This is a genomic window from Pseudonocardia ailaonensis (assembly GCF_039531635.1).
GTDB classification, from domain to species: domain Bacteria; phylum Actinomycetota; class Actinomycetes; order Mycobacteriales; family Pseudonocardiaceae; genus Pseudonocardia; species Pseudonocardia ailaonensis.
The window spans coordinates 328469-441290 of record NZ_BAAAQK010000028.1 but is presented as its reverse complement, the minus strand read 5'-3'; the positions used below and the strand labels follow the sequence as shown (position 1 = coordinate 441290).

Genomic DNA, 112822 nt, shown 5'->3' with positions numbered 1-112822 from the left:
GGAGACACCGCGGAGGCCGGCGAGCAGCACCGACAGCGCGGTGACCGCCAGCGCGACCGCGACGGCGAGGGCGCCGTCGTCGGGGCGGCGGACCCGGCGGGCGACCTCGGCGGCCAGGGCGTCCGGCACGTCGGCGAACTGCGGCGGCGGCGGCGCGGGCGCGGCGCGGCCGAGGCGGAGCAGCTCGCCGTCGAGCACGCCGAGGTCGGCGAGCGTGCGGCCCGCTGGCAACGGTGCCCCGGCCGCGCCCGCCAGCCGCCAGGGCACGGGAACGGCGCGGGAGCCCGGTTCGCCCACCAGCTCCAGGACCAGCGGCGTGAGCTCGGCGACCGGCAGGTCGGCGGGCAGGGCCACGTCGACCCGCGAACGCGGCGCCAGCACCGTCACCCGCCGGAAGGCGTCCGGCCCGGCAGCACCGACCCCGTCACCACCGCTCACCCGGATCCTCCGTCCACGAGTTTCCCGAAACTGCCCCACGGCGGCCGGTCGTGTTGCGAGTATCGGTCGCGACCCCACCGCCGTGGGGCGGTTTCGGAGAAGTCGCGCGGAATCGGAGGTCCACTGTGGGCGGTGCGACGGTCGGGGTGCGCCGGCGCCGCCGCCGGGTGCCGGCGGTGCCCCACGGCGAGATCCACGTCGAGGCGCCGCCGGAGCCGGACCGGCCGGTGCCGGCGAACCTGCTCACCCGCGCGATGCCGGTCGCGATGCTCCTCGGCTCGCTCGGGATGATCGGCGTGATGGGCGTGCACCAGCCCGCGTCCTGGGTGTTCGGGGGGATGTTCGCGCTGTCGTCCGTCGGGATGCTGATGGGCGGTGGCTCCGGCCGCGGTGTCGAGCGGACCACGACCGTCGACGAGGACCGGCGGGACTACCTGCGCTACCTCGCCACCCTGCGCACGCGGGCCCGCCGCGTCGCCGCCGCCCAGCGCGAGGCGCTCGAGACGGTCCATCCGCCGCCGGACGCGTGGCCGGAGGTGCTCGCGGCAGGCCGGTTGTGGGAGCGTGACCCGGCCGACGAGGACTTCGCCTGCGTCCGGGTGGGGCTCGGCACGCACCGGCTGGCGGCGCGCCTCGTGCCGCCCCGCACCGGCCCGGCCGACGGCGTCGAACCCGTGACGGCGCAGGCGCTGCGCCGCTTCCTCGGCCGCCACTCCGTGGTGTCGGACCTGCCCGTGGCGGTCGACCTGCGGGCGTCCTCGGCCGTGTGGCTCGACGGTCCGGACGAGCGGGCGCGGGGCGTAGCCCGGGCGGTCGTCGCGAGCTTCGCCCTGTGGCACGGGCCGGGGGACGCGCGGATCGCGGTGCTCGGCGACGTCGCGCGCTGGGACTGGGTGAAGTGGTTGCCGCACAACGCCCACGCCGTCGAGCGCGACGCGCTCGGGCCGGTGCGGATGCTCACCACGGACCGGGACGACGTGCGCCGCTGGTGGAGTGCCGATCCCGGGCCGCGGCACCTGCTCGTCGTGGTCGACGGACCGGTCGACGGCCCCGGTGCGTGGGCGGCGGCGGAGGGGGTGACGGTGCTTCGCGTCGGTGCCCCGGCCGGGCGCCGGGAGACGCCGTCGGTGGTGCGGCTGCGGCTGCGGCTCGGCGAGCCCGGCCCGGTCGGCCGTCCGGACGTGCTCGCCGAGGCCGAGGCGCTCGCCCTGGCCCGCCGGCTCGCGCGCTACCGGCCCGCCGGTGGTGAGGCGGACCCGTCGGCGCGGGTCGTTGCGGCACAAAGACTTCCCGAGCTGCTCGGGCTGCGGGGGAGCGGGCCGGGGGACGTGGAGGCCCTGCGCCGGGGCCGTCGCTCGCCGGCCGAGCGGATGCGCGTCCCGCTCGGTGTCGACGGCGAGGGCCGGCCGATCCTGTTGGACCTCAAGGAGTCCGCGCGCGGCGGCAGCGGCCCGCATGGGCTGTGCGTCGGGGCGACGGGCTCCGGCAACCCGTAACCCACACTATGGCACACTTAGGGCCATGCCACGCAAGGCCATCGTTTACGCCCGCATCAGCCGCGACCGCACCGGCGGTGGCCTCGGCGTAGACCGTCAACTAGCGGACTGCCGCGAGCTGGCCGCACGACTCGACTGGCAAATTGCGGCCGAGCGCACCGACAATGATCTCTCCGCGTACTCCGGGAAGCCTCGACCCGGATACCGCCAGCTCCTCGCCGATCTTGAACGAGGCTTGGCCACCGGAGTACTTGTCTGGCATACGGATCGTCTACATAGAAGCCCGGCCGAGCTGGAGCAGTACATCGCCATCTGCGACCCGCTCGGCGTCGTCACCCACACCGTGCAGGCCGGCGTGCTCGACCTTGCCACCCCCAGCGGGCGCATGGTCGCCAGGCAGCTCGGCGCCGTCGCACGCTTCGAGTCCGAGCACAAGGCTGAGCGTGTACGCCGCGCTCGAATCCAGATGGCCGAGGAAGGCAAGTGGGGCGGAGGCACCCGTCCCTTCGGCTATCAGGCCGGAGGAGTTGAGCTCGTCCCCGATGAGGCCGCTGCGATCGTGCGCGCCACTGAGACGATCCTTTCGGGGGGAAGCCTCCGCAGCGTCGTCATTGCCCTCAATGAAGGTGGGTTCATCACGACCAAGGGCAAGCTGCCGTGGACGCCAGGTGCGGCCCGCGACATGCTGACGCGGCCGCGCAACGCGGGCTTGGTATCCCACCGCGGCAAGATCGTCGGCCCCGGACAGTGGCCGGCGTTAGTGCCGGAGGAGCAGTGGAGAACGGTGGTGCAGATCTTGAAGAACCCGGCTCGACGGACCTCACCCGGCAACTACGCCCGATGGCTCGGAAGTGGTCTTTACAGGTGCGGGATCGAGGGCTGCGGCGGACCGTTGACCGTTGGGACCTCCGGCCAGAAGCGTCACCCTTCGTACATGTGTCGAAAGCGGGAAGCGGGCGCCAGCCGTCACGTTTCCCGCGTGGCTACGACTCTCGACGCGTACGTCAGCGCCGTGATCGTCGAGCGGCTCAAGCAGGACGACGCTCGGGACCTGATCCGCAGTCTCGACGTTGAGGCCGATACCACCGAACTGCACGCGGAGGCGGACCGAATCCGCCGTCGCCTCGAACAGGTCGGACAGGAGTTTGCCGAGGACGACGAGATGGACGTGGTCTCGTTCCGCTCGGCAACTAAGCGCCTGCGTGAGCGGCTCACCGGGCTAGAGAACGAGCTCGCTGTCGCTGGTCACCGCAACCCGCTCGTCGGCGTCGCAGACGCAGTCGATGTGCAGTCCGCCTGGGATGAGCTGGACGACCTCGCACGGAAGCGAGCGATCCTCGACGCGCTCATGACGGTCACCGTGCAACCCGCGCCGCGCGGACGTCGCCCGGATGGCAGCTATTTTGATCCCAAGTACGTGCTGATCGACTGGAAGGTCGACTAGCCCGCTGCTTTGCCCGCGCCCTCGGAGGGGTTCAGGTAGCCCTTTTCTCGGCAGAGTGCGATCCAGCGCCCCGTCTTAGACCGGCTCAGCTTCATGGTCTGCTCTACGACCTTAACCGGCGGGTCCCCCACCGCCAGCGCGTAGCGGTAGAGGTACGCGACCGTCCGCAGCGTCTGGTCGGTCGGCCCCTGCGCGACCAGCTCCGCGACCTCGGCCTCCGAGAGATTGGGGCTCACGGTCTCATAACCACCTGCCCGGCCTTCGACCTCCTGCAGGTTGTTGGCGCCGACCGCACGTACCAGCGCTCCCACGGGTATGTGACGGATCCCGTCGAGAGTTACTGGCGGCCCGCCGGCCCGTTGGTCGACGACCAGTCTGGACGCGACTAGCCGGCCTTCCTGAGGCGCGACGTGCACCGTCACGTCGTATCCCGCCACGTCCTTGAACGCTTCTGCCAGAGGCTGGCCAATGACCAGCCCCGGACCAACGGGGACGACCTGGGAGCTGGTCCCCAGCTGTTGCTCTGCCACGCCGCCCATCATTGCATCCGTGGCATACCCACGTCATGGGCTACCCATTCCAACGCCATGCCGTGGTACGGTCACTCCGCGAGTTACCCATGAAGCTTGTAACTCAAGGAGGAAGGGTGATCGAGCGCCCATGGAACCGACGGGAAACTGCGGAGTTCCTCGGAGTCTCCGAGGCCGCCCTAGTCAAGTGGGCGGGCAAGGCGAACGGCCCGCCGTACCGGGTGATCGGCGTGCACGCCCGGTACCTACCCAGCGAGGTCCTCGAGTGGCTCCGCCGGCAGCCAACTCGGGGGAGCGCCCCAGCAGCGTGATCAGCCCGGACTGGTCCGCAGCCGTCAAGGCGGTGGTTGCCGGCGCTCCGCGCCTCACCGAAGCCCAAAGGAACCGGATCGCCGCGCTGCTGCGACCGGCTCCGTTGCCGAAGAGGAAGAAGCCAGCAGCATGATCCCCCGGAACGACAACGGGGCCAGCGCCGCCAGCGCCAGCCCCGTCCCCAACAGTCCCCACCCCACCAAGAAGCAGGTATGCCCGAAGGATACCGCGTCGAGCTTGATTCCGGTCGCAGTCGGCGAGTACTTCGGGCCCGCCGGCCGCCGTCGTCTTGGCGCGATTTTGGTCCGTCGTTGTCCCGGCTGCGGTCACGCTCACTTCCACCGCGGCATGCGGGTTGCCTCGGTGGACGGGGAGACCCGGACCGGTTCCTGCGGGACCGAGTACAAGGTTCGAGTCCTGCCCGCCCAGCGGATCGGTGGAGCAGCGTGAACCCGATCCCCGTGTTGATCGACCCCTCTGAGCGGATCGTGGTGGCCCACAAGGTGGCCACCCCGATCATCAACGCCACCCGGGACAAGTACGGCGAGCTCGTCCCGATGACCTTGGATGCCTGGTGCCGCGCCCCGGACGACGTCAAGATCGCGAGTCTGCTCACCCTGGCCCTGGCGTGGCTCGTCTCCGATCCGGTCGGCCGGCACCGCGCCACCATGTCGGAGATCTCCGACAGCGTGTCCGCCGCGCACAACTGGAGCTGGACTGCGACAGAGCCGTCCTATGCCGAGCTCAAGCGCAGGCGGGATTGGGGCCGTCAGGCTGCCGAGCGCGAAGCGGTGAGGGCGGCAGCGTCTTGATCGACTATGGCGCCCCAGAGGGCGACCCGGAGGCCTATGCGGACGAGGACGGGAATGTCCACTCCGACGCGGGCGGGGAGGAGACCGCGGACTCGGAGAAGACGGCCAAGAAGTCCGCGGCGACGAAGCTGGTGGAGCTGGCGAAGGAGGGCTACTCGTTCGGCGTGACCCCCGACGGTGAGCCGTTCGCGCTCCCGATCGAGGGGCCGAAGATCGTGCGCCTCCTGCGGGGCGGACGACAGTCACTGCGCGCAGAGCTCGCCGACCAGTACTTCGACGCCACCGGGTCCACCGCCTCCCAGGCCGCGCTGAGCGACGCGTGCATGGTCCTGGAAGGCAAGGCGCAGCGCCTCGACCCGACCGAGCTGTACCTGCGGGTCGCGCGCCGCCACGACGTCCTCGTCCTAGACCTGGGGGACGCGACCGGGGCCGCGGTGGTGGTGGACGCGGCCGGCTGGAAGGTCGTGGAGACCCCACCGGTTCTTTTCCGGCGGACCGCGTTGACCGGTGAGATCCCACGCCCGCAGCGTGGGGGAGACCTCGGCAAGCTGTGGGCCGGGATCAACGTGGCGGACAAGTACCGGCCGCTGCTTGCCGCGGTCCTGGTCGCTGCGCTGGAGCCGAATATCCCGCATCCGGCCACGCTGTTGACCGGGGAGCAGGGCACCGGGAAGAGCACCGCGACGCGGCGGCTGTCCGGGCTGATCGACCCGAGCCCGGCGCAGCTGCGCAAGGCCCCGAGGGACGCGGACACCGCGACGACCGCGGCGGCCGGCTCGTGGATGCCCGCCCTGGACAACCTCTCCACGATCCCGGACTGGCTCTCGGACGCGATCTGCAGGTGGTGCACCGGCGACGGTGACGTGCGGCGACGGCTCTACACCGACGGGGACCTGCACGTCATGTCGTTTAGGCGGGTGCCGATCATCAACGGCATCGACGTGGGCGCACTGCGTGGGGACCTTGCCGACCGCACCGTGCACCTGATGCTCGAGCGGATCCCCGACACCGCCCGCCGCGACGACGCGGAGATGGCCGCAGAGTGGGAGAAGTCCTGGCCGCTGATCCTCGGCGCGATCCTCGACCTCACCGTGGACGTGCTCGCTGCGCTGCCAGAGGTGAAGCTCGCCTCGAAACCACGGATGGCGGACTTCGCGAAGATCGTGGCGGCGGTGGATCAGGTACTCGGCACCAGCGGCCTGGACACCTACCTGAACCTGCGCACCGAGCTGGCCCAGGACGCGGCCGCCAGCGACCCCACGCTGGTGGCTCTGGTGGAGGCCATCAAGGAGCCGTTCACCGGTACCGCGGCCGAGCTGCTCGCCGCGATCCGCCCGGACGCAGAGAAGTGGAAGGCGCCGGAGGGCTGGCCGAAGTCGGCTCGCGGACTGAGCGGTCAGATGCGACGCAACGCCCCGACGCTGCGCAGCCTCGGCTGGGAGGTCACCGAGCTGGATCGGTCGTCGTCTCGGGCCAAGCAGCTGCGCTGGCAGATCGTCCCGCCGCCCGCTGAGAGTGAGGATGAGAGGAGAGGGGCAAACGGCGCCGCGTTTGCCGCAACGCCGCACTCGGACCTGTTTTCGCAGGTCAAACCCGATGTGCCGGGTGCGGCAAACGGTGCGGCAACGGTGCGGCAAACCGAACCCGTCGCCGCGGGTGCGGCAAACGAAGAGGACGCCCTCGACTTTGCCGCACACTTTGCCGCGCTCGACGAACCATCTCTGACCTGCGAAAACGAAGATCATGCGGCAAACGCGGCAACTGCGGCGCGTTCTGCACCCCTCCTCGCACCTGTCCAATCCAAGTGCTCGCTGTGCGGGCTACCCGGTCGGCTCGACAGCGCCGGCCGCTGCCCCCACTGTCGCTAGTGCTCCCGGCCGACGCTCCCCCCGCCGGGCCCACACGAAGCGGAGACACCATGCCCGACCGCAAGATCACCCCGGCCAATGTGCGCCTCGGAGTACGCGATGCCGTCGACTTCTGGCTCGAGCAGCATCCCGTCACCGTCGGGGACTGCATCGAGCTCGCAGTCGAGAACGCCGTCCGCCAGTGGCTCACCGAGCACGGCGACGCCCTGATCGCGAAGGCCATCGCCGATGTCATCGACCGCCACACCCCCTGACCTGCCCAATGGAGCCGACCATGACTAGCTCGCCCGGAACCGAATGGTTCACCGTGTCGGCCACGCCGATGCCCCACCTGGCCGCCTGGACCCTGACTACCGATGGCCGGCTGGACTGTGACCGCACCGTCCTGTTGGTGTCCCAGAGGCTCTACCGCACCCATCCCGTCCGGGATCAGCGCGACGAGGACTCCGCTTGGCTAGACAGCCAGGTTCAGCTCGCTGTGGTCGACCCCAGCGGCCTCATCTACGAGCAAGACATCCTCGGGGATCTTCTGGGCTTCTACCACGAGTCCGTCACCGAGGCCGATGTCCGGGCGGCGAACCAGGAGCTCATCGAGAAGCGCCTCACGGAGCACCGCGCCGTCTTCGCTACCGCCACCAAGGAGAACTGACCGTGCTGTTCGAGAACATCGCACCTGTCCGAGACGCCATCCGCCGGGCCCTCACCGAGCTCGACGAGCCGTGGCTGGCCGGCCACGTTTTCCAGCTGTCCCTGTGCGAGGGCGACATCGTCTTCGAGATCGTCGCCAACGCGCGCATCGACGCGGACGACGTGTTCGAGCGCAGGATCTCCACCGGCCCGCAGCCGGCTAACGTGCGCGCCCTCCGGCCGGGCGGAGCAGCGTGAAGACCCCACCGATCGTGCCGCTCAACGAGGCCCTGTCCGCGCTGCTCGCCGACCCTGATCTTCGGGGCGGTCTGTGCCGTGCGGAGCCCACCGACTACGACCCGGCGGAGGCCCGCGAGCCTGAGGCAGCAGTCCAGGTCCGTCACGCTCGCGCCGCCAACCGGTGCCGCCGCTGCCCAGTGCTGGCCCGCTGCCGGGCAGCGCTCGACCAAGACCTCGGCCGCAGCCTCACCGGATTCGTACTCGGCGGACGCCGAATCGTCACCACGAAAGGAACCCGATGACCGACCCCCGCGAGGCCGCCTTGGCCGCCATGCGCGCCGCCGAAGCTCTCGGCCTGGGCACCTGGCACATCTACCTCAGCCCGGCTCCCGGTCGAGGGTCCGCTGCTCGCGGGCACCTCATCGGAGCTCTCGGTCAGGATGTCGCCGAGCCGTGGCTGCCCGACCATTTCAGTCCGCGGCTTACGCCCCTCAACTGCAGCGATACAGAGGTCTCGGACGAGAGGCTTCGCATCGAAGACAACCTCCCCACCGATCATGAGCTGCGCAGCATCCAGAGTGCTCAGCGCCTCTTCGTCCCCGACGGGCCGATCCTGCTGTCCACCAGCGCCGGTGTGTACGCGATGGCCGGCGACAGGGTCGTCCAGCTCGTCCGGCTCGACTCCCCGCTCCACGAGCTCAACGACATCGCCGAGGGACTGGTCGGGCTCAAGGTCTGGCACAAGCGCGAGCTGGAGCTGAGCACCCGATACGCCGCGGACGAGGCGCGACAGTGGCTGCTCGACGAATCACAGCCCTGACCCTGACCACCGTCACCACCACCGAAGGAGAAGCCCTCATGCCCAAGACCACCGACCCCACCGACCCCAGGGCCCGCATCGTCGACCTCGAAGCCGAGCTCGCCGGCATCCCAGCCGAGATCGCCCGGGCTCGGGCAGACGCGGATCCGGCCGGCGTCATGCGAGCGGAGAACCGCGAGGACGCCATCCGATCCGAGCTCGCCGTGGTGCGCCACGCCGGACTGCTCGCCGACCTCGAGGACGCGTGGGTCACCGCGGAGACCGCCCTGGCCGCCGAGGCTGAGGCGCTCAAGGCACGCGACGAAACATGGGCTGCGTACCTGGATGCCCGCTCCGACGTCCGTCCCAACGTGGGCCCCGAAGCCTGGGCGCAAGCGCAGCTGAACTTCGCCAAGGCCGACGGCGCCCACAAGGTCGCCCAGCTGGCCTGGGAGAACAGCCGCGACACCGCCGGCCTCGCACTCGCGGCCATCGACGATCTCGAAGAGCAGATCCAGGGCATCACCGGCGAGCACCCCGGCGCCGACGATGGGCCCCGCGCCAGGCCGGCCCCGTTGACCGCGAACGTCGGTCTGAGCAGGTCCCAGTACGGCGCTCTCGCCGACCGCATCGGCGGCGTCGGCAACACCGGGCTGGCCCTCAGTTCTGAGCGGGACTGGCGATCGCTGCAAGGTCTGATGTTCGCCGGCACCCGACCGCCGCGGTGGGTGGCACACAGGATGGGACCGCACCTGTTCGAGGACCCCGAAGTCCGCGAGTCGGAGCAGCTCGCCCGGGTGGCCGCCGATGAGGCAAGGCAGCGCGACAGCCAGGCTGAAGTTCGGGAACGCCAGGGCGGCAACTCCACCATGAGGTCGGTCACTATCGGGGCGGACATCGAGCCGGGGACCTGGTCCAAGCGGGTCGACCAGTGAGCGGCGTCAACGACGGGCGGAAGGCCTACCGCCTCGCCCACCCCGACGGTGGCCGGGCCGACACGGGCGACCTCGAGACCAGCGGAACGGACCGAGGCCGGCTGATGAAGCGGGCCGCAGCAGGGGACCGGTCCGCGAAGGACGCCCTCGCCTCCAACCCACGACCCGACCCGACCCCGACTGCCGAGGACACCAGCACGCGACCCGCCCGCCGACCCACCATCACCGACGGTCGACGACTGTTCCGATCGACACGACAGCGACCGACCAGCACGAACAGCACCGAGTCCGCGGACCTGCCCGACGACGCTGCCTGACCTGCAGCTCGCACAGGTCACGACCCTCAACGATCAGGACAGATAGGTGAGTGGCGATGGTTGAGCGTTACCGCAACGCCATCGCCGCTCCCCCCGTCGTCGACCACCTGACCACCGCCGACCTGACACCAGGTCCGGCCGACACCCAACCCGGACGCCCGAGCTCGACAGTCACCGATGGACAACGACGTCGACAGCACAACTCAGACCTTGACCAACATCAACGTCGAACCCTCGGTGACATAGCTGATCGACGACACAACGAAGACGACGAACCTCACGATAGATTCGGAATCCGAAGTGAACACATCGACAGCTCACAACGTCTGAGTCTTCGACGAAGTCACAGGTCAAGACGATCGTCGACACATAGTCCTCGAACGAACAAGCAATACAGCGAAGACACAACAACGCAACAATGATCGAAACGAATCGAACAATGAAGATCGAAGTCGACTCGATTCGGACCTCGACGCCGACCAGCCCGGCTCCCCGGGGGGTGTGCCCTCCCCCCGGGTCGCGCTGCGTCGCCGTGAGCAAGGAACGCTCCCGGTCGAGCACTGCCCTGCGTTCAAATTTGGAGATCAACATGACTGAGTCGTATCCGGAGCCTGCTGGCCTGGGCCCGCGGGGTTCGAAGTTCTGGTCTCGGACGGCGTCGTCGTTCGAGGTGGGGGCTCACGAGCTGGAGTTGCTGGTGGAGATCGCCCGCCAGCTCGATCTGCTGGCGGCGCTCGAGGAGCAGCTGGCCAAAGACGGAGTGGTCTCGACGGGTAGCACTGGGCAGGTGGTGGCGCATCCGGCGGTGGCGGCGCTGCACACGGGTAGGCAGCTGCTGGGCCGGTTGATGTCGCAGTTGTCGTTCCCGGATGAGGACGGGCAGGCAGCGGTGGAAAGCCCGGCGACGGCCACGGCGCGGAAGGCGGCGAACACCCGGTGGGCGATGGAGCGGGAGAAGCACGACCGGCCGTCGGGTGGGCGGCGTCATGCGTAGACGTCCGCCGGTCCGCCTGGACGGGCCGGAAGTCCCGGTGGAGCTGCTGTGGCCGGGCTGTGGGCGGGGCCTGATCGAGGGGTGGTTGACGGCGGCCGAGCGGGACCAGGCGCGTCGTCTCGGGCGGGAGCGGTACGGGTCCAACCACACGCCGATGGGGGGCACGGTGGAGGAGGCGGAGGTGGTGGCGATGCAGGTCGCCGCCCGGCAGAACCTGCGTCGTGCTCGGGAGCGGTGGGCGGCCTCGCAGGGTTTGTCGTGGTGGGCAGCGTGCCGGCTGATCCGTGAGGCGGAGGGGGTGGCTTGTGATGCGGCGTCGTAGGCCTCCGGTCGTTGACGTGGACGAGGTCGGGGTGCCGGAGGAGCTGGCGGCTGGCCCGGTGGTGGAGCTGTGGCTACGCCCGGATGAGGTCCCCGATCTGCAGGCCGGGTTCGACTTGGCTGTCTACGAGAAGGTGCGCCGCCGGTACTGGGCCGCGGCCCGGGAGTGGGCTGATCGGGTGGGCGCCACGAGGCAACAGATGTTCGAGACGTTCCCGTCGCGGCGACCGTATTTCGCGGACCCGGCCCGGCAGCAGGCGGCGTTCGACCCGGACCCGGCATAACCGCAGGTGAAGATAGGTTCCGCGGTTGTTCTGTGGGACCATGATTGCAGTGAAGTCGGGAGCGATTCCCGGCTAGTTGGACTTCGGGGCGCGACGCCCTTTTACCCCCGCGCGATGCGGGTCGACATCCGAGAGTGAAGCCCTCCTCTCGCGACCCATTTCATGCGTGGAGGTGGTCCCCATCCCCGGGGGTAAAATTGAGATCCTGGTGGACCCGGATCTCCGGACGTTCCCTGCGAAGCTTGAGGGCGGACTGCGGTCCTCGGCCGGGATCGCCAGTTCGGCAGGCAAAGCGATCGCCGCGGCGCTCGGGGTCGGCCTGCTCGGTGCCGGTGCCGGGATCGCCGCGGTGGTCAAGGTCGGCAACGAGTTCGACTCGACCCTGTCGCGGATCCAGGCGACCAGCGGGGCGTCCGCGGCCGAGATGGCGAAGGTGTCCGCGCGGGCCCGGGAGCTGGGCACGGATGCGTCGCTGGCGGGCACGAGCTCGTCGCAGGCCGCGTCGGCGATCGAGGAGCTGGCGAAGGCCGGCCTGAGCGTCAATGACTCGATGCGGGTCGCGCGGGACGCGATCGTGCTGTCGCGGGCGGGGATGCTCGAGGGTGGCGAGGCCGCGTCACTGCTGGCGAACACGCTGTCCACCTACGGGCTGTCTGCGGCCGATGCGACCCGGGTCACCGACGTGTTCGCCGCTGCGGCGAACGCGAGCACCACGGATGTTCGTGATCTCGGGGAGTCCTTGAAGTACGTCGGCCCGGTCACGGCCGGTTTGAAGATCAGCCTGGAGGACACGACCACCGCCCTGGCGCTGCTGTCCACCGCGGGCATCAAAGGCTCGGAAGCCGGCACCGCGCTGCGAGGCGTGCTGGCGTCGATCGCGGCGCCGAGTGGGCCGGCGAAGAAGGCGCTCAACGAGCTGGGGATCTCGGCGTTCGACCAGACCGGGAAGTTCCGGGGCCTGGAGGCGATCACTTCGCAGCTGACCGCGGCCAAGGGTCGGATGACTGATCAGGAGTTCGCTACGGCGGCGGCGGTCGCGTTCGGCAACGAGGGCATGGCCGCGGCGAACGTGCTGGCCACCCAGGGGGTCGGGCAGTTCCGGGATCTCGGGGAGGCGGTGCGGCAGCAGGGTGCTGCGTCGAAGGCGGCTGCGGCGAACTCGCAGGGCCTGTCGGGGGCGATGGATGAGCTGCAGGGCTCCGCCGAGGACGTCGCCCTGTCCATCTACGACCTGATCAAGGGGCCGCTCGCGGACCTGGCGCGTGGTGGCGCGGACGGGCTGCAGAACGTGTCGGACCTGCTGGCCGGGAAGGGCATCGACGCGGGTGGCCTGGAGCGGGTCCTGGAGGCCGGGCGCAAGGTTCTGGTGAACTTGGGTGTTGCGGCCGAGCCGGTGCGCAAGGGCCTGTCGGATCTGTTCGCGAGCTTCGAGCGCGGCAACGGGGCGACGTCGATCTTCACCGGCACCGTGACCGTCCTGGCGAACGGGGTCGAGGTCCTGACCCGGGTCCTGGGCCCGATCGGGTCACTCGTCGGTGGGCTGTTGTCGCTGTTCGCGGGGCTCCCGACGCCGGTGCAGGCGGCTGCGGCGGCGTTCGCGGCGTTCAAGCTGGCCGGCTCGTACCTGGACAACCTGCGGGCGAAGACGACCGCGATCCCGACCGGGCTCGACGGGATGCGTGCCGCCGCGGTGGGCGCGGGGACGGGGCTGGAGGGTGCGGCCACGTCGAGCTCGAAGCTGGTCCGCGCCATCGACGCGCTCAAGCCGGACGGGCTGATCCGGTTCAACGAGCAAGCGAAGCTGCAGGCGCAGCTGGCGTCGGCGTCGGGTGAGTCGGTGTCGAAGCTGGGCTCCTACTACGCGGTCGCCCAGCAACGAGCCCAGGGCTTCACCGACGCCATGGCGCGGGTGAAGTCGGCGGCGGAGGGTTCGGGCACCTCGATCTCCACCGCGGGCGCGGCGGTGCAGGTGTTCTCGGAGAAGTCGGCGACGATCGCGAAGGCCGCGGACTCGTTCACCACGGTGCGGGACCGCATCCTGGCCTCCGGGCAGGCCGCGGACGGCTCCATCGGCGCGTTCACCCGCCTCACGGGCGGGATCGGTGGTGTGGCCGCCGCGTCCGGCAGCCTGGTGAAGACCGGCCTCGGCGGCCTGATCGGGGCCCTCGGCGGTCCCTGGGGCCTCGCGATCACTGCGGGTGTCACCGCCCTTGGCTTCCTCGCTGACGCGCACCGCCGGACCGAGGCCGACGCCGCGGCGCTGGTGGCCCGTCAGCAGGAGCTCAAGGGCACCCTGAACGAGACGACCGGGGCGATCACCGACAACACCCGGCAGAACATCGCCGCGAAGGAGGTCGAGTCCGGCCGAGCCAAGACGGTCAACGACCTCGGCGTGAGCACGAAGCTGTACGTGGACGCCCTCACTGGGCAGACCGAGTCGCAGCGGCTCGTCACGGACTCCGTGACTCGTGGGAACCGGTCGCTCGTGGAGCAGAACGACAACACGAAGATCCTTTTGGCGAACCTGAAGGACTACGGGATCACACTCGATGATCTCAACGGCTACAGCCTGGGCAACGCCGCATCGCAGGACAAGGTCAACGCGGCGATCGCGAAGTACGCCCGCGACGTCGGCCCCGAGGCGGCGGCGATGCTCGACATCTACGGCGGCAAGCTCAAGGACGCGGCGGCGGCGAACAAGGCCATCGTCGACCAGCTCGTCCAGACCAACGCGATGCTGACCAAGAGCAAGGAGGAGCTGCTCGCCACCCAGCAGGCCGCGGACATCTTCGCCGCGTCGATGAAGCTGATCACTGAGGGCGGCGTTTTCGAGGGCATCGCGAGGGGCGGTCCGCTGCTCGCCTCGGCCCGTGACCAGCTCGACAAGCTCGGCGCGTCCGCGCAGCGCTCTGCGCTCGACATCGGCAAGAACGCCTTGCAGATGGGCAGCATCGAGGGCGCGGTCGCCAAGGGCACCGCGGCCATGGAGCAAATGCGGGCCCAGTTCATCAAGGCGGCCACCGATGCCGGTCTGAGCGCAGCGAAGGCGAGGGAGCTCGCGGACGCCGCCGGCCTCATCCCGGCGGTCACCGAGTTCCAGATCAAGACCAACGCCGATGAGACCCTGACCGACCTGTTCCAGGTCAACACCATGGTGGCCAACCTGCCGCCGGGGAAGTCGGTGGTGGTCGACGCCCTGACCGACGAGGCCCGCTCGAAGCTGCAGTCGATGGGTTTCGAGATCAAGCAGCTTCCCAACGGGTCGTTCGAGATCGTCGCGCACGACCAGGCGGCGAGGGACGCGCTGAACTCCTTCATCCAGGTGGCGTCCACCTCGACGGCGACGGTGAAGGTCGACGCCGACCAGAAGCCGGCGAACGGGAAGATCCAGGGCACCCTGGACTACGGCAACGGCCAGGTCGCGAAGATCACCCTGGATGCGAAGCCCGACCCGGCACACGGCGCCATCGACGGCACCGTGACCTACGGAAACAAGCAGATCGCGACGATCACGCTCAACGGGAACAGGGTCAACGCCGACGGGACGATCAACGCCGTCGTGGACTACGGCAACGGCAGAACCGCGATCATCAAGGTGGACGCGGCCACGGCGGCCGCGGAAGCCGCCATCAACGAGGCCGCCCGCAGGCGCACCGCCTACATCGACGTTGTGACTCAGACCCACGCGGATGGCCGTGCTGGTGGCACCGGCCGGCCCAATACCCCGCAGGCCATGGGCGGGATCGTGTCCCCGATGGCCGCGGGCGGGATCGCCCAGTTCGCCGGGGGCGGCTACGCCTACGCCGGGCGCAAGCTCCGCTCCATGCAGGGCGGTCTGGCCAAGATCGTCCCGCCCAACACCTGGCGGGTCGTCGGGGATCGGCTGCGCGACGACGAGGCCTACATCCCGATCAACGCCTCGAGCAGGTCCCGGCAGATCTTTGAGGAGACCGCCCGGCGGATGGGCTACACGGTGGCGCGGGCGTACGCGGACGGAGGGTTCGCCGGCCGCGAGCTCGCCCGCGCCGTGACCCTGTCCGCAGTCCAGTCTTCGGGCGGGAACTTCGGCCCGCTGGTCGCCGAGGTCCGGGCACTGCGCAAGGACGTGACCGGACTGCAGCGGTCGGTGCAGGTCAACTTCGGCGACGTCATCGCACGCCCGGACGAGAACACCGCGGACGCGGTCGCCCGCCGGATGCGCACAGTCGCGGCGCTGGGAATCTTCCGGTAGCCGCCGTTTGGGGGTACGCAGCCCCGATCACGGGGGGCGGGATCGGGGCTGCGTCAGGGGACCGTGAGGCCGCACTGCTGGACCCTGGGGTCCCCACAGGCTGGCTGCCCAGCCCGAAGATTCCTACACCTGGCCGTCGTGTGGAAGCCGCCACTGGGCCGCGTCGACTTGGGTAGGGAACAGAGCAAGATAGGCGGCGAGCCCGGTGAGCTCGATCGGGCGGGACACCAGTCGGTTCTCCGGCGGGCACACGAACCGCACCGACGTGTCGACACGGCGGCCGATCTTGTCGGTCCACATCAGCGCAGCCAGGCCGGCAGAGCCGAGGAACGTGATCGGCCCGAGGTCAACCACGAGGATCCTGGTGCCACCGATCAGCGCTCGGCGGACCGCGTCCCGGAACTTTTCCACGCTGGAGCTGTCGAGTTCCCCGACGACGGTGATGACCGAGTGATCGGCGCCCATGTGCAGGTCCGCGCGGAGATGCCTGTCCGGGACGTGCATGCCGGTGGAGCTCACGCCGGGGACGGTAGGCCTGTCCGCAGCGGGTGGCGCGGTGAGAGGGTCTCCCGCAGGTGACACGTTCGGGTGGTATCCGTGTCCAGGGCGGCTGCGGCTCGTTGGGTCCGGTAGCGGGTGCCGCCGATCTCACGCCCCCGTTGGTCGACGGGTCTGCCCCTGCACAATGCGGGGGGAAGCAGGGGCAGACCCGGACCAGGCTCGTCGAGGCGGGGCGAGCTACTGCCGGGGCAGCGGGATGTAGCGCCCATCCGGTCCGCGCACGAACTCGTGCTCGCTGTCGTCGACGCACCTCCACCACGGGCCAGTGCTCTCGGTGGACAGCCGAGTTAGCTCAGCGCCACAGGTCGGACAGGATTCACCAGACATTCGAGGTCCTTCCGGGCTGCTCTGGCGGGCGCTTGCCGACGGGAAGCAGCTGGCCGACAGCCTCGTGCCAGCGGCGGTGCTTTCCGGTTTCCTGAACCAGCGACCCGCATACCGAGCACACACGCCAGTTGTCGACGTTGCTGTCCGGTTGAGAGAAACCCGGTGGACGGGCGAGCAACTCGTGGGCCTGGTTCGCTTCCATCTCGTTCTCGTCGCTTTGTGCGATCGAGCCGTTACCCGTTGCTCGTGTTGTGCATGTCGATGAGGGTCGGCGGGGTGTCGTCCGGGTTCGGATCGAGCTCGACGCACTCGGTGCGTCGGTGCCCGTCCACGAGGTAGGCCATCACGCCGGGCACCTTGCCACGGACCACCGACAGTTCCCGATCGTTGGATCCGGCATGACGTACGAAGAGGCCTGTGAGCTCCTCGGACCCGAGGCGGTGGCTCGTATCCAAGCCAGAGTCGACAACGCGCCGCCGCCGACCGAGGAGCAGCTGAAGATCCTGCTCCCGCTGTTCACGCCTCTGCCAAGATCGATCTTGGCCGTTGGAACGACCGAAACATGAGCATCTACGACGAGGCCGTCGCCCAGCTCGGTAAGGAAGCGGCCGACGCCATCCGCGCTTCCGCCCAGGCTGACCCGCTGATGACCGACGAGGAGATCGACCGGCTCATCCCGCTGTGGCTCATGTCCGAGCCCTACGTTCGAGTGAAGGGCGTGTCCGGGTCGAATGCGGCTCGTTGAGCGAGACAGCGGGGTGCCGCCGGATCTCACGGCCCCGTTGGTCGACGGGTCTGTCCCTGCACACTGCGGGGGAGCGGGGGCAGACCCGGACCTTTACAGACGGTGTCGTCGCTGTCACCCGCTAGTGTCCGCCGCCATGGCAAACGAGGACGAAGTCAAGGACGCTCTGCTGCTGGCGATCAAGGACGCCACTGCAGAGATCGATCGGCTGAACGTCGGAGGGATCCGGACGTTGGCGCAGGCGTACGCGCTCGTGACGGGCACCGTGACGACGGTCGAGCACGTCACGGAGAAATAGAGCCGGGCTGCAGAGCCGGCGACATTCGACTCGGTACCGCATCTTCTGGGAAGGCGGGCACGGGCCATCGGCCGGGCGTGGCAAGGAAACCAGCCTGCTCAGCCCTGGACTTCCGAGTGGGAAGTCCAGGGCTGAGCTGTATCAGACGAAAGTGTGCGCTCCAACCTCAGACGCGCTCGATCACGCCGTCCTCAGTAACTCTCCGGTCGAACGCGGGAACGGAGTCCACCCACTCCTGAACGGCCTGTTCGGCAGCGGTTTCCTCGCCTGCCAGGTCGTCGTAGTCATCAAGATCGAAGTCCTCGTCCGGTGTCGGCCTGACAAGGACCGACTCGAGGGTGAGGCCAACGAGCTTGGAGATGCCGTCGACGAACAACATCGCCTTGGTCGGGCTATCAGCCGTCACCGGGAAGATCAGAGTCGGTTCCTCCGCGTCCTGCAGGAGGAGAGTCCCCGGGACAAGGTCAAGGACACGAAGAAGGTCTGACCACTCATCATCCGCTACCGCCGGAACGGTCGCTTCGACAGTGAACTCGATCATCGGTTCTCCTTCCCCTGAGTGTGGCCCTTGTGCGGAATCTCGACTCCGAGGCGCCGTAGGTGCGAAGCGGCGTTCTTGTCGCCCCGACGGTCCGATGGCGTCTTCCCAAAGATCACGGGAGCTGCGGGCCGCCCGTCCTTGTAGGGATCAGCAAGTCCAGCGGGCGGGCTGAGACGAGGATGGCCGTCCGACGTCTCGTCATACGTCCAACCCTTCTCCTCAGCCAGCTCAACCATCCTGCGCAACCGCTTCGGCGGAGTCGGTCCCACAGGTCCCGGTCCAACCTTCCTGTCAGGCCCGCGGATCCTCGACGCTACTACCAAGTGTCGGGGCCAGCAGGTGAGTTCACTATGAGGTTCACCTCGGTGGGCTGACAAGGTCGCCTAGCTGGAAGGAGTAACGACTGTGGTCCGAGCAGGCCACGACCACAAGCACCTCGTTCACCCGAGTGGTTAGTCGGTTACTGGCCGTACTCCGTTACTCGTCGCGGGCCACGGACTGCTCCCCGCGCCACCAGCCGCGGCCCCAGTAGATGAGCCGGCGCCGGCCGTGCTTCCCGAAGGGGGAGATGGCGCAGCGGACCTGGTAGGCGAGCGCGGCGAGCAGGAGTAGGGCCAGGGCGGTGAGGATGAGCCAGATCATGGGGTTCTCCCGGGGTGGGTTGACGGGGCTGACGGTCGCGGATCTTCGCTGGTCAGCGTGTTGATGTTGGGTGACGGAGGCGGGTCGACGTGTCGACACCCTTGGGGTGACCCGTCGACCCGCCTGCGGCCCTCTCAGAGCGCCCGTAGTTCGCCTCTGTGGATGTTGCGGGCGGCGTGGACGTCGGCCAGTTCGAACCCGGTCAGGTGCCGTCGCGGCGATCCTGGCGGGTCGAGCGGGTCCTTCCGGTTCAGCGGTCGGGTGGTGACACCCCGCTTGGCGAGCAGCTGCCCGATGGAGGCCTCGTTGAGCCCCTCCCACACCTCCGGGCGCAGGGTCGCGAGTGCCCCGACCGCGGCCACGTTCCACATCCAGGTCAGGCCCTGGTCGGTCATGACCTGGATGAGGTCCTCGAGCAGGTCGAACCCGGCGGCCTTCTCCTCGGCCTCGTCGGCCTCCACCCCGAGGGCGTGCCCAGTGATGCGGTCCTCCTCGACACGGAGGGCGTGGGCGCGTTCGGCGATCCGGTCCGCGGCGATCGCGTCGATGTAGAACGAGCGGGCCACAATGTCCTCGTCGGTGGCGCCCAGAACGTAGCCGACGCCCTTCTCGGACTGCTTGAACAGCTCCGCCTTGAGCCCCCGGGAATGCGCCCCGGTCCCGAGGACCATGTCCACGGCCTGGTGGTCGGTCATCCGCAGGCAGATCTTCACCCCGGCGTTGGCCGAGACCCCCTTCGGCAGGCTGTTCGTGTCGGGGCGTTGCGTGCACAGGATCAGCACCACCCCGTAGGCGCGGCCCATCCTGATCACGTCCATCGCGAGCTTCCCGGCCGCACCCCCGTGTTCCTCGTGAGAAAACAGGTTTTGACACTCGTCGATCACCATGACGATGGGCTGTAGCCCCAGGTCCCGGCGGTTGGCCAGCTGGCGGGTGAGTTTCCCGTCCGGGCACAGCTCCTTGGGCTGCTTCGACAGGACCGTGGTGCGGCGGATGATCTCCTTCTTCAGCGCGGCGAGGTCGGCCAGGCAGGCCTCGAGGACATCGTCGGTGAGCCCGTAGCCGAAGGTGTGAGAGATCCGCTCGAGCGCGGCCAGGTCGTTCTGCTTGAGCGACCACAACCGCAGCTGCACCGTGGGGTCGAGCGCTGCGCCCAGGGCGATGGTGCGGATGGCCGCGGACTTGCCGGCACCCGGGATCGCCCCGCACACGATGTTGTTCTCGAACAGGGTGATCTTGACGGTGCGCAGCCGGTTGTCGGTGCCGTAGGGGATGGGCTGGAAGAAGTCGGCCTGCCCCTTCATCAGCGGCCACGCCGGCTGGCGCATCTTGCCCATGGACTGGAACCCCACCCACAACTTGAGGATCGAGGCGTCGTCGTCATCACCCTCGGGCCACACCGCCCCGGTGGGGCGGCGCAGACCGTTGGCGAGCTCCTCCTTGAGGCCGAGGACCTTCGAGACGGTGAACCCGTGCGGCAACCGGACATGGCACAGATAGCCGGGGCCGTCGCGGAAGATCTCGTGCGGGTACTCGATGACCGCGTCCCGCTTCATCCCGGGCAGCGCCCGCAACGCCGTGTCCACCGCATCGCGGCGCAGGACCGGGGCGAGGTAAGCGGGCGTGGTCGCCTTCGAGATCAACGGCTTCTCCCGGTCCCTCCCGGCCACACCCAGCCCGCCCACGACGACGACCAGCGCCGCCCAGAACGCCAACCCGGTCGCGGCGAACACGAGCCACAGCGCGAACCCCAGTAGCGGGACACCGAGCAGGACGGCGGCGAGCGCCCGGTGCCGCACCCGCGCGTTGCGTTCGCGGGCCAAGCGCAGGTACTCGGTGACGTCGTCGCGAGCCACTGCGGAACGGCGCAGCGGGCGGGCCTCGGCGTCGGTCATCCCGTCGACCACCCACCTCGACACCCGCCACGCCCCCACCGGGGAACGCCGGGCGACCCGCCACCCGTAGACCGGGAGACGAACCAGATGGAACAGGGCGACGTGGCCGCTGTAGCCGGCCGCCCATCGCAGGATCGCCGCCCGCTGCTCCCGCTCCCGCAGCCACGGCAACACGACGGGCCTCTTGGTGCCCTCCCGGTGGGCGGTGATCCTGTCGAACGCCGTCTTGCGCGGCTCCGGGATCCGGTCCACCGGCTCTGGCTCCACCTCGGCCGGCTGCTCAATTGGTTCGGCGCTCACGACGCCACCTCCCGGTGTCGCTCGAGCAGCTGCCGGGCCTCGTGCTCGGACACATTGAGCGTCTTGGCGAGCTTGCGCCGGCCCATCCCGGACCGGACCAGCTCGGCGGCGCGGGTCGTGTCGCCCACCAGCTCACCCGCAGCGGGTGCATCCACCCACCACTCACCCGGGTCGGGGTCGGCAAGGGCGTCAGCGTCGATCTCAGCGGGCTCTGATCCGGCCTCCACGACCGGGCCCGGTTCGCGGGTGACACGGATGAGGAGCTCGAACGAGACGGCCAGCGCGAGCGGTGGCCACCCGGACACCACCCACGACAGCACCGTGGGGTCGGCGGCGGCCACGTTCGCGGCGAGGGACGCGACGAGGCCAAGGATCAGCCCGATCCAGGGCAGCGCACCTGCCCGTTCCCCGGCCCGGCGGCGGACCAGCATGACCATCGAGGCCGCGACGAGCATCCCGTCGACCGACAGCGGGATCAGGATCGCCCGCCACTCCTCACCGGCCTCAACCGCGAGCGTGTGAATGTGAACGTAGGACGCGATGGCCGCGACCACGGCGACGATGGAGACCGCCGCCGTGGTCACAACCCGCACCCACCTCGGCGCGGGTCCGGTCATGCCGCTGCCTCGCCCTCGGGGCGCTCGACCTCACCGAGCGGGAGGTAGTCGGCCAGTCCGGCCTCGTACTCGTCCTCCGCCTCGAGAGCGGCGGCCAGCGCCGGATCCGTCACCTTCGCTACCGCGCGGCGGACTGGGCCAGCCGTGCGTGGCTCGCGGCGCTGGATGCGTGCCAGCTGGCGGCGGGCCCGCAGGATCGGCGGCACCCAGATCCACAGGATCGCCACCGGGATCAGCACGCCGAACACGACGAGCACGGGCCACCCGATCCACCACATCACCCACGGCGCAGCTGCGATGACGAGGGCGAGGACGGTCGGTTCCGCCCTGCGCGCCATCGACCTCTCAAGCGACTTCTGCCCGCTCACTGGCCCCACCGCCGGCGCATCGCGTCGGGGATAGCGACCAGCCAGCTACGGCACCCGTGGCACTGTTCGAGGCGCCCGTCGAGTGGGTGCGGCGTCGTCGTCTTGAAGCCGCACAGAGCCTCGTGCAGACCGTGCGCCATCAGCGGGCGTGGTACCTGACCGGGCGCAGCGACCATCTCCGGGCCGCGCCCGGGCTCCGGGTCGCGAGGCATCCGCTGCGGCATCTCCGGTCGCGCGGGCTCCTGCCACCACTTGGTGGCCGGCGCGCTCATCGCCCGGCCCCGATCTTCCGCAGCCGGTGCGCGTAGACCTTCTGCAGGATCTGCAGCTGCTCGTCGGTACCGGTCCAGCCGTGACGGGCCGGGCGGTCGACCCGCGACCACGCCCGGTTCGACGAGGCCCGCGTCCGCTCGGACACCACACCCAGGAACGTCGCCCACAGCCCGGTCATCGGACCGACTCCGCAACCAGAGTGATGACCTGAGCCAAGGCCTTGGCCTCGTCGAGGGTCAGCCCAGGGTCCGGCTCCCCGTACACGTGCAGGACAGTCGGATCGGCGTCAACCCCTTGGCCGTCATGGCTGACGCAGTAGTCGAGTTGGACGGTGACCGGGCGGCCGGAGTGGTGGGCTTTCTCGACCGCGACCACCTCACGGCTGAGGTGCACCCGGATGAGCTCACCGAAGCGGTCGATCTCGTCGTCGGTGATGCCATGCCCGGCGGGTTCGCCGCACCAGTACGGGCACGCGAGCGCAGCCTTGTCCTCGGCAGTCAGCCCGCCGTAGATCGTCATGGCGGGGGACAGGGTGGTCGTCATCGCGCGCACCGCCCGGTCTCCGTCTCGACGAGCTCGGCGAGGTTCAGCAGCTCCGCGGCGACCTTGCGGGCCTCGGCCGGGGTGAGGACCGCATAGGCGGCCTGACCGGGCTCGTCGGTGGGCAGGAACAGCTCGATCAGCGGGGCGTCGTGCTCCCACCGCTGCGTGTCCTCGCGCAGCAGCGAGTGCTGGAACGCGGACAGCACGACCCGGCTGGGGTCGGAGGGGAGGTCGTAGTCGGCGACGAGAAGCCACCGCTCGGTCGAGCACTGGCTGTCGAACAGGCTGACGTCGTGATTCCGGCACCAGGACACGTGATCGTGGGCCGGGACGGTCAGGGTGGTCGTGCGACGATCTGACATTGGGTCAGCTCCTGGGCTGATCAAGTCGTCCCCGAGTCGGTGTTGCTGCACCTCTCGGGGGCGCAATTTAGGTGTGCTTCCGGATTGGGTCCGGCAAGAGCGAGCTGTTGCGCACGCTGGTGCTCGGCCTGGCGCTGACCCACGGCTCGGACGAGCTGAACCTCGTCCTCGTGGACTTCAAGGGCGGCGCGACCTTCCTCGGGCTGGCCGGGCTGCCGCACGTCGCGGCGGTGATCACCAACCTGGCGGACGAGACGGCGCTGGTCGACCGGATGGCGGACGCGATCGGCGGCGAGATCACCCGCCGCCAGGAGCTGTTGCGCGCGGCCGGGAACCTGGCGAGCGTCGCGGACCTCGACGCCGCCCGGGCCGACGGGCGGGAGCTGCCGGCGCTGCCCGTGCTGATGATCGTCGTGGACGAGTTCTCCGAGCTGCTCGCCCGCCGGCCCGAGCTGGTGGACCTCTTCGTGACGGTCGGGCGGCTGGGGCGCTCGCTGGGGCTGCATCTGCTGCTGGCCTCGCAGCGCCTGGACGAGGGCCGGCTGCGCGGGCTGGAGTCGCACCTGTCGTACCGGATCGCGCTGCGCACCTTCTCCCCGGCGGAGTCGCGCGCCGTCCTCGGCGTGACCGACGCGCACTCGCTGCCGCCCACCCCGGGCTCGGCGATCCTCAGCGCCGGCACGGACCAGCTCGTCCGCTTCCGTTCCGCCTACGTGTCCGGCGCGGGACAACCCCTTCCGGTCGCCGGGGCGCGGCACGCGTACCGCTTCACCGCGGCGCCGGTGCGCGCGGTCGAGACGGCCGTCGCGGAGCCGGGCGGGCGTTCGCTGCTCGACACCGCCGTCGAGGCCCTCACCGCGGTGACCGGCCCTGCGGCACACCAGGTCTGGCTGCCGCCGCTCGACACCCCGCCCGCGCTCGCCGAGCTCGATCCGGGGCCGCCGGGTGGGCTCCGGGCCGTCGTCGGTGTGGTGGACCGCCCTGCGCTGCAACGGCGGGACCCGCTGCTGGTGGACCTGTCCGGCGCGGCGGGGCACGTCGCGGTCGCGGGCGGTCCGCGGGCGGGGAGGTCGACGGCCCTGCGCACGCTGGTCACCGCGCTCGCGCGCACCCACTCACCGGCCGAGCTCGGGATCCACGTGCTGGACCTCGGTGGCGGTGCGCTCGCCGGCCTGGACGCGCTGCCGCACGTCGGGACCGTCGCCGGCCGGGGTGAGCCGGACCTGGTGCGGCGCACGCTCGCCGAGGTGCTGGGGATCGTCACCCGCCGTGAGGCGCTGTTCCGTCGGGCGGGGATCGGCTCGGTGGAGGAGTTCCGGGCTCGGCGGGCCGCCGGGGAGCTCGGCGAGGAGCCCGCGACGGACGTCCTGCTCGTCGTCGACGGGTACGGGGCCCTGTGCGCGGACCCGCCGGGTGGGCCGACCGACGATCCCGCGGCCCGCCTTGCCTCACTGGCCTCGCGGGGCCTCGCCCTCGGTGTCCACCTCGCGCTGTCCGTGCATCGCTGGGCGGAGCTGCGGCCGGCGCTCAAGGACCAGCTGGGCACCCGGCTGGAGCTGCGGCTGGGGGAGCCGGGGGACTCGGAGGTGGACCGGCGTCGTGCCGCGGCCGTGCCTGCCCGCCCGGGGCACGGCCTGGCGCCGGACGGCGCGGCCATGGTCGTGGCGGAACCCGGTGTGCCACAGCCCCTTCCGGGACCGGGGTTCCCGCCGGTCCGGCTCCTCCCGGAGCTCGTGCCCGCCGGATCGCTGCGGGACGCCGGCGGCGGGGGGCTCCCGCTGGGCGTCGACGAGGAGCGGCTGGAGACCGTGCTGCTGGACCCGGCCGAGCCGCACCTGCTCTGCTTCGCCGACGGGCGCAGCGGCAAGACCGCGCTGCTGCGGCTCGTGGCCCACGCCGTCGCGCGGCGGTTCACCCCGGAACAGGCGCGGATCGTGGTGATCGACCCGCGCCGGTCGCTGCTGGGCTCGGTGCCGGAGAGTCACCTGATCGCACACGCGGGCACTCCCGCCGCGATCGCCGAGGCGGCGGCCGAGGTCGCCGCGAGCCTGCGCGGGCGGCTGCCGGGCCCGGAGGTCACCGCGGACCAGCTGCGCGCGCGGGACTGGTGGAGCGGCCCGGACGTCTACGTCCTGGTGGACGACTACGACCTGGTCGCCCCGGCCGGAGCCGCCGCGCCGAGCCCGCTCGCGCCGCTCGCGGACTTCCTGGCGCAGGCCGCGGACGTGGGGCTGCACCTCGTCCTCGCGCGGCGGACCGGTGGGGCCGGGCGGGCGCTGTTCGATCCGCTGGTGGGGCGGCTGCGCGAGCTCGGCGGGCCCGCGCTGGTGATGCACGGCAGCCCGGACGAGGGCGCGCTGGTCGGCGCGGTGCGGGCCGGGCCGCAGCCGCCCGGGCGCGGGGTCCTCGTCGACCGGCGGCACGGGGCGCGGCTCGTGCAGCTCGCCTGGGTCGATCCGTGACGCTGGTGGTCGACCCCGGCCGCACCGGCACCCGGGTGGCCGGACCCGGGCCCGCGTTGCTGGGGATCGTGGCGGCGGGGACCACGCCCGCCCGCGCGGCGGCGGTGTTCGGGCCGGGGGAGCCGTTCGTGCTGGCCCGCGCCGGTGCGGGCCTGGTCGTCGACGTCGGGCTGGTGGCCGCGCGGGTGACGCGGGACGGGCGGCTCGTGCGGGAGGTCCCGGTCGGCGGCCGGGACCTCGACGCCGCGGTCGGGGCGCTGCTGCCGGGGCCGCCGCGGCGGATCGCGGACGTCACGGTGCTGCGGGAGACGCTGTCCCTGCAGCCCGCCGCGACGATCGGCGTCGGGGAGGGGCGGGTGCGGGTCACGGCGGAGGCGGTGCGGGAGGCGGTCCGGCCGCTGTTGTCGCGGATCGTCGCCGAGGTGGCCGGGGTGGCGCGCGGGCCGGAGGACCTGCTGGTCGGGGTCCGACCATCGGAGGACCTGCTGGTCAGGGTCCGACCAGCAGAGGACCTGCTGGCCGGGGTTCGACCCTCAGCGGACCTGCTGGCCGGGGACCGGTCGTCCGAACCCGTGCTGCTGGTCGGCGGGGTGGCGCGGACACCGCTGCTCGCCGAGCTGATGGACGAGGCCGGGCTGCGGGTGGTCGTGGCGGAGCGGCCCGAGGTGGCGGTGCTGCTCGGGACGGCGGTGCTGCTCGGGACGGGGCGGCGGATCGGCGCGGTCCCACCGGCGGCCCGGTCGGTTCCGGGCGCGGGGTCGCCGGGCTCTGCGGCACCCCGGGGGCCTGCGCGTCGCCGAGGTGCGACCCGGGCTACCGGAACCGCCGACTCGCGGGGGGTGGGGCCGGCCGGGGCGCGGGCCCGGTGGATCACGCCTCCGGCGGCCGGGCGTCCCGTGCGGCGCCGCGCCGCACTCGTCGCCACCTGTCTGGTGGTGGTCGCCGCGCTGCTCGGGGCCGGGCGGCTGCTGCCCGTCCCGGGGCCCGTCCTCGCGCAGTACGGGTACGAGCTCGTGCTGCCCGACGGATGGGAGCACGCCGGGGGTGAGCCCACCCGTCGCCGGACCCTGCTCGTCCCTGCCTCCGCACCCGACGGGACCGGGCTGGTCGCGGTGGAGCGGACGCCGCTCGGCTACGACTCGCGGGAGGAACCGGCCCGTGCCGCGGCCGAGCTGCGCGACCGGCACGCCCGGGCCCGCGCCGCGGGGCAGCCCCTCGGCCCGCTGCGCGAGGAGGACGGTGAGCTGCGGTTCCGCGAGGAGCAGGGCGGCGCCGTCGTCGAGTGGCACGTGCGGATGGCGGGGACGGACCAGTTCAGCGTCGGCTGCCGGTACCCGCCCGGTGGATCGGCCGAGGTGGACCGGGCCTGCGCCGTGGTCCTCGGCTCGGTCCGGGCCGACTGATTCGCGCCGGTGAACGGAATCCCGCGTTCCGGCCCGCGCGGGGCGCCCGCTTGCGACGCTGCGCCCGACCACGAACCAGGGAGGACACATGACGAGTCCGACGGGTGGTGCCGGCTACGGCACGACGACCGAGGAGATGGCGCGCGCCGGGCAGCGGGTGCTCGACACGGACGAGCGCGTGCAGGGCGACCTCCGGGCGCTCGCCTCGCAGCTGACCCCGCTGGCGGGGGCGTGGCGGGGGGAGGCCGCGACGGCGTTCGGCGAGCTCATGGCCCGCTGGGAGACCGACGCGCGGCAGCTGTCGGCGGCACTGCGCGGGATCGGCGAGGCGATCGTCGGGTCCGGGCGGACCTACCAGCAGGCGGAGGCCGACGGGTCGGCCGCGCTGTCGTCCATCCGCGCGGCACTGGGCTGAGGGGGCCGGGATGGCGGAGATCAAGGTCACGTTCGCGGAGCTGGCGGCCGCGCAGTCGGCCGTCGCGGGGACCGCACAGCGCATCAACGCCCAGCTCGACGACCTCGAGCGCGAGCTGGCGCCGCTGGTCGCGACCTGGCAGGGGCAGGCGGCCACGGACTACGCGGCCCGGCAGCGGCAGTGGGACGCCGCCGCGGCGGACCTCACCGCGGTGCTCGCGCGGATCGGCGCGGCCCTCGGCCAGGCCGACCAGGGCTACCGCCAGGTCGAGGCGGCCAACGCCCGGCGCTGGACGTGAGGGGTGCCCCGTGCCGGAGCCGTCCGGCACGGGGCGTACCCTCATCCATCAGGGCGTTCGTGGTCCGGAGGGGGTCGTTGTGACCTCCCATCCGGGCGGCGGGTACCCTGACTGTTCGTTGTGCGGCGGGTTGGAGACCCGTGCCGCCACCTGACGGTGGTCGGTCGGCGTCCGCGTCACCGCACGAGACACAGAGACTGACTTCGAGGCAGCTCCCGAGCCCGAGAACGACGAGGTAGACCCGTGCCCACGTACAGCCCCAAGCCCGGTGACATCACCCATGCCTGGCATGTGATCGACGCCAGCGACGTGGTGCTCGGTCGCCTGGCCACCCACGCGGCGACGCTCCTGCGCGGCAAGCACAAGCCGACGTACGCGCCGCACATGGACACCGGTGACTTCGTCATCATCGTCAACGCGGAGAAGATCGCCGTCTCGGGCAAGAAGCGGGACGACAAGTTCGTCTACCGGCACTCGGGCTTCCCGGGTGGCCTCAAGCAGCGTTCGGTCGGCGAGATGATCGAGTCGCACCCGGACAAGCTGGTCGAGAAGGCCATCAAGGGCATGCTGCCGCACAACCGGCTCGGCCGGGCGATGGCGAAGAAGCTGAAGGTCTACGCCGGCCCGTCGCACCCGCACGAGGCGCAGAAGCCGCAGCCGTTCGAGATCATCCAGGTCGCGCAGTGACCACCCCCGAGAGCAACGAAGAGGGACAGAGCGTGAGCACCCCCGAGTCCGCCGACCAGGAGGTCTACGCCTCCGACGAGGCGACCGCCGGCGAGAGCCTGGACTACACCATCGGCGACGCCGCGGCGTTCGACGCGGCCGAGGGCGAGACCGAGGTCGCGGCCGACGAGTTCGCCGTCGAGGCCCCGATCCTCTCCGACCGGCCCGTGCAGACGGTCGGCCGCCGCAAGGAGGCCATCGTCCGCGTCCGGCTCGTGGCGGGCTCCGGCCAGTTCACGCTGAACGGGAAGTCGCTCGAGACCTACTTCCCGAACAAGCTCCACCAGCAGCTCGTCAAGGAGCCGCTGGTCACGGTCGAGAAGACCGAGCGTTTCGACATCTTCGCCAACCTCCGGGGCGGCGGCACGTCGGGCCAGGCGGGCGCGCTGCGCCTCGCGATCGCCCGTGCGCTGATCGAGGTCGACTCCGAGGACCGCCCGCCGCTCAAGAAGGCCGGCTTCCTCACCCGTGACTCCCGCGCCACCGAGCGCAAGAAGTACGGCCTCAAGAAGGCCCGCAAGGCGCCTCAGTACTCCAAGCGCTGATCAGGGGCCCACGGATGCGTCGACTCTTCGGAACCGACGGCGTCCGAGGCCTGGCCAACGGCGAGCTCCTCACCCCGGAGCTCGCCGTTGCCGTGTCCGCCTCGGCCGCCCGTGTGCTCGCCGCCCACCGTTCCGGGGACGGGCGACCGGTCGCCGTCGTCGGGCGGGACCCGCGGGCGAGCGGCGAGATGCTCGAGGCCGCCGTCCTCGCGGGCCTCACCTCCGCCGGGGCGGACGCGATCCGGCTCGGTGTCCTGCCGACACCGGCCGTCGCCCACCTCGTCGCGGCGCTGGGCGCCGATCTCGGCGTGATGATCTCGGCCTCGCACAACGCGATGCCGGACAACGGCATCAAGCTGTTCGCCGCGGGCGGGCACAAGCTGCCGGACGCGCTCGAGCTCGAGATCGAGCAGGGCATCGACGCCGCCCACGAGCGTCCGACGGGTGCGGCGATCGGCCGCATCCGGGACCTGCCGGATGCGCTGGCGCGCTATGTCGAGCACCTGCTCGCCGCGAGCCCGCGCCCGCTGACCGGGATCCGTGTGGTCGTCGACTGCGCCCACGGCGCCGCCTCCGAGGCCGCGCCCGAGGCGTACGCGAAGGCCGGCGCGGAGGTCGTGGCGCTGCACGCCGCGCCGGACGGCCTCAACATCAACGACGGCGTCGGCTCCACGCACATGGCGGCCCTGCAGGCTGCCGTGGTCGAGCAGCGGGCGCACCTGGGCATCGCCCACGACGGGGACGCGGACCGCTGCCTGGCGGTCGACGCCGACGGCCGGGTGGTCGACGGCGACCAGATCCTGGCCGTCCTCGCGCTCGGGATGAAGGAGAGCGGCCGGCTGGCCGGGGACACGCTGGTGGCCACGGTCATGAGCAACCTCGGTCTGCACCTCGCGATGCGCGAGGCGGGGATCGCGCTGCGGACCACCGCGGTGGGCGACCGGTACGTCCTCGAGGAGCTGCGCACCGGCGGTTTCTCCCTCGGCGGCGAGCAGTCCGGGCACGTCGTGCTCCCCGGCCACGCCACGACGGGCGACGGCCTGCTCACCGCGATGCTGCTGATGGCCCGGATGGCGGGCACGGGCAGGTCGCTTGCCGAGCTGGCCGCCGTCGTCACGCCGCTGCCGCAGGTCCTGCAGAACGTGCCGGTGGGGGACAAGGCCGCGGTCGCGGCGTCGCCCGCGGTTGCGGAGGCGGTCGCCGTCGCGGAGGCGGAGCTGGGCGAGACGGGCCGGGTGCTGCTGCGGCCCTCGGGTACGGAGCAGCTGGTGCGGGTGATGGTCGAGGCCGCCACCCAGGAGCTCGCCGAGGCCACCGCGAGCCGGATCTCCGCGGTCGTCGCCGCCGCGTCCTGAGCGGCGTCGTGAGCGTGTGTTTCGGGCTCCCGAAAGTGCCGACTCGCGGGTTCACGGGGGGCGCTCGTCGGGGGTGTCGGCGAGGAGGGGGAGGCGGACGCCTCTCGACTCCGAGGGTCTGCGGCCGGTCGTGCTCGGGACGAGCGGGCCGGTGGCCTCCTCCGTGACGGCCTGCGCGAGGGTGCGCGCGATCTCGGCCGCGCGGTCGGCCTGACGGTCCAGGGCACGTCCCACCATCGTGATCCGGTCCGCCAGGGCCTCGCCGGACGGACCCGCCCAGCTCTCCCGCACCGCCCTGGCCAGCCGCGCCGCGTCCGCCACCGCCAGGCGGAGGCGTTCGATCACGTCCTCGAGCCCGGTCACCACCGGAAGGCCCGCGCGGCGTCCGCGTCGGCCTCCCGGAGCCCGGTCGCCGTCGTCCGCAAGAGGTCGGTGGCCGCGTCGAGCTCGTCCGCCGCTCGGGAGACCGTCTCTGCGAGGTCGTCGGGGAACCCGAGGCGGCGGATCCGGGTGTGGAGGTCGCCGAGGTCCGCCGCGAGCCGGGCCGCCTGCGCGGCGGCCGCCCCGGCGCCGTCCGGATCGAGGCTCAGGTCGGGCTGCATCCCGACAGCCTGCGCCCCGCCGCCGAGCTCGGAGGGCGAACGGCCGGAACCGTTCGCCATCGCGAATCAGTCGAAGGTGTCGAGCGAGGTACCGGGCACCTTGCCGTCGACCAGGTCGTCGACCCGGTCCTCGCCGCACAGCTCCTTGAGCAGGAACGCCGTGACCAGCGCCCGGGTGATCCGCCGGACCTTGGCGTTCGGGCCGCCCGAGAGCACCAGGTCGGACCAGTGCACCCCGGCGAGGAAGTCCGTGTGCCCGGCCTTGGGGAGCGTCCGCACCCAGCGCCGGCCCGCGCCCGCCTCGGCGATCTGCAGCGCGTGCCCGGCGGGTGGCGCCACCGTGTCCTGACCGGCGACGATGTGCAGGGCGGGCACCGACACGGCCTTGGCCGCCTCGATCGCCGACGGCCGGGTCTGCGAGGCCGCGACCGTGACCACCGCGGCGACCTTCGGATGCCCGGCGGCGGCCAGCAACGCGGCCCCCGCCCCGACGCCGTGCCCCGCCAGCGCGGTGCGCCGGGAGTCGACGCTGATCCGGCCGTCGCCCAACCGCACGCCCGCGCAGACCTCCACGGTGGTCCGCAGGTCCGCGGAGAACCGCGCCGTGCTGGGCAGTGGGCCGCCCTGCGAGCCGGGCGCGGCCGCGACGATCCCCCAGGACGCGAGGTGGCGGAGCAGCTCGGCGTAGCGGGAGACCGGCTGCACCCAGTCGTGCCCGAACGCGACGGCCGGCAGGCCGAGGCCCTCGGCCGGCGCGAACACGACCCCGGGGATACCGACGAGCCCGAGATCGCCGCGCAGCACCTCGTTCGGCCCGGGCCGGGACAGCTGCTCGAGCGCGTCCTTCGCGTTCCGCAGGGCGGGAGGACGGGTGAACGTGCTGGTCCGGCTCACGGGGTGAACCTACCGCCGGGTCGGCCTGCGCGCTGCACCGCGTACCTCGGTCGTGCCACCCCACCACGCAGGTGTGGTGGCACCACCCATGATCGGGGCCCGCTCCACGAATAGCGTTCTGAGCAGCCCGAACACCAGCAGAGAGGGACGTCATGAACGCCAGGATCGCCCGCACCGTCGGCACACTGGTCGCGGCCGGGGGCCTGCTCCTGGGCCTCAGCGCCTGCAGCTACAGCGTCGCCGCCGACGACGTGAAGTCCCAGATCACCAGCGCCGTGCAGGACCAGCTGCAGGCCGCGCCGACGTCGGTCACCTGCCCGAGCGACCTCGACGCGAAGGTCGGCGCCACCCTGACCTGCACCGTCGTGATGCCGGACCAGAAGTTCGACGTGGTGGCGAAGGTCACCGCGGTGGAGGGCAAGGACGTCAAGTTCGACATCAACCAGGTCTGAGCGCCTACGGTCGGCACCCGTGTACGGGGTATGGACCGCTGACCGGATCCGGGCCGCGGAGCGACCGCTGCTCGATCGCCTCCCGCAGGACGCCCTGATGCGCCGGGCCGCCCACGGTCTCACCGTGGCGGTCCGGCGTTTCCTCGTGTCGACGACGGGGAGACGGGTGGTCCTGCTGGTCGGGGCCGGGGACAACGGGGGAGACGCCCTGTGGGCAGGCGCCGAGCTGCGCCGGTCCGGGGCCGCTGTCACCGCCGTGCTCCTGGCCCCCGAGCGGGCGCACGCCACCGGGCTGGCCGCGTTCCGCCGGGCGCGGGGCAGGGTCGTGGACGCCTCCGCCGCCCTCGAGATCGTGAGATCTGCCGACGTCGTGGTGGACGGGATCGTCGGGATCTCCGGCCGGGGCGGGCTCCGGCCCCCGGCGGACGCCCTGGTGGCGGCCGCGGCCGGCGTCCCGGTCGTCGCGGTGGACCTGCCGAGCGGCGTCGACGCGGACACGGGGCTCGTCGAGGGCACCGCGGTCGACGCCGCGCTCACCGTGACCTTCGGGGCCCGCAAGCCGGTGCACGTCCTCGCGGCGCCGCGCTGCGGTCCCGTCGAGCTCGTCGACATCGGGCTCGACCTGGGCGAACCCGACGCGTGGGTGCTCGAGGCGGCCGACGTCGGCGCCCGCTGGCCGATCCCCGGTCCGGCCGACGACAAGTACACCCAGGGCGTGGTCGGGATCGCCGCCGGCTCCGCGACCTACCCCGGTGCCGCCGTGCTCGCGGCGGGCGCCGCGACCCTCGCGACCAGCGGGATGGTCCGGTTCGCCGGTTCCGCGGCGGACGGGGTGCGGGCGCGGTGGCCGGAGATCGTCGCCACCGACACGATCGACGAGGCCGGCCGCACCCAGGCGTGGACGGTCGGGCCCGGCATCGGCACGGACGACGCCGGTCGCGCCCTGCTGGAGGCCGTGCTGGCAAGGGACGTCCCCGTCTGTGTCGACGCGGACGCGATCACGCTGCTCGCCGGGGACAAGGCTCTGCGGGACGCGGTCCGCGGGCGGCCGATCGTGCTGACCCCGCACGCCGGCGAGTTCGCCCGGATCGCCGGGGAGGTGGGTGCGGACCGGATCGGCGCGGCCCGCCGGGCGGCGGCCGAGCTGGGGGTGACGGTGCTGCTCAAGGGCAACGCCACGGTCGTCGCCGATCCGTCCGGGCGAACCCTCGTGCACCCGTCGACGGACGCGTGGGCGGCCACCGCCGGGTCCGGGGACGTGCTCAGCGGGATCCTCGGCGCGCTGCTCGCCGCCGGGCTGGAGCCCTGGTGGGCGGCCGGGTGCGCGGCCCACGTGCACGCCCTCGCCGCCTCCCTGGCGGCCCACGGGTTGCCCGGGCCCGCCGGCTCCGCGCTCGGCCGGCCGGGGGTGCCGGCCTCGGCGTCGGCGCTGCAGGCGGCGGTTCCCGAGGCGATCCGGCGGGTGCGCGAGGCGGGTTGTCCACAGGCTCGCTGACACATCGGCGCAGGTCACGAGGCTGCGGAAGATTCACGGGGTGAGGTCGGCCGTCGAGGCCCGGCCGGGGGTGTCACCGGATGCCAGAATCGTCACGTGCCCGAGCTCCCCCGCCACCCGCCGCCCCGCGCCGAGGCGCACGTCGACCTGGAGGCGATCCGCCACAACGTCCGGTACCTCTCGGGGGCCGCGTCCGGTGCGGCGACGATGGCCGTCGTCAAGGCGGACGGGTACGGCCACGGCGCCGTACAGGTCGCCCGCGCCGCCCTCGGGTCCGGCGCGAGCTGGCTGGGGGTGTGCACGCTCGAGGAGGCGCTCGAGCTGCGCGCCGCCGGGATCGAGGCCCCGGTCCTGTCCTGGCTGCACCTGCCGGCGGAGGACTTCGCCCCCGCGGTCACCGCCGGCGTCGACCTGTCGGTGGCCTCCGTGCGGCACCTCGCCGCGGTGCTCGACGGGGCGCGGCGGGCGGGCCGGCACGCCCGGCTGCATCTCAAGATCGACACCGGGCTGTCCCGCAACGGCTGCCCGCCCGCGGACTGGCCCGAGCTGCTCGACGCGGTGGAGAAGGCGGGCGAGGCCGTCGAGGTCGTCGCCGTCTGGTCGCACCTCGCCTACGCGGACCAGCCGCACCATCCGACGATCGACCTGCAGAAGGGGCGGCTGGAGGAGGCCTGGGAGCTGGCCCGGGCGCGCGGCTTCGCCCCGATCCGGCACCTCGCGAACTCGGCGGCCACCATGACCCGGCCGGACCTGCACTACGACCTGGTCCGGCCCGGGATCGCCGTCTACGGGCTGGACCCGCTGGACCGGCCGGTGCCGGAGTCCCCGCTGCGGCCGGCGATGGAGCTCCGCGCCCGGGTCGCGCTGGTCAAGCGGGTCGCCGCGGGCGAGGGCGTGTCCTACGGGCACGAGTGGACCACCCCCCGCGAGACCACCCTGGCGCTCGTCCCCGTCGGCTATGCGGACGGCGTGCCGCGGCGGCTGAACACCGGTGGCCGGATGCAGGTGCACCTGGCGGGGGCCGTGCGGCCGGTCGTGGGCCGGGTCTGCATGGACCAGGTCGTCGTCGACTGCGGGGACGACCGGGTGGCCGAGGGCGAGGTCGCGGTCCTGTTCGGCGCGGGGGCCGGCGGTGGCCCCACCGCGCAGGACTGGGCCACCGAGCTCGGCACGATCCACTACGAGATCGCGACCGGGGTGCACGGCGCGCGGGTCCGGCGCACGTACTCCGGGTCCGGCGCAGGTCTCGACGGGGCGGGGGAGTGAGCGTGGTCAGCCGCAGAGCCTGGCAGGCGCTCGGGGTCGCGGGCGGGGTCGCGGGTGCGGCCGGGGCCGCCGTCGGCGTCGGGGTGGCCACGCACCGGCGCCGCGAGCTCGCACGGGACCGCCGGCGCCTGGCCGGCGAGCTGGACTCCCGCGGGGAGCAGCCGGGCGCGCAGCCGGCGCCGACCTCGTCGTCCGTCATGGCGGACGACGGCATCCGGCTGGCCTGCGAGGAGATCCCGCCGCAGCAGGGCCCGCCGCGGCTCACCGTCGTGCTCGTGCACGGCTTCGCGCTGGACCGGCGGACGTGGTTCTTCCAACGGCAGTCGCTGCCCGCGCTCGTCGATCCCGCGGTCCGCACCGTGCTGTACGACCAGCGCAGCCACGGCCGTTCCGAGCGCGCCCCGCGGGACACCTGCACGCTCGAGCAGCTCGGCCGCGATCTCGAGGCCGTGCTGCGGGCGCTGGCGCCGGAGGGTCCGCTCGTGCTCGTCGGGCACTCCATGGGCGGGATGACGCTGATGGCGCTCGCCGAGCAGCATCCGGAGCTGTTCGACTCGCGGGTCCTCGGCGTCGCCCTGATCTCGACGTCGGCGGGGGAGATGGGCAGCGCCGGGCTGCCGGGCTCGCTGCTCTCCCGCTACAACCCGCTGACCAGGGGGATCGGTGGGCTGGCCCGGTTGCAGCCGAAGCTGGTGCAGCAGGGCCGCCGGATGCTGTCGGACGTCATCTGGGGGATCACCCGCCGCTTCGCCTTCGGCGACCGGAAGGTGGACCCGGCCCTGGTCGACCTGGTGGACACCATGATCAGCGCCAACGCCGTCGACGCGCTCACGGACTTCGTCGACACCCTGGGCACGCACAACCGGATCGCGGCGCTGCCCGCGCTGGCCGGCTGCGAGGTCCTCGTGATGGCCGGGACGAAGGACGAGGTCATCCCGTACACGCACGGCGAGCGGATCGCGGCGGAGCTGCCGTCGGCGCAGATGATCTCCTTCGAGGGCGTCGGGCACCTGCCGATGCTGGAGCGCCGCGCCGAGGTGGAGGATGCGCTCGAGGGGCTGATCCGCCGCTCGGCCGCCCGGATCCCGGCACCGGCCCGGCGGGCCCCGGGCCGGAAGAGGAGAGCCTGATGCGCTGGGACACCGTGGTCGAGCTGCCGGAGCCGGCGGACACCGAGGCCTACGGGGAGGAGCTCGGCCGTGAGCTCGCCGCGGGGGACCTCGTGGTCCTGTCCGGGCCGCTCGGCGCGGGCAAGACGGCGCTGGTCCGGGGGCTGGCGCGGGGACTGAAGGTGGCCGGGCCGATCACCTCGCCGACCTTCGTCATCGCCCGCGAGCACCGGCCGCTGCCGGAGGGGCCGGGCGTCCCGCTGGTGCACGTCGACGCCTACCGGCTCGGGATGGTCGGCTCCGTGGCCGACGAGCTGGACGACCTGGACCTGGACACCGACCTCACCGAGGCGGTCGTGGCCGTCGAGTGGGGCGAGGGCGTGGCGGAGCGGCTGGCGGAGTCGCACGTGCTGGTGCACCTCGAGCGCCGGGCGGACGACGTCCGGGAGGCGCGGGCCGAGCGGGTGGGGGTACGGGCGTGATCGACGCCGTGATCTTCGACTGGGGCGGCACCCTCACGCCCTGGCTCACCATGGACTTCCACGCGGGCTGGCAGGCCTACGCCGCGATCCGGCACGCGGACGATCCCTCCCTCGCCCGTGAGGTGGCCACGGCCCTGGCGGCGGCCGACCTGGCCCGCTGGGCCTCGGTCAAGGAGGGCGCGGCGGCCTTCCACCTCGACCACGTCTTCGCCGACGCGGCGGTCGACCCGCACGAGCGACACCCGGAGGCCCTGGACGCCTACCGCGAGTTCTGGGTGCAGGCCACGCACACCGATCCCGAGGCCGCGCCGATGCTGCGCGCGCTCAAGGAGCGGGGCATCAGGCTCGGCGTGCTGTCGTCCACGATGTGGCCGGGGGAGTGGCACGAGGAGTGGCTGCGCCGCGACGGCGTCCTGGAGCTGTTCGACGGCGTGACCTGGAGCAGCGACCTCGAGTACACGAAGCCGCATCCCGAGGCCTTCCACGCCGCGCTCGCCGCGGTGGGCGGGGCGGACCCCGCGCGGAGCGTCTACGTCGGGGACCGCCCGTACGACGACATCAGCGGCGCGAAGGGCGTCGGCATGCGCGCGGTCCTGGTGCCGCACAGCGACATCCCGGTCGCGCAGCAGGTCCCGGTGGACGTCGAACCGGACGGGATCATCCAGCGCCTGGCCGAGCTCCCCGACCTCCTCCGGGACTGGTGAGCGCCCGGTCGTAGGCTCGGCGTCGTGCTCGTGCTGGCCCTGGACACCTCCACCCCCGCCGTCACCGCCGGAGTGGTGCGGGACGGCCGGGAGCTCGCCGTCTACACCGACACGGACGGGCGCAAGCACGGCGAGCTGCTGATGCCGGGCGTGCAGGCCGCGTGCCGGGAGGCCGGGGTGACCCTGAAGGACCTCGACGCGGTCGTCGTCGGGGCCGGGCCGGGTCCGTTCACCGGGCTGCGGGTCGGGATGGTCACCGCGGCCGCGCTCGGGGACGCGCTGGGGATCCCCGTGCACGGTGTCTGCTCGCTGGACGCGATCGCCGCGACCGTCGTCGCGGCCGGGACGCTGACCGGGAACCTGCTGGTCGCCACGGATGCGCGGCGCCGCGAGGTCTACTGGGCGGCGTACGAGGCCGAGGGGCTGCGGCTGACCGGTCCGTCCGTCGAGAGCCCGGCGGCGCTCGCGGAGCGGCTGCCCGGGCTCGGGCTGGTCGCGGCCGCCGGCACCATGGTCGAGCAGTTCGGGCTGCCCGTCCGCGGGCCGGCCACCCCGACGCCCGCCGGCCTGGTCGCGACGGCCGACCTCGCCGCCGATCGCACGGCCGTCCCCGGCCCGCTGGAGCCGCTCTACCTGCGCCGGCCCGACGCCGTCCCGCCGGGGGAGCGGAAGGCCGTCTCGTGATCGGCCCGCTCTACCGGGCGGACGCCGAACGCTGCGCCGCGCTGGAGAAGGTGCTCTTCCCCGGCGACGATCCCTGGTCGGCGCAGGCCTTCCGGGACGAGGTGTCGCGCGGGCTGCCGTACTTCGGCGCCCGGATCGAGGGCGAGCTCGTCGGGTACGCGGGGCTCGGCTTCACCGCCGGGCCGCCGCAGGCCGAGGCCGAGGTGCACACGATCGGCGTCGACCCCGCCCACCAGGGCAAGGGCATCGGCCGGGCGCTGCTCGACGCGCTGCTCGGCGTCGCGGACGAGGTGCACGCCACCGTGTTCCTGGAGGTCCGCACGGACAACGCGGCCGCGATCGGGCTCTACGAGAAGACGGGGTTCGAGACCGTCGGGCTGCGCAAGCGCTACTACCGGCCGAGCATGGCCGACGCCTACACGATGAAGAGGGACCCGCGGTGACGATCGTCCTCGGTATCGAGACCTCCTGCGACGAGACCGGGGTCGGGATCGTCCGGATGTCGGACGCCGGCGTGCCGGAGCTGCTGGCGAACGAGATCGCGTCCAGTGTGGAGGAACACGCCCGGTTCGGCGGCGTGGTCCCGGAGGTCGCCTCGCGGGCGCACCTGCAGGCGATGGTCCCGGCCGTGCACCGGGCCCTGTCGGTCGCCGGCCTCAAAGGGGCCGATGTGGACGCCGTTGCCGTCACGGCCGGCCCGGGGCTCGCGGGGGCGCTGCTCGTGGGGGTCGCGGCGGCGAAGGCCTACGCCGCGGCGTGGGAGGTGCCGCTGTTCGGCGTGAACCACCTGGCCGCGCACGTCGCCGTCGACACGGTGCAGCACGGGCCGCTGCCGCCCGCGCTCGCGCTGCTCGTCTCCGGCGGGCACTCCAGCCTGCTCGCGGTGCCGGACCTCGCCGGGCCCGTCACCCCGCTCGGTGCCACGATCGACGACGCCGCCGGCGAGGCCTTCGACAAGGTCGCGCGCCTGCTCGGCCTGCCCTTCCCCGGCGGGCCGTGGATCGACAAGGCCGCCCGCGAGGGCGACCGCACCGCGATCCGCTTCCCGCGCGGGCTCACCGGCCCCCGCGACGCCAAGTACGACTTCTCCTTCTCCGGGCTGAAGACGGCGGTGGCCCGGCACGTCGAGGCGCTGCAGCGATCCGGTGCGGAGGTGCCGGTCGCCGACGTCGCCGCCTCGTTCCAGGAGGCCGTCACGGACGTGCTGACCATGAAGACGGTCCGGGCGGCGAAGGAGTTCGGCATGGACACCGTGCTGCTCGGCGGCGGGGTCGCGGCCAACTCGCGGCTGCGGGAGATGGCCGAGGAGCGCTGCACCGCCGCGGGCCTGCGCCTGCGCGTCCCCCGCCCGGGCCTGTGCACGGACAACGGCGCCATGGTCGCCGCACTGGGCGCGCACCTCGTCCACACCGGTGCGCAGCCCTCCGACCTGCACCTCCCAGCGAACTCGGGCCTCCCCGTCACCGAGATCCTGGTCCCCTGACCCCGCGGGTCGGCGCGTCGGGCGCAGCCCGCCATCGAGCCGAGCCGGGAGCCTGAAACACACGCTGCCGACACGTCGTCAGCGTGTGTTTCGGCCTACGAGAAGTGCCGACTCGCGGGGTTGGGGGCGGGCGTCAGGAGCTGACGTGGGAGAGGAGGCGGAGCTCGTCGTCGGTCAGGGTGAGGGTGAGGGCGGGGAGGATGCCCTCCAGCTGCTCGACGGTGCGGGCGCTGGCGATCGGGGCCGTGACCGTGGGCCGGGAGGCGAGCCAGGCCAGTGCGACGGCGGCCTGGGTGGTCCCGTGGCCCTCGGCGATCTCGTACAGCGAGGCGAGGACGCCGCCGGCGCGCGGGTCGTCCAGGTACTTCGACGCGCCCGCGGCCCGGACCGAGTCGACGGTCTCACCGGCGCGGTACTTGCCGGTGAGGAAGCCCGCGGCCAGCGCGTAGTACGGGAAGCACGCGATGTCCTCGGACTCCAGCAGCGGCGCGAGGGAGGCCTCGTAGTCCGCCCGCTCCATGAGGTTGTAGTGCGGCTGCAGCGCGGCGTAGCGGGTCAGGCCGTCCCGGTCGGAGATCTCCAGCGCGGAGCGCAGGCGCGAGGCGGAGAAGTTCGACGCGGCGACGGCGCGGACCTTGCCCTCCTTCACCAGCGAGTCGAAGGCGTCGAGCGTCTCCTCCTGCGCGGTGTCCGGGTCGTCGCGGTGGGCGTAGTACAGGTCGATGTGGTCGGTGCGCAGCCGGCGCAGCGAGTCCTCGCACGCGGCCTTGATGTTCTCCCCGCCGAGGCCGGGCCGCTCGGGCCAGCTGCCGACCTTGGTCGCGATCACCATGGCGTCGCGGTTGCCGCGGGCGGCCATCCAGTCGCCGAGGATCGTCTCGGACTCGCCGCCCGAGTTCCCGGGCGCGCGCCACATGTAGGAGTCGGCGGTGTCGACGAAGGTCCCGCCCGCCCCGGCGAACGCGTCGAGCACCGCGAAGGACTGCTCGGCGTCCGCCGACCAGCCGAAGACGTTGGCCCCGAGACAGAGCGCCGAGACCTCGATTCCGGAAACGGAAGGCATGCCCGAAGACTACGGTGGCGAGCCTGTTGAGGGTCTGGCACTCTCGTGGGTAGAGTGCCAGCGCACAGTTCAGGTCGGGATGCCCCGGCACCCGCGACGGCGGGGCCCCCTGGTCGGCTGTCAGTGGACTCACTACGGACAGACACACCAGAAAGGCGAGGTCATCGTGGCGAACATCAAGCCGCTCGAGGACAAGATCGTCGTCCAGGCGAGCGAGGCCGAGACCACCACGGCCTCCGGCATCGTCATCCCGGACACCGCGAAGGAGAAGCCCCAGGAGGGCAAGGTCCTCGCGGTCGGCCCCGGCCGGATCGACGACAACGGCAACCGCGTCCCGCTGGACGTCGCCGTGGGCGACGTCGTCATCTACTCGAAGTACGGCGGCACCGAGGTCAAGTACAACGGCGAGGAGTACCTGATCCTCTCCGCGCGTGACGTGCTCGCCGTCGTCAACTGACGACGTTTCGCGTGTGATCCCGCCCCGGCGGCCCCCGGGCCCCCGGGGCGGGTCCCTTTCCTGACCGAGAGAGGCATTGATGGCGAAGCAGATCAGCTTCGACGAGGACACCCGGCGTGCGCTCGAGCGTGGTGTGAACCAGCTCGCGGACGCCGTGAAGGTGACGCTCGGCCCGCGTGGCCGGCACGTCGTCATCGACAAGAAGTTCGGTGGACCGACCGTCACCAACGACGGCGTGACCATCGCCCGCGAGATCGACCTCGAGGACCCCTTCGAGAACCTCGGGGCCCAGCTCGCGAAGACCGTCGCGACCAAGACGAACGACGTCGCGGGCGACGGCACCACCACCGCCACCGTGCTCGCGCAGGCGCTGGTCAAGGAAGGCCTGCGCAACGTCGCGGCCGGGGCCAACCCGACCGCGCTGGGCAAGGGCATCGCCGCCGCGGCCGACAAGGTCTCGGAGTGGCTGCTGTCGAAGGCCACCCCGGTCAACGGCGCCGAGCACATCGCGCAGGTCGGCACCATCGCCTCCCGCGAGGAGGAGATCGGCCGCCTGATCGCGGACGCGATCGGCTCCGTCGGCAACGACGGCGTGATCACGGTCGAGGAGGGCTCCACGCTCTCCACCGAGCTCGAGATCACCGAGGGCCTGCAGTTCGACAAGGGCTACCTGTCGCCGTACTTCGTCACGGACGCGGAGTCGATGGAGGCGGTCCTCGAGAACGCCTACATCCTGCTGCACCGCGACAAGATCGGCTCCATCCAGGACCTGCTCCCGCTGCTGGAGAAGGTGCTCGGCGAGGGCAAGCCGCTGCTGATCATCGCCGAGGACGTCGAGGGCGAGGCCCTGTCCACGCTGGTGGTCAACTCGATCCGCAAGACCGTCAAGGTCGCCGCGGTCAAGTCGCCGTTCTTCGGCGACCGCCGCAAGGCGTTCATGGACGACCTCGCCACCGCCACCGGCGGTCAGGTCATCAACCCGGAGGTCGGGCTCAAGCTGTCCGAGGCCGGGCTGGACCTGCTGGGCTCGGCGCGCCGGATCGTCGTCACCAAGGACGCCACCACCATCGTCGAGGGTGGCGGCGGGGCGGACGCCGTCCAGGCCCGGATCGCCCAGATCAAGGGCGAGATCGAGTCGACGGACTCCGACTGGGACCGCGAGAAGCTCCAGGAGCGGCTGGCGAAGCTGTCCGGCGGCGTCGCGGTGATCAAGGCCGGGGCGGCCACCGAGACCGCGCTCAAGGAGCGCAAGCACCGCATCGAGGACGCCGTCGCGGCGACCCGTGCGGCGGTCGAGGAGGGCATCGTCCCCGGCGGCGGCTCCGCGCTGGTCCAGGCCGCGAAGGCCCTCGACGAGCTGCAGCTCACCGGGGACGAGGCCACCGGCGTCGCGATCGTCAAGAAGGCGCTGAGCGCCCCGCTCTTCTGGATCGCCACCAACGGCGGCCTCGAGGGCGCGGTCGTCACCGCCAAGGTCGCCGACCAGGCCTGGGGCCAGGGCTTCAACGCCGCGACCCTCGCCTACTCGGACCTGCTGGCCGACGGCGTCATCGACCCGGTGAAGGTCACGCGCAGCGCCGTGGTCAACGCCGCGTCGATCGCGCGGATGGTGCTCTCCACCGAGAGCGCCGTCGTCGACAAGCCCGAGGAGGCCCCGGCCGCTCCGGCCGCCGGTGGTCACGGGCACGGTCACTGAGCTCGGCCTGCACCGAGTCCGACCTTCACTGAGTCGGACCTGTAGGGCAGAAGGGCGGGAGGCTTCGGCCTCCCGCCCTTCGGCGTTCACACGTGCTGGATGCGGAGCGTCCGGCTGCTGTCGCGGACGATCGCGTCCCGCTCGTGCTCGGACAGGCCGCCCCACACGCCGTAGGGTTCCTGGACCTCGAGCGCGTGCCGCCGGCACTGTTCGATGACGGGGCAGGCCGCGCAGATCTCCTTGGCCCGCCGCTCGCGGTTCGTCCGCGCCGGGCCCCGCTCGTTCTCCGGATGGAAGAAGAAGCCGGAGTCCATCCCGCGGCAGGCGCCGTGACGCTGCCAGTCGTAGAACTCCGCCACCGGGCCCGGCAGTCGCCTGATGTCCGCCACCGTGATCACCATCCGTTCGAGGACGCGTTGCTGCTCGGCAGCCTGATGCCCACCCTAGAACCGCGCCAAACCTTGTTCAAGGGTTTCGGGCATCGGGTGTGGTCGGGTTGCCGCCCGGCGGGCTACCGCCGACGATGGTCGGATGACCCGGCCCTCCGCGCCTCCCCCCGTCCGGGCCGTGACGCCGGAGACGCCGCAGCTCACGGTCGCCGCGGTCGCCCGCAGGCTCGGGATCGCCCCGGCCACGCTGCGCACCTGGGACCGCCGGTACGGGATCGGGCCGGGCGCGCACACCCCGGGGACGCACCGGCGGTACGGCCCGGAGGACCTCGCGCGGCTGGAGGTGATGCAGCGGGCGCTCATGGCCGGGGCCACCCCGGCGGAGGCGGCCCGCCACGCCCGGACCGGTGCGACCGCCCCGACCCTGCCGGTGGTGGCGGAGCCGGATCGCGAGGTGGGGCCGGATCGCGAGGTGGGGCCGGATCGCGAGGAGCCCGACTGCGAGCCGGGAGTCGGGGACGATCTCGGGCGGCCCGGGGGATGGGCGCTGCGGCTGTCCGGCGCCGGCCGCCGGGCCCGCGGGATCGGCCGGGCGGCACTGGCCATGGACGCGACGGCCGTGCGCCGGCTGGTCGCGGAGGCGGTCGAGGCCGAGGGGCTGGAGTACACCTGGAACCACGTGGTCCGGCCCGTGCTCGGGGCCATCGCCGCGCGCTGGGAGTCCACCGGGGCCGGGGTGGAGATCGAGCACCTGGTCAGCGAGGCCGTGACGGCGGTGTTCTCGGCCCGGGGGCTGGCCGCGGCGGAGCGGGTGGAGCCGGTGCCGGTCCGGCCCGTCCTGCTCGCGGGCGCACCGGGTGAGCTGCACTACCTCCCGCTCGTCGCGCTGGGTGCGGTGCTGGCCGAGCGAGGCATCCCCCACCGGCCGCTCGGCGCGAACCTGCCGGTCGACGCCCTGGTCGCGGCGGTGCGCCGGATCGCGCCGTCCGTGGTGGTGCTCTGGGCGCAGGATCCGGCGACCGCCGATGCGGCGGTACCGGCGGCGCTGCCCCGTACCCGGCCCCGGTTCCGCTCGTTTGCCGCAGGGCCGGGCTGGACGACGACGCCCCTGCCGCCGGAGGTCGGTCGGCTCGACTCCCTCCGGGACGCCGCCGACACTCTCGGCGGCCTGCTCGGGGTCACTCACACGAACTAGTCCGTGTGAGTGGATAGGCCGATTTCGGCGCGAACGGATCCCCTCACATGGGCTACAGGCTCGTGAGCGAGGCCGCGTTCGGTTCTCGCCCCGGCGTGTCGGTCCACGGGGACGGTCGAACGGATCCCGCGGTGCGCTGGACGGCGGCCGTGGCCCTCGGTGGGCAAGGTCGTTTCGCGGCCGCCGCCGCCCTCCTGGAGGGGCTCCTGCGAGACCCGCGGACGCCGCCGGAGATCCGTGCCCACGCCTTCGTCGCCCGGGCCTCGCACCTGCGCCAGCGGGGCGGCCACGCGGCCGCCGAACGCCTCGACGGGGCCGCTGCGGCCCTGGCGACGGCGGTCTTGCGCGGCCGGGACCGACCCGGGGGTCCGGCGGGGGAGACGGTGGCCGCGACGCCCGCGCTGCTCCCGCCGACGGGCCCGGACGGGACGCCCCGAGGGCTGTCCGGGGTGGCGGAGGCCGACGCCCTCTCCGCGCTGGCGGACGCCCTCGTGGGCCTCGCCGCCGACGCCCTCGGCCAGGGCTCGTTCCCCCGTGCCACCGCCCTCCTGGCGCGGGCGGAGGCTCTCGCCATCACGGGCGCGAGACGCCCTCTGACCAGCGACGATGAGGTGATTCGCCGGCCTCTGTCCGGCTCGGACGGCCGGGCAGGCGCAGTGCCGGGGTGTCGCCGCTCCCTCGTCCGGCTCGGCTGGGTCCGGGCCGAGCTCGCGCTCGCGCAGGGCGATCTGCGCGCCGCCCGCCGGGCCGCCGCGCAGGCGCTCGTCGGGGCCGATGCGCTCGGGTCGCTCCGGCACCGGATCAAGTCGGCGTTGCTCGTCGGGGTGGTCGACGCGGTGGCGGCCGCGCAGGCGTCGGCGGCGGGAGCGCCGGCGACCGGGGCAGGCGCCCGTAGGGACCCGGGAGATCAGGACGTCGCCGCCGAGGCCCCGCACCCGACCCTCGCCGCCGCCCTGGGGACCCTCGACGCCGTGGCCCGGGACGCGGTCGCCGCGGGACTCCTCCCGCTCGCCTGGGCCGCGCTGAAGGCCGCCGCGGATCTGACTCCGGTGACCCCCGCGTCGCCCCTCGAAGTGATCGACACGGCCGGAGTGGGCCGGCCGCCGTCCGGCGGCAGCGGGCGACCGTCGGACCGTCCGAACGGGTCGGTGCACCCCCACGATCGGCGGCCCGAATGGTTGCTCCGATCGACGAACGGTGCGCCGAACGACGCGGCACGCCGACGACACGCCGCGGACGTCACGCTGAGCGTGATCCGGGCCCGATCCGAGGGCGTGGGGCGGCGCCTGATGGGGGGAGTGGTGCACGGGTGAGCGGAGGCTCGCGGTAACGTAATTACTCCATTCGGTCCCTAGTCACCCACATGACGAGTGCCACTCGGCGCAAGGGTCTCGAATGGAGGGCACAAAGTCGCCCTGATCGTGTCAAGGTGATCCGGTCACTCGCCGATGCGGAGGGTGACACATCACCCGGCTGCAGGAAGCTGCAGGAAGGAATCGTCGTGACGACGGTACTCATCTGCGACGATCGTCGCAGCGTCCGCGAAGGTCTGACCCGCGTGATGTCCGCGGTGCCGGGGGTGCACCGGATCGATTGCGTCGCCCACGGGGACGAGTTGCTGGCCCGGTTCTCCCGGCAGCCGGTCGACGTCGTCCTGGTCGGCACCCAGCGCGCGGTGCCCACCGGTGTGGAGGCCACCAGGCGACTGGTTGCCGCACACCCCCAGGCGAACGTCATCGTCTTCGGAGCCCCCGACGACGCGGGCAGCATCGCCGCCGCGATCGCCGGCGGTGCCCGGGGCTACCTCCGCTGGGACGCCTCGCGTCCCGAGCTGGTGGCCGCGCTCGCCCACACCCTCGCCTCCACCGCGGTCCCCACGCCGCGGGCGCCCGCCGACCCCGGCGTGCAGCTCACCGAGCGCGAGCTCCAGGTGCTGCGCGGGATGAGCCAGGGCAAGAGCAACGGGCAGATCGGTCGCGAGCTCTACCTGTCCGAGGACACGGTGAAGACGCACGCACGCCGGCTGTTCCGCAAGCTCGGTGTCCGCGACCGCGCCCAGGCCGTCGCGCACGGCTTCCGCCGCGGCCTGGTCTCCTAGGCCTCACCAGGGGCCTCACCTGGGCCTCACCTGGGCCTCACCAGGGCCGGATCGGGCCGATCGGTCGAGCAGGGCCGTTCGGTCGGGCGGAGCTGACCCGGACGGCGCGAGCCGGCCGGACCGGCAGCGCCCCACGGTCCGCGTCCGCAGCCCGCGCCCCTTCCACGGGGCCCAGGGCCGACAGGTCGAGCAGCGCCGCACGCCCCCGCGGCGGGCCGCCCGACCCGCGTTCACCCGGACCCGGTCCGGGAGCACGACCCGCTCGCCGCGGCCGGAGCCGTGTGGCTGTCGCAGCCCAGCCACACGCCGGCCCGGTCAGGTCCGTGCACCGTGCACGTCTCCCGCCGGAGTGTCCCCCTCCGGCGCCCCTCCGCGGCCGCCTCGAGCGTCACCGGAGCGCGCCGCGGCCCTCCCACTCTCCCGCCGCCGCCCTGCCGCCTCGCCCTCGGCGGGCTCGCCGCCGAGTGATCCGCGCGAGCGTCACCTGCGTGTCGTACGTCCCGCAGCCACGTGGCCCTCGGAACGATCGCCGCCGCGTGATCGACGCGGGCGCCACCTCTGCGTTGTGTCGCGCTGTCAGGTTGCTCTGGGAGGGGTCGGCGCGGCGTGATCGATGCGGGCGTCACTTCCACGTTGTGCGCGCCACGGTCACGTAGTCCCCGGAAGGACCAGCGGCGCGTGATCGACGCGAGCGTCACCCGTGCGTTGTGTGTTGCGCGGTCGGGTGGCTGTCGGAGGGATCAGCGCCGTGTGATCGATGCGGGCGTCACCTGTGCGTTGTGCATCGCGTGGTCGGGTGGCTGTCGGAGGGATCAGTGGCGCGTGATCGACGCGAGCGTCACCTGTGCGTTGTGTGTTGCGCGGTCTGGTGGCTCTGGGAGGGGCCAGTGCCGTGTGATCGACGCGGGCGTCACCTGTGCCTTGTGTGTCGCGCGGTCAGGTCGCTCTCGGACGGGTCAGTGCGGCGTGATCGATGCGGGCGTCACTTCCACGTCGTGTGTCGCGCAGTCGGGTGGCTCTGGGAGGAATCAGCGCCGAGTGATCCGCGCGAGCGTCACCTCTGCGTTGTACATCCCGCACTCAGGTCGCTCTCGGAACGGTCATCGTCGCGTGATCGACGTGCGTGCTCCCGCGCCGCTGTGGGAGGGCAGGAGGGTCGATCATGGAGTGCGTCGGTCGGCGAGCGTCGGCGATGACTCTCCGTACCGACTTTCGTCTCAGTTGATACGGCTGCTCGGCTCAGGATCCGCTCGTCCACTCGCGGCGTCCGACGTGAGGGAGACATCCGCCGGACATGTTTCCGTCGCGCAATGTCGAGGTCCGACGAGCGGTCGTGAGTGCGGACCGTGATCGGGTGCGGGCCGGCGGAGGCCCTCGTCGTGGCGGGTGCCCGGCCACGCTGCCGGGTGACCGCTCGCCGACCAGCCGGGACCCGTCGGCGTCCCCACCGGCCGGGACCGCAACTTTCCGGGCCCGCCGCCGTCTCCACCAGTGGAGAGCGACTCCCGCACCCCGAGAAGGCTTCGCTACGGTGGTCGGCACAGAGGGCCCGACTTGTCACGCTCCGTAGTCGGCCTCACCGAACGGATGAAGACGAACATGCTGCGTAACGCCTGGACGACTCTGCGCGATGAGTGAACCGACAGACGTTCTCGACGAGCTGGTGGCATCTGCGATGGCAGGTGACCGCGGAGCGGTCGAGCGTGTATTGGCCACCATCCGGCCGTTGGTCGTGCGGTACTGCCGCGCGCGCCTCGGGCGGATGGACCGGTCGTCCGTCTCGGCGGACGACGTCGCGCAGGAGGTGTGTCTGGCCGTGTTGACGGCCTTGCCCGGCTACCGGGTCCAGGGGCGACCGTTCCTGGCCTTCGTCTACGGGATCGCGTCGCACAAGGTGATCGACGCGCACCGTGCCGCGGGCCGCAACCGCTCGGAGCCGGTTGCGGACGTTCCCGACTCGGTCTCGACGGGGGACGGTCCCGAGCAGCGTGCGCTGCGCGTGGAGCTGTCCGAACAGATGAACCAGCTGCTCGACCAGCTTCCGGAGAAGCAACGGGAGATCATCGTGCTGCGGGTCGTGGTCGGGTTGTCGGCGGAGGAGACGGCCGAGGCCGTCGGGTCCACGCCGGGAGCCGTCCGCGTCGCCCAGCACCGTGCGCTGGCGAAACTACGCAAGAACATGCCCGAGGAGGAGGTGGTCTGAGTGCGCGATCGTGAGAATCCCTGGGGCAACCAGGGGAACCCCGGCGGGCCCGACTTCGGCCGCCGCCGCGACACCGGCCCGAACGGCGGATCCAACGGCCGGCCGGCCAACGGACGTCCCGCGAACGGACGCCCCGGTGGTGCGCGCCCCGGTGGCATCACGCCTCGGCCGATCCCCTTCCCGCCCCGCGGCGGGACCGGACCGGCCGAGGAGCTCGACTTCGCGGAGGAGCCGCTGGACCTCGTCGCCGTCCAGGCGGACGACGAGCTGATCAACGCGCTCGCCGCGGGCATGACGGTCTCGGCCCCCGGCAACTCCGGTTACGACGCGGACGACCGGGTCGCCGCGATGCTGGCGGCCTGGAAGGCCGAGGTCGACGCCGACCCGATCCCCGAGCTCGTCGACCTCGACACGGCGGTCGCCGCGGTCGAGTCCGGCAGCCCGCGCCGCGCCTCGAACCGCCGCCGGCACCTGATCCCGCTGGCCGGGGCCGCCGCGCTGCTGGTCTTCAGCATCGGTGGTGTGTCGATCGGCGCCCACGGTGCCGAGCCCGGGGACGCGCTGTTCGGCGTCACCCAGGTCCTCTACAAGGACGCGGCGAACTCGAGGGTCGCGGCCGCCGAGGTCAAGCAGCGCATCCAGACGGTCAACGAGAAGCTGCAGCGTGGCGACTCGGCCGGTGCGCAGGCGGACATCGTGGCGATGGCGCCGTTGCTGGAGCAGGTCCGGCCCGAGGAGGGCAAGACCTACCTGGCCGCGGAGCAGACCTTCCTCGCGAAGAAGTCGGCCGAGACCCCGCAGGGGCAGGCGGTCGACCCGCAGGCCCCGCTGCACGACGGCACCCCGCGTCCGACCCCGCCGTCGAACACCGAGGGTGGCAAGGACAAGCCGGTCGTGCCGCCGCCCGTCTCGAGCAGCCCGACCACCTCGCCGCCGCCGTCCTCGGCGGTCACGGCGCCCGGTGGGAACGACCCACGGATCGTGAAGGATCCCCCGTCCAGCGGGGCCCCGTCGGTGTCGACCCCGCCCAGTTCGTCGGCCCCGCCGACGAGCGGGACGGCCGAGGGCAAGCCGGACCCGTCGACGTCGAGCGCGCCGCCGTCGAGCGGCACGACGACGAGCTCCCTGGGCTCGACGACGGACCCGGCGAGCAGCTCGTCACCGGTCACCGGCACCAGCTGACCCGGCACGCGGAACGGCCCCGGCACCCTGAGGTGCCGGGGCCGTTCGCGGTTCCGGCTCAGCTGTCGGCGAGCACCGCGTCCGCGTACCCGCGGCAGTACTCCCACGTGACGTAGTCCGTGGGCTCCGGGTCGAAGGCGGGCTCGTGCGGGCGCATCTGCCCCTCGTCGAGCAGCTGCTGCAGGCTCGCGCGCAGCAGGCTCCACTCGTGGAAGTGCTGCTCGCCGCAGTCCCCGCAGTCCACGACGATGCCGCGGACGCCACGGTTCTCCAGGAGCGCCTGGTACACGGCGAGATCCGCCAGATCGGCGACGACCTCCTCGCGCTCGTCGTCGCTCAGCTCCTCGGGGCCCTCGGGATCGTGCTCGTCGAGCGAGAGGGCAGGGTCGTAGGGATCCCCGGCGAAGGGGTCGGGAGGAAGGCCGTCGGACGACACGTGCACACGGTACCCCGTGCCGCTCCCGGGGCGCCGGAGCTACCCACAGCCTGTGGACGGATTGTGCACGAACCGGTGGACAACTCGCGTCCGGGCAGGTCGGCGGGGTGTGTCCGGTGCCTCGCCGAGGCGGCCCGGAACGGTCGGTGCGCGCGGATACGATGGAGGCAATTCCCGGCGTCCGTGCTCGGTGCCGGTGGAGCCGGTGAAGGGTGCACGACCAGTCATGACGATCGAGAACAACGAGCTCCCGCCGAAGTTCGCGATGCTCGGCCTGACCTTCGACGACGTGCTCCTGCTGCCCGCGGAGTCCGACGTCGTGCCCAGCGCGGTCGACACCTCCACCCAGATCTCCCGCCGCGTGCGGATCCGGGTGCCACTGGTCTCCTCGCCCATGGACACGGTCACCGAGTCGCGGATGGCGATCGCGATGGCGCGCGCCGGCGGCCTGGGCGTGCTGCACCGCAACCTGTCCGCCGAGGAGCAGGCCACGCAGGTCGAGGTCGTGAAGCGCTCCGAGGCCGGCATGGTGACCGACCCGGTGACCTGCTCGCCGGACGCCACCCTCGCCGAGGTCGACGCGCTGTGCGGCAAGTACCGGATCTCCGGCCTGCCCGTCACGGACTCCGAGGGCAAGCTCGTCGGCATCATCACGAACCGGGACATGCGGTTCGAGGTGGACCACCAGCGCCCGGTGCACGAGGTGATGACCCGGGCGCCCCTGATCACCGCGCGCGTCGGCGTCACCGCGGAGGCGTCGCTGGGCCTGCTGCGCCGGCACAAGCTCGAGAAGCTCCCGATCATCGACGGCGACGGCGTGCTCCGCGGCCTGATCACGATCAAGGACTTCAACAAGACCGAGAAGTACCCGCTGGCCACCAAGGACCCGGACGGGCGGCTGGTCGTCGGGGCCGCGGTCGGCGTGGGCGAGGACGCGTACGCGCGCGCGATGGGCCTGGTCGACGCGGGTGTGGACGTGCTGATGGTCGACACGGCGCACGGGCACTCGCGCCGCGTGCTGGAGACCGTCGCCAAGCTGCGGGCGGAGGTGGGGGACAGCGTCGACGTGGTCGGCGGCAACGTCGCCACGTTCGCGGGTGCGCAGGCGCTCGTCGAGGCCGGGGCCGACGCGGTCAAGGTCGGCGTCGGGCCGGGCTCGATCTGCACCACCCGGGTCGTCGCGGGGGTCGGGGCACCGCAGATCACGGCGGTCTACGAGGCCTCGCGGGCGTGCGCGCCGGCGGGCGTCCCGGTGATCGCGGACGGCGGCATCCAGTACTCCGGGGACATCTCCAAGGCGATCGCCGCGGGCGCGTCCACCGTCATGCTGGGCAGCCTGCTGGCCGGCACCGAGGAGTCGCCGGGCGCGCTCATCTTCGTGGGCGGCAAGCAGTTCAAGACGTACCGCGGCATGGGGTCGCTGGGCGCGATGCAGTCGCGCGGCACGGCGAAGTCCTACTCCAAGGACCGCTACGCGCAGGACGACGTGCTCAGCGAGGACAAGCTGGTCCCCGAGGGCATCGAGGGGCGCATCCCGTTCCGCGGGCCGCTCTCGCAGGTGGTGCACCAGCTCGTCGGCGGGCTGCGCTCGGGCATGGGCTACGCGGGGGCGAACACGATCGCCGACCTGCAGCAGGCGCAGCTCGTGCGGATCACCGCGGCCGGGCTCAAGGAGAGCCACCCGCACGACATCACGATGACGGTGGAGGCGCCGAACTACGCCTCGAGGTGAGCACGTAGGCTGCCGCAACGTGCGTGACCTCGTGGAGATCGGGATGGGCCGAGAGGCCCGTCGTGCCTACGACCTGAACCAGGTCGAGATCGTGCCGTCGCGGCGGACGCGGAGCTCCAAGGAGGTCTCGACCGCCTGGCAGCTCGACGCGTACCGGTTCGAGATCCCGCTGGTCACGCACCCGACGGACGCGGTCGTCTCGCCCGCCACCGCCGTCGCGATCGGCAAGCTGGGCGGGCTCGCGGTGCTCAACGCGGAGGGTCTCTGGGCCCGGCACGCGGACGCCGCGGGGGCGCTCAAGAAGGTCGTCGAGGCCGCGGACTCGGGGGAGGACCCGTCCGCCGCCATCCGGGCGCTCCAGGAGCTGCACGCGGCGCCGATCCAGCCGGACCTGCTCGCCGAGGCGCTGCGGACCGTCCGCGAGGCCGGCGTGACCGTGGCGGCGCGGGTCAGCCCGCAGCGCGCCCGCGAGCTCACCCCGGCGCTGCTCGCCGGCGGCGTCGAGATCCTGGTCGTGCAGGGCACGATCATCTCCGCCGAGCACGTGAGCAAGGGCGAGCCGCTCAACCTCAAGGACTTCATCAACTCCCTCGACGTGCCGGTCGTCGCCGGCGGCGTGGGGGACTACCGCACCGCGATGCACCTGATGCGCACCGGCGCGGCCGGCGTGATCGTCGGGTACGGCGAGTCGTCGGCCACCACCACGGACGACGTGCTCGGCATCGGCGTCCCCATGGCCACCGCGCTGGTCGACGCCGCCGCGGCCCGCCGGGACTACCTGGACGAGACGGGCGGCCGGTACGTCCATGTGATCGCGGACGGCGGGATCAACGGCTCCGGGGACATTGCCAAGGCGATCGCCTGCGGCGCCGACGCCGTGATGCTCGGCGAGCAGCTCGCGGACTCGGGGGACTCCCCGGCGGACGGCCTGTACTGGACCTCCGCCGCCGCCCACCCCTCGCTGCCGCGCTCGGACGTCACGGGGTTCGCCCCGTCCGACCGCACCCTCGAGCAGGTGCTGTTCGGCCCGTCGAGCACCCCCTACGGCACGGTCGACCTCTTCGGGGCGCTGCGGCGGGCGATGGCGAAGACGGGTTACTCGGACCTCAAGGAGTTCCAGCGGGTGGGGCTGACCGTCCGGGGCTGAGCCCGGATTTGGTACCAGTGTGGTACCGTGAGTCGGTGGCGATGAACGTGCGGTTCACCGAGGAGGAGACGGAGCTGCTCCGTGCCCAGGCCCAGGCGGAGGGCCGGTCGATGGGGGACGTGACGCGCGCCGCGGTGATCGAGTACGTCGAGCGGCACCGCCACCACGACCGGGTCGCGGACGTGCTGGCGACGATCGCCCCGCGCCGGCGTGATCTGCTGCGCCGGCTGGGCGAGGCGTGACGGTCGAGTACCTCACTCTCGACTCGCTGCTGCAGATCGCTGAGGCCGCGCTCGACGGCGAGGTGCCGGTGCGGGACTACGGCCTGCTCGAGTCCGCCGTGGCCCGTCCGCGCGCGACCGTCTTCGGCGTCGACGCCTACCCGACGATCCTCGGCAAAGCGGCCGCACTGCTGGAGTCACTCGTGCGCAACCACGCCCTCGTCGACGGCAACAAGCGGCTCGGCTGGCTCGCGACGGAGACCTTCCTGGTACTGAACGGCCTGCGCGCGACCCCCGACGACAACGCGATCTTCGATCTTGTCATCGCCGTCGCGGACGGGTCGCTCGCCGGGGTGGAGAAGATCGCCGAGGCGCTGGCCGGCGTCACCCGCGAGGACTGAGAAGCCGGCTGGTACTGGACCGCGACCGAGCTCCACAGCGCTCAGACGTCGGCGGGGCCCCAGTAGTAGCAGGTGGTCTCGTCCTCGCCGATGTACTCCCACACTCCCTCGTCGTCGATCTCGATGTCGTTGCAGCCCGCCGAGGGGGCCTCGTCGAACGCGACGGCCCGGGGGCCGCGGTGCACCGCCCGGATCCGGCGGCCCAGCACGGTGGGCGGCTGCGCCGGGGCTCGCTCGATCGAGGCCCGCTCCCCGGTCCCGTGGCAGTACGGGCACTGGGTGGTGTCGGTCGTGGTGCTCATGGGGCCTCCCGGCGGCGCGGGCGGCCGAGGCTGCTGCCCCGGTCGGTGGGAGGAGCCGGTGCGGCAGCGGCGTGATACGTGCGTGGCGGAACGATTTCGGCGCCGATTGCGGCCCAGGAGTGTCCGGAATCGGGTGCACGCTCGAGGCATGAGCACATTCCACACCTACCTCGGCTACCGCGACGCGACGGCCGCCCACGACTGGCTCGGGCGGGTGCTCGGGTTCGAGGTGACCTCCTCCTGGCCCGACGACGCGGGCGGCATCGCCCACTCCGAGCTGCGGCGGGGCGACGCGGGGATCGTCGTCTTCACCGACCGGGAGGGGTACGAGCGGCCCCCGCTCAAGGGCGAGTCCTGCGGACTCGGGCTCTACCTGGCCCTCGAGCCCGACGAGGTCGACGCGGCCTGGGAGCGGGCCCGCGCGGCCGGCGCCGACGTCGTCTGGATGCTGGAGACCTCGCAGTGGGGCAACCACCGCTTCCGCGTCCTCGACCCGGAGGGGTTCGAGTGGACCGTCGGCACCTTCCGCCCCGGCGTCCTTGCCGAGCCGGAAAGCGCAGGTCAACCGGGGTCGTGAGTGGTTGTGCCCCCTCTAGGGGGCACAACCACTCACAGGGGTTTCAGAGGGTCGCCCCGCGGATCGAGCGGATCCCGACCAGCAGGCCCACGGCCGCCGTCACGAGAGCCGCCACGAAGCCCCAGAGCACGGTCGTCGACGCGAAGGACCCGGCGAACAGGACCCGCTCGGCGTCGACGATGTAGGTGAGCGGGTTGAACTTGGAGACGACCTGCATCCAGCCCGGGCCCGTCTCCAGGGGCAGCATCATCCCGGACAGGATGAGCAGCGGGAACAGCAGCGACTGCTGCACCGCCCAGAAGATCCACTCGGTCTTGCGGGCGGCGATGGCCAGTGCGTAGGACAGTGCACCGACGCCCACGCCGAAGATCCCCAGCATCACCAGGCCGACGAGCACGTGCAGCGGGTAGAGCACGAAGCCGAACGGGATCGCGACGAGCGTGATGATCGCGGCCTGCACGACCAGCGGGGTGAGCTCCTTGAGCGCCCGCCCGATCATCAGCGACGAGCGGGACAGCGGCGTGGCGAGCATCCGCTCGAACGCGCCCGTCATGATCTCGAACTGCAGGTTGGCGCCGGTCATGGACGTGCCGAACATCGTGATCATGACGACGACGCCCGGCAGGAACCACTGCAGCGACGAGCCGCCGAACAGCGCGCCGTCGCCCGCCAGGCCCGACAGCAGCGGGCCGAAGAGGCCGAGGAAGACCAGGGGCTGGACCAGGGAGAAGATCAGCGAGAAGGGGTCCCGGACGATGGTCAGGGTCTCCCGCCACCAGACGTGTCCCACGTCGGTGAACACCCCGGTGCGCGGCGGCGCGGTCAGAACGGCCATGTCAGGACTCCCCTTCGCGCAGCGAGCGGCCGGTGAGGTTGAGGAACACGTCGTCGAGGGTGGGCTGGCGGGCGGAGGCGGCGACCACGTCGATCCCGGCGGCGCGCAGCCGCTCGAGCACGCCGGGCATGGCGTGCGAGGCCGCCTCGACGCGGATCGAGAGCGCCACCCCGTCGGGATCCGGTCGGGACGCGGGTTCGGCTCCCTCGACGGCGAGCAGGGCCTGCGCGGCGTCCACGGAGGACGGGTGGACCACCACGGTCAGGCGGTCGCCCGCCTGCTTGTGCTTGAGGGCCTCCGCGGTGTCGTCCGCGATGATCTTCCCGTGGTCGATGATCACGACCCGCTCGGCCATCTGGTCGGCTTCGTCGAGGTAGTGGGTGGTGAGGACGATCGTGGTGCCGCGCTCCTCGCGGATGCGCAGGATGTGCTCCCACAGGTTGGCGCGGTTCTGCGGGTCCATGCCGGTGGACGGCTCGTCGAGGAACAGCAGGCCGGGGGCGTGGATCAGGCCGAGCGCGATGTCGAGGCGCCGCTTCTGGCCGCCGGACAGCGAGCTGACCTTGCGCATCGCCAGCGACTCGAGGTCCAGCGACTTCAGCAGCGCCGTCCCGCTCTCGAGGGCGTCCGCCTTGCTCATGCCGTAGAAGCGGCCCTGCATCAGCAGCTCGTCGCGGACCCGGTAGTTGTGGCCGGCGCCGTCCTTCTGGCCGATGTAGCCGATCCGGCGGCGGACCTCGGCGGGCTTCTCGACGACGTCGACACCCGCCACCCGTGCCGTGCCCGAGGTGGGCGGGAGCAGGCTCGTCAACATCCGCAGGGTGGTGGACTTGCCCGCCCCGTTCGGGCCGAGGAAGGCGACGAGCTCGCCCTCGCCGACGTCGAGATCGATGCCGCGGACGGCCTCGATCGTCTCTTTCCCCGCCGTGAACGTCCGGGCGAGCGACTCGGTGTGGATCACCGGAATTCCCCTCTTCTCCGTACGGCGTACTGCATGCCGGACGGCTAGGGTACACCGTACGGAGTCAGGCGCAAGGGAGTTTCGCAAAGTGGATGAACCGGACGGAACTCCGGAGGGGCAGGCCATGATCGAGCTGCTCTGGAACCCGCCGCCGCCCAAGACCCGGGGGCCGAAGCAGCGGCTCACGCTCGACCAGGTCGTCACCGCCGCGATCGAGGTCGCGGCCACGCTGGGGATCGACGAGCTGTCCATGCGCAAGGTCGCCCAGCACCTCGGCGTCGGCGCGATGAGCCTCTACACCTACGTGCCGGGCAAGGACGAGCTGTTCGAGCTCATGATCGACCGGGCCTGGGGGGACCGCCGGCTGCCGGACCGGGCGCTGCCCTGGCGCGCGCAGGTCGAGTTCCACGCCCAGGAGGCGTGGCGGATGTACGAGACGCACCCGTGGCTGATCCGCTCCAACCTCTGGCGGATGCCGCTGGGCCCGAACGTCCTCGATGCCCAGGAGGACCTCTACCGCGCGGTCGCCCTCACCGGGCTGCCGCTCTCCGACGTCGCCCGGATCGCCGGGCTCGTGGAGTCGCAGGTGTTCGGCGCGGCCCGCTCGGCGGTCACGGACACCAGCGTCGCCTCCCACACCGGCGTGAGCCAGGACGCCTACTGGGAGTCACGCGCCGGCTTCTGGAGGACGTACTACTCCTTCGAGCGCTTCCCGACCATGACCCGGATCTGGGAGAGCGGCGGGTTCGACGAGGAGTACTCCGACGCGGCCTGGGAGTTCGGCCTGGGCCTGCTGCTGGACGGGGTCGAGCGGCTGATCCCGCCGTCGCCTCACCCCGCCGGGACGTAGGCGGGTCGGGCGACCACCAGGTCGTGCACGAACCGGAGCTTGTCCAGCACCGCCGGGGCCAGCACGAACGGGTAGAGGTCGTCGAGGCCCATGGAACGGTTGACGGCGTTGAGCGCGGCGGTGAGCGGGAGCCAGGTCTCGATCAGCGCGTCGAAGTCCTTCTCGCTCTCCTCCGGCTCGGACTCCAGGGCGGGGCCGTGCACCGAGATCCCGAAGGCCGAGGCGGTCTGGCTGGTGTCCCGGACGTGCAGGTAGTGGGCGAAGGTCTCGGCCCAGTCCTCCCACGGGTGCATGGTGGCGTAGGCCGAGACGTACGCGTCCGCCCAGCCCGCCGGGGGCTCCGACGAGTAGTGCCGCTCCACCGCGTCGGCGTAGGAGGCGCGCTCGTCCCCGAAGAGCGCGCGGAAGCCCTCGTTGCGCGCGGCCCGGTCGACGAGCACCTCCCAGTACCAGTGCCCGGTCTCGTGGCGCAGGTGGCCGAGCAGGGTCCGGTAGGGCTCGGCGAGCTGCACGCGCATCTGCTCGCGGTGCCCGGCGTCGCCCTCGGCGAGGTCGAGGGTGACGATCCCGCTCTCGTGCCCGGTGACCACCTGCTCGTGCGCACTGGAGAGCAGGTCGAACGCCAGGCCCCCCACGGGGTCCTCGCGCCGGCCCGCCAGCGGGAGGTCCAGGTCGTCGATCTGGAAGAGCAGCCGGCGCTTGGCCGCCTCGGTGAGGGCGAAGGCGGCCAGGCCGTCGGCGTCGTCGTCCGCGGGGCGGGTGCGGGTGAGCGCGCAGCAGTCGCAGAGCTCGCCGTCGCCCGTGACGAGCCAGTTGCAGCCGGCCCGCTCGAGGTTGGCGCACTGCCGGCCGGTGGAGGTGAGCACGAACGCACGGTCGGGCCGGGAGTAGCTGATCTCCGAGCCGCAGTTCAGGCAGACGGAGTTCTCGAAGTGGACGAGCGAGGAGCAGTGGGGACAGGCGAAGGCGCGCACGGACCCACCTACCCCTCGGGGAGGCGTTCCATGTCGACCGACACCGTCATCACACTCTCGGCCGAGTCCGTGAAGATCACACCCTTGAGCGGGGGCACGTCGCCGTAGTCCCGGCCGTGGGCCAGCACCACGAACTGCTCGTCGACGACCCGGTCGTTCGTCGGGTCGAGATCGAGCCAGGCCCCGTCCCCGGTCCAGACCGAGAACCAGGCGTGCGAGGCGTCCACCCCGCGCAGCTTCGGCTTCCCCGGCGGCGGGAGGGTCTCGAGGTAGCCGCTGACGTACCGGGCCGGGATGCCCCGGCTGCGCAGCCCGGCCACCGCGAGGTGGGCGAAGTCCTGACAGACGCCCTCGCCGCCGGCGAGCAGGTCGGTGACCGTGGAGCGGACCGTCGTCGAGCCGGAGACGTAGTCGAAGTCCGCGTGGATGCGGCGGCAGAGATCGCCGGCGGCCTCGCCGAGCGGCCTGCCCGGGGTGAACGACGACGCCGCGTAGGCCGCGACCTCGGGCTGCGACGGCAGCCGGGGCGAGGGCAGCCGGTAGGGCCGCGCCTCGACCGGCACGCTGTCGCGGACCTCCTCCCACGGCCGCAGCGCGGCCGGGGCGGCGCCCCGGTCCACCGTCACGGTGCTGCGGGCGAGGACGGTCAGCTCCCGGTGCGGGGCCCGGACGCAGAAGTAGGTGGAGCGGTTGCCGAAGGCGTCCGTGTGCTCGCGCAGGTCGTCGGCACCGGGCTCCAGCGTCACCTCGGCAGCGGCGCACCGCTGGTCCGGCTGGGTGCGGGGGAGCAGGTGGGCGCGCCCGAAGCTGGTGGTGACGTCGTCGGCGTAGGTGTAGGTCGTCCGGTGGGTGACGCGGTAGGTGGTCACGAGGCCGCCGGGAGCAGCGGGTCGTACGGGCGCGGGCCCAGCACCGGGGCGAAGTGCGCCGCCCCGATGTCGACGGCGAGCCGGTCCAGGTCCGCGGTCAGCCCCGCGAGGAGCGCGGCGAGCCCGGGGCGGGTGCCGTCGGCGGCGTCCCGCGCGGCGACCGCGGGCAGGTCGGCCTCGGCGAGCCGGCGCACGGTGGCGTCGAGGGAGCCGGGGACCGGGCCGGGCAGGTGCGCGAGGTCGTCCGTGAGCCGGTCGAGCTGGTAGGCCACGGCGCGCGGGTTCTCCCGGTCGGCGAGCAGCAGGTCGAGCGTCGGCGCCACGCCGGGGCGTCCCGCGTGCCGCCGCCGGTGGGTGATCACCGACTCGGCGACGATGGTCACCGACTCGACCACCAGCCGGTCCGCCGGGCCGCGGGGAGCCGCGCACAGCGTCGCCGCCAGGAGCGCGACGACGTGCTGGGCGCGCTCCACCCGCCGTCCCGTGTCCAGCAGCCGCCAGCCGGCGTCGCGCACCAGGCTCTCCGTGACGATCCCGGCCAGCGCGAGCAGGCCCTCGAGGATGCGGTTCAGGCCGCCGGACACCGCGCCGTCGTCGAGGTCCGGATCGGCGGCGATCCGGGCGAGCGCGGTGTCGAGGCGCCCGAGCACGAGCCAGGTGTCGGTGGGCAGCAGCTCGCGGACGGCCTGCGCCGCGCGGGTCAGCCGGTGCACCGCGAACCCGAGTGTGCCGGGGCGGTCGCGGTCGCAGAGCAGCGAGCGCAGCTCCTCGCGGCCGGGGCTCGGGGGATCGGGCAGGGTGTCGGGGTCGGCGAACCCCGGTTGCGTGCGGGTGATCTCCGAGGTGGCCAGCAGCAGCGCCCGCAGGGCGTCCGCGCCGGCGGGCTCGGGGGTGTTCTGGAAGTCCGCCCACCGGTCGGTGACGGCGCGCAGCAGCCGCGCGGTGTCCTCGGCGCGCTCGGCGTAGCGGCCCAGCCAGAACAGGTCCTCCGCCACGCGCGGGGAGACCCCGCCGGCCGGGACCTGCGCGGTGATCTCGGTGGCGGGGCCCGGCAGCGCCCGTTCGGGGCGGTCGCCGACCACCCAGACGTCCTTCGCGAGGGTGGCGGCCCCCTCCAGGGGGCGCACGCCCGGGCCCGCGGACACCGAGGCGAGCCCGCCGTCGAGCACCTCCCAGCCGCTCCCGGAGGCGACCGCGAAGGTCCGCAGCACGACGGGCCGCGCGGCGGCGCCCGTGGGGGTGATCGTCGGGGCGGTGGACAGCGGGATCTCGCGCTGCGCGGTCCAGGCGTGGGGTTCGGCCGCGATCCGGTCCAGCAGCTCCGCGCGCTGCGCGGCGGTGAGGTCGCCCCCGCGGACCGGGAACCGGAGCTCGCTCCCGGAGCCGCCCGCCGGGCCGTCCGCGGAGCCGCGGGCGATCGGGCCGAGCACGAGCTCGGCGGCGTGCTCCCGGACGTGGGACAGCGCGAGCGGGTCCCCGCACCACCAGGTCGGTGGCCCCGGCAGCAGCAGGTCCTCGCCGAGCAGCGCGCGGCACAGCGCGGGCAGGTACGGGATCAGGCCGGGGTTCTCCGCGACGCCCGAGCCCAGGCCGTTGAGCACGCTGACCGCGCCGGTCCGCGCGGCCTCGACCAACCCCGGGACGCCGAGCCGGGAGTCCGGGCGCAGGTCCAGCGGATCGCACCACTCGGCGTCCAGCCTGCGCAGCACGACGTCGACGGGCTCGAGCCGGCCCAGGGTGTGCTGCCAGACCCGGCCCTCGCGCACGGTCAGCTCGGAGCCCAACACCAGCGGCACACCCAGCAGCGACGACAGCAGCGCCTGCTCGTAGGCGGTCTCCGAGTCCGGACCGGGGTTGAGCAGGACGACCCGCTGCTCGTCGGTGCGCAGCCCCGCGCGCAGGGCCTCGAAGAACGGGCCCAGCCTGCGGATCCGCGAACGGCGGTGCAGCGCGGACAGCACCCGGGCGACGACCCGGCGGTTCGCCATGGCGTAGCCGGCGCCGGAGGGGGCCTGGACGCGGTCGTCGAGCACGACCCAGCCGTCGGGGGAGCGGCCGAGGTCCACGGCGGCGAGGAACAGCTCGCGGCGGGAGAGGAGGTCTCCCGCGGTGCCGATGGTCGGGGTCGCAGGCTCCCCCTCCGTCCTGCGCCAGGCGTGCAGGTACCCGGGATGGCCGTCGACGACCTCCACCGGCAGAACCCCGCCGGTGATCACCGTGCGGGGGCCGTAGAGGTCGACGAGCAGCCGGTCGAGGAGCTCGGCGCGCTGCGCGACCCCGCGCTCGAGGGCCCCCCACTCGTCCGTGGAGAGGATCAGCGGCAGCGGGTCGAGCTCCCAGAGCTGTTCGGACTCCGCACCCGGCGGGTGGTAGGCGACACCGTCGTCCGCCAGCAGCCGCACGGTGGCGCCGCGGCGGGCCGCCAGGCCCTCCGGCCCGGCGCTGTCGACGACCCCGGCCAGCCCCGTCCACAGCGGCCGGACGGCGCCCGAGGCGTCCCGCATCTCGTCGTACACGGCCACCTTCAGGGTCGGTGCCGCCGCAGGTCGAGCGTCCGGGGGTACTCGGCGGTGGGGTCAGCCTTCCACAGACTCGTGTCCACGGGTCCCGGCGAATGCCCGTACGGGGTGAAGCGGGCGTTGCGGCGGGCCTCGGCCTCGTTCGCGTTGACCGGGTAGGTCTCGTAGGCGCGGCCGCCGGGGTGCACGACGTGATAGGTGCAGCCGCCCAGCGACCGCTCGTTCCAGGTGTCGACGAGGTCGAACACCAGCGGCGAGTGCACCCCGATCGTCGGGTGCAGGGCGCTCGGCGGGGCCCACGCCCGGTAGCGGATGCCCGCGACCAGGCCGTCGCTCGTCGCGGCGGGGTGCAGCGGGACGGGGACGCCGTTGCAGGTCACGGTGTAGCGGTCCGACAGCGCGCCGGTGACCTCGATCTGCACGCGCTCCACCGAGGAGTCGACGTAGCGCGCCACCCCGCCGCTGGACATCTCCTCGCCGAGCACGTGCCACGGCTCGATCGCGCTGCGCAGCTCCAGGGTGATCCCCGCGACGTCCACGCGGCCGAGCCGGGGGAACCGGAACTCCAGGAACGGATCCAGCCAGCCCGCCTCGAACGGGATGCCGTGGGCGTCCAGGTCCGCGACCACCTCGGCCACGTCCGCCGCCACGAAAGCCGGCAGCATGAACGAGTCGTGCAGCCGGGTGCCCCAGCGGACCAGCTTCCCGGTGTACGGCTCGGCCCAGAACCGCGCCACCAGGGCCCGCACCAGCAGGGCCTGGACGAGCGCCATGTCCGGGTGCGGCGGCATCTCGAAGCCGCGCAGCTCCAGCAGGCCGAGGCGGCCGCGCTCGGAGTCCGGGGAGAACAGCTTGTCGATGCAGAACTCGGCCCGGTGGGTGTTGCCGGTGATGTCGGTGAGCAGGTGCCGCAGGGCCCGGTCGACGTGCCACGGGCGGGCCTCCGCCTTGAGCCGGTCGAGCTCGGCGAAGGCGATCTCCAGCTCGTAGAGGGTCTCGTGGCGGCCCTCGTCGACCCGCGGGGCCTGGCTGGTCGGGCCGATGAAGGTGCCCGAGAACAGGTAGCTCAGGCTCGGGTGCTGCTGCCAGTAGGTCAGCATGCTCACGAGCAGGTCGGGGCGTCGCAGCAGGGGCGAGTCCGCGGGCGTCGCGCCGCCCAGGGTGATGTGGTTGCCGCCGCCGGTGCCGGTGTGGCGGCCGTCGAGCGCGAAGGACTCGGCGCCCAGCCCGGTCTCCTGGGCGAGCCGGTGCAGGGTGGACGTCAGCTCCGTCAGCTCGGTCCAGCTGCTCGTCGGATGGACGTTGACCTCGATGACGCCCGGGTCCGGGGTGACCGTGAGGGTCTTCGTGCGGGGGTCCCCGGGCGGCGCGTAGCCCTCCAGCACGACCGGCTGCCCGACGGCCTTCGCGGCCTGCTCGACGATGCCCAGCAGGGCGACGGCGTCGGCCGCCTCCTGCAGCGGCGGCAGGAAGACGTGGAGGTGGCCCTGCCGTTCCTCGACGCACAGCGCCGTGGTGGGGGCGTCCTCGACGGGGGTGACGTGCGCCTTCTCCGCCGTCGCCGCTCCGGTCGGCAGCGCCGGGCGCTCGCGGAAGCTCGAGGGGTCCGGCACTCCCGGCGGGAGCTCCCAGGTGATCGCGCCCAGGGGCAGCCGCAGGCCGGCGGGGGAGTTGCCCGGGAGCAGCCGCATGTCGCCGCGGCGGGTGAGCCAGGCCGTCGTCGCCCGGCTCTCCCCGTCCTCGGTGCGGTGGACGGGCAGGGCCCAGGCGACGGGTTCGGTGTCGGCGGCGTCGAGGCGGGCGATGATCCGCGCGCGGGCGTCCCGGTCGGCCAGGGGTGTGTCCGTGTCGACGTCCGCCGGGGGCTCGCCCGCGGGCAGCCGTGCCTCGGTGACGATCTCGTGCAACCGGTCCTCGAACAGCGGGCGCAGGTACTCGCCGTCGATACCCAGGCCCGCGGCGATGGCGGCAGCCAGCTCGCCGGCCTGGGCGTTCGTGGCGGTGCCGGGCTCGGAGGGGGTGGCCAGCAGGGCCGGATCGCCCCAGAGCGGCTCGCCGTCCGTCCGCCAGATCAGGGCGGTCTGCCAGCGCGGCAGCGGCTCGCCCGGGTACCACTTGCCCTGCCCGCGGTGCACCACGCCGGTGGCGGCGTAGTGCTCCTTCAGCGTCGCGGCCAGCTCGTCGGCCATCCGCCGCTTGTCCTCGCCGTCGGCCGCGACCGTCCACTGGGGCGAGGCCATGTCCTTCTTGGACACGAAGGTGGGCTCGCCGCCCATCGTCAGCCGGACGTCCCCGGCGGCGAGCAGCTCGTCCGTCCGCAGCCCGACGGCCTCGATCCGCTCCCGCTGCTGCGGCGAGTACGGCGCCGTGACCCGCGGGTCCTCGTGGATCCGGGTGACGGTGTTGGAGAACTCGAGGCGGGACTCGCAGGGGTCGATGAGCCCGCTGATCGGGGCGGCGTGGCGGGGCGAGGGGGTCGAGGCGAGGGGGATGTGGCCCTCGCCGGCGAGCAGCCCCGAGGTCGCGTCGAGCCCGATCCAGCCGGCCCCGGGCACGTAGACCTCGGCCCAGGCGTGCAGATCGGTGAAGTCCTGGTGGAACGACGGCGGCCGCACGCCCGGCACGGCGTCGGGCGCGAGCTGCACGAGATAGCCGGAGACGAACCGCGCGGCGAGGCCCAGCTCGCGCAGCGCGCTCACCAGCAGCCACGCGCTGTCCCGGCAGGAGCCGACACCGCGGTCGAGCGTGGTGTCCGGGCTCTGCACCCCGGGCTCCATCCGCACCGAGTACGAGACGGCCCGGTTCACCCGCCGGTTGACGTCCACGAGGAACGACACGATCGCCTGCCCGCGGCGGTCGTCGGCGTCGAGCTCGCGGAGGAACTGCCGCACGAGGGGGCCCGGGCCGGTGCCGCCCTCCTCGGCGACGGGCCGCAGGTACGGCTCCAGGTCCGCGGCCAGCTCCGTGGGGTAGGCGAAGCCGAAACCCTCGGCGTAGGGCTCGAGGAAGAAGTCGAAGGGGTTGACGACCGTCATGTCCGCGACCAGGTCGACGGTGAAGGTCAGGCTGGTGGCGGGCTCGGGGAAGACGACGCGGGCGAGGTGGTTGGAGTGCGCGTCCTGCTGCCAGTTCACGAAGTGCTGCGCCGGGTCGACCGTGAGGGAGTAGCTCTCGATCGGCGTGCGGCAGTGCGGGGCGGGCCGGAGCCGCACGGTGTGCGGGCCGATCGTCACGGCACGGTCGAACTCGTAGTGGGTTCGGTGCTCGAGGGCCACGCGGATGGTCACGTCCGCGGATTGTTCCGTGCGGGAGGCCCCGGAACGTTTCGCAGGGGTCACAGATCACAGCCGAGATGAACCTCAGGGCGATTCCGGCCCCGGCCGAATCGCCCTGAGGTTCATCTCGGCGTGGGGGTCGGGCGGGCTCGGAGGACGCCGAGTACGTGCGCCGGGCCGCGCGATGGGTGGAGGCGCACGCCGGGGAGGAGTGACGGCGGTCGCCGTTTACCCTGGTGGGGTGGACAACCCGACCGTTCTCGTCGTGGACTACGGCGCCCAGTACGCGCAGCTCATCGCCCGGCGGGTGCGGGAGGCGCAGGTCTACTCGGAGATCGTGCCGTCCTCGACGCCGGTCGCCGAGATCGTCGCGCGGAACCCCGCGGCGGTGATCCTCTCCGGCGGGCCGTCCTCGGTGTACGCCGAGGGAGCGCCGGAGGTCGACGCCGCGCTGTTCGAGTCCGGGATCCCGGTGTTCGGCATGTGCTACGGCTTCCAGGCCATGGCGCGGGCCCTCGGCGGCGAGGTCGCGCCGGACGGCACCCGCGAGTACGGACGCACGTCGATGCACGTCGAGGCCTCCGGGGTGCTGCACGACGGGCTGCCCACCGAGCACCCGGTCTGGATGTCGCACGGCGACTCCGTGACGCGGGCGCCGGAGGGCTTCACCGTCACCGCGTCCACGGACCGGGTCGCGGTGGCCGGTTTCGAGAACGTGGACCGCCGGCTGGCCGGCGTCCAGTACCACCCGGAGGTCGGGCACTCCCCGCACGGCCAGGAGGTGCTCCGCCGCTTCCTGCACGAGATCGCGGGCATCACACCCAGCTGGACCACCGCGTCGATCATCGACGACACCGTGGCCGCGATCCGCGAGCAGGTCGGCGAGGGGCACGCGATCTGCGGGCTCTCCGGCGGTGTCGACTCGGCGGTGGCCGCGGCGCTCGTCCAGCGCGCCATCGGCGACCGGCTGACCTGTGTGTTCGTCGACCACGGGCTGCTGCGCGCGGGCGAGCGGGAGCAGGTCGAGAAGGACTTCGTCGCCGCCACCGGGGCCACGCTGCACACGGTCGACGTCGAGGAGCGGTTCCTCGCCGCGCTCGCCGGGGTCACCGATCCCGAGACCAAGCGCAAGATCATCGGCCGGGAGTTCATCCGGGTCTTCGAGGCCGCCACCGCGGACGTCGTGGCCGATCACGAGGTCGGGTTCCTGGTGCAGGGCACGCTCTACCCGGACGTCGTCGAGTCCGGCGGGGGCACCGGCACCGCCACGATCAAGAGCCACCACAACGTCGGCGGGCTGCCGGACGACATCGAGTTCGCGCTGGTCGAGCCGCTGCGCGCGCTGTTCAAGGACGAGGTCCGCGCGGTCGGCGCCGAGCTCGGGCTGCCCGAGGTGATCGTCCAGCGGCAGCCGTTCCCCGGGCCCGGCCTGGGCATCCGCATCATCGGCGCCGTGGACAAGGAGCGGCTCGAGACCCTGCGGGCGGCGGACGCGATCGCCCGCGAGGAGCTCACCGCCGCCGGGCTGGACCGCACGATCTGGCAGTGCCCCGTCGTGCTGCTGGCGGACGTCCGCTCGGTCGGCGTCCAGGGCGACGGCCGCACCTACGGCCACCCGATCGTCCTGCGGCCGGTCAGCTCCGAGGACGCGATGACGGCGGACTGGACGCGCCTGCCCTACGAGGTCCTGGAGCGCATCTCCACCCGGATCACCAACGAGGTCGCCGAGGTCAACCGGGTCGTCCTGGACGTCACGAGCAAGCCGCCGGGCACCATCGAGTGGGAGTGAGCGAACGGCACTCCCGCTCACTAGGTATGAGCGAACGCGCCGCTCGCTCACCGGGCAGCTGAACGGCGCCCTCGCTCACCAGGTGTGAACGAGAGCGCCGTTCGCTCGTGCGGCGTGCTCAGCGTTTGCGGACGCTTGCGGCGAGCAGGACCACGCCGAGCAGGACCGCGCCGCCGGCGAGGACCCAGCGGAGGTCGAAGCCCGAGAGGTCCGGGGTGTGGCCGAGGAAGCCGGAGCCGGCGATCCCCAGGCTGACCAGCCCGACGATCAGGCACAGCAGGTCGGGCATCCGGCGGGCCGGACGGGACTCCTGACGCTCAGCCACGGTGCACCTCCACGCTGCCCAGGCCCGTGCGCAGGTCCAGGATCAGCGGCCGGCCGGACCGGACGCCGTCGGTGCCCAGGTCGTCGATCGAGCTGACGTCGATGTTCGAGCCGTCCTGGTCCCTGCCCAGCACCGTGACGTCGCCGAGGTCGGCGTGCGCGTGGACGGTCACGTCGGCGTTCGGCGGGAGCGTCACGCTGATCTCGCCGAGCCCGACGTTCACGGGGATGCGGATCGGGCCGGCGTCGCCCCCGGGCGCCGCGGTGAGGTCGAGGCCGCGCAGGTCCAACTCGATCGAGCCGGCGCCGCGGTCGTAGCTCGGCTGCAGCGCCGCCACCGTGGCCGGGGTCGCGCGGATCTCGCCGACACCGTTGCCGTAGGCGGACAGCGGGGTCTTCGCCGCGAGCGAGCCCCAGGTCAGCAGCGCCACGACCAGCGCGAACGGGATGAGGCCGCGGCCGCCGCGGGTGAACGCCCCGATCACCAGGCCGATCCCGAGCACGGCCAGCACCGTCGCGAGGACGGTGGGCACGCCGGCCAGGCCGGCACCCGTCAGCAGAAGGACCGTTCCGGCGACACCGCCGCCGAGCACGGCGAGCGCGAGGGTCACGGGCGTGACCCGGGACCGCCTGCGGACGGGGACGGGCGGCGGTTCCGGCGCCGCCGGCTCCGGGAGGTCCCAGGCGAACGGCGCCGCGCCGAGCGGGTCCCAGGAGGGCGGGGCGCCGCGGTCGAGCGGGTCGGGGCCCAGCGGGTCCCGGGAAGTCTGGGGGTCGGTCCCGCTCGTCGGGGCCGGGGTGCTCGCACTGTCGGTCGCGGCAGCCGGGCCGCCGTCGACCGCGGAGCCGGTCACGACCGTGGGCGCGTCCCCGTCGGTGTCGGCCGTGCCCCTGGACGTCGTGCCCGTGGCAGTCGTGCCCGTGGAAGTCGTGGTCTGGGCGGACGTGACCGTGGACGACGTGTCCGTGGACGGCGTGCTCAGGGCGGTCGTGACGGAGCCCGGCTCCTGCCCGGCCGGCGTCCGGACCGTGGGCGCGTCCGGGTTCCAGGTGCCCGTCCCGTCGGTCCCCGTGGTCCCCGCGGCGACAGAGCCCGGCGCCTGCCCACCCGGGATCCCCTTGTGCGCCCGGCTGCGGTGCAGCAGGAACAGCAGCGCCAGGACCGCGAGGGTCGGGAGGACGAAGCCCCCGTCGTGGCCCCAGAAGATCCCGCCGCTGGCGATCAGCGCGATCGCCAGCACGGCGAGCAGGACGGGGTTCGGCGTGGTCCCCGACGAGCGGGCCCCGGTCGCCGTCGGCGCACCGTCGAGCGGGTCGTCGGCGTCCGCGGCGGGCAGCAGCGCCCAACCGGCGATGTAGAGCGCGATCCCGATCCCGTAGACCGCCGCGACGGCGAAGCCGACGCGCACGAGCGTCGGGTCGATGTCGTAGCGGCGGGCGACCGCGCCGGCGACCCCGGCGATCTTGCGGTCGTGCCGCGGCCGGGCGGGACGGGTCTCCCACATCTCCCGCAGCGTGGTGCCGACGTCCGTGCTGTTCATGCCGAGCCCCCCAAGGCGCTGTCAGCGCTGTTCATGGCACAGACCCTCCTCGCCCGGGGGCACCCAGGGTATCGGGGACGACCCGGAGAAGACCCCGGGGACGAACCCCGATGCCCGCGCTCGTCCCGCGTGTGACGATGGACGTGTGACCAGGACTGCCGTGCCCCAGGTTTCGGCCCGGACGCCCCTGGCGCGCCGTCGCAACGGGCGGCTCGTCGCGGGCGTCGCGGGTGGTGTCGCCGACCATCTCGGTGTCGACGTCCTGTGGGTCCGGGCCGCCTTCGTCGTCCTGACCGCGGCCAACGGGGCCGGGATCCTCGCCTACGGGCTGCTCTGGGTGTTCGTGCGCCAGGAGGCCGCGGACGTCGGCCGGGAGATCAGCCGCAGCGAGCGCCAGCAGGCCATGGGCCTGGCCGCGCTGGGCCTGGCGGTCGGGCTGGCCGCCGCGGCGCTGCAGAACCAGGTGGTCGGCTGGATCGTCGGGCCGCTGGGGGTGGCGGCGATCGGTGCCGCCGTCGTCTGGCGGGAGGCGGACGAGGCGCAGCGCCGCCGGTGGACCACCGGCGCGCGCAGCGGGATCCTCGGCGGCGGGCGCAACGCGGTGCTGCGGATCCTCGCCGGCGCGCTGTTCGTCGCGGCCGGGATCGTGGTGTTCCTGCTCGGCAACCTCAACCTCGGGCAGATCCAGTTCGGCGTGCTCGTGGTGGTGGCCACGCTGATCGGCGTCGGGGTGCTCACCGTCCCGTGGTGGGTCCGCCTGGCCCGGGACTTCGGCGAGGAGCGCCGCGAGCGGATCGTCACGGCGGAGCGCGCCGAGATCGCGGCCCACCTGCACGACTCCGTGCTCCAGACCCTCGCCCTGATCCAGCGTCAGTCGGACGACCCGCGCGAGGTCCAGCGCCTCGCCCGCGGCCAGGAGCGCGAGCTGCGGCACTGGCTCTACGGCCCGCAGGGCTACGGCCGTTCCGGCGGCGGCGAACCGGTCCTCGAGGAGAGCCTGGCCGAGAGCCTGCGCACCGCGGCCGGCGAGGTCGAGGACACCTACGCGATCACGGTCAACCCGGTGATCGTCGGCGACCACCCGCTGGACGACGGCCTGCGCGCGCTCGTTCTCTCCACCCGGGAGGCGATGGTCAACGCGGCCAAGCACGCCGGCGTCGGCGAGGTCAGCGTCTACGTCGAGGTGGAGGAGGAGAGCGTGCACGTCTTCGTCCGGGACCGCGGCAAGGGCTTCGACCCGGACACGGTTCCCGACGACCGGCACGGGCTCGCCGACTCCGTGCACGGCAGGATGGACCGGCACGGCGGCACCGTCCGCCTGCGCACCACGCCGGGCGAGGGCACCGAGGTGCACCTGAGCATGCCCCTGACCGGGGCCGACCAGCGAGAGGACGCCCGAGGATGACCGAGCCGACCGCCGATCCGATCACCGTGTTCCTGGTGGACGACCACGGGCTCTTCCGCGCCGGTGTCCGCGCCGAGCTGGAGCGCGGCGCCGACGGCGACCCGCCGCTGGACATCGTCGGCGAGGCCGGGTCCGTCGACGAGGCGGTGGCCGGGATCGGCCACCTGAAGCCGGACGTGGTGCTGCTCGACGTCCACATGCCGGACGGCGGGGGAGCGGCGGTGCTGGCCCGGGTGCGTCCCGAGCAGCCGGACGTCGTGTTCCTCGCCCTGTCCGTGTCCGACGCGGCCGAGGACGTCATCGCCGTGATCCGCGGCGGCGCCCGCGGCTACGTCACCAAGACGATCTCGGCCCGCGAGCTGGGCGACGCGGTGCGCCGGGTCAAGGCGGGCGACGCCGTGTTCTCGCCGCGGCTGGCCGGGTTCGTCCTCGACGCGTTCTCCGACCGCCCGGGCGCCGCCCCGGCCGTGGACCCGGAGCTGGACCTGCTCACCAAGCGCGAGCGGGACGTCCTGCGCCTGCTCGCCCGCGGCTACGCCTACAAGGAGATCGCGGGCGAGCTGTTCATCTCGGTGAAGACGGTCGAGACCCACGTGTCGAGCGTGCTCCGCAAGACCCAGATGTCGAACCGCTACGAGCTCTCCCGCTGGGCCTCGGACCGCCGGCTGGTCTGACGGAGATCACCACCTCGGACCCGTCGAGGCCGTGTCCGGCGCGGTCGGGTCCGAGGTGGCGATCAGCCGAGGAGCGAGCCGATCGGGGCGGTGAGGGAGCTCGCGGTCTGCGCGACCGGGGCGACGACCTTGGTCCCGACGTCCGACGTCGTGTCCTTGAGCAGGTTGCCGCTGCCCGAGCTGGCGGTCGGGGCGGTCGGCTGCGGGGCGGCCGGCTGGGTGTTCGTCGACGAGGTGGTGCCCGAGGGCGCGCTCGGCTGGGACGGCGATCCCGTGAGCGGGGCTGCGTCGACCAGCGAGGTGACCGGCGCGAGGGCACCGAGGACCGGGCCGGTGACCGGCGCGGTGGCCGCGAGGACCGGCTGGGTGACCCCGCCGACGACGCCGAGCACCGGGTCCGTGACCGGCTTGACCGCCGTCACCAGCGGCTGGACGACCGGCTTGGCGAGGTCCGTGACCGGGGCGACCGTGTTCGCGACGGGCGCGACGACGGTGTCCGCCGCGACCTGCGCGACGGGTGCGGCGGCCTGGACCACGGGCGCGAGCGGGGCGGCGACCCCGGCCGCGGTGTCCCCGACGGCGCCGGTGACCCCACCGACGGTGCCGACGACGCCCTGCGTGACCGGGGCCAGCGGCGCGGTCACGGTGCCGACCGTGCCGCCCACGGCGCCGACGACCGGGCCCGCGGTGCCGACCACGACCTCGGTGACCCCGCCGGCGGTGTCCGTGACGCCCTGGGTGATCGGGGCGATCGGGGCGGCCGCGCCGCCCACACCGTCGACCACACCGCCCACGACGGGCGGCAGCCCGGTGAGCGGGCCGCTGCCCGGGTTCCCGCCGGTGCCGCCGCTGTTCCCGGTGGAACCGCCACCGCCGGTGCCCGGGTCGCCCAGGACGGGGGCCAGCAGGCCGCCACCCGACGACGGGGCGGAGCCGCCGGCGGCCGGGGTGCTCTGCACGGGGCCGACGAAGGCGGGCGCGGCCGGGCCGGTGACCGGGGCGACGGCGGACCGGGCGGCACCCGTCCCGAGGGCCGCGACGGTCGCGCCGGTGGCCGGCGCGGTGAGCTCGGACGGGAAGGCGACGTTGGTGAACGCGGCGCTGGAGGCGGCCCCTGGGAGGCCGATGATGCTCGCGGCGGTGGCCCCGCCGGCGCTGCCGTCCGGCAGCCGCAGGCCCGGGTAGGTGCCGTCGAGGGCCTCCTGGGCGGCGGAGTCGCGCCCCGCGGCCTCGGTGAACATCGCGGCGGCGAGCACCGACCCGGTGGCGATCAGGGCGCCGGTGGCGACGGTGACCCGGCGCGCGGCGACGGGGCTGCGGCGGCCGAGCTGGGCGGGCCGGGGCTGGATGGGTCGGTCCAGGGCGTGCGGCGCGCGTCCCTCGCGCCGCAGCAGCGCCCCGACCGAGACGATCTGACCGGTGCGGGAGATCGCGGACTCGGCCGCGACCGTGGCAGTCGGAGCAGCGCTCGCTACGTCCGCGGCCGCCGGTGCGGCGTCCGTCGGCTCCTCCGGCGCCGGACGCGGCGCGGGGATCCTCGGCAGGGGCCGGCGGTCGGCGTCGGCGCTCCCGACGACCTCGGCGGCGGGCTCCGTGGCTCGGCCCGCTGTGCCGGTGATCGGTGTGTCGGCCGCGCCGCGCTGGCTGGGAACGTTGCGCCGCAACAGTTCCGCCACGCTCACGGGGTTCCGCGCGGGGAACGGATTGCCGACGCGGTGCTCGTACGTTGCCACGGCGGTACGGCCTCCTTCGGGACGGAACGTGCCCGATCAGGTGTACCGGAGTAGCCAGTCGTTCACCAAGTGTCATTCGCCCGCTCACCGCGGGTGACGCGAACGGGTGAACCCCGTTCATCGAGTGACGGCGACCACTCAACGCGTCCACAGCCGAACGGAGCCTGAGGCATCCGCCGTTCGCGCAGGTCAGTGACTCCGAGTGGATGCCGTTGGGCGCATCACGATCTGGTCACGGAACGCTTCGCGGTCCCTACTGCTCGTGACACTGCGTGCGGCGTCACGTGTAGCCGTACCGCCGCTCAGGAGGAGGTCGGGTACTTCGACCGCTCCTGCTGCAGCCCGCGGTAGCCCATCGCGCCGCCGCCGAGCGCGATGATCATCCCGATGATCGCGGTGACGGTGCCGCCGGAGGTCAGCAGCAGGCCCAGCAGGGAGACGCCCGTGGCGCCCGCGGCGACCGGGAACCGGCTGCGCGAGTACCGGGCGATCTCCGTCCCGGCCGCCCCCTTCTTCTTCGCGGCGTTGTTCAGCATCGCCACGTAACCGACATGTCCGAGAGCGGCCAGCAGCCCGACCAGCGCGACCAGTGTGAAGACGATCCCCATGTCCTCCACAGTGCCACGGCGGCGCTGGTCCGTGCGGGTATTCCCTCAGGTCGGACCCAGTCGTGACCTGACCGCTCCTAGCGCCCGCCGAGCCGGCCGCGCCCGAGGCGGAGCAGCACCATCCCCAGCTCGCGCCCCTCGGCGCCCAGCTCGCGGAAGCGGGACAGCACCGCGATCTCGCGGCTGTAGACGATCCGGGGCCCGCCGGCGGCCATCCGCGCCACCCCGATCCGCCGGGACACGGCGGTGCGCCGCTTGACCAGGCGCAGGATGTCGGCGTCCAACCGGTCGATCTCGAGCCGCAGCTCCGCGATCTCCTCCTGCGTCGGGACGTCGGTGGGCACCTCGTTGGACACGGACATCTGTCTACTCCTTCGTGCTGCGTCCACCGGCCCCCGACAGCGAAGAACCCCGGGTCCGATGGACTCCGGGGTCGTGGCTGCTGGTGTCAGCGAGCGACGGGTGCCGGAATCCGGTACCCGTAGAAAAATCGCTGCTCGCGGTGCACGGGGGACAGTCTGCCACAGCCTGGCCGGATTCCGTCGGGGCGCGGCGGTACCGTGTTCGACACGATGAGCGCTCTGTTCGAACTCCCCGGTATGGCTGTCGAGCCGAAGACGAAGCGCGGTGTCGCGCTGCTGGAGGGGCTGAACCCGAAGCAGCGCGAGGCCGTCACCCATGCGGGCACCCCCCTGCTGATCGTCGCGGGGGCCGGGTCGGGGAAGACGCGCGTGCTCACGCACCGGATCGGCTGGCTGCTCGCGGAGCGCAGCGTGCACCCCGGCGAGATCATGTCGATCACCTTCACCAACAAGGCCGCGGCCGAGATGAAGGAGCGGGTCGACGCGCTGGTCGGGCGCCGCAGCCAGGCCATGTGGGTGTCGACGTTCCACTCCATGTGCGTGCGGATCCTGCGCCGCGAGGCCAAGCACCTCGGCGTCCGCAGCGCGTTCTCCGTGTACGACGCGGACGACACCCGCCGGCTCATCGGCATCGTCACCCGGGACCTGGACCTCAACCCCAAGCAGTTCGCGCCGCGCGCTGTGGCGGGCCAGATCTCGAACCTGAAGAACGAGCTCATCACCGCGGAGGACTTCGCCGCCCGCGCGACCAACGAGCACGAGCGCAAGATCGCCGAGGTCTACGCGACCTACCAGACCCGGCTGCGGCAGGCCAACGCCTTCGACTTCGACGACCTGATCATGGAGACGGTGGCGCTGCTGCAGCGGCTGCCCGCTGTCGCCGAGTACTACCGCCGCCGCTTCCGGCACGTGCTGGTCGACGAGTACCAGGACACCAACCACGCGCAGTACGCGCTGGTCCGCGAGCTGGTGGCGCCGGCCACGGACGGGGCGCAGCCGGCCGAGCTGTGCGTCGTCGGCGACTCGGACCAGTCGATCTACGCCTTCCGCGGCGCCAACATCCGCAACATCGTGGAGTTCGAGCAGGACTTCCCCGACGCGACCACGATCCTGCTGGAGCAGAACTACCGCTCCACGCAGACGATCCTGTCCGCGGCCAACGCCGTCATCGCCCGCAACCCGAACCGCCGCGACAAGCGGCTGTGGTCGGAGCAGGGGGACGGCGAGAAGGTCGTCGGGTACGTCGCGGACAACGAGCACGACGAGGCGAGCTTCGTCGGGCAGACCGTCGACCGGCTGGTGGACTCCGGGGAGTTCCGCAACTCCGACATCGCCGTCTTCTACCGGACCAACGCGCAGTCCCGTGTCTTCGAGGACGTGTTCCTGCGGATCGGGCTGCCGTACAAGGTCGTCGGCGGCGTGCGGTTCTACGAGCGCAAGGAGATCCGGGACGCGCTGGCCTACCTGCGCGTGCTGTCCAACCCGGAGGACACGGTCAGCCTGCGGCGCATCCTCAACGTGCCCAAGCGCGGCATCGGGGACCGGGCCGAGGCGCTCGTCGCGGAGTACGCGGAGCGCGAGCGGATCTCGTTCAGCCAGGCCCTGCGCGTCGCCGCCGAGGAGCCCGAGCGGTTCCCGGCGCTGGCCACGCGGTCGCAGCGCAACATCGCCGGCTTCCAGCGGATGATCGACGAGCTGCGCGAGGGCGTGGACCGGGGCGACGAGACGGCCGAGATCCTCGAGAACGTCTACGGCCGCACCGGGTACACCGAGTCCCTGGAGGCGAGCGAGGACCCGCAGGACGGCACCCGGCTGGAGAACCTCGCCGAGCTCGTCACGGTCGCGCGGGAGTTCGCGGGGGACGCGGCGGTCGCGGACCTCGACGACAGCGACGTCGAGGTGGGGGCCCCGCCGCCCGGCTCGCTGGCCGCGTTCCTGGAGCGGGTGGCGCTGGTCGCCGACGCGGACTCCATCCCGGACGACGACCAGGGCATGGTCACGCTGATGACCCTGCACACCGCGAAGGGCCTGGAGTTCCCGGTCGTGTTCCTCACCGGCTGGGAGGACGGGATCTTCCCGCACATGCGCTCGCTCGGGGACCCGGACGAGATGGCCGAGGAGCGCCGGCTGGCGTACGTGGGCATCACGCGCGCCCAGCAGCGTCTGTACCTGTCGCGGGCGATCGTGCGCAGCGCCTTCGGCCAGCCGAGCACCAACCCGGCGTCCCGGTTCCTCGACGAGGTGCCGGACGATCTCGTCGACTGGGAGCGCTCGGAGCCCGAACGCCCCTCGGCGCCGGTGGGCCGCTTCGGCTTCGGCCGCCGCCCCCAGGCCACGGACCGCGGGAACTGGAACGTCCCCGCCCGCACCATGAACGCGGAGATCCATCTCGAGGTGGGGGACCGGGTCAACCACGACAAGTACGGTCTCGGCACGGTCACCGCGTCCGACGGCGTGGGCGCCCGGGCCACGGTCACGATCGACTTCGGCTCCGCCGGCACGGTCCGCCTCATGCTGATCGGCGGAGTCCCGCTCCAGAAACTCTGAGGCCCGTCAGGTCCTGATGATCACGGGCGGAGGCGCCAGCACCGCGCCCCGCCCCGGCTCAGCCCGGCTCGGCAAGCTCGGCCGAGCTGGCTCGGCTTGATCATCAGGACCTCAGGGTCCAATCCCTGTGCTCGACGGCGGCGCAGCAGCGCGCCAGCCCGGTGATCATCAGGCCCTGAGCACCCTCCCGATGATCACCAGGACCCCGCTGCACCCTCGCGAAGATCACCAGGACCTCACTGCGAATTTTCCATGATCATCCGACAGTCACGCCCTGATGATCACTACTCGGCATGATCGCCAGGACATCTCGGGGCCGGTGGTCGGGCCGGGACGACAGTCAGGTCCTGATGATCACCACGGGAGAGTGGGGCGGGGCGAGCCTGGTGGGAGGTCGGGGAAGTCGGGCTGCGGCCGGCGAGCTGAACCCGTCGAAGCGTGCGTTGTGGAGCCACAGCGTCATGGAGCCCAGCGTTATCGAGCCACAGCGTTATGGAGCCACAATGGACAGGCCCGGGAGTCGAAACGTGCGTTGTGGCTCCATAGTGCGGAGCTGGGGCTCAGTCGCCCGCGCCGTCTCCGGGGCCGGTCACCCGCAGGCCCATCGCCGTCAGGATCGGGAGCGGGTTGACCTTGTTCTTGTTGGCGTCCCAGATCTCGAAGTGCAGGTGGGGGCCGGTGGACTGGCCGCGGTTGCCGACCTCGGCGATCTCCTCGCCCGCCTTCACCGTCTGCCCGACGGTGACGAACGAGCGGTTGATGTGGCCGTAGACGGTGTGCGTGCCGTCCGGGTGCTTGAGCACCACCCACATCCCGAAGCCGCTGGCGGGCCCGGACTCCTCCACCACGCCGTCGGTGAAGGCGAAGATCGGGGTGCCGATGGGGGCGGCGAGGTCGATGCCGTAGTGCGTGACGCCCCAGCGGGCGCCGAAGCCGGAGGTGAACCGGCCGGTGGTGGGCAGGACGTAGGACCGGCCCTTCTGGATCACGGCCTGCGGGGCGCCGTCGGCGAGCGCGGCCTGCATCTGCCGCGCGGTGGAGGCGATCTTCGAGCCGATGTCGACGGCCTTGGCGAGGCTCGCGACGTCCACCTCGGACCGCTGGTCGAGCACCGGGAGGGCCTGCGGCACCCCGGTGAGCTGCTCCGCGCCGATCGCCTGCGCGGCGGTCGTGGGGGCGGCGGTGGTGCCAGGGGTGCGGGGGGCGGCGACGGTCTCGTCCGCCACCGGGAGCATCGCGTTGGCGGCGAGCTTCTCGTAGGGGTCCGTCTCGACCACGGGACCGCCGAGGGCGGAGAGCATCGTCTGGCCGGCCGCGACGAGCGCACCGCCGGCGCAGGCGGCCACGGTCATGCGGACGCGCAGGGAGGACGCGGGTGGCGCCGGCAGCCGGTGACCACCCCGGGCCGACGCCGCGCGGGGTGCCGCGACGTTCCGGGGGACCGGTTGGGCGCCGCTTGGGGAGCGGTGGCGCACCGAAACCTGTCCTTCCTTCTCGGGGTCCACGCCCCGGCCCGCTCACGCCGGCGTGGGTTCGGGGAAACCCTGGCGGCTCCGATCGGGGTCGGGGCCGCGCCGTCGTGATCGCGCCGTGACACGAACGGAGCAAACGTAGCGGGCCCCGGGCGCGGCGGCAAACCCACCCCGGCGGTGTGTCGCGTTCGTCCCCGATCGGATCAGGAGGCGGGGCTGGAACGCTCGCGCTGCGTGTCCGCCAGCCGTTCCCGGCGCGCGCGGCGCTGCCTGACCGGGTGGATCGGCGACTCTCCGCGACGGGCGAGCCGGTTCGCGACGTGGTGCACGGTGCGCGAGTCGACGGGCAACGACAGGTGGCCGACGTCGTCGACCTCCAGCTCCTCGACGTCGAGATCCGGGTGGTGCAGCCGGGCGTTGCGCTGCGGGACCACCATCTCGTCCATCCGGCTCCAGACCACGTAGAAGCGCGTGGGGCAGTCCGGGGCGGGCTCGGCGAGCTCGGCGAGCACGTCCGAGCCCGGCCGCAGCTGGCGGGCCAGCGGTGTCGGCATGAGGTAGGCGGTGGCGGTGCCGGTGTGCGGGCTGCCGAGGGTCACCAGGGTGTCGACGAACTCCGAGCCGCCGAGGCGCTGCACGTAGTAGCGCGCGATCACCCCGCCCAGCGAGTGCCCGACGATGTGCACCTTCGGCGAGCCGGTGAGCTCGCGCAGCTTCTCGACGTGCGCGCCGACCTCGCGGGCCGCGCTGCGCAGGTCGCCCGTCAGCACGCTGTAGTTGATCGCGTGGACCACGCCGAAGCCGCGCTTGCGCAGCGCGCGCCGGAACACGGTGAACACCGAGCGGTTGTCCATGATCCCGTGGATCAGCAGGATCGGGGTGCCGGCGGCCTCGAGATCGGCGCAGACCAGGCTGCGCTGCGCGGGCGGCAGGTCGTCGGTGCGGTAGCCGCTGGGCTGGCGGACGGTCTCCTGTGCGAGCCCCACCGGGTACAGCACGAGATGGGCCGCCAGCCAGGCGCTCTCCTGCACGAGCCCGCGCAGTCCGGCCGGTGAGGTGAAGGTGCGCAGCGCGTAGCCGGCCGCGCGGACGGACTCCTGCGCGGCGGTCGTCACGACGCTGCGCGCACCGCCGGCGGTCCTGGCCAGGCGGTGCAGGCCTTCTGTGACCGGCGCCATACCCAACGGTAAGCGATACACGCCCGTTTTGCTGTGGTCACCGCGGAGAAATATCAACTTTCCCCCGGTGGGGACGCGTGGTTGCTCACACCGGGCCCCGGATCCCCAGGCCCGGCGCTCTCGGTGAGTGACGTCACCAGGGCAGAGGTCATGCCGCCCCGGGCCGGTGGCTAGGGTGCCGGAGCGGAGTAGGTCTGACGTGCGGGCACCTCGCGCGGAGGACACGCGGGTCGCTATCCGAACAGCGACGTGAATCGGGAGAGCCGAGTGGACCTGTACGAGTACCAGGCGAAGGATCTCTTCGCCGCCCACGGAGTCCCGGTGCTTCCGGGCAAGACGGTGGACACGGCGGAGGCCGCCGAGGCCGCCGCCGCCGAGCTGGGCACCGCGGTCGTGGTGAAGGCCCAGGTCAAGACGGGTGGGCGTGGCAAGGCGGGTGGCGTCAAGCTGGCCACCACGCCGGCGGAGGCCAAGGAGAAGGCCACCGACATCATCGGCCTGGACATCAAGGGCCACACCGTGCACCAGATCCTGGTGACCACGGCGAGCGACATCGCGGAGGAGTACTACTTCTCCTTCCTGCTCGACCGGTCGAACCGCACCTTCCTGGCCATGTGCTCGGCCGAGGGCGGCATGGAGATCGAGCAGCTGGCCGTCGAGCGGCCGGACGCGCTCGCGCGCATCGCCATTGATGCGATCGCCGGTGTCGACAAGGCGAAGGCGGACGAGATCGTCGCCGCGGGCAAGATCCCCGCCGCCGTCGCCGAGCAGGCCGCGGACGTCATCGTCAAGCTGTGGGAGACCTTCGTCGCCGAGGACGCCACCCTCGTCGAGGTCAACCCGCTGGTGCGCGACCCCGAGGACAAGGTCATCGCCCTCGACGGCAAGGTGACCCTCGACGAGAACGCCGGCTTCCGGCACCCGGCGCACGCCGAGCTCGTCGACGAGCGCACCGAGAACGCGCTCGAGGCGAAGGCGAAGGCCAAGGGCCTCAACTACGTGAAGCTCGACGGCGGCACCGTCGGCATCATCGGCAACGGCGCGGGCCTCGTGATGAGCACCCTGGACGTCGTGGCCTACGCGGGCGAGAAGCACGGCGGCCAGAAGCCCGCCAACTTCCTCGACATCGGCGGCGGCGCGTCGGCCGAGGTCATGGCCAACGGCCTCGACGTCATCCTGGGCGACGACGACGTCAAGTCGGTCTTCGTCAACGTCTTCGGCGGCATCACCGCGTGCGACGCGGTGGCCAACGGCATCGTCGAGGCCCTGAAGATCCTGGGCGACGGCGCGACCAAGCCGCTCGTCGTCCGCCTGGACGGCAACAACGTCGTCGAGGGCCGCCAGATCCTGGCCGACGCCAACCACCCCCTGGTGACCGTCGTGGGCACCATGGACGACGCGGCCGACAAGGCCGCCGAGCTCGCCGCTGCGGTCTGAGGGAACCTGACATGTCGATCTTTCTGAACGAGAACTCCAAGGTCATCGTCCAGGGCCTCACGGGCTCGGAGGGCACCAAGCACGCCACCAAGATGCTGGCGGCGGGCACCAACATCGTCGGCGGCGTGAACGCGCGCAAGGCCGGCACCACGGTCACCATCGGCGGCAAGGACCTCAAGGTCTTCGGCACCGTCGAGGAGGCGATCAAGGAGACCGGCGCGGACGTGTCGGTCATCTTCGTGCCGCCGAAGTTCGCCAAGGACGCCGTGCTCGAGGCCATCGACGCCGCGATCCCGCTGGCCGTGGTGATCACCGAGGGCATCCCGGTGCACGACTCCGCCTACTTCTGGGCGCACGCCGTGGCCAAGGGCAACGTCACCCGGATCATCGGCCCGAACTGCCCGGGCATCATCTCGCCGAGCAAGTCCAACGCGGGCATCATCCCGGCCGACATCGCGGGCCCCGGCCCCATCGGCCTGGTGTCCAAGTCGGGCACGCTGACCTACCAGATGATGTACGAGCTCAAGGAGTTCGGCTTCTCCACCGCCATCGGCATCGGCGGCGACCCGATCATCGGGACCACGCACATCGACGCCCTCGCGGCGTTCGAGGCGGACCCGGAGACCAAGGCCATCGTCATGATCGGCGAGATCGGCGGAGACGCCGAGGAGCGGGCCGCGGCCTACATCAAGGAGAACGTGACGAAGCCGGTCGTCGGCTACGTCGCGGGCTTCACCGCCCCCGAGGGCAAGACCATGGGCCACGCCGGCGCCATCGTCTCCGGCTCGGCGGGCACGGCGCAGGCGAAGAAGGAGGCCCTCGAGGCCGCCGGGGTCAAGGTCGGCAAGACGCCGTCCGAGACCGCCGCGCTGATGAAGGAGATCGTCAAGGGGCTCTGACCAGCCTCTCGTGGACGCGCGGGTGCCCGGGGAACCCTCCCCGGCCCCGCGCGTTCTGCTGTCGGGGGAGACTGGACCCGGTCGACGTGCGAGGGAGAGATCATGAGTGAGACGGGTGAGAACCCGGTCGTTCCGCAGGGGCCCGTGCGGACCCTCGTGCTGGTGGGCGCCGGACTGGCGGTGGTCGTCTACCTGCTGGGCTTCTTCGGGGACGGGCTGTCGGGCGCGCTGACCGTGGGGCCGGTGCTCCTCGTCGGCGGCCTGCTCGCCGGGGCGGTCCTGCTGCCCCGGGCCGGGAAGCTGCTGGTCCCCTCCGCGGTGCTGTCGGTCGTCGGGTTCCTGGTGCTGCTGCAGGTCGTCGTGGTGGCCACCCGGGCCGGGCTCGGCGGGATCCTGATCGTGTCGCTGGTGCTGTCGTTCCTGCAGGCCGCGGCCCTGACCGGGGCGGTCCTGCTGGACTCGGGCCTGGTCACGATGCCGGCCCCGCGGCCCGCCGCGCCGCCGCAGGGCTACGGCCCGCCCGGCCAGCCCTACGGCTACGGGGGCTACCCGCCGCCGCAGCAGGGCGGCGGCTACGTGCAGCAGCAACAGCCCCAGTACGGGCAGTACGGCTACCAGCCCTCGGGCGCCTACCCGCAGCAGTACGGCGGCTACCCGGGCCAGCAGCCCTACGGCGGCCCCGGCCAGCCCCCGACGGGCGCACAGCCGGTCGTCGGCCAGCCCTACCCGGGCGCCCCGGCCGGCCAGCCGGCGACGGGATCGCAGCAGGTGGTGGGCGGTGCACCCGGTGCCCAGGCCCCGTCCGCCCAGCCCGCTCCCGGGCAGTCGTCGCCCGGCCAGCCCCCGTCGTCCCAGCCCTCGCCGGCACCCGGCCAGCCCGGGCAGTCCTCGGGCGCTCAGGCGACGGGCGGGCAGGCGTCGGGCCAGTCCCTCGCGGCGCAGGCGGGCGGCCAGCAGGGGGCCCCGTCGCCGCTGTGGTCGGCGCAGACGGAGTCGGTCGCCGGCCCGACCAGCACGGGCAATCCCCTGGCCGGGGGCCAGCGCCCCGCGGACCTCGACGCGACCCGGGTCGACGGCACCCCGGTCCCCGCCGACCCCGCCGCCCAGGACGGATCGGGCCGCCACGAGCGCCCCTCCGACAGCGGCGGGGACCGCACCACCCGCATCCAGCCCGACCCCGACCGCTCCACCCCGTAGCCCCCCCACCCCGCGAGTCGGCACTTCCGGTAGGCCGAAACACACATCTGCGACGATCGGCCCCTCCCCACCCCCGCGAGTCGGCGCGTTCGGGAGGCTGAGTTGCACGTCTGCGACGACGGGGGTCGGCTCGCTGCCTGCGAGTCGGCGCTTTCGGGAGGCTGAGTTGCACGTCTGCGACGACGGGGGTCGGCTCGCTGCCTGCGAGTCGGCGCTCTCGGGAGGCCGAGTTGCACGTCTGCGACGACGGGGGTCGGCTCGCTGCCCGCGAGTCGGCGCTCTCGGAAGACCGAGTCGCACATCCGGGGCGACGGGGTCGACCCGTGCCCCGGGTGATCGAGGTGTACGTCGGCGACGAGAGGGCACGGTCGTGATCGTCGGGAATGCGCGTCGACGGCCACCGGTGGCCGGTTCCGCGCACTCCTGGTGATCAACGCCGCGGAGCGGGGCGGCGGGGATCGGGGTGGGCCCGGCGTGGCGCGCTGACTCGCGGGCGGTGCGCTGCGACGCTGCCGGGGTGAGCCGTTCCCTGCGTGTCGATCGCCGCCCCGTCGAGGAGGCCGAACCCGAGGAGACGTCCGTCGCGGGGGAGCCGTCCTCCGGGGAGGCGGGCGGTCTGGAGGGCCTCGACCGGCTGCGCGTCGTCATGGCCGCGGCGATGGGGACCGTGCTGGTCACCTACGCGATGCTCGTGCCGGCGGCGCTGCTCGTCGTGCTCTCGGGCGGCGGGGCGTCCGGATCGATCGACGGCGCGTTCGCCGCCGCGATCCCGCTCTGGCTCGCCGCGCACCAGATCCCCCTCGAGCTCGAGGGCCAGCCGCTCAGCGTGCTGCCCCTGCTGCCGACGCTGGGAGTGCTGGTCGTCGTCGCGCTCGGGGCGCGGTGGGCCGTGCGGCGGCTCGGGGGGCGTGTCCGTCACGACGCCGGCGCGGTGGTCGCCGCACTCGCCGGGTCGCACGCGGCGGTCGCGGTGCTGGGCAGCGCCTTGCTCCCGCGGGCGGCGGCGGTCGCGGCCGCCCCGTGGGCGGCGATGGTCGGTGCCGCCGTCATCGCCGGGATCGGGGCCTCCGCCGGGGTGCTGCGGACCTGTGGTGTGCCGGCGCACTGGCGCGAGCGGCTGCGGGGCTGGCCGGCCGCCGGGCTCGCCGCGGGCGCGGTCGGCGGCGCGGCGCTGCTGACAGCCGGGGCGCTGGCCGTGCTCGTCGGGCTGGGGTTCGGCGCGGTGCGCGTGCACGCGGCGTTCGAGGCGCTCGCCCCGACCGGTGGGGCGGCGTTCGGGGCGACCCTGCTGTCCGTCGCGTACCTGCCCAACGCCGTGGTCGGCGGCATGTCCTGGGTGCTCGGCCCGGGCGTGGACGTCGGGCTCGGGTCCTGGACGCCGTTCGGCGGCGCGCTCGCGCCGCTGCCACCGTTCCCGCTGCTCGGCGGCCTGCCGGGCCAGACCGCGCCCGCCTGGGCGGTCGTGGTCGTGATCGTGCCGGTCGGGATCGGGCTCCTCGTGGGCGGGGTGTGCCGGCAGGTCCTCGGGCCGGACGCGCCGATGGCCGAGCGGCTGCGGGCCGTGGCGTTCGCCGCGGCGGGCCTCGCGGTCGTCGCCGCGATCCTGGCGCTGCTCGCGGGTGGCCGGCTGGCTGCGGGGGCCTACGACCCGGTCGCGGTCCCGGTCTGGCTGGTGTTCGTCGCGGTGCTGGTGTGGATCGGGGCTCCCGCGGCGGTGCTCGCACTGGTCCAGCGCGGCGCCCCGCCCCGGGGGGAGACCTCCGACGAGGACCTCGGCTGGTATCGCGACGGCTACACGACGACCGACGACGAGTGGGACGGGGACGACCGGGCCGACGAGCGCTGGGCCGACGAGGACCGGGACGACGAGGACCGGGACGACGAGCGCTGGGACGAGGACCGGGACGACCGGGCGGACGAGGGCCTCGTCGAGGACGAGTGGGGCGACGAGGACCGCGACGGCGAGGCCCGGGACCCGGCGGATGCCTCGGACCCGGCGGAGGACGACCGGGACGAGAACCCCGCCCGGGACGACGAGCGCTCGGAGCGCGACGAGCACGACCTGGCCGACGAGAGTGACGGCGCCGACCCCCGCACCGACGACTCCCGCACCGACGACTCCCGCACCGACGACTCCCGCACCGACGACTCCCGCACCGACGACTCCCGCACCGACGACTCCCGCGCCGACGACTCGCGCGCCGCCGAGGACCGCGCCGCCGATCGGGCGGACCGGGGCCGGGCCGACCACGACCCCGCCGACCACGACCCCGCCGACCACGACCCCGCCGACCACGACCCCGCCGACCACGACCCGGCGGACCCCGCCGACGACGGTCCCGCGCCCGAATCCGCTGCTCGCGCCCGCCGTCGGCCCAGCGGCCCACGGGGGAGGGACCGGTCCGGCGGCCGGGCGGTCGAGCGGGCCCGCACCCGTCGTCGAGCACGGGTCGAGGCGGACCCGGCCGGCGAGCAGGCCCGGGAGGTGGACGACGGTCGGCGCCCGGTCGGCGGGGGCTCCCGCCGCGGGGAGCGGACCGCGCCGCACCACGGGGGTCTCTTCCGCCGCGCGCCGGAGACCGACGCCCCGCCGACCCCGGAGCCGGACGACGCGAAGCCCCGCACCGTCGGCGAGCTCGTCGCCCTGAGGGCCCGCCAGGCCGAGGAGCGGGCGGCGGCCGAGCGCGAGCAGGAGGACTGAGCGGCCCGAACACCCAGGTCGCTGCCGCTGTGACCGGCGTCGCCACCTAGGCTGGTGGGGTCCCTGTCAGAGCCGCCCGCCCGAGGAGATCCGGTGCCCGCCCCGTCGAGCGCAGCGCACGTCTCGCGGGAAGCGCTACCGTCAGCGGCCCGGATCGTGGTGCTGGCCTCCGGTTCCGGCACCCTCCTGCAGGCTCTGCTCGACGTTCCGGCGGCCTTCCCCGGTCGCGTCGTCGCCGTCGGTGCGGACCGGCCGGCCACCGCGCTGGAGCGGGCGGAGCGCGCCGGCGTGCCCTCGTTCGTCGTGCCGCCGAAGGCCCACGCCGACCGGGCGGACTGGGACCGCGCGCTGCTGGCCGGGGTCCTCGGTCATGCCCCGGACCTGGTCGTCTGTGCGGGGTTCATGCGGATCCTCGGGGCCCCCTTCCTCGCGGGGATCGGGCGCCCGATCGTCAACACCCATCCCGCGCTGCTGCCCGCCTTCCCCGGCGCGCACGCGGTACGAGACGCACTGGCCCACGGCGTCAAGGTCAGCGGCACCACCGTCCACCTGGTCGACGCCGGCGTGGACACCGGTCCGATCCTGGCCCAGGAGGCCGTCCCGGTGCTGCCCGGCGACACCGAGGCCGAGCTGCACGAACGCATCAAGATCGCCGAGCGCAGGTTGCTGGTGAGCACCGTCGAGTCGATGTGCAACGAAAAGAGAGTCCAGTGAGCGAGCTTGCGAGCGAGTCGTCGGCACCGAGCGACCGCCGTCCGGTCAGGCGGGCCCTGATCAGCGTCTACGACAAGGCCGGTCTCCTCGACCTGGCCACCGGGCTGCACGGGGCCGGGATCGAGATCGTCTCGACGGGGTCGACCGCGCAGCGCATCGCCGACGCCGGCGTCCCGGTCACCCCGGTCGAGGAGCTGACCGGCTTCCCCGAGTGCCTCGACGGGCGCGTCAAGACCCTGCACCCGCGCGTGCACGCCGGGCTGCTGGCGGACACCCGCAAACCCGAGCACCTCGCGCAGCTCGAGCAGCTGGGCATCGCACCCTTCGACCTGCTGATCTCGAACCTGTACCCGTTCACCGAGACCGTGGCCTCGGGGGCGACGCCGGACGAGTGCGTGGAGCAGATCGACATCGGCGGCCCCGCGATGGTCCGGGCGTCGGCGAAGAACCACGACAGCCTCGCCGTGATCACCGACCCGGCTCGCTACGAGTGGGCGCTGGAGCAGATCGGTGCCGGCGGGTTCACGCTGGCGGACCGGCGCGGGCTCGCCGCCGAGGCCTTCCGGCACACCGCGGCCTACGACGTCGCGGTCGCCTCCTGGATGGGCAGCGTCCTGGCGCCCGGCGACACCGCGTTCCCGGAGTGGGTGGGCGCGACCTGGACCCGCACGGCATCGCTGCGCTACGGCGAGAACCCGCACCAGGCCGCCGCGCTCTACAGCTCCGGCGCCGCGGGCCTCGCGCAGGCGGAGCAGCTGCACGGCAAGGAGATGTCCTACAACAACTACGTCGACGCCGACGCCGCCTGGCGCGCCGCCCACGACCACGGCGACCGGCCGACCGTCGCGGTGATCAAGCACGCCAACCCGTGCGGCATCGCGGTCGGCGCGGACGTCGCGGAGGCCCACCGCAAGGCCCACGCCACGGACCCGGTGAGCGCCTACGGCGGCGTGATCGCGACGAACCGCGAGGTCTCCGTCGAGTTCGCGCAGCAGGTCAAGGACATCTTCACCGAGGTCGTGCTTGCGCCCGGCTTCGCGCCCGAGGCCCTGGAGATCCTGCAGGCCAAGAAGAACATCCGGCTGCTGCAGCTGCCGGGCGAGGTCGTCCGCACCGGGCCGGAGATCCGGCCGATCAGCGGCGGGCTGCTCATGCAGCAGCGGGACGCGATCGACGCCCCGGGCGACGACCCCTCCGGCTGGAAGCTGGTCGCGGGCGAGGCGGCCTCCGCGGAGACGCTCGCCGATCTCGCCTTCGCCTGGCGGGCGTGCCGCGCGGTGAAGTCCAACGCGATCCTCCTGGCGGCCGACGGTGCCGCGGTCGGCGTCGGGATGGGCCAGGTCAACCGGGTCGACTCCTGCCGGCTCGCGGTCACCCGCGCCGGGGACCGGGCGCAGGGCGCGGTCGCCGCGTCGGACGCCTTCTTCCCGTTCGCCGACGGGCTGCAGGTGCTGATCGACGGCGGCGTCAAGGCCGTCGTCCACCCCGGCGGTTCGATCCGGGACGAGGAGGTCACGGCTGCCGCCGCGGCCGCCGGTGTGACCCTCTACCTGACGGGGACGCGGCACTTCGCGCACTGATCCCGGCTGCGCCCCCGTGCCTGCGGGGGCGCTGCCGGTGGGCCCGGCGCAGGGGCGGGAGCAGGCGGAACAACGCCAGGATCGCGGCGACCACGGTGCAGAGCGCGACCGCCCACCACAGCGCGTCGAGCCCGCCGAAGGTCGCGGCCCCGGCGGGTGCGACGAAGAACGCCGTGTTGCCGATCTTGCAGTACATCAGGCCGGCGCCGCGCGCAGGTGGTGCCAGGCGGCCGGTCGGCCCCGCAGCCGGGCGGCGGCCGCGCCGAGGAACACCGCCTGCTGGAACAGGTCGTACCCGAACTCGACGACCACGGGCAGCGCCAGTGCCATCCCGCGCCACCCGCGCCGCCGGACGGTCCAGACCCGCTCGACCACGAACACCGTGGTGATGGCGAGCCAGATCCCGCGGGGTGGCCCGAGCTCGCCGAGCGCCGCGAACACCGCCGTGGCCAGCAGGAACAGCGCCACCGCGAGGATCCCGGCGTACATCCCGGCCTGCCGCAGCGCGTACGGCGCGGTGACCCGGGTGAGGCCGTAGGCGCGCAGGTTCTCCAGGGCCCCGCGCTGCCAGCGCAGCCGCTGGTGCCACAGGGCGCGCCAGGTGGGCATGACCTCGGTGAGCACCCCGCACTCCCGCGGGCTGCGGGCGCGCAGACCCAGGGTGAGCACGGCGAGGGTGATCTCGTTGTCCTCGGTCAGGGCGGTGGAGTCGTAGACGTCGCCGGCGCGGCCGGGAAGCCGTTTTCCCGACGACGGGTGGTCGGCCCGTGGTGCGAGGGTGCGGTCGGGGTCGAATCGCGCCCCGCGACCGGTGGTTCCGTTGTGCTGCACCGGGTCCGACCGAACTGCTCCGCCCGGGCCGGAAGGAGGTCCTTCCCGGGGAGTGCGGTCGTGGGCGGCTCCGGGGATGGCTGCCCCACCGGGGAGCAGGGGATCGGTGTGCACGGCTCCGGTGGGAGCGCCGTGCGCTGCTCCGGAGGTGGGGCTGGTGCGCGTCTCCGCGGGGTTGACGCCGGCGGGTGCTGCTGCCTGGGTGAGGCCCGCGTGTGGTGTGCCGTTGAAGGGGTTGGTACGTGCGTCGTGGGCGAGACCGGTGTGCGCCGCTGCGCGCGCGGAACCGGTGGGCGACGGTCCGGAGGCCGGGCCGGTGGGTGCCGCCGCGTGGGTGGGGCCGGTGTGCGCCGCTCCGCGGGCGGTGGCGACCGCGCGGAGGGTCCCGGCGCGGAAGACGGTCGCGGTGCCCGTGAGGACCCGGGCCCGGCCGCCACGGCGCTCGATCTCCCGGGCGTAGCGGGCGTACTCGTTGCGCTGCAACGCCCCCGGCAGTCCACCGCCCGGTCGGCCGTGGAAGATCCCGCCGACCGCGCCGGTGCCGGGATCGGCGAGCTCGGCGACGGCGACGGCGAGGAAGCCGGGGGCGATCGCGGAGTCGGCGTCGAGGACGAGCACGAGATCGTGGTCCGCGAGGAGCGGGAGCCGGGGGCCGCCCGGGTTGTCGGGGTGCGCCGCCGGTGTGTGCAGGTGGCCCGGGTCCCGAGCGATCGCTGCGAGCGACCGGCGATGGTCCGGCGGGGCATGCGTGGGGATCGGAGCATCGTCCGGGTCCGGGTCCGGGTCCGGGTCCGGGTCCGGGTGTGGGGTGGGCCGGGGGGTGTCGTCGTGTGTGGCGGGACCGGGCGTCCGGAGGTCGGGATCCGGCGAGCCGGGTCCGGCCGCGGTGAGGCCGGCGCCCGGCGGGGCCGGTGGACGGGGGAGCAGCAGCGCCAGCGCCTGGTTGAGCGCCCCGGCCTTCCGGTCGGTGTTGCCCACGGTCTCGACCACGTCCGCTCCGAGCGCGGCTGCGACCGCGGCCGTGCCGTCCGTGCAGTTGTCCGCGACCACCACGACGTGGTCCGGCGGGCGGGTCTGTGCGCGCAGCGAGGCCAGGGCCGCAGGCAGGGTGGCCTCCTCGTCGTGGGCGGGGACCAGCGCGACGATCCGTGGGCTCGACTCGTCCATCGCGCGCATTCTGTACAGCCGGACGGAGCAACATCCATCTTGTCTTTCCGTGCTCGATCGGCTACCCGGACGAGTGGTCCACCGGCGGACGGCCTCTGTGCTGCGGAAACTCCTCGACGGACGGTGTCGGCCGTTCACTCGTCCGGGGAGGTGGCGGGGGTCGCGCGGACGGGGGTTGAGCGGGCCCGTTCGAGCCAGTAAAGTCGAACATGCGTTCGATGGCCGGACGTCGTCGCCTTCCCCGCGGCGGTTCGGGGGAGGGCGTGCGCCGTGGCGGGGGATCGTGCTGTCGCGGGCGGATCCGGCGCGGGCCGAGCTGCTGTGGGGTGGTGCGGCTCGCGGGCGCTCGGTGTGGGCCGGGCTGCCCTGGGCGGGGCTGTCGCGGGCCGGGCTGCCCCGGGTGAGGCTGTCGCGGGTGAGGCTGCCCCGGGTCGGGTTGTCCTGGGCGGGGCTGCTGTGGGTCGGGTTGCCCTGGGCGGGGCCGCCGCGGGCCGGGCTGCCGTGGGTGGGGTTGTGCCGGTGGGGACCGGTACGGCCCGGCGTGGGGATCACCGGTGGCCGGTCACCGAGGCTGGGGAGCTCTCGGGACCGGCCGCACGGCGACCCGCACCGGGCGCGGTGCGGGCGTGAGCGGCGAGGGTGCCCTGCGGAAGGTCGCAGGTGACCGTGCTGTGGGTGATCGTGCCGCAGGGGATCGTGCTGCGGGGGGCCGTGCTGCGGGGGGCCGTGCTGCGGGGGGCCGTGCTGCGGGGGATCGTGCCGCAGGGGGCCGTGCTGCGGGTGAACGGGCCGCAGGGGGCCGGGCCGCGGGTGACCGGGCCGCGGGTGACCGGGCCGCGGGTGACCGGGCCGCGGGTGACCGGGCCGCAGGAGACCGGGCTGCGGGTGAACGGGCTGTAGGGGACCGGGCCGCGGGGGACCGGGCCAGCCGGCTCGACCTCGCTCGCGGGCTGCTGCGGCGGATGGAGGACCGGACGGCCGGGAACACGCGTCCCGCGCCGGCTCCGGGTGAGGACGGCCGGGTGCTCCCGGTCGCGGCACCGCTGGTGCCGTTGCTGCCTGCGGGAGGGCTGCGACGGGGCACCACGGTGTCGGTGTCGGGTGGCCCCGGGACCATGTCCCTGCTGTTCGCGCTGCTCGCCGAGGCATCGGCGGAGGGCGCGTGGGCGGGCGTGATCGGGGTGCCCGGGCTCGGTGCGGTCGCCGCCGCGGAGGCCGGGGTGCGGCTCGAGCGGCTCGCGCTCGTGCCCCGGCCGGGTGCGGACCTGGTGGCGGTGGCGGCCGCCCTGCTCGACGGGCTGGACCTGGTGGTCGTAGCCGGTGCCGCGCGGGCGGGGGTGCGCGCGGCGGACCGGCAGCGGCTCGAGGCGCGGGCCCGGCAGCGTGGCGCGGTGCTGCTGGCGCTGGGCGCCTGGCCCGGCGCGGACCTGTCCCTGGGCTGCTCGGGCTCGCGGTGGCGGGGGACCGACCGGGGCGCGGGCCGGCTGCGGTCGCGGTGCGCGGTCGTCCGTGCGACGGGCCGGGGGACCGGCGCGGCCGGCCGGGAGACGGCGCTGCTGCTCCCCGGCCCTGCAGGGGCGGTGGAGGTCGAGGAAGCGACTCGGTTCGCCGTGCCGGTGGGCCTCCCGGAGGAGAGCACCCGCTCCGCGGCACGCCGTCCGGGTGGGCCGGACGTGGGCGCTCGGGAAGGCGTGGGCGCGACAGCTCTCCCGGCCTCCGAGGCGGCGGTCTCGTGACCCGCCGCCCCCCTCTCCGTGATCACTGTTTCGGACCCATGAGCGCCACCTACGGCGCGGATGGGTCCGATACGTCGATCATGGAACTTCGGTGGTGGCGCAACTGGTCCGAGCGTGCCGGTCACACCGGTGATCACGGTTTCGGACCCAGTGGTGCGGATTTCCGCACCTGTCGGTCCGACTTGCCGATCATGGGTCGGACCGCGTGACCGCCGGGGTGCCGCGGGCGGACGAGCGGGTGCTCGCGGTGTGGTCGCCCGACTGGCCCGTGACCGCGGCGATGCAGGCCGCGCACGTGCCCCGGCACCGTCCTGCCGCGGTGTTCCTGGCCAACCGGGTGGTGGCGTGCTCGGCCACCGCGCGGGCGGCGGGGGTGCGGCGGGGGCTGCGGCGGCGCGAGGCCCAGGCCCGCTGCCCGGAGATCGCGGTCCTGGCCCCGGACCCCGAGCGGGACGCGCGGCTGTTCGAGCCCGTGGTCGTCGCCGTCGAGGAGCTGGCGCCGGGGGTGGAGATCGTCCGGCCGGGGCTGCTCGTGCTGCCCGCGCAGGGGCCGGTGGGATTCTTCGGCGGGGAGCGGGGGGCCGCCGAGCGGTTGATCGACGCGGTCGCCGCGGCCACCGGCGTCGAGTGCCAGATCGGGTTCGCCGACGGGCTGTTCGCCGCGGTGCTGGCCGCCCGCCGCGGGGTGGGGGTCGAGCCGGGGCGCAGCGCGGAGTTCCTCGCCCCGCTGGGCGTGGAGGAGCTCGACCGCGAGCCGGACGTCGACCGGTCCGAGCTCGTGGACCTGTTGCGCCGCTTGGGATTGCGCAGCCTGGGGGCGTTCGGGTCGCTGAGCGCCGCCGACGTCGCCTCCCGCTTCGGGGCGGACGCCGTGCTCGCCCACCGGCTCGCCCGCGGCCTCGACCCGCGCCCGCCCGTCCGCCGTCGTCCGCCCGAGGAGCTGGCCGTGGAGGTGGAGCTCGATCCGCCGGTGGACCGGGTCGACGCCGCCGCCTTCGCCGCCCGCGCGCTCGCCGAGCAGCTGCACCGCGCGCTCGCGGGGCACGGGCTGTCCTGCACCCGGCTCGGCGTGTGGGCGCGGACCGGATCGGGTGAGGAACTGCTGCGGGTCTGGCGCTGCGCCGAACCCCTCACCCCGTCCGGGACGGTCGACCGGGTCCGCTGGCAGCTCGACTCCTGGCTCACCCGCGGTGGCTCGGGCGCGATCGTCGCGCTGCGGCTGACCCCGGAGGAGACGGTCACGGCGGGCGCGCTGCAGCTCGGGCTGTGGGGCGACGTCGGGGAGGCCGACGAGCGGGCCGGCCGCGCGCTGGTCCGGGTGCAGGCGCTGCTCGGGCCGGAGGCCGTGGTCACGGCGGTGCTGTCGGCGGGGCGGGATCCGGGGGAACGGGTGCGGTACGTGCCGTGGGGCGACGACCGGGAGGCCGGCTCCCGTGCCGCCGGCCCGCTCGAAGGGCCGCCCCCGGCCCCGCCGGCCCCGGGCTACGAACCCACCTCGCCGCCCGATCCGCAGGGCCGGATCCTGAGCCTGGTCCGGGACGAGGAGGACACCGCCCGCCCCTGCCCGCGCCGCCTCGGCCTGCTGTCCGGTCCGGGTGCGGCCGGCGCGGTGTGCTCGCCCTCGGTCTGCACGGGCATGGTCTGCCCGACCTCGACGGTTCCGGCCCACCCGCGCCCGGACAGGGCGTGCACGGACAGGGCGTGCACGGACAGGGCCTGCACGGACAGGGCCTGCACGGACAGGGCCTGCACGGACAGGGCCTGTGCGGATGCGGGGTGCCCGGCCGGCGGGGGGACGACGGTCCCCGGAGGGATCCGCCCCGCGCCCCTCCCGGTCGTCGTGCCCCGGGGGTTCGCGCCCGGCGCCCCCGCGGCGGCGTTGCGGGGGACCGGGCCCGTGGCGCAGCAGGACGAGGAGTCGACCGCGCGCAAGCTGCCCCGCTCCCGGCAGGTCCGCACCAGCCGGGCGGCCCGGAACCCGGTCCCCGTCTGGCCCGGGCGGCTGCCCGCGCCCTCCCCGGCGACCGTCCCGGAGGATCCCCTGCCGGTCGAGGTGCACGACGAGCAGGGCCGGCCGGTCCGGCTGCGCGCCCCGGACCTCCTCGACGGCGACCCGTGCCTGCTCCTCGTCGACGGCCGCCCGCCGCGGGAGATCAGCGGCTGGGCAGGCCCCTGGCCGGTGCTGCAGCGCTGGTGGTCGCCGGAGGCGTCGGGGGGTTCGAGGCTGCAGGTCGAGCTGGCCGACGGGGCGGCGTTGCTGCTGGTGCTGCGGAAGGAGCGCTGGTGGGTCGCCGGGATCTACGACTAGACGGTATGGAGGCCCCAGCCCGGACCTCCGTACCGTCTAGCGCGCCGGTATGCCGTCCAGGGAGAGGGCGAAGCGGCCGACCGCGCCCGCCAGGGCGTCGACGTTGCGGTCGAGCGCGGTGCGATCGACGTTGGCCAGGGTGTCGCAGGCCTGGTGGTAGCAGGGATCGAACGGCTGGCCGGCCTGTCCGCCCCACTGTGCCGCCTGCGCGGCCGTCTTGCGTTCCTCGGCGCCGGTGAACAGCCCGCCGGACGGGATGCCCGCCTCGATGAAGGGGCCGTAGTCCGAGCGGCCGTCGAAGTCCGTGCCCGCGCCCTGCACGCCGAGGGTCCCGAGCTGCTCGAGCAGCACGCGCTCGATCGTCGCCGAGCCCTCCGGACCGGGCCCTTCGCCCTGCCGGTCGGAGTCGTCGCCGTCGTAGACGAGATAGCCGGCGTTGTGGCCGCCGACCATGTCGAGGTTGAGGTAGAGCGCGATCCTCGCCCGGTCGGCCTCGGCGAGCCCCTCGACGTACCGGGTGGAGCCCACGAGCCCGACCTCCTCGGCGCCCCACCACGCGAACCGCACGGCGTTGGTGACCTGCGGGTTCGGGCCGAGCGCGGTGGCGACCTCGAGCAGCGCGGCGCTGCCCGTGCCGTTGTCGTCGATACCCGGTCCCTCGGGCACGGAGTCCAGGTGCGCCCCCGTCATCACGACGCGGCCGGGATCCCCGGTGGTCGTCTGGGCGACGACGTTGCGGCTGGTCGTCTGCGTGGTCTCGGTGGCGAGGGTGAGCTCCGCAGGCGCGCCCGCCCGCGTGGCGAGGGCCCTGCCGGCCGAACCGGTGACGCTGGTGGTCGGCACCGTCCCCGGCGTCTCCCCGAGGGTGCCCTGCAGCGGCGAGTCGTCGGTGTTGACCACGATCACGGCGCCCGCCCCGGCCCGCGCCGCGTTCTGCGACTTGACGCCGAACGCGCAGGTCCCGCGCAGGACAACCGCGATCGCTCCGGCGGGCATCCCGGTGAAGTCCTCGGCCTCGCACCCGGAGGTGGCGTCCTGGGCGACGACGTGCAGCGGGGCGCGGAGCCCGCCCGCCGGGGTGGCCGGGGAGAAGCCCAGCACCGCCGTGTCGACCGCGGCGCCGCCGACGGTGAGCCGCTGGTCCCGCACGGCGAAGTCGCGGACCTCGAAGGTCGGGGTGTCCACGGTGAACCCCTTGTCGCGCAGGCTCTTCGCCACGTACTCGACGCTCGCGTCGTAGCCCGGGCGCCCGAGCGCGCGGGTGCCGCCGTTGTCGTCGGCGATCCGCTGCAGCTGTTCGAGACGGGACCAGGCGCCGTCGCCGCTCGCGGTGGCGACCAGCCGGGCGGGAAGCCCCTGATCGGGAGCAGGTACGGACGACGGGGCGGGGGTCGGGGCGGTCGCGCTGCACCCGGCCAGCACCAGGGCCAGCAGGCCCGCCAGGACCATCCGTGCGCGCATCGCCGCCCCACCCCCGCCCGAGCCGCCGGCCTGTCCGATCCGTCGGCCCCGTCTCGTCCGTCGACCCCACCTGGTCAGGCTGCCCCGACTGATCAGTCGGCTCCGTCTGATCAGTCTGCCCGGCCCGATCCGTCTCGTCCGCCCGGAAGCGACGGAATGCCCAGTGTCGACGATCCGGTCCGGCCCCGCCCGGCGGACGTCCGGTCGGGTGATCCACGGGATCCACGGCCGCCACACGGGTGTGACACAGGTCTTTCTCAGGCGCGGACGATTACCTGGACCCTGTCGCCGGTGGTGCACGTGACGGAACATCGCAGGCGGCATCGGGCGGGCGCGACCGGTCAGCTGGGGAGCCCCCGGTTCCGCGCCGCCCGAGGGCCCGGACGACGCCGGTCGGGGGCTGGGGAGCGGCCCGGCCGGTGTCGTCCGGTGGATTCGGTCCTCGGGGCCCGCGAACCTGTGGACAACTCGCCTTCCCGGGTCTCGACGCTGGCGTTCACGTCGGCGTCAAGGTCTAGCGTCGTTCCCACGAGGAGGGGCGATGCGGATCGGTGAACTGGCCGAGCGGGCGGGCGTGAGCACCCGGGCGCTGCGGCACTACGAGGAGCTCGGGCTGCTGCCCGCGCGGCGGGCGGCCAACGGCTACCGCGCGTACGGCGCGGAGGACCTGCGGGCGGTCGCGGAGATCCGCACGCTGGTGGGCCTGGGCCTGTCGCTGGAGGAGACGCGGCCGTTCGTGGAGTGTCTGCGCGCCGGGCATCCCACGGGTGGGAGCTGCGCGAGCTCCATCGCGGTCTACCGGCAGAAGCTCGCCGAGGTCGACGCCTCCCTCGCCCGGCTCGGCGCCGTGCGCGCCGAGCTGGAGACGCAGCTGCAGGAGGCACTGCGCGAGCGCGCACCGGAGCCCCGGTGCGGCCTGACCCCCGTCTTCACCCCGGAGGGGACATGATCGAGGAGATCACGGATTCGTCGTTCGAGGAGCGGGTGCTGCATGCGCCGCTGCCCGTGCTCGTGGAGTTCACGGCGAGCTGGTGCCCGCCGTGCCGGATGATCGCGCCGGTGCTGGCCCAGCTGGCCGGGGAGCTGGCGGGCCGGGTCGAGATCGTCGCGCTGGACGTCGACGCGAACCCGCGCACGGCCGCGGCGGCCGGCGTCCTGGGTATGCCGACCATGAGCCTCTACGTCGGTGGGCAGGTGGTGGCCCAGGTCGTCGGCGCTCGGACCAAGGCGGCGCTGCGGGCGACGATCGAGCCCCACCTGCCCGTGGCCGAGCCGCCCGTCGCGGTCTGAGGTCGCGCCACGTGCGTGGCGGGGGGCGGGGGAAGCGATGCCGGGGCGGGGTCTCTGGAGTGGCCCGTGCTCGGACAGGCCGTTCCTGATCGGGTCGGCCGTCGGCCTGCTTCGCGCGACGGTCGGTCGGGGGACGGGCCGGCCCCCTGGTCGGAGGCCCGGCCTCATCGAGGGTGCGGGCGCCTGGCCCGGCGGGTCAGGTGATCACCGCGACCGGCGGGGCGGCATCGAGCTCGGGTGAGTCCTGGCCCGCCGCCGGCCCGCGGAACGACGCCGGCGTCGCGGTGCGGTCGAGCAGGAACAGGCCGATCACGCCGGCGAGACAGGCGGCGGCGGCGATGGCGAACGCGCCGAAGATGCCGTACGCGCCGCCGCCGGCGACGGCGATGCCGCCGAGGGTCGGGCCGAGGAACGCGCCGATGAAGGAGGTGCCGTTGGACCAGCCCATCGCCGTGGCCCGGGCGGGTAGCGGGTAGATGCCCGAGGTCGTGGTGTGGACCAGGTTCATCGTGGAGTGCCCGCCGATGCCCATGAGGGCGACGGAGACGATGGCGGTCGGAACGCTCAGGGGGAGCAGGAGGATGCCGAGCAGACCGAGCAGGGTGCAGGATCCGGTGGCGATCGAGACGACGGCGCTGCTGCTCCGGTCGGCGGCCCACGCGGTCGCGAACGAGCCGAGGACGGCGGCGCCGGTGAGCGCGAAGGTGAACAGCAGCGCGGCGCTGAGCGAGAAACCCAGATCGATCATCGACTGGGCCGCCCACACGTTGAGCCCCTGCCACGCGATCATGTTGGCGATGGCGCACACCGCGATCACCGTCGCCACGGCGGCGCCGCGGCCGGCGAACACGGCGACCAGCTTCTGCCGGATGCTCCACGCGCTGCCCGCGGTCTCCTGCGCGGTCCGGGGCAGGCGGCCGGCGAGGACGCAGGCGAGGATGACCACCGCGAAGCCCGACCCGACGAAGAACATGGCGCGCCACCCGAGGGTGGGCAGGATCGGGATGGCCAGCAGCGCGGCGACCACGCCGCCCAGCGGGATGCCGGCCATGGTGACGGTGACGATCAGGGAGGCGCGGCCCTGCGGGGCGTTGTTGCGGGCGATGGTCATCGCGGTGGTCAGGGCGGCGCCGACGCCGATGCCGCTGAGCAGCCGCGCGGCGCCGAGCATCCCGCCGCTGACGGCGAGACCCGCGACGGCCGCACCGACCGCGAAGATCGAGATGGCCGCGGCCAGGGTGGCCTTCTTGCCGAGGCGTTCGGCGACCACCGGGGCCAGGAGCGAGCCGAGCACCGCTCCGATGTAGACGACGCCGCCGATGAGGCCCAGCTGCGAGTCGGTGATGCCCAGCGTCGGATCGGCCAGCAGGAGCGGCACGACGGATCCGAAGACGATGAGGTTGTAGCCCTCGATGATGGTGACGATCATGCACAGCACGACCGTGAGGGTGCGACCTCGGTCTGAGGTGGCACCGGTGTGCTCGGCCAGCTTCATGGATGTCCTCCCGGCGTCATCGCCGTGACGGGATCTGGGGCGCGGCAAATGCTGAGGCCGTCGCGCGTGTCACAGAACACTCCCGTCCCGGGAATCGGGACGGCATCGGGGCTGGTCAGCGCTCCGTGTTCCTAGGGTTCGGTCGTGTCCGTCGGGGCGCACCGGGCGCGCAGGCCCCGCCGTCGGACCCCGCAGGACCGCGGCTCCGGTTCGTCCCGAGTGCCGATCCCCTGCCCGACCCGAGAGGCGGCCCCCTTGTCCGGTCCCTTGTCCGACCCGGCCCTCGACCCCGTCGCCGGCACCCGTCCCGGTCAACTCGGTGACATCGTGGTCGTCGACCTCAGCCGGGCCCTGGCCGGGCCGCAGGCGACGATGATGCTGGGCGATCTCGGTGCCCGGATCGTCAAGATCGAGAACCCGCGCAGTGGTGACGACACCCGGGGATGGGGACCACCGTTCGTCGGGGACGGCGAACGGGAGTCCACCTACTTCCTCTCGGCGAACCGCAACAAGCAGTCCCTCGCCCTGGACCTGAAGTCCGGCGACGGGAAGGCGGCCCTGACCGAGCTGGTGCGCCGCGCCGACGTCCTGGTGGAGAACTTCCGCACCGGGGTGCTGGACCGGCTCGGGTTCCCCGTCGAACGGCTGCACGAGATCAACCCGCGGTTGATCGTGCTGTCGATCTCCGGGTTCGGCCACGACGGGCCGGAGGGTGGCCGCTCGGGCTACGACCAGATCGCCCAGGGCGAGGCCGGGTTGATGTCGGTGACCGGATCGGGACCCGACGACCCGCAGCGGGTGGGGGTGCCGATCGCCGACCTGCTGGCCGGCATGTTCGGCGCCTACGGGGTGCTCGCCGCCCTGCACGAGCGCGAGCGCACCGGCGTCGGGCAGGTGGTCCGCACCTCGCTGCTGGCCGCCGTGGTCGGCGTGCACGGGTTCCAGGGCACTGCCTGGACGGTGGCCGGCGAGGCCGGGGCCGCTCGTGGCAACCATCATCCCTCGATCTCGCCGTACGGGCTGTTCCGGTGCCTCGGCGGTGCCGTGCAGATCTCGTGCGGCAGCGAGGGGCTCTGGCGCCGGCTGTGCGCGGAGTTCGACCTGGACCCGGAGGCGGAGGGGATGCGGACCAACGCCGACCGGGTCGGACATCCGGATCTCGTGCGGTCCACCGTGGAGAAGGCCTTCGCCGGCGACGCCCCGGATGCCCTGCTCGCCCGGCTGGCCGGGGCCGGGGTGCCCGCGGGGCGGGTCCGCTCGATCGACGAGGTGTACGCCTGGGAGCAGACGGCGAGCCAGGGCCTGCTGGTCGACGTCGACCACGCGACGCTGGGCCGGCTCACCCTCCCCGGCCCGCCGCTGCGGTTCTTCGACGGGGCGGGCGCCGAGCGCCCCCGGCGCCGGCACGACGCGCCGCCGACGCTGGACCAGCACGGCGAGTCGCTGCGCCGGGAGCTCGGCCTGCCCGCCGAGCGCCCCACCGCGGACCCCGCCACCGCCGCCGATCCCGCCCCCGCCGGCACCGCCCCGGAGGCCGGCCGATGACCACCAGCGCCCGCCCACGGAGCCTCCTGCTCGTCGACGGGCTCGCCGACGAGGGGACGTTCCGGTCCTGGGACACCGCCCCGGGACCGGTCCCGCGCGCTGTCGACACCCCGGCCTACCGCGGCGAGCTGGCGGCGGCGCGGGAGCGCAGCGGCGCGGACGAGTCCGTGCTGACCGGCGAGGCGCACGTGGGCGGGCACCGGGTCGCGCTGGTCGTCAACGAGTTCGGCTTCCTGGCGGGATCGATCGGGGTGGCCGCGGCGGAGCGGCTGCTGGCCGCGGTCGAGCGGGCGACCGCGCAGGGCTTGCCCCTCCTGGCCGTGACGGCTTCGGGCGGGACCCGCATGCAGGAGGGCAGCCTGGCGTTCCTGCAGATGCCGGCGATCGCCGCCGCCGTCGCGGCGCACAAGGACGCCGGGCTGCTCCATGTCGTCTACCTGCGGCACCCGACGACCGGGGGTGTTCTGGCCTCCTGGGGCTCGCTCGGGCACCTGACCGTGGCCGAGCCCGGCGCCTTCGTCGGCTTCCTCGGGCCCAAGGTCCACGCGGCTCTGCACGAGGGCCGGCCGTTCCCGGCGGGTGTGCAGTCGGCCGAGAACCTGCTCGCCCACGGGGTGGTGGACGCGGTGGTCCCGGCCGAGGACCTGGCCGGGTACCTGGCGGGGCTGCTCGCGGTCGTGACCGCCCGTCCCCGCCGCCGGCTGTGCCCGACCGGTCGGGCGACCCCGCCCGCCGACGGTCCGGCCGCCGACGCCTGGGACAGCGTGACCCGCACCCGCCGCCGCGCGCGACCGGGCGTGCGGCAGCTGCTCGACGAGGGCGGGTCGCCCCTGATTCCCCTGGGCGGCAGCGGTCGGGGCGAACCCGCCGACGGGTTGCTCGTCGGCCTCACGTGCCTCGGCGCGGCACCGTGCGTCCTGATCGGGCAGGATCGCGCCGCGCAGGAGAGCGCGCCGCTCGGGCCCGGCTCGCTGCGGACCGCCCGCCGCGCGATGCGGTTGGCCGAGCAGCTCGGCCTGCCCGTGGTGACCGTCGTCGACACCCCGGGGGCCGCCCTGTCGGTGGCGGCCGAGCAGGGCGCGCTGGCCTTCGAGATCGGCTCGTGCCTGGCCGACCTGGCCGACCTGGCGGTGCCGACCCTCTCGGTGCTGCTCGGGCAGGGCAGCGGCGGCGCCGCCCTCGCGCTGCTGCCCGCCGACCGGGTCCTCGCCGCCCGCCACTCCTGGCTCAGCCCGCTGCCGCCGGAGGGCGCGTCGGTCATCCTGCACGGCACCGTGACGCGGGGCCCGCAGGTCGTGGCGGCCCAGCAGGTGCGCAGTACCGACCTGCTCCGCGCCGGACTGGTCGACGTGATCCTCGACGAACGCCCGGACGCCGCCGACGAGCCGGCCGCCTTCTGCCGCCGCGTGGTCGCGGCCGTCGAGGACGAGCTGCTCTCGGCGCCGCAGCTGTCCCCGGCCGAGCGCCGCGCCCGCCGCCGCGACCGGTACCGGGGCCTCACCCGGCTCTGAGGCACCCGGCTCTGAGGCACCCGGCCCTGGGGCACCCGGCCCTGGGGCACCCGGCTCTGGGGCCCACGCGGAGCCCGGCCCCGCCGGCGGTCAGTGCCGGCGGGGCAGGGCCACCGTGACGTCGACGGCCGGGTTCAGCCCGTGCAGCCCCCGGACCGCCTCGGCGAACTTGCCGGCGAACGCGTGCGCGGGCATCACCACCGCGATCGCCTGCAGCCCGCCGACCGGCCCGGGCTGGGCCGTCGCGACCGCGGAGATCCCGAGGTCGTGCTCCTCGCGGTCGACGGCGATCGCGGTGCGCCGGACGTCCTCCAGCTCGTCCAGGAGCTGCCCGCGGTCGGTCACGGTCGTCGCGGTGAACCGGGTCAGCCGTGGGGGGAGGAGCTCGCGCACGCGCTCGTCCGGCAGCTGCGCCAGCAGGGCCTTGCCGATGCAGCTGGCGTGCAGCGAGAAGCTCTTGCCGACCTGGGTGACCCCGCGCAGCCGGGCCGGCGACCCGATCTGGTCGACGACCACGACCTCGCGCCCGGAGAAGATCGCCAGCTCGACCCGTTCGTGCACCTCGCGGGCCAGCGCGACGAGCTTCGGCCGGTTCGCCGCCAGCAGCCGCAGATGCGTGGTCATGCCGAACTTCAGCAGCCCCGGCCCGAGCACGTAGCCGGGGCGTTCGTGGTCCTGCGAGCGCACCACGTACAGCTCGCGTTCGAGGCTCTGCAGGACCCGGTGCACGGCGGAGCGGGGCAGCCCGGTCCGGGTGGTGATCTCGTTGATGCTCAGGCCCTGCCGGCTCTCGGCGAGGGCGTCGAGGACGACGGTCACCCGAGCCAGGTCAGCCATGCCACCCCACCCGTGCCTCCTCGTCGTCGTCCACCTACGGGGCCGCGGTCCAGGTGCGGGTGACCGTGAGCGCGAGGGCCCGCCAGTCCGCGGCGACGACCAGTGTGTACTCGCCGAGGGTGTGCAGCACGGGAGCGGGATCGAGGACCCAGCGCGTGTAGTGGGCGCGCGCGGTCCACGTCCCCGGCTCCTCACCGGCGACGACGACCAGGGTGGACACGTCGTGGCGGTGCCGGACGGGGCTGCTCCAGAGCCGCCCGAACAGCCGGCGCGCCGCGGCGGGCTCGTCGCTCGCGTCGGCGGGGAAGACGATCCGGGCCGTACCGAGGAGCTCGACCGCGGCGTCGACGTCCTTGCGGTCGGCGATCTCGACGTAGGTGTGCAGCAGGTTCGCGATCCGGTGCCGGGCCAGGGCCTCCGCCGCGGGCCCGGCGGTCACGGGCGCGCCCCCGGGTGGCGCCGCTGCCACGCGCGGACGTAGGCGCGGCCGTAGTCGTTGCCGTGCGGGGTGCGCAGGACGGTGTGGACGTGGAAGGGCTTCGGGGTGTCGTAGTCGAGGAAGACCCCGCAGTGGTGGTCCAGCTCGACGATCACCACGGGGGACTGGATGCGGTAGTAGAAGACGTCCCCGGGCCGGTGCCCGCCGATCCAGGAGAACCAGGTCTCCGCCGTCCGCTCGCGGATCTCGCGCATGCGCGCGGCCCGCGGCCCCGGCGGGAGCAGCGCGACGAACTCCTCGACGATCCGCAGCGCGAGGACCCGGGCGTCGTCGGGCATGTCCGCGACCCGGACCCCCTCGACCGGGATGACCCGGTTGTCCTGGAACGCGCCGCCGAGATGGCGCTCGTCGCCGGGGTGGACGCGGCCGGCGGGCATGGCCGGGTCGACCATCTGCTCGTAGACGACCGCCGCGCGCCGCTGCTCCTCCGGCAGGGCGGCCATCAGGTCGGTGCCGAGGCGGATCCGCTCGGCGTAGGCGCTGACCCCGGCGTGCGGGCCCTCGTCGATCTCGTCGGGCTCGGCGCCGAGGAACACCGGGCTGACCACCATGCGGCCCTCGACGACCAGGCAGTGGACCGCGGCGTGATGGCCGAACAGCTGCCAGCCCCAGGGCGCCACGGGATCGGGCCGCCCGTAGAGGGCGATGTTGTAGCTGAACTCGTTGAGGATCGGCTGCAGCCCCACGACCTCGCCGAGGAAGCCGTTGATCAGCATCATGTCGTGCACCAGGCGGTAGCCCTCGGGGCTCAGCGACGCCTCGACCAGGGCCAGCGCCCGGCGCTGCACCTCCGGGGACCGGAACTCCAGCCGCACCCCGGTGTCGAACTGCAGGAACTCCGGATTGGCCCAGGTCTGCCACTCCACGGCGTCCACCGGATGGTTCAGGGCGGCCCGGCCCTCCTCGTCGAGGGACTCCTCGAGCGCGCGGGCGGCGGCGACCATCGCCTCCACCGGCGCCTCCTCCCCGGGGCGGGCCGGGGTGAACGGATGGCAGTCCGCACGCAGCGTGCCGTCCTCGGTGATCCCGCGGAACTCCGCGAGCTGCAGCGGGGCCCACCCGCGGATCAGGCCCCCGGTGAACGGGTCGGCCTTGGCGGCCTCGCGGTACTCGTAGGCGTCGAGGCCCGTGAGGTCGGTGATGCGCGGCGAGTCGGGCGGGAAGAGGTACGAGCGGAACTCGGCGGGCATGAGGGCTCCTCGTGCTCAAGGTCGGGTCGGGGCGGATCGACGCGGCGGGACGGTCGCCGCTCAGCCGGGGGCGTTGTGCCGGACGACGGCGGCGCGGACCGCGGCCTCGTCACCGCCCACGACGGCCTCGACCAGGTCGACGTGGACCTGCATCCGGGCCGCGCGGTAGGCGACCGGGTCGTCGGTGCCGCCGAGCTGCGGGGACGCCGCGCCCAGGTGGCCCAGGGTGCCGAGGTACACGGCCCTGGCCATGGCGTTCGGGCACAGCCCGGCCAGCTGCTCGTGCAGCGCCCAGTTGGCGCGCACGAAGCCGTCCCAGTCCGGGGCGTCGGCCATGGTGGCGAGGTGGTCCCGCAGCGTGCGGGCCCCGGCGGCGCCGCACCGGCGCGCCGCGCCCACGTCGATCAGCTGCTCGAGCTCGTTGCGCAGCTCGACCGCGTCGGCCACCGTGCTCGGGTCCTCCCGGACCTCCAGCAGGGTGCGGCGCATCCGCACCACCGGTCCCTGGTCGGCCACGAACAACCCGCCGCGGCGGCCGGGCCGGATCCGCAGGACCCCCCGGTCGGCCAGCAGCCGGACGGCCTCGTTGACCGTGGCCCGCGCGAAGCCCGAGCCCGCGCGGATCTCCTCGATGGTCCCGATCGGGTCGCCGGGGCCGAGGGCCTCGGCGCGGATGCGCGCCTCGACCGCCGCGGCGAGGTGCTCGGCGCGCGTGCGCGGCCCGGCCGCGGCGAGATCGACCGCGAACCCGCGCGGCACTGCGGTCGCCCGGCCGGCGGTGGCTTCGTCCGTCACAGTGACAGTGAAGCATAAAGTCCGTAACCTTTACAGACGTTTCCGAGTGGAGGAGCGCACATGCGCATCGTGGGGATCGACCGCGGCCGTGGCCGGGTCGACGTGGCGGGGCTCAGCGAGGACGGGAGCCGGGTGAGCGTGCTCGCCGGGCTGGAGGAGTTCTGGGCGGACCCGCGCGGGTGGCTGGAGCGGGCCGGCGGTGAGGGGGGCGAGCCGGTGGCGTCGGTGGAGCTGGTGCCGCCCGTGCTCCCCGGGGCCCGGGTGATCTGCATCGGGCTCAACTACCTGCGCCACGTCGCGGAGGGCAGCTACCGCGACGAGGCGCTGCCCGAGCACCCGACGCTGTTCGCCCGCTGGACCCGCTCCCTCACCGTCGACGGTGCCGAGGTGCCGGTCCCGGACGACGAGGACGGGCTGGACTGGGAGGGCGAGGTCGTCGCCTGGGTCGGCGACACCCTCGTCGACGCGGACCCGGAGCAGGCCCTGGCCGCGGTCGTCGGGTACTCCACGTTCAACGACCTCACCGCCCGGCGCGCGCAGAAGCAGACCTCGCAGTGGATCCTCGGCAAGAACGCCGACCGCTCCGGCCCGCTCGGCCCGATGGTGCCCGCCGGCGAGGTCGGCGACCTGCGCGACGGGCTGCGGGTGCGCACGCGGGTCAACGGCGAGCCCGTGCAGGACGGGTCGACCGACGAGATGGTCTACCCGGTCGGCGAGACCCTGGCGCACATCTCCCGGACGTTCACGCTGCACCCCGGTGACCTGCTCGCCACCGGCACGCCCTCCGGTGTCGGCTACGCCCGTACGCCGCCGTGGCTGCTGCGGCCCGGGGACGTCGTCGAGGTCGAGGTCGAGCGGCTCGGCGTGCTGCGCACCACGGTCGTCGGCAGCGAGCACCGTGCGGCGGCTGTCGCGGCGACGGGGGCCGGCGCGTCCCGGGTGTGACTGCGGGCCCCCGGGTCGATGTCCCGGGAATCGGGACGGGACCGGTCCGGTGACCCCCGTCCCGCTCCTAGGGTGCGGCGGCGCCCGCGCACCGCCTCCGCCGACCGCCGCCACCCCCCGGGAGATCATGTGGACCCGTCCCGCACCGCCGCCCGCCGCCTCCGGACCGACGTCGCCGTGGTCGGTTTCGGCCCCGTCGGCAAGCTGCTGGCGATCCAGCTCGGGAGCCGGGGCCACCAGGTCGTCGTGGTCGACCGCAACGAGGTCGACTACCGGCTGCCCCGCGCCGTCACCCACTGTTCGGACTTCGCCCGGATCCTGCAGTCCGTCGGGCTGGCCCCGGACACCATCGGGCACATCACCGAGCCCTACGACGACATGTACGTCTGGCGCAACGGCGCCGGTGAGACCCTCGTCGAGGTCGACTGGAGCGGCCGGGGCGAGTCCGGCTGGTACAACACGTACTTCTTCAGCCAGCCCGCCCTGGAACGCGCGCTGCAGGAACGCGTCGACGCGCTGGGGTCGGTCCGGGTCCTGCGGGGCTGGGAGGCCGTCGGGCTGGAGCAGGAGCACGGGCGGGCGCAGCTGACCGCGCGGTGCGAGGGCACCGGGGAGGCGGTCGTCGTCGACGCGGCCTGGGTGGTCGGGGCCGACGGCGCCCACAGCCGCGTCCGGGAGTGGGCCGGGATCGGCTGGCACGACGAGGGCTACTTCCACGACTGGCTCGTCGTCGACGTCGAGCCCCGGCCCGAGCTGCGCTTCCCGCACGTGGCCAGCCAGTCCTGCGACGTGCGGCGTCCCTCGACGATGGTCCCCGGCGGCCCGGGCCGGCGGCGCTGGGAGTGCATGCGGCTGCCGCACGAGACCAAGGAGGAGCTGAACCGGGCCGGCAAGGCCTGGGAGCTCCTCGCCCCGCACGGCATCACCCCGGCCAACTCCGTGCTCGAACGCCACTCCACCTACACCTTCCAGGCCGGCTGGGCCACCGAGTGGCGCCGCGGGCGGGTCCTGCTCGCCGGGGACGCCGCCCATCTCATGCCCCCGTTCGCCGGGCAGGGCCTCGGCGCCGGCGTCCGCGACGTGATGAACCTGAGCTGGAAGCTCGACGCCGTCCTGCGCGGGCTGGCCGGCGACGATCTCGTCGACACCTACGGGACCGAGCGGCTGCACCACGTCAGCGCCTTCGTCCGGTTCTCGGTCGAGCTCGGCCAGGTCATCTGCATCACCGACGCCGACGAGGCCCGCCGCCGCGACGAGCGCATGATCGGCGAGTGGGCGGCGGGGAAGAAGCCGCCCGCCCCGCCCCGCCCCGGCCTGGGGTCCGGCCTGCACGCCGGGACCTGGGGCGGGACCCTCGCCCGGCAGGGCCGCGTGGAGCTCGGGGGTGAGCCGGCGGCGCTGTTCGACGACGCCCTGGGCGGGCCCGGTGCGCTGATCGCCCGCACCACGTCGGCGCTGGCGGAGCTCCCCGAGCACCTGCGCGCGCCGCTGCGGGAGCTCGGCATCTCCCTGGTCGCACTGGCCGGGCCGCCCGAGCCGGGCGTCGTCCCGGTCCGCGACGTCGACGGCACCTACCGGGCCTGGCTCGACGAGATGGGCGTCGACGTCGTGCTCGTCCGCCCCGACTTCCACCTCTACGGTGCGGGCGACGCCCACTGTGCCCCCGAGCTCGCGGGGTCGCTGCTGCGCCGGCTCCGGGACGTGTTCGCGGGCGCCGCATGATCCTTCATCGAACGGATGTTCGAGTAGGGTCGGGGGATGGGATGGAGCAACCCGGACGTCAGCTGGCGTGAGCTGGAGGGGGTCCTCTCCGGGCGCACCGGGAGCAGCCTGCGCGGCGGTCCGGAGGCGGACGGCGGGGACTCGCCGGCCTGGTCGCGCAAGCGCGAGTCGTACGAGCCCGCGGAGGGCCTCGAGCGGATCGAGCCGACCGTCCCGTACGCGGAGCTGCACTGTCACTCCAACTTCAGCTTCCTCGACGGGGCGAGCCATCCCGAGGAGCTGGTGGCGCGCGCCTACCAGCTGGGCCTGGAGGCGATCGCGCTCACCGACCACGACGGGATGTACGGCGTGGTCCGGTTCGCGGACGCGGCACGGGCGCTGGGGGTGCGCACGGTCTTCGGCGCCGAGCTGAGCCTGGGCCTGCCCGCCCCGCAGAACGGCGTCCCCGATCCGGAGGGCAGCCACCTGCTGCTGCTCGCCCGGGACCCGCAGGGGTACGGCGCGCTGTGCCGCACGATCAGCGCGGCGCAGCTCGCGGGGGAGGAGAAGGGGCGCCCGGTCTACGACCCGCGGCAGGTCGTGGAGGACACGGCGGGCCGGGTCGTGGTGCTCACCGGCTGTCGCAAGGGCGCGGTACGGCAGGCGTGGCAGGCGGGTGGCCCGCGGGCCGCGGCGGAGGCGCTGCGCGGGCTGGTGGAGCGGTTCGGCCGAGAGCACGTGGTCGTCGAGCTCACCCACCACGGGCTGCCCACGGACACCGAGCGGAACGACGTGCTGGCCGCGCTCGCCGCCGAGGCGGGCCTGCCCGTCGTCGCCACCACGGCGGCGCACTACGCCACCCCCGCGCGGTTCCCGCTGGCCGGAGCGCTGGCCGCGGTGCGGGCCCGGCGGAGCCTCGACGACATGGACCCCTGGCTGCCGCCCGCCCCCACCGCCTTCCTGCGGTCGGGGGAGGAGATGGCGGGGCGGTTCGAGAAGCGCTACCCGGGGGCGGTGGCGCGGGCCGCGGAGCTGGGGCGGGAGCTGTCGTTCGAGCTGAAGCTCGTGGCGCCGGAGCTGCCGCCGTTCGATGCCATGGACGAGGAGGCGGAGAAGCGCCTGCTGCGTGAGCTGACCTGGCGGGGGTTCGCGAAGCGCTACGGCGACCCGATCAGGCACCTGCGGGCGGCGGCGAAGATCGAGTACGAGCTGCGGGTCATCGAGGACCGCGGCTTCCCCGGCTACTTCCTGATCGTCAAGGACATCGTCGCCGCGTGCGAGGAGCGGGACATCTTCTGCCAGGGCCGGGGCTCGGCCGCGAACTCTGCGGTCTGCTACGCGCTCGGCATCACCAACGTCGACGCGGTGGACCACGGGCTCGTCTTCGAGCGGTTCCTCTCCCCGGCCCGGGACGGCTACCCGGACATCGACGTGGACATCGAGTCCGGCCGCCGCGAGGAGGTGATCCAGTACGTCTACGAACGCTACGAGCGCACCCACGCCGCCCAGGTGGCGAACGTGATCACCTACCGCCCGCGCTCCGCGGTGCGGGACATGGCGAAGGCGATGGGTTTCTCGCCCGGCCAGCAGGACGCCTGGAGCAAGAAGATCGAGCGCTGGACCGGCCTCGACGAGAGCACCCGGCCCGACGATCTCCCCGCACCGGTGCTCGAGCTGGCGGACCAGCTGCTCGGCTTCCCCCGGCACCTCGGCATCCACTCCGGCGGCATGGTCATCTGCGACCGGCCGGTGTCCCAGGTGGTGCCGGTGGAGTGGGCGCGGATGGAGAACCGGACCGTCGTGCAGTGGGACAAGGACGACTGCGCCTCGGCCGGCCTGGTGAAGTTCGACCTGCTCGGGCTGGGCATGCTCACCGCCCTGCACTTCATGACGGACCTGGTGGAGAAATACACCGGCGAGCGCGTCGCGATGCACGAGCTCGACCAGAAGGACCCGGCCGTCTACGCGATGCTGCAGGAGGCGGACTCGGTCGGGGTGTTCCAGGTGGAGTCGCGCGCGCAGATGGCCACGCTGCCCCGTCTGCGTCCGGAGTGCTTCTACGACCTGGTGATCGAGGTCGCGCTGATCAGGCCGGGTCCCATCCAGGGCGGCTCCGTGCACCCGTTCATCAAGCGGCGCAACGAGGAGCAGCGCGGCGAGGAGCGGAGCTGGGACTACGACCATCCCCTGCTCGCCGGTGCCCTGCACAAGACGCTCGGGGTGCCGCTGTTCCAGGAGCAGCTCATGCAGATCGCGGTCGACGTCGCGGGCTTCTCCGCCGGGGACGCCGACGAGCTGCGCCGGGCCATGGGCTCCAAGCGCTCCGCGGAGAAGATGCAGAAGCTGGAGGCCCGGTTCTTCGAAGGCATGGCGGTCAAGGGGATCTCGGGCGAGGTCGCACGGACGATCTTCGACAAGATGCTCGCCTTCTCGAACTTCGGCTTCCCCGAGAGCCACTCGATCAGCTTCGCCGCGCTCGTCTACGCCAGCTCCTGGTTCAAGCTCTACCATCCGGCCGCCTTCTGCGCGGCGCTGCTGAACTCCCAGCCGATGGGCTTCTACTCGCCGCAGTCCCTGGTGGCGGACGCGCGCCGGCACGGCGTGGTGGTCCGCGGGCCGGATGTCAACGAGGGTGGTGCTGCCGCCATCCTCGAGCCCGACGACCACAGCACGAGCGGGTTCGCGATCCGCACCGGGCTGCGCGAGATCCGCACGATCGGGCCCGAGCTCGCCGAGAAGATCGAGGCGGAGAAGCTCGGGGGCGGGATCTTCCGCGATCTCGCGGACCTCGCGCGGCGGGTCACGCTCACCGGGCCGCAGGCGGAGGCGCTGGCCACGGCGGGGGCGTTCGGCTGCTTCGGCATCGAACGGCGGGCCGCGCTGTGGGCGGCCGGGGTGGTGGCGGGGGTGCGCCCGGGGCACCTGCCCGGCAGCGCGGTCGGGCTGGACGCGCCGCCGCTGCCGGGCATGACCGAGGTCGAGGAGACCGTGGCGGACGTGTGGGCCACCGGCGTCTCCCCGGGCCGCCACCCCATGCAGCACCTCAGGGAGAAGATGGACGCCCTCGGCGCGATCCGGATCGACCGGCTCGACGCGGTGGGACGGACGGGGGATCCCGAGGCCGGCCGGGATCCGGCGCGCAGGGCCGCGGGCCGGGTGGTGGGCGATCCCGCCGATCCGCACGATCCCGACCGTCCGCCGCCGCGGGTGCTGGTCGGGGGGCTGGTCACCCACCGGCAGCGGCCGGCGACGGCGCGCGGGGTGACCTTCGTGAACCTGGAGGACGAGAGCGGGATGCTCAACGTCACCTGCTCGGAGGGGCTGTGGGCGCGCTACCGGTCGGTGGCGCTCGGCAGCGCGGCGCTGCTGGTCCGGGGCCGGCTGGAGCGCAGCCCCGAGGGCGTGCTCAACCTGGTGGCGGACCGCCTGCAGCGGCTGCCGCTCACGGTGGCGGTCAGGTCGCGGGACTTCCGATGAGGACCGTGACGTCCGGTGGGCGGGCGGCGGGAGCACACCCGCCCACCGGGGTCGGTGGCGGCCGGACCGATGTGGACGGCCCGGATCGCGGGCCCCGGGACGGCCTCGTGGCCGGCGGGGCGGGGAGGGTCAGCGCACCAGTGGCGCTCCCAGCGGTCGCGCCGGTCCGCCCAGCTCCTGGGTCATGCCGTCGTAGAAGATGTAGACCGCCGTGAGGACGAACAGGGCCGCGACGATGCCGGCGATGGTCAGCAGCGCCGTCGAGCCGTTCAGGGTGGCGACCAGGACGAGCGCGACCGTGATGGTCACCAGCGCGAACACGGCGGTGAAGGCCAGCGGCAGCCGCAGCGTCGCCAGGGTGAGCACGGCGAACACCACGAGCCAGGCGATCAGGAAGGTCGCCTGTGCCGTCCCCGCACTCGCGGCGGGGATCTTCAACCAGTCGTTGACCAGGGAGAGGACGAGGTAGGCGTAGCTGAGCCAGAAGGTCGCGAAGACGGTGAAGATCGCGCCGACGGCGCCCTGCCCGATCCGGATCGCCCACCAGCCGGCCACGAGCAGGCCGAGGCCGGCGACCAGCAGCGTCATCGGGACGAGGGTGCCCACCGCGGCGGCGGGCAGGTAGCCGAACAGGTAGAGCGTCAGGCCGATCCCACCGACCATGAAACAGGGCAGCCCCAGCAGGGCGGGGTTGCCGGCCGGTAGTGCGGCGGCCGGTGGGGACTCGACGGGCGCGGATACGGTCTCAGCGGCGGTGCTGTGATCGGTGCTCATGGACACGCTCCTGACATGTTGGCCATGCGGGCGCGGAGCCGTCCAGGTCGCGGGCAAGGAGTGTGCTCCGTCACACCGTATTAACGTCCACTTCGGTGCGTGCTGCTTTCTCAATCTGACACAGCGGGTGTTTTTCACACGACGGAGCCGGGGAGCGCCCTCGGCGTTCCCCGGTCCCGTCGTGCGCCGGTGTCAGGTCACTTCACGATGGCGTTCCCCATCGGCATCGCCTTGCCCCCGAGGTCCTGGGCGAAGCCGTCGACCAGGATGTAGGCGAAGATCAGGCAGAAGACGAACGTCGTGATGCCCGCGATCGGGAACAGCCCGGCGTTGCCGGTGCTGACGCCGAGGAAGGCGAGCACGAAGGTGATGTCCACGAACACGAAGCCCGCGGTGAACGCCAGCGGCAGCCGCAGCGTGGCCAGCGTGAGCAGGATGAACACGAGGGTGAACGACAGCAGGTAGGCCCGCTGCACCTCGGCCACGCCCGCCGCGTCGGTGATGCCCCACCAGCCGCTCGTCAGGCCCGCCAGCAGGACGCCGAAGCTCATCCAGAACGCGGAGAACACGCCGAAGATCGCCGCGACGGTGTTCGCCGCCACCCGGCCGGCCCAGATCGTCGAGACCAGCAGGAACAGCCCCGCCGAGATCGAGACGATCGGGATCATGCCGCCGGGAAGCTTGGCGGTGTCGAGATAGCCCACGAACCACAGGCCCAGGGTGATCCCGGACGGCAGGAACGTGATCAGGCCCAGGAGGGCGGGATTGGCCACCGGAGCGGCCGGGGCCTGGGGCTCCGCTGCGGCATGCGCCCCCGCCTGCACGTCGCTTTCCACGCTCATGAAGTGCTCCTCGTCGAGTCGGCCGGCCGTATGCGTACGGCGTCGGCAGACAGGATTGTGCGCGCGGTCACAGCGGCGGCGGACCCTACGAAAGAACAGAACCGGACCTCGACTTTCACTGCGCAACAACCTGTTCGGAGGTGAGCTGACCTTCCGGTCCGGTCCCGGCCCCGGCTCTGCGAGGATGGCGGTCGTGAGGGCCGGGCCGAACGCACCGCGGGCGCCACGCCCGGCCCCGGCCGGACGGGGTGCGGAGCCGGCCTCGGCCGGCGGGGATGTGGGGTCGGCCGCGGTCGGCCGGGGTGTGGTGTCGGCGGCCGGCCGGGGTGCTGTCCGGTGACCCGGCCCGAGCCCCCGACCCCCGAGGATCTCGCGGGCGCTCCCGCTCCGGGCGCCGACGAGGTGAGCGGCACCGGCTGGTTCGACACCGGCCCGGAACGCCCCGCTCGCGCCGATGCGGAGCCACCCGACGCCGTTCGCACCGGGGCCGTGCGCCCTCCCGGCCCGACCCCGTGGTCGGTGGACCGGCCCGGCCGCCCCGCGCTCCCGGACCACCTCCGCCCCGTCGGCCCCCCGACGGACGAGGACAGGCCCGGCTCCGCACGACCGAGCCCCGTGCACCCCGTGGGGCGTCCGCACCAGGCGCGGCCGGGCGCCCCCGCGGGTCCGCTTCTGCCCGGGGCCGGTCGGCCCGGGCTCGTGCCGCCCGGTCCGGGGCGGCCGGGCCAGGCGCAACCGGGCCAGGCGCAACCGGGCCAGGCGCAACCGGGCCAGGCGCAACCGGGCCAGGCGCAGCCCGGCTCGGGGTGGACCGGCTCCTGGCCCGCGGGTGGTCACCCCTCGGACCCCGCCTCTCGCCCGTCCCGGCCCGGTGACCTCCCGTCGGTCCCCTCCCGCCCCACACCACCCCGGGCCGAGCCGGAGCCCTCGTCCCCGGCCCCCCTTCCCCCGACGCTGTCCGCTCCCGCGCCTGCGCCACCGCGGCGGCCGGGGTTCGGCGGCTGGCTGGAGGCCCACGGGGCCCTGCTCCTGGTGCTGTCGATCGCGGTCGTCGGGATGGTGCAGGTGCTCACCGAGCACTGGCGGCAGGGGTCCGCGCTGCTGGGCGGGGCGTTGCTCGTCGCGGCGGTGCTGCGGGGGGTGCTGCCGCCACCCAGGGCGGGGCTGCTCGCGATCCGCGGCCGGGTGGTCGACGTCGTCTGCTACTTCGTCTTCGGGATCGCCGTCCTGCTGCTCGCCCTCACCATCACGCGGGGCTCGCTCACCGTGGGCTGACCGCGCCCACGTCCTGTTGATCATCCCCCGCGGAGATCATCAGGACCTCACCGCAAGTTCGCCATGATCATTCAGCGCCGAGGTCCTGTTGATCACCACTGGGGG

General features: G+C 73.4%; 108 protein-coding genes (1 of these 108 only partly in view). 68 read left to right on the top strand and 40 right to left on the bottom strand.

Going from position 1 to position 112822, the window contains the following annotated elements; genetic code table 11:
- Positions 1-438 carry the 5' end (the start) of a type VII secretion integral membrane protein EccD gene (gene eccD, locus ABD324_RS34490; RefSeq protein ID WP_344427134.1) on the bottom strand. The gene continues 957 nt to the left of window position 1, outside the view, so 438 of the gene's 1395 nt are visible here — the first part of the coding sequence; the start codon lies at positions 436-438; its stop codon lies off the left edge, out of view.
- 125 nt (positions 439-563) lie between these two features.
- On the opposite strand from eccD, the gene ABD324_RS34485 reads away from it, so the two are divergent.
- Complete coding sequence (locus ABD324_RS34485; protein ID WP_344427132.1) at positions 564-1934, top strand: hypothetical protein; 1371 nt, start codon at positions 564-566, stop codon at positions 1932-1934.
- 25 nt (positions 1935-1959) lie between these two features.
- Entirely contained in the window at positions 1960-3378 is a 1419-nt protein-coding gene (locus ABD324_RS34480) for a recombinase family protein (RefSeq protein WP_344427129.1), read from the top strand.
- On the opposite strand, the gene ABD324_RS34475 is transcribed toward ABD324_RS34480, so the two are convergent.
- Positions 3375-3908, bottom strand: a complete 534-nt coding sequence (locus ABD324_RS34475) for a hypothetical protein (protein ID WP_344427126.1) — start codon at positions 3906-3908, stop codon at positions 3375-3377. The two genes, ABD324_RS34480 and ABD324_RS34475, sit on opposite strands and share 4 nt — an antisense overlap.
- Positions 3909-3943: 35 nt before the next feature.
- On the opposite strand from ABD324_RS34475, the gene ABD324_RS37445 reads away from it, so the two are divergent.
- From ABD324_RS37445 to ABD324_RS34415, 13 genes are all read left to right on the top strand, one after another.
- Complete coding sequence (locus ABD324_RS37445; protein ID WP_425565965.1) at positions 3944-4219, top strand: helix-turn-helix transcriptional regulator; 276 nt, start codon at positions 3944-3946, stop codon at positions 4217-4219.
- Between the two features lie 447 nt (positions 4220-4666).
- Positions 4667-5032 (top strand): hypothetical protein, encoded by a 366-nt coding sequence (locus tag ABD324_RS34470; RefSeq protein WP_344427123.1) that lies wholly within the window; start codon positions 4667-4669, stop codon positions 5030-5032.
- Positions 5029-6900: a hypothetical protein gene (locus ABD324_RS34465; protein ID WP_344427120.1), complete on the top strand. Its 1872-nt coding sequence runs from the start codon at positions 5029-5031 to the stop codon at positions 6898-6900. Before ABD324_RS34470 ends, ABD324_RS34465 begins: the two co-directional genes overlap by 4 nt.
- Positions 6901-6950: 50 nt before the next feature.
- Positions 6951-7154, top strand: a complete 204-nt coding sequence (locus ABD324_RS34460) for a hypothetical protein (protein WP_344427117.1) — start codon at positions 6951-6953, stop codon at positions 7152-7154.
- A gap of 20 nt (positions 7155-7174) precedes the next feature.
- A complete protein-coding gene (locus ABD324_RS34455; protein ID WP_344427114.1) occupies positions 7175-7549 on the top strand; it encodes a hypothetical protein in 375 nt (124 codons plus the stop codon).
- 2 nt (positions 7550-7551) lie between these two features.
- Positions 7552-7785 carry a hypothetical protein gene (locus tag ABD324_RS34450; protein ID WP_344427111.1) on the top strand — a complete coding sequence of 78 codons (234 nt, stop codon included), beginning with the start codon at positions 7552-7554 and terminating at the stop codon, positions 7783-7785.
- On the top strand, positions 7782-8069 hold the full coding sequence (locus ABD324_RS34445; protein ID WP_344427108.1) for a hypothetical protein: 288 nt from the start codon (positions 7782-7784) through the stop codon (positions 8067-8069). Before ABD324_RS34450 ends, ABD324_RS34445 begins: the two co-directional genes overlap by 4 nt.
- Positions 8066-8587 (top strand): hypothetical protein, encoded by a 522-nt coding sequence (locus ABD324_RS34440; protein ID WP_344427105.1) that lies wholly within the window; start codon positions 8066-8068, stop codon positions 8585-8587. Before ABD324_RS34445 ends, ABD324_RS34440 begins: the two co-directional genes overlap by 4 nt.
- Before the next feature lie 38 nt (positions 8588-8625).
- On the top strand, positions 8626-9501 hold the full coding sequence (locus tag ABD324_RS34435) for a hypothetical protein (protein WP_344427103.1): 876 nt from the start codon (positions 8626-8628) through the stop codon (positions 9499-9501).
- A gap of 849 nt (positions 9502-10350) precedes the next feature.
- Positions 10351-10812, top strand: a complete 462-nt coding sequence (locus ABD324_RS34430; RefSeq protein ID WP_344427100.1) for a hypothetical protein — start codon at positions 10351-10353, stop codon at positions 10810-10812.
- A complete protein-coding gene (locus tag ABD324_RS34425) occupies positions 10805-11134 on the top strand; it encodes a hypothetical protein (protein WP_344427097.1) in 330 nt (109 codons plus the stop codon). The genes ABD324_RS34430 and ABD324_RS34425 overlap by 8 nt, the downstream gene beginning before the upstream one ends.
- 16 nt (positions 11135-11150) lie before the next feature.
- Complete coding sequence (locus tag ABD324_RS34420; RefSeq protein WP_344427094.1) at positions 11151-11417, top strand: hypothetical protein; 267 nt, start codon at positions 11151-11153, stop codon at positions 11415-11417.
- Positions 11418-11583: 166 nt separating this feature from the next.
- On the top strand, positions 11584-15648 hold the full coding sequence (locus tag ABD324_RS34415; protein ID WP_344427091.1) for a phage tail tape measure protein: 4065 nt from the start codon (positions 11584-11586) through the stop codon (positions 15646-15648).
- A gap of 123 nt (positions 15649-15771) precedes the next feature.
- Here the strand turns inward: ABD324_RS34415 and ABD324_RS34410 are convergent, their stop codons facing one another.
- The gene (locus ABD324_RS34410; protein ID WP_344427089.1) at positions 15772-16167 is read right to left on the bottom strand and encodes an STAS domain-containing protein; all 396 of its coding nucleotides are present in this window, start codon (positions 16165-16167) and stop codon (positions 15772-15774) included.
- A 767-nt stretch (positions 16168-16934) separates the two neighbouring features.
- Between ABD324_RS34410 and ABD324_RS34405 the strand changes: the two genes are divergently transcribed.
- The 3 genes from ABD324_RS34405 to ABD324_RS34395 all read left to right on the top strand — a co-directional run bounded on the left by ABD324_RS34405 (position 16935) and on the right by ABD324_RS34395 (position 17579).
- Positions 16935-17102 (top strand): hypothetical protein, encoded by a 168-nt coding sequence (locus ABD324_RS34405; RefSeq protein WP_344427086.1) that lies wholly within the window; start codon positions 16935-16937, stop codon positions 17100-17102.
- On the top strand, positions 17099-17281 hold the full coding sequence (locus ABD324_RS34400; protein WP_344427083.1) for a hypothetical protein: 183 nt from the start codon (positions 17099-17101) through the stop codon (positions 17279-17281). The genes ABD324_RS34405 and ABD324_RS34400 overlap by 4 nt, the downstream gene beginning before the upstream one ends.
- Before the next feature lie 136 nt (positions 17282-17417).
- Positions 17418-17579, top strand: coding sequence for a hypothetical protein (locus ABD324_RS34395; protein ID WP_344427080.1), 162 nt, complete (start codon positions 17418-17420; stop codon positions 17577-17579).
- Between the two features lie 166 nt (positions 17580-17745).
- Here the strand turns inward: ABD324_RS34395 and ABD324_RS34390 are convergent, their stop codons facing one another.
- The 8 genes from ABD324_RS34390 to ABD324_RS34355 form a co-directional block, all read right to left on the bottom strand.
- Entirely contained in the window at positions 17746-18120 is a 375-nt protein-coding gene (locus tag ABD324_RS34390; RefSeq protein WP_344427077.1) for a hypothetical protein, read from the bottom strand.
- Between the two features lie 477 nt (positions 18121-18597).
- Positions 18598-18762 (bottom strand): hypothetical protein, encoded by a 165-nt coding sequence (locus ABD324_RS34385; protein ID WP_344427074.1) that lies wholly within the window; start codon positions 18760-18762, stop codon positions 18598-18600.
- Between the two features lie 134 nt (positions 18763-18896).
- The gene (locus ABD324_RS34380; RefSeq protein WP_344427071.1) at positions 18897-20957 is read right to left on the bottom strand and encodes an FtsK/SpoIIIE domain-containing protein; all 2061 of its coding nucleotides are present in this window, start codon (positions 20955-20957) and stop codon (positions 18897-18899) included.
- Positions 20954-21541, bottom strand: coding sequence for a DUF2637 domain-containing protein (locus ABD324_RS34375; RefSeq protein WP_344427068.1), 588 nt, complete (start codon positions 21539-21541; stop codon positions 20954-20956). Before ABD324_RS34375 ends, ABD324_RS34380 begins: the two co-directional genes overlap by 4 nt.
- Positions 21542-21570: 29 nt before the next feature.
- The gene (locus ABD324_RS34370) at positions 21571-21912 is read right to left on the bottom strand and encodes a hypothetical protein (protein ID WP_344427065.1); all 342 of its coding nucleotides are present in this window, start codon (positions 21910-21912) and stop codon (positions 21571-21573) included.
- A gap of 298 nt (positions 21913-22210) precedes the next feature.
- Positions 22211-22393, bottom strand: a complete 183-nt coding sequence (locus tag ABD324_RS34365) for a hypothetical protein (protein WP_344427062.1) — start codon at positions 22391-22393, stop codon at positions 22211-22213.
- Positions 22390-22758 carry a hypothetical protein gene (locus ABD324_RS34360; protein ID WP_344427059.1) on the bottom strand — a complete coding sequence of 123 codons (369 nt, stop codon included), beginning with the start codon at positions 22756-22758 and terminating at the stop codon, positions 22390-22392. The genes ABD324_RS34365 and ABD324_RS34360 overlap by 4 nt, the downstream gene beginning before the upstream one ends.
- Positions 22755-23120 (bottom strand): hypothetical protein, encoded by a 366-nt coding sequence (locus ABD324_RS34355; protein ID WP_344427056.1) that lies wholly within the window; start codon positions 23118-23120, stop codon positions 22755-22757. The genes ABD324_RS34360 and ABD324_RS34355 overlap by 4 nt, the downstream gene beginning before the upstream one ends.
- Before the next feature lie 71 nt (positions 23121-23191).
- On the opposite strand from ABD324_RS34355, the gene eccCb reads away from it, so the two are divergent.
- From eccCb to glmM, 7 genes are all read left to right on the top strand, one after another.
- Complete coding sequence (gene eccCb, locus ABD324_RS34350) at positions 23192-25582, top strand: type VII secretion protein EccCb (RefSeq protein WP_344427054.1); 2391 nt, start codon at positions 23192-23194, stop codon at positions 25580-25582.
- Positions 25579-26985: a type VII secretion-associated protein gene (locus ABD324_RS34345; protein ID WP_344427052.1), complete on the top strand. Its 1407-nt coding sequence runs from the start codon at positions 25579-25581 to the stop codon at positions 26983-26985. The genes eccCb and ABD324_RS34345 overlap by 4 nt, the downstream gene beginning before the upstream one ends.
- 88 nt (positions 26986-27073) lie before the next feature.
- Positions 27074-27400: a WXG100 family type VII secretion target gene (locus tag ABD324_RS34340; protein ID WP_344427049.1), complete on the top strand. Its 327-nt coding sequence runs from the start codon at positions 27074-27076 to the stop codon at positions 27398-27400.
- A gap of 10 nt (positions 27401-27410) precedes the next feature.
- The gene (locus tag ABD324_RS34335; RefSeq protein ID WP_344427046.1) at positions 27411-27698 is read left to right on the top strand and encodes a WXG100 family type VII secretion target; all 288 of its coding nucleotides are present in this window, start codon (positions 27411-27413) and stop codon (positions 27696-27698) included.
- Positions 27699-27941: 243 nt separating this feature from the next.
- Entirely contained in the window at positions 27942-28385 is a 444-nt protein-coding gene (rplM, locus tag ABD324_RS34330; protein ID WP_344427044.1) for a 50S ribosomal protein L13, read from the top strand.
- A 32-nt stretch (positions 28386-28417) separates the two neighbouring features.
- On the top strand, positions 28418-28969 hold the full coding sequence (gene rpsI / locus ABD324_RS34325) for a 30S ribosomal protein S9 (RefSeq protein ID WP_344427041.1): 552 nt from the start codon (positions 28418-28420) through the stop codon (positions 28967-28969).
- A 14-nt stretch (positions 28970-28983) separates the two neighbouring features.
- Complete coding sequence (gene glmM, locus ABD324_RS34320; protein ID WP_344427038.1) at positions 28984-30324, top strand: phosphoglucosamine mutase; 1341 nt, start codon at positions 28984-28986, stop codon at positions 30322-30324.
- A gap of 51 nt (positions 30325-30375) precedes the next feature.
- Here the strand turns inward: glmM and ABD324_RS34315 are convergent, their stop codons facing one another.
- The 3 genes from ABD324_RS34315 to ABD324_RS34305 are packed head-to-tail and all read right to left on the bottom strand — an operon-like array spanning position 30376 to position 31820.
- Positions 30376-30687 carry a hypothetical protein gene (locus ABD324_RS34315; RefSeq protein ID WP_344427035.1) on the bottom strand — a complete coding sequence of 104 codons (312 nt, stop codon included), beginning with the start codon at positions 30685-30687 and terminating at the stop codon, positions 30376-30378.
- Positions 30684-30986 (bottom strand): hypothetical protein, encoded by a 303-nt coding sequence (locus tag ABD324_RS34310; protein WP_344427032.1) that lies wholly within the window; start codon positions 30984-30986, stop codon positions 30684-30686. The genes ABD324_RS34315 and ABD324_RS34310 overlap by 4 nt, the downstream gene beginning before the upstream one ends.
- Before the next feature lie 6 nt (positions 30987-30992).
- Positions 30993-31820 (bottom strand): poly(ethylene terephthalate) hydrolase family protein, encoded by an 828-nt coding sequence (locus tag ABD324_RS34305; protein WP_344427029.1) that lies wholly within the window; start codon positions 31818-31820, stop codon positions 30993-30995.
- Positions 31821-31972: 152 nt separating this feature from the next.
- Between ABD324_RS34305 and ABD324_RS34300 the strand changes: the two genes are divergently transcribed.
- The 9 genes from ABD324_RS34300 to tsaD all read left to right on the top strand — a co-directional run bounded on the left by ABD324_RS34300 (position 31973) and on the right by tsaD (position 39495).
- Positions 31973-32272 (top strand): DUF4333 domain-containing protein, encoded by a 300-nt coding sequence (locus ABD324_RS34300; protein ID WP_344427026.1) that lies wholly within the window; start codon positions 31973-31975, stop codon positions 32270-32272.
- A 19-nt stretch (positions 32273-32291) separates the two neighbouring features.
- Positions 32292-33767 carry an NAD(P)H-hydrate dehydratase gene (locus tag ABD324_RS34295; protein WP_344427023.1) on the top strand — a complete coding sequence of 492 codons (1476 nt, stop codon included), beginning with the start codon at positions 32292-32294 and terminating at the stop codon, positions 33765-33767.
- 96 nt (positions 33768-33863) lie between these two features.
- Positions 33864-35033, top strand: coding sequence for an alanine racemase (alr, locus tag ABD324_RS34290; RefSeq protein WP_344427020.1), 1170 nt, complete (start codon positions 33864-33866; stop codon positions 35031-35033).
- Positions 35034-35035: 2 nt separating this feature from the next.
- Entirely contained in the window at positions 35036-36163 is a 1128-nt protein-coding gene (locus ABD324_RS34285) for an alpha/beta fold hydrolase (protein WP_344427017.1), read from the top strand.
- Positions 36163-36624 (top strand): tRNA (adenosine(37)-N6)-threonylcarbamoyltransferase complex ATPase subunit type 1 TsaE, encoded by a 462-nt coding sequence (tsaE, locus tag ABD324_RS34280; RefSeq protein WP_344427014.1) that lies wholly within the window; start codon positions 36163-36165, stop codon positions 36622-36624. The genes ABD324_RS34285 and tsaE overlap by 1 nt, the downstream gene beginning before the upstream one ends.
- On the top strand, positions 36621-37328 hold the full coding sequence (locus tag ABD324_RS34275; protein ID WP_344427011.1) for an HAD family hydrolase: 708 nt from the start codon (positions 36621-36623) through the stop codon (positions 37326-37328). Before tsaE ends, ABD324_RS34275 begins: the two co-directional genes overlap by 4 nt.
- A 24-nt stretch (positions 37329-37352) precedes the next feature.
- Complete coding sequence (tsaB, locus tag ABD324_RS34270; protein WP_344427008.1) at positions 37353-38012, top strand: tRNA (adenosine(37)-N6)-threonylcarbamoyltransferase complex dimerization subunit type 1 TsaB; 660 nt, start codon at positions 37353-37355, stop codon at positions 38010-38012.
- The gene (rimI, locus tag ABD324_RS34265) at positions 38009-38455 is read left to right on the top strand and encodes a ribosomal protein S18-alanine N-acetyltransferase (protein ID WP_344427005.1); all 447 of its coding nucleotides are present in this window, start codon (positions 38009-38011) and stop codon (positions 38453-38455) included. Before tsaB ends, rimI begins: the two co-directional genes overlap by 4 nt.
- Complete coding sequence (gene tsaD, locus ABD324_RS34260) at positions 38452-39495, top strand: tRNA (adenosine(37)-N6)-threonylcarbamoyltransferase complex transferase subunit TsaD (RefSeq protein ID WP_344427002.1); 1044 nt, start codon at positions 38452-38454, stop codon at positions 39493-39495. Before rimI ends, tsaD begins: the two co-directional genes overlap by 4 nt.
- Positions 39496-39628: 133 nt before the next feature.
- Here tsaD and ABD324_RS34255 read toward each other — a convergent pair whose 3' ends face one another.
- Entirely contained in the window at positions 39629-40558 is a 930-nt protein-coding gene (locus ABD324_RS34255) for an aldo/keto reductase (protein ID WP_344426999.1), read from the bottom strand.
- 163 nt (positions 40559-40721) lie between these two features.
- Between ABD324_RS34255 and groES the strand changes: the two genes are divergently transcribed.
- Complete coding sequence (groES, locus tag ABD324_RS34250) at positions 40722-41015, top strand: co-chaperone GroES (RefSeq protein WP_093077482.1); 294 nt, start codon at positions 40722-40724, stop codon at positions 41013-41015.
- A 79-nt stretch (positions 41016-41094) separates the two neighbouring features.
- Positions 41095-42711: a chaperonin GroEL gene (groL, locus tag ABD324_RS34245; protein ID WP_344426996.1), complete on the top strand. Its 1617-nt coding sequence runs from the start codon at positions 41095-41097 to the stop codon at positions 42709-42711.
- Between the two features lie 86 nt (positions 42712-42797).
- Here the strand turns inward: groL and ABD324_RS34240 are convergent, their stop codons facing one another.
- The gene (locus ABD324_RS34240) at positions 42798-43100 is read right to left on the bottom strand and encodes a WhiB family transcriptional regulator (protein ID WP_344427568.1); all 303 of its coding nucleotides are present in this window, start codon (positions 43098-43100) and stop codon (positions 42798-42800) included.
- Positions 43101-43242: 142 nt separating this feature from the next.
- On the opposite strand from ABD324_RS34240, the gene ABD324_RS34235 reads away from it, so the two are divergent.
- The 5 genes from ABD324_RS34235 to ABD324_RS34215 all read left to right on the top strand — a co-directional run bounded on the left by ABD324_RS34235 (position 43243) and on the right by ABD324_RS34215 (position 49778).
- Complete coding sequence (locus tag ABD324_RS34235; RefSeq protein WP_344426993.1) at positions 43243-44295, top strand: MerR family transcriptional regulator; 1053 nt, start codon at positions 43243-43245, stop codon at positions 44293-44295.
- 47 nt (positions 44296-44342) lie between these two features.
- Entirely contained in the window at positions 44343-45608 is a 1266-nt protein-coding gene (locus ABD324_RS34230) for a hypothetical protein (RefSeq protein ID WP_344426990.1), read from the top strand.
- Between the two features lie 188 nt (positions 45609-45796).
- Positions 45797-46393, top strand: a complete 597-nt coding sequence (locus tag ABD324_RS34225; RefSeq protein WP_037046231.1) for a response regulator transcription factor — start codon at positions 45797-45799, stop codon at positions 46391-46393.
- A gap of 1630 nt (positions 46394-48023) precedes the next feature.
- On the top strand, positions 48024-48596 hold the full coding sequence (locus ABD324_RS34220; RefSeq protein WP_344426977.1) for a sigma-70 family RNA polymerase sigma factor: 573 nt from the start codon (positions 48024-48026) through the stop codon (positions 48594-48596).
- Positions 48597-49778, top strand: a complete 1182-nt coding sequence (locus ABD324_RS34215; protein WP_344426974.1) for an anti-sigma-D factor RsdA — start codon at positions 48597-48599, stop codon at positions 49776-49778.
- A 58-nt stretch (positions 49779-49836) separates the two neighbouring features.
- On the opposite strand, the gene ABD324_RS34210 is transcribed toward ABD324_RS34215, so the two are convergent.
- On the bottom strand, positions 49837-50214 hold the full coding sequence (locus ABD324_RS34210) for a DUF5319 domain-containing protein (RefSeq protein WP_344426971.1): 378 nt from the start codon (positions 50212-50214) through the stop codon (positions 49837-49839).
- A 226-nt stretch (positions 50215-50440) separates the two neighbouring features.
- Between ABD324_RS34210 and guaB the strand changes: the two genes are divergently transcribed.
- The 4 genes from guaB to ABD324_RS34190 are packed head-to-tail and all read left to right on the top strand — an operon-like array spanning position 50441 to position 53715.
- Positions 50441-51946 carry an IMP dehydrogenase gene (gene guaB, locus ABD324_RS34205; protein WP_344426968.1) on the top strand — a complete coding sequence of 502 codons (1506 nt, stop codon included), beginning with the start codon at positions 50441-50443 and terminating at the stop codon, positions 51944-51946.
- Between the two features lie 19 nt (positions 51947-51965).
- Positions 51966-53093, top strand: coding sequence for a GuaB3 family IMP dehydrogenase-related protein (locus ABD324_RS34200; RefSeq protein WP_344426965.1), 1128 nt, complete (start codon positions 51966-51968; stop codon positions 53091-53093).
- Between the two features lie 35 nt (positions 53094-53128).
- Entirely contained in the window at positions 53129-53335 is a 207-nt protein-coding gene (locus ABD324_RS34195) for a DUF6290 family protein (protein WP_425565964.1), read from the top strand.
- Positions 53332-53715, top strand: coding sequence for a type II toxin-antitoxin system death-on-curing family toxin (locus ABD324_RS34190; RefSeq protein WP_344426962.1), 384 nt, complete (start codon positions 53332-53334; stop codon positions 53713-53715). Before ABD324_RS34195 ends, ABD324_RS34190 begins: the two co-directional genes overlap by 4 nt.
- Positions 53716-53756: 41 nt before the next feature.
- Here the strand turns inward: ABD324_RS34190 and ABD324_RS34185 are convergent, their stop codons facing one another.
- Positions 53757-54017, bottom strand: a complete 261-nt coding sequence (locus ABD324_RS34185) for a hypothetical protein (protein WP_344426959.1) — start codon at positions 54015-54017, stop codon at positions 53757-53759.
- A gap of 148 nt (positions 54018-54165) precedes the next feature.
- Here ABD324_RS34185 and ABD324_RS34180 point away from each other — a divergent pair, with 148 nt between their 5' ends.
- Positions 54166-54594 (top strand): VOC family protein, encoded by a 429-nt coding sequence (locus ABD324_RS34180; RefSeq protein ID WP_344426956.1) that lies wholly within the window; start codon positions 54166-54168, stop codon positions 54592-54594.
- A 43-nt stretch (positions 54595-54637) separates the two neighbouring features.
- On the opposite strand, the gene ABD324_RS34175 is transcribed toward ABD324_RS34180, so the two are convergent.
- Together ABD324_RS34175 and ABD324_RS34170 are read right to left on the bottom strand one after the other, a co-directional pair.
- Positions 54638-55429 carry an ABC transporter permease gene (locus ABD324_RS34175; RefSeq protein ID WP_344426953.1) on the bottom strand — a complete coding sequence of 264 codons (792 nt, stop codon included), beginning with the start codon at positions 55427-55429 and terminating at the stop codon, positions 54638-54640.
- Position 55430: 1 nt separating this feature from the next.
- Positions 55431-56390, bottom strand: a complete 960-nt coding sequence (locus tag ABD324_RS34170) for an ATP-binding cassette domain-containing protein (protein WP_344426950.1) — start codon at positions 56388-56390, stop codon at positions 55431-55433.
- 124 nt (positions 56391-56514) lie between these two features.
- Between ABD324_RS34170 and ABD324_RS34165 the strand changes: the two genes are divergently transcribed.
- Positions 56515-57240 carry a TetR/AcrR family transcriptional regulator gene (locus ABD324_RS34165; protein WP_344426947.1) on the top strand — a complete coding sequence of 242 codons (726 nt, stop codon included), beginning with the start codon at positions 56515-56517 and terminating at the stop codon, positions 57238-57240.
- Here ABD324_RS34165 and ABD324_RS34160 read toward each other — a convergent pair.
- The 4 genes from ABD324_RS34160 to ABD324_RS34145 are packed head-to-tail and all read right to left on the bottom strand — an operon-like array spanning position 57222 to position 64889.
- Positions 57222-58214, bottom strand: coding sequence for a zinc-binding metallopeptidase family protein (locus tag ABD324_RS34160; RefSeq protein WP_344426944.1), 993 nt, complete (start codon positions 58212-58214; stop codon positions 57222-57224). The genes ABD324_RS34165 and ABD324_RS34160 overlap by 19 nt on opposite strands.
- Before the next feature lie 8 nt (positions 58215-58222).
- A complete protein-coding gene (locus ABD324_RS34155; protein ID WP_344426941.1) occupies positions 58223-59083 on the bottom strand; it encodes a transglutaminase family protein in 861 nt (286 codons plus the stop codon).
- A complete protein-coding gene (locus ABD324_RS34150) occupies positions 59080-61605 on the bottom strand; it encodes a circularly permuted type 2 ATP-grasp protein (protein WP_344426938.1) in 2526 nt (841 codons plus the stop codon). Before ABD324_RS34150 ends, ABD324_RS34155 begins: the two co-directional genes overlap by 4 nt.
- Positions 61606-61607: 2 nt before the next feature.
- Positions 61608-64889, bottom strand: coding sequence for a transglutaminase family protein (locus tag ABD324_RS34145; protein ID WP_344426936.1), 3282 nt, complete (start codon positions 64887-64889; stop codon positions 61608-61610).
- A 172-nt stretch (positions 64890-65061) separates the two neighbouring features.
- On the opposite strand from ABD324_RS34145, the gene guaA reads away from it, so the two are divergent.
- A complete protein-coding gene (gene guaA, locus ABD324_RS34140; protein ID WP_425565963.1) occupies positions 65062-66666 on the top strand; it encodes a glutamine-hydrolyzing GMP synthase in 1605 nt (534 codons plus the stop codon).
- A gap of 118 nt (positions 66667-66784) precedes the next feature.
- Here guaA and ABD324_RS34135 read toward each other — a convergent pair whose 3' ends face one another.
- Together ABD324_RS34135 and ABD324_RS34130 are read right to left on the bottom strand one after the other, a co-directional pair.
- Entirely contained in the window at positions 66785-66991 is a 207-nt protein-coding gene (locus tag ABD324_RS34135) for a hypothetical protein (RefSeq protein WP_344426931.1), read from the bottom strand.
- Positions 66984-68531 (bottom strand): PspC domain-containing protein, encoded by a 1548-nt coding sequence (locus ABD324_RS34130; RefSeq protein WP_344426928.1) that lies wholly within the window; start codon positions 68529-68531, stop codon positions 66984-66986. Before ABD324_RS34130 ends, ABD324_RS34135 begins: the two co-directional genes overlap by 8 nt.
- A gap of 145 nt (positions 68532-68676) precedes the next feature.
- Here ABD324_RS34130 and ABD324_RS34125 point away from each other — a divergent pair, with 145 nt between their 5' ends.
- Positions 68677-69936: an ATP-binding protein gene (locus tag ABD324_RS34125; protein ID WP_344426925.1), complete on the top strand. Its 1260-nt coding sequence runs from the start codon at positions 68677-68679 to the stop codon at positions 69934-69936.
- Positions 69933-70610, top strand: coding sequence for a response regulator (locus ABD324_RS34120; protein WP_344426922.1), 678 nt, complete (start codon positions 69933-69935; stop codon positions 70608-70610). The genes ABD324_RS34125 and ABD324_RS34120 overlap by 4 nt, the downstream gene beginning before the upstream one ends.
- A gap of 62 nt (positions 70611-70672) precedes the next feature.
- On the opposite strand, the gene ABD324_RS34115 is transcribed toward ABD324_RS34120, so the two are convergent.
- The 3 genes from ABD324_RS34115 to ABD324_RS34105 form a co-directional block, all read right to left on the bottom strand.
- Positions 70673-72343 (bottom strand): hypothetical protein, encoded by a 1671-nt coding sequence (locus ABD324_RS34115; protein ID WP_344426919.1) that lies wholly within the window; start codon positions 72341-72343, stop codon positions 70673-70675.
- Positions 72344-72645: 302 nt separating this feature from the next.
- Entirely contained in the window at positions 72646-72951 is a 306-nt protein-coding gene (locus ABD324_RS34110; RefSeq protein ID WP_344426916.1) for a hypothetical protein, read from the bottom strand.
- A gap of 77 nt (positions 72952-73028) precedes the next feature.
- Positions 73029-73313 (bottom strand): chorismate mutase, encoded by a 285-nt coding sequence (locus ABD324_RS34105; RefSeq protein ID WP_344426913.1) that lies wholly within the window; start codon positions 73311-73313, stop codon positions 73029-73031.
- Positions 73314-73523: 210 nt separating this feature from the next.
- On the opposite strand from ABD324_RS34105, the gene pcrA reads away from it, so the two are divergent.
- Complete coding sequence (gene pcrA, locus ABD324_RS34100) at positions 73524-75860, top strand: DNA helicase PcrA (protein ID WP_344426910.1); 2337 nt, start codon at positions 73524-73526, stop codon at positions 75858-75860.
- 560 nt (positions 75861-76420) lie between these two features.
- Here pcrA and ABD324_RS34095 read toward each other — a convergent pair.
- Both ABD324_RS34095 and ABD324_RS34090 read right to left on the bottom strand, forming a co-directional pair.
- Positions 76421-77212: a M23 family metallopeptidase gene (locus ABD324_RS34095; protein ID WP_344426907.1), complete on the bottom strand. Its 792-nt coding sequence runs from the start codon at positions 77210-77212 to the stop codon at positions 76421-76423.
- 323 nt (positions 77213-77535) lie between these two features.
- The gene (locus ABD324_RS34090) at positions 77536-78510 is read right to left on the bottom strand and encodes a lipase family alpha/beta hydrolase (protein WP_344426904.1); all 975 of its coding nucleotides are present in this window, start codon (positions 78508-78510) and stop codon (positions 77536-77538) included.
- 249 nt (positions 78511-78759) lie between these two features.
- Between ABD324_RS34090 and sucC the strand changes: the two genes are divergently transcribed.
- The 6 genes from sucC (at position 78760) to purH (ending at position 87038) form a co-directional block, all read left to right on the top strand.
- Positions 78760-79947: an ADP-forming succinate--CoA ligase subunit beta gene (gene sucC, locus ABD324_RS34085; RefSeq protein WP_344426902.1), complete on the top strand. Its 1188-nt coding sequence runs from the start codon at positions 78760-78762 to the stop codon at positions 79945-79947.
- 11 nt (positions 79948-79958) lie between these two features.
- The gene (gene sucD, locus ABD324_RS34080) at positions 79959-80846 is read left to right on the top strand and encodes a succinate--CoA ligase subunit alpha (RefSeq protein WP_344426899.1); all 888 of its coding nucleotides are present in this window, start codon (positions 79959-79961) and stop codon (positions 80844-80846) included.
- Between the two features lie 102 nt (positions 80847-80948).
- Positions 80949-82043, top strand: coding sequence for a DUF5336 domain-containing protein (locus ABD324_RS34075; protein WP_344426896.1), 1095 nt, complete (start codon positions 80949-80951; stop codon positions 82041-82043).
- Between the two features lie 517 nt (positions 82044-82560).
- Positions 82561-84744, top strand: a complete 2184-nt coding sequence (locus ABD324_RS34070; RefSeq protein ID WP_344426893.1) for a cell division protein PerM — start codon at positions 82561-82563, stop codon at positions 84742-84744.
- 93 nt (positions 84745-84837) lie between these two features.
- On the top strand, positions 84838-85458 hold the full coding sequence (gene purN, locus ABD324_RS34065; protein ID WP_344426890.1) for a phosphoribosylglycinamide formyltransferase: 621 nt from the start codon (positions 84838-84840) through the stop codon (positions 85456-85458).
- Entirely contained in the window at positions 85455-87038 is a 1584-nt protein-coding gene (gene purH / locus ABD324_RS34060; RefSeq protein ID WP_344426887.1) for a bifunctional phosphoribosylaminoimidazolecarboxamide formyltransferase/IMP cyclohydrolase, read from the top strand. Before purN ends, purH begins: the two co-directional genes overlap by 4 nt.
- Before the next feature lie 195 nt (positions 87039-87233).
- Here purH and ABD324_RS34055 read toward each other — a convergent pair whose 3' ends face one another.
- Positions 87234-89036: a glycosyltransferase family 2 protein gene (locus ABD324_RS34055; RefSeq protein ID WP_344426884.1), complete on the bottom strand. Its 1803-nt coding sequence runs from the start codon at positions 89034-89036 to the stop codon at positions 87234-87236.
- A gap of 660 nt (positions 89037-89696) precedes the next feature.
- Here ABD324_RS34055 and ABD324_RS34050 point away from each other — a divergent pair.
- The 3 genes from ABD324_RS34050 (at position 89697) to ABD324_RS37440 (ending at position 93080) form a co-directional block, all read left to right on the top strand.
- Positions 89697-89936, top strand: a complete 240-nt coding sequence (locus tag ABD324_RS34050) for a hypothetical protein (protein WP_344426881.1) — start codon at positions 89697-89699, stop codon at positions 89934-89936.
- Between the two features lie 122 nt (positions 89937-90058).
- Positions 90059-90772, top strand: coding sequence for a hypothetical protein (locus ABD324_RS34045; RefSeq protein WP_344426879.1), 714 nt, complete (start codon positions 90059-90061; stop codon positions 90770-90772).
- A 205-nt stretch (positions 90773-90977) separates the two neighbouring features.
- Positions 90978-93080 carry a DNA polymerase Y family protein gene (locus ABD324_RS37440; protein WP_425565961.1) on the top strand — a complete coding sequence of 701 codons (2103 nt, stop codon included), beginning with the start codon at positions 90978-90980 and terminating at the stop codon, positions 93078-93080.
- A gap of 36 nt (positions 93081-93116) precedes the next feature.
- On the opposite strand, the gene ABD324_RS34035 is transcribed toward ABD324_RS37440, so the two are convergent.
- Positions 93117-94541 carry a M20/M25/M40 family metallo-hydrolase gene (locus tag ABD324_RS34035; protein WP_344426877.1) on the bottom strand — a complete coding sequence of 475 codons (1425 nt, stop codon included), beginning with the start codon at positions 94539-94541 and terminating at the stop codon, positions 93117-93119.
- Positions 94542-95082: 541 nt separating this feature from the next.
- Here ABD324_RS34035 and ABD324_RS34030 point away from each other — a divergent pair.
- Positions 95083-95490, top strand: coding sequence for a MerR family transcriptional regulator (locus tag ABD324_RS34030; RefSeq protein ID WP_344426874.1), 408 nt, complete (start codon positions 95083-95085; stop codon positions 95488-95490).
- Entirely contained in the window at positions 95487-95831 is a 345-nt protein-coding gene (locus tag ABD324_RS34025; RefSeq protein WP_344426871.1) for a thioredoxin family protein, read from the top strand. The genes ABD324_RS34030 and ABD324_RS34025 overlap by 4 nt, the downstream gene beginning before the upstream one ends.
- A 196-nt stretch (positions 95832-96027) precedes the next feature.
- On the opposite strand, the gene ABD324_RS34020 is transcribed toward ABD324_RS34025, so the two are convergent.
- Positions 96028-97326: an MFS transporter gene (locus ABD324_RS34020; RefSeq protein ID WP_344426868.1), complete on the bottom strand. Its 1299-nt coding sequence runs from the start codon at positions 97324-97326 to the stop codon at positions 96028-96030.
- A 255-nt stretch (positions 97327-97581) separates the two neighbouring features.
- Here ABD324_RS34020 and ABD324_RS34015 point away from each other — a divergent pair, with 255 nt between their 5' ends.
- Both ABD324_RS34015 and ABD324_RS34010 read left to right on the top strand, forming a co-directional pair.
- Positions 97582-98871, top strand: coding sequence for a CaiB/BaiF CoA transferase family protein (locus ABD324_RS34015; protein ID WP_344426866.1), 1290 nt, complete (start codon positions 97582-97584; stop codon positions 98869-98871).
- Entirely contained in the window at positions 98868-100382 is a 1515-nt protein-coding gene (locus ABD324_RS34010) for a carboxyl transferase domain-containing protein (protein WP_344426864.1), read from the top strand. The genes ABD324_RS34015 and ABD324_RS34010 overlap by 4 nt, the downstream gene beginning before the upstream one ends.
- 90 nt (positions 100383-100472) lie before the next feature.
- Here ABD324_RS34010 and ABD324_RS34005 read toward each other — a convergent pair whose 3' ends face one another.
- From ABD324_RS34005 to ABD324_RS33990, 4 genes are read right to left on the bottom strand one after another with little or no spacing between them, the layout of a single operon-like run.
- Positions 100473-101219, bottom strand: a complete 747-nt coding sequence (locus ABD324_RS34005) for an IclR family transcriptional regulator (protein ID WP_344426862.1) — start codon at positions 101217-101219, stop codon at positions 100473-100475.
- Between the two features lie 34 nt (positions 101220-101253).
- The gene (locus tag ABD324_RS34000) at positions 101254-101658 is read right to left on the bottom strand and encodes a nuclear transport factor 2 family protein (protein ID WP_344426858.1); all 405 of its coding nucleotides are present in this window, start codon (positions 101656-101658) and stop codon (positions 101254-101256) included.
- A complete protein-coding gene (locus tag ABD324_RS33995) occupies positions 101655-102908 on the bottom strand; it encodes a DUF3500 domain-containing protein (protein WP_344426857.1) in 1254 nt (417 codons plus the stop codon). The genes ABD324_RS34000 and ABD324_RS33995 overlap by 4 nt, the downstream gene beginning before the upstream one ends.
- A 60-nt stretch (positions 102909-102968) precedes the next feature.
- The gene (locus ABD324_RS33990; RefSeq protein ID WP_344426854.1) at positions 102969-103703 is read right to left on the bottom strand and encodes a FadR/GntR family transcriptional regulator; all 735 of its coding nucleotides are present in this window, start codon (positions 103701-103703) and stop codon (positions 102969-102971) included.
- Between the two features lie 60 nt (positions 103704-103763).
- On the opposite strand from ABD324_RS33990, the gene ABD324_RS33985 reads away from it, so the two are divergent.
- From ABD324_RS33985 to ABD324_RS33975, 3 genes are all read left to right on the top strand, one after another.
- Entirely contained in the window at positions 103764-104648 is an 885-nt protein-coding gene (locus ABD324_RS33985; RefSeq protein WP_344426851.1) for a fumarylacetoacetate hydrolase family protein, read from the top strand.
- A gap of 129 nt (positions 104649-104777) precedes the next feature.
- The gene (gene mhpA / locus ABD324_RS33980) at positions 104778-106370 is read left to right on the top strand and encodes a bifunctional 3-(3-hydroxy-phenyl)propionate/3-hydroxycinnamic acid hydroxylase MhpA (RefSeq protein WP_344426848.1); all 1593 of its coding nucleotides are present in this window, start codon (positions 104778-104780) and stop codon (positions 106368-106370) included.
- Between the two features lie 36 nt (positions 106371-106406).
- Complete coding sequence (locus ABD324_RS33975; RefSeq protein ID WP_344426845.1) at positions 106407-109826, top strand: error-prone DNA polymerase; 3420 nt, start codon at positions 106407-106409, stop codon at positions 109824-109826.
- 129 nt (positions 109827-109955) lie between these two features.
- Here ABD324_RS33975 and ABD324_RS33970 read toward each other — a convergent pair whose 3' ends face one another.
- The gene (locus ABD324_RS33970) at positions 109956-110600 is read right to left on the bottom strand and encodes a GPR1/FUN34/YaaH family transporter (RefSeq protein ID WP_344426842.1); all 645 of its coding nucleotides are present in this window, start codon (positions 110598-110600) and stop codon (positions 109956-109958) included.
- Positions 110601-110797: 197 nt separating this feature from the next.
- A complete protein-coding gene (locus tag ABD324_RS33965) occupies positions 110798-111442 on the bottom strand; it encodes a GPR1/FUN34/YaaH family transporter (protein ID WP_344426839.1) in 645 nt (214 codons plus the stop codon).
- A gap of 1032 nt (positions 111443-112474) precedes the next feature.
- Here ABD324_RS33965 and ABD324_RS33960 point away from each other — a divergent pair.
- Positions 112475-112717 carry a DUF3017 domain-containing protein gene (locus ABD324_RS33960; RefSeq protein ID WP_344426836.1) on the top strand — a complete coding sequence of 81 codons (243 nt, stop codon included), beginning with the start codon at positions 112475-112477 and terminating at the stop codon, positions 112715-112717.
- Positions 112718-112822: the final 105 nt, after the last annotated feature.

What these genes read in the sequence shown, in the direction of transcription:
- ABD324_RS34480 (WP_344427129.1), top strand. Translation starts at nt 1,960, where the DNA reads ATGCCACGCAAGGCCATCGTTTACGCCCGCATCAGCCGCGACCGCACC.
- ABD324_RS37445 (WP_425565965.1), top strand. Translation starts at nt 3,944, where the DNA reads ATGGGCTACCCATTCCAACGCCATGCCGTGGTACGGTCACTCCGCGAG.
- ABD324_RS34460 (WP_344427117.1), top strand. Translation starts at nt 6,951, where the DNA reads ATGCCCGACCGCAAGATCACCCCGGCCAATGTGCGCCTCGGAGTACGC.
- ABD324_RS34455 (WP_344427114.1), top strand. Translation starts at nt 7,175, where the DNA reads ATGACTAGCTCGCCCGGAACCGAATGGTTCACCGTGTCGGCCACGCCG.
- ABD324_RS34440 (WP_344427105.1), top strand. Translation starts at nt 8,066, where the DNA reads ATGACCGACCCCCGCGAGGCCGCCTTGGCCGCCATGCGCGCCGCCGAA.
- ABD324_RS34435 (WP_344427103.1), top strand. Translation starts at nt 8,626, where the DNA reads ATGCCCAAGACCACCGACCCCACCGACCCCAGGGCCCGCATCGTCGAC.
- ABD324_RS34425 (WP_344427097.1), top strand. Translation starts at nt 10,805, where the DNA reads ATGCGTAGACGTCCGCCGGTCCGCCTGGACGGGCCGGAAGTCCCGGTG.
- ABD324_RS34405 (WP_344427086.1), top strand. Translation starts at nt 16,935, where the DNA reads ATGACGTACGAAGAGGCCTGTGAGCTCCTCGGACCCGAGGCGGTGGCT.
- ABD324_RS34400 (WP_344427083.1), top strand. Translation starts at nt 17,099, where the DNA reads ATGAGCATCTACGACGAGGCCGTCGCCCAGCTCGGTAAGGAAGCGGCC.
- ABD324_RS34395 (WP_344427080.1), top strand. Translation starts at nt 17,418, where the DNA reads ATGGCAAACGAGGACGAAGTCAAGGACGCTCTGCTGCTGGCGATCAAG.
- ABD324_RS34390 (WP_344427077.1), bottom strand. Translation starts at nt 18,120, where the DNA reads ATGATCGAGTTCACTGTCGAAGCGACCGTTCCGGCGGTAGCGGATGAT.
- ABD324_RS34385 (WP_344427074.1), bottom strand. Translation starts at nt 18,762, where the DNA reads ATGATCTGGCTCATCCTCACCGCCCTGGCCCTACTCCTGCTCGCCGCG.
- ABD324_RS34370 (WP_344427065.1), bottom strand. Translation starts at nt 21,912, where the DNA reads ATGGCGCGCAGGGCGGAACCGACCGTCCTCGCCCTCGTCATCGCAGCT.
- ABD324_RS34365 (WP_344427062.1), bottom strand. Translation starts at nt 22,393, where the DNA reads ATGACCGGGCTGTGGGCGACGTTCCTGGGTGTGGTGTCCGAGCGGACG.
- ABD324_RS34360 (WP_344427059.1), bottom strand. Translation starts at nt 22,758, where the DNA reads ATGACGACCACCCTGTCCCCCGCCATGACGATCTACGGCGGGCTGACT.
- ABD324_RS34355 (WP_344427056.1), bottom strand. Translation starts at nt 23,120, where the DNA reads ATGTCAGATCGTCGCACGACCACCCTGACCGTCCCGGCCCACGATCAC.
- ABD324_RS34340 (WP_344427049.1), top strand. Translation starts at nt 27,074, where the DNA reads ATGACGAGTCCGACGGGTGGTGCCGGCTACGGCACGACGACCGAGGAG.
- ABD324_RS34335 (WP_344427046.1), top strand. Translation starts at nt 27,411, where the DNA reads ATGGCGGAGATCAAGGTCACGTTCGCGGAGCTGGCGGCCGCGCAGTCG.
- glmM (WP_344427038.1), top strand. Translation starts at nt 28,984, where the DNA reads ATGCGTCGACTCTTCGGAACCGACGGCGTCCGAGGCCTGGCCAACGGC.
- ABD324_RS34310 (WP_344427032.1), bottom strand. Translation starts at nt 30,986, where the DNA reads ATGGCGAACGGTTCCGGCCGTTCGCCCTCCGAGCTCGGCGGCGGGGCG.
- ABD324_RS34300 (WP_344427026.1), top strand. Translation starts at nt 31,973, where the DNA reads ATGAACGCCAGGATCGCCCGCACCGTCGGCACACTGGTCGCGGCCGGG.
- tsaE (WP_344427014.1), top strand. Translation starts at nt 36,163, where the DNA reads ATGCGCTGGGACACCGTGGTCGAGCTGCCGGAGCCGGCGGACACCGAG.
- ABD324_RS34255 (WP_344426999.1), bottom strand. Translation starts at nt 40,558, where the DNA reads ATGCCTTCCGTTTCCGGAATCGAGGTCTCGGCGCTCTGTCTCGGGGCC.
- groL (WP_344426996.1), top strand. Translation starts at nt 41,095, where the DNA reads ATGGCGAAGCAGATCAGCTTCGACGAGGACACCCGGCGTGCGCTCGAG.
- ABD324_RS34235 (WP_344426993.1), top strand. Translation starts at nt 43,243, where the DNA reads ATGACCCGGCCCTCCGCGCCTCCCCCCGTCCGGGCCGTGACGCCGGAG.
- ABD324_RS34230 (WP_344426990.1), top strand. Translation starts at nt 44,343, where the DNA reads ATGGGCTACAGGCTCGTGAGCGAGGCCGCGTTCGGTTCTCGCCCCGGC.
- ABD324_RS34220 (WP_344426977.1), top strand. Translation starts at nt 48,024, where the DNA reads ATGAGTGAACCGACAGACGTTCTCGACGAGCTGGTGGCATCTGCGATG.
- guaB (WP_344426968.1), top strand. Translation starts at nt 50,441, where the DNA reads ATGACGATCGAGAACAACGAGCTCCCGCCGAAGTTCGCGATGCTCGGC.
- ABD324_RS34185 (WP_344426959.1), bottom strand. Translation starts at nt 54,017, where the DNA reads ATGAGCACCACGACCGACACCACCCAGTGCCCGTACTGCCACGGGACC.
- ABD324_RS34180 (WP_344426956.1), top strand. Translation starts at nt 54,166, where the DNA reads ATGAGCACATTCCACACCTACCTCGGCTACCGCGACGCGACGGCCGCC.
- ABD324_RS34175 (WP_344426953.1), bottom strand. Translation starts at nt 55,429, where the DNA reads ATGGCCGTTCTGACCGCGCCGCCGCGCACCGGGGTGTTCACCGACGTG.
- ABD324_RS34165 (WP_344426947.1), top strand. Translation starts at nt 56,515, where the DNA reads ATGATCGAGCTGCTCTGGAACCCGCCGCCGCCCAAGACCCGGGGGCCG.
- guaA (WP_425565963.1), top strand. Translation starts at nt 65,062, where the DNA reads ATGGGTGGAGGCGCACGCCGGGGAGGAGTGACGGCGGTCGCCGTTTAC.
- ABD324_RS34130 (WP_344426928.1), bottom strand. Translation starts at nt 68,531, where the DNA reads ATGAACAGCACGGACGTCGGCACCACGCTGCGGGAGATGTGGGAGACC.
- ABD324_RS34120 (WP_344426922.1), top strand. Translation starts at nt 69,933, where the DNA reads ATGACCGAGCCGACCGCCGATCCGATCACCGTGTTCCTGGTGGACGAC.
- ABD324_RS34110 (WP_344426916.1), bottom strand. Translation starts at nt 72,951, where the DNA reads ATGGGGATCGTCTTCACACTGGTCGCGCTGGTCGGGCTGCTGGCCGCT.
- ABD324_RS34105 (WP_344426913.1), bottom strand. Translation starts at nt 73,313, where the DNA reads ATGTCCGTGTCCAACGAGGTGCCCACCGACGTCCCGACGCAGGAGGAG.
- pcrA (WP_344426910.1), top strand. Translation starts at nt 73,524, where the DNA reads ATGAGCGCTCTGTTCGAACTCCCCGGTATGGCTGTCGAGCCGAAGACG.
- ABD324_RS34095 (WP_344426907.1), bottom strand. Translation starts at nt 77,212, where the DNA reads ATGACCGTGGCCGCCTGCGCCGGCGGTGCGCTCGTCGCGGCCGGCCAG.
- ABD324_RS34090 (WP_344426904.1), bottom strand. Translation starts at nt 78,510, where the DNA reads ATGGCGCCGGTCACAGAAGGCCTGCACCGCCTGGCCAGGACCGCCGGC.
- sucD (WP_344426899.1), top strand. Translation starts at nt 79,959, where the DNA reads ATGTCGATCTTTCTGAACGAGAACTCCAAGGTCATCGTCCAGGGCCTC.
- ABD324_RS34075 (WP_344426896.1), top strand. Translation starts at nt 80,949, where the DNA reads ATGAGTGAGACGGGTGAGAACCCGGTCGTTCCGCAGGGGCCCGTGCGG.
- ABD324_RS34055 (WP_344426884.1), bottom strand. Translation starts at nt 89,036, where the DNA reads ATGGACGAGTCGAGCCCACGGATCGTCGCGCTGGTCCCCGCCCACGAC.
- ABD324_RS34035 (WP_344426877.1), bottom strand. Translation starts at nt 94,541, where the DNA reads ATGCGCGCACGGATGGTCCTGGCGGGCCTGCTGGCCCTGGTGCTGGCC.
- ABD324_RS34030 (WP_344426874.1), top strand. Translation starts at nt 95,083, where the DNA reads ATGCGGATCGGTGAACTGGCCGAGCGGGCGGGCGTGAGCACCCGGGCG.
- ABD324_RS34025 (WP_344426871.1), top strand. Translation starts at nt 95,487, where the DNA reads ATGATCGAGGAGATCACGGATTCGTCGTTCGAGGAGCGGGTGCTGCAT.
- ABD324_RS34020 (WP_344426868.1), bottom strand. Translation starts at nt 97,326, where the DNA reads ATGAAGCTGGCCGAGCACACCGGTGCCACCTCAGACCGAGGTCGCACC.
- ABD324_RS34010 (WP_344426864.1), top strand. Translation starts at nt 98,868, where the DNA reads ATGACCACCAGCGCCCGCCCACGGAGCCTCCTGCTCGTCGACGGGCTC.
- ABD324_RS34005 (WP_344426862.1), bottom strand. Translation starts at nt 101,219, where the DNA reads ATGGCTGACCTGGCTCGGGTGACCGTCGTCCTCGACGCCCTCGCCGAG.
- ABD324_RS33995 (WP_344426857.1), bottom strand. Translation starts at nt 102,908, where the DNA reads ATGCCCGCCGAGTTCCGCTCGTACCTCTTCCCGCCCGACTCGCCGCGC.
- ABD324_RS33985 (WP_344426851.1), top strand. Translation starts at nt 103,764, where the DNA reads ATGCGCATCGTGGGGATCGACCGCGGCCGTGGCCGGGTCGACGTGGCG.
- ABD324_RS33975 (WP_344426845.1), top strand. Translation starts at nt 106,407, where the DNA reads ATGGGATGGAGCAACCCGGACGTCAGCTGGCGTGAGCTGGAGGGGGTC.
- ABD324_RS33970 (WP_344426842.1), bottom strand. Translation starts at nt 110,600, where the DNA reads ATGAGCACCGATCACAGCACCGCCGCTGAGACCGTATCCGCGCCCGTC.
- ABD324_RS33965 (WP_344426839.1), bottom strand. Translation starts at nt 111,442, where the DNA reads ATGAGCGTGGAAAGCGACGTGCAGGCGGGGGCGCATGCCGCAGCGGAG.